Source organism: Levilactobacillus tangyuanensis (assembly GCF_003946545.1).
GTDB lineage: Bacteria > Bacillota > Bacilli > Lactobacillales > Lactobacillaceae > Levilactobacillus > Levilactobacillus tangyuanensis.
Genome location: NZ_RHOA01000004.1, coordinates 1 through 115,343, shown reverse-complemented (window position 1 = coordinate 115,343; position 115,343 = coordinate 1). Strand labels below are relative to the sequence as shown.

The 115,343-nt window shown below is 49.2% G+C and carries 106 protein-coding genes, 4 tRNA genes, 1 other RNA gene and 1 pseudogene (1 of these 112 running past the window's edge); 26 read left to right on the top strand and 86 right to left on the bottom strand.

The window, feature by feature from the left end; all coding sequences use genetic code 11:
* Both EKM96_RS05030 and EKM96_RS05025 read right to left on the bottom strand, forming a co-directional pair.
* Window positions 1–494: the 5' end (the start) of an ABC transporter ATP-binding protein gene (locus tag EKM96_RS05030; RefSeq protein WP_125640647.1), read on the bottom strand. The gene continues 1,339 nt to the left of window position 1, outside the view; the window shows 494 of its 1,833 coding nt (coding positions 1–494); the start codon lies at window positions 492–494; its stop codon lies off the left edge, out of view.
* Window positions 487–2,220: pseudogene (locus tag EKM96_RS05025) on the bottom strand (ABC transporter ATP-binding protein). Before EKM96_RS05025 ends, EKM96_RS05030 begins: the two are co-directional and overlap by 8 nt.
* A 171-nt stretch (window positions 2,221–2,391) precedes the next feature.
* Here EKM96_RS05025 and EKM96_RS05020 point away from each other — a divergent pair.
* A complete protein-coding gene (locus EKM96_RS05020; RefSeq protein ID WP_125640644.1) occupies window positions 2,392–2,721 on the top strand; it encodes a hypothetical protein in 330 nt (109 codons plus the stop codon).
* 41 nt (window positions 2,722–2,762) lie between these two features.
* On the opposite strand, the gene EKM96_RS05015 is transcribed toward EKM96_RS05020, so the two are convergent.
* Window positions 2,763–2,966 (bottom strand): hypothetical protein, encoded by a 204-nt coding sequence (locus EKM96_RS05015; RefSeq protein WP_125640641.1) that lies wholly within the window; start codon window positions 2,964–2,966, stop codon window positions 2,763–2,765.
* A 90-nt stretch (window positions 2,967–3,056) separates the two neighbouring features.
* On the bottom strand, window positions 3,057–4,181 hold the full coding sequence (locus tag EKM96_RS05010) for a diguanylate cyclase (protein ID WP_125640638.1): 1,125 nt from the start codon (window positions 4,179–4,181) through the stop codon (window positions 3,057–3,059).
* A 292-nt stretch (window positions 4,182–4,473) separates the two neighbouring features.
* Here EKM96_RS05010 and EKM96_RS05005 point away from each other — a divergent pair, with 292 nt between their 5' ends.
* The 3 genes from EKM96_RS05005 (at window position 4,474) to EKM96_RS04995 (ending at window position 7,215) form a co-directional block, all read left to right on the top strand.
* Complete coding sequence (locus tag EKM96_RS05005; RefSeq protein ID WP_125640636.1) at window positions 4,474–5,160, top strand: EAL domain-containing protein; 687 nt, start codon at window positions 4,474–4,476, stop codon at window positions 5,158–5,160.
* Window positions 5,161–5,370: 210 nt separating this feature from the next.
* A complete protein-coding gene (locus EKM96_RS05000; protein ID WP_125640634.1) occupies window positions 5,371–5,730 on the top strand; it encodes a helix-turn-helix domain-containing protein in 360 nt (119 codons plus the stop codon).
* A gap of 171 nt (window positions 5,731–5,901) precedes the next feature.
* Window positions 5,902–7,215 (top strand): DUF805 domain-containing protein, encoded by a 1,314-nt coding sequence (locus EKM96_RS04995; protein ID WP_125640631.1) that lies wholly within the window; start codon window positions 5,902–5,904, stop codon window positions 7,213–7,215.
* A 386-nt stretch (window positions 7,216–7,601) separates the two neighbouring features.
* On the opposite strand, the gene EKM96_RS04990 is transcribed toward EKM96_RS04995, so the two are convergent.
* Window positions 7,602–7,675: transfer RNA gene (locus tag EKM96_RS04990), tRNA-Glu, on the bottom strand.
* A 174-nt stretch (window positions 7,676–7,849) separates the two neighbouring features.
* Here EKM96_RS04990 and EKM96_RS04985 point away from each other — a divergent pair.
* Window positions 7,850–7,922, top strand: a tRNA-Gln gene (locus tag EKM96_RS04985).
* A 383-nt stretch (window positions 7,923–8,305) separates the two neighbouring features.
* Here the strand turns inward: EKM96_RS04985 and EKM96_RS04980 are convergent.
* The 6 genes from EKM96_RS04980 to EKM96_RS04955 form a co-directional block, all read right to left on the bottom strand.
* On the bottom strand, window positions 8,306–11,329 hold the full coding sequence (locus EKM96_RS04980; RefSeq protein ID WP_125640628.1) for a YfhO family protein: 3,024 nt from the start codon (window positions 11,327–11,329) through the stop codon (window positions 8,306–8,308).
* 223 nt (window positions 11,330–11,552) lie between these two features.
* On the bottom strand, window positions 11,553–12,899 hold the full coding sequence (locus EKM96_RS04975) for a glucose-6-phosphate isomerase (protein ID WP_125640625.1): 1,347 nt from the start codon (window positions 12,897–12,899) through the stop codon (window positions 11,553–11,555).
* 127 nt (window positions 12,900–13,026) lie between these two features.
* Window positions 13,027–13,893 carry a GRP family sugar transporter gene (locus EKM96_RS04970; RefSeq protein ID WP_125640622.1) on the bottom strand — a complete coding sequence of 289 codons (867 nt, stop codon included), beginning with the start codon at window positions 13,891–13,893 and terminating at the stop codon, window positions 13,027–13,029.
* Between the two features lie 183 nt (window positions 13,894–14,076).
* Window positions 14,077–15,225, bottom strand: coding sequence for a class I SAM-dependent methyltransferase (locus tag EKM96_RS04965; protein ID WP_125640619.1), 1,149 nt, complete (start codon window positions 15,223–15,225; stop codon window positions 14,077–14,079).
* 63 nt (window positions 15,226–15,288) lie between these two features.
* A complete protein-coding gene (locus EKM96_RS04960; RefSeq protein ID WP_125640615.1) occupies window positions 15,289–16,764 on the bottom strand; it encodes a sensor histidine kinase in 1,476 nt (491 codons plus the stop codon).
* On the bottom strand, window positions 16,761–17,495 hold the full coding sequence (locus EKM96_RS04955) for a response regulator transcription factor (protein WP_125640612.1): 735 nt from the start codon (window positions 17,493–17,495) through the stop codon (window positions 16,761–16,763). The genes EKM96_RS04960 and EKM96_RS04955 overlap by 4 nt, the downstream gene beginning before the upstream one ends.
* 275 nt (window positions 17,496–17,770) lie before the next feature.
* Between EKM96_RS04955 and ssrA the strand changes: the two genes are divergently transcribed.
* Window positions 17,771–18,141, top strand: a transfer-messenger RNA (tmRNA) gene (gene ssrA, locus EKM96_RS04950).
* A 204-nt stretch (window positions 18,142–18,345) separates the two neighbouring features.
* A complete protein-coding gene (locus EKM96_RS04945; protein ID WP_125640609.1) occupies window positions 18,346–19,347 on the top strand; it encodes a cation diffusion facilitator family transporter in 1,002 nt (333 codons plus the stop codon).
* A 20-nt stretch (window positions 19,348–19,367) separates the two neighbouring features.
* On the opposite strand, the gene EKM96_RS10555 is transcribed toward EKM96_RS04945, so the two are convergent.
* The 6 genes from EKM96_RS10555 to EKM96_RS04920 form a co-directional block, all read right to left on the bottom strand.
* Window positions 19,368–19,538 (bottom strand): hypothetical protein, encoded by a 171-nt coding sequence (locus tag EKM96_RS10555; protein ID WP_164510973.1) that lies wholly within the window; start codon window positions 19,536–19,538, stop codon window positions 19,368–19,370.
* Window positions 19,539–19,670: 132 nt separating this feature from the next.
* Complete coding sequence (lepB, locus tag EKM96_RS04940) at window positions 19,671–20,252, bottom strand: signal peptidase I (RefSeq protein ID WP_125640606.1); 582 nt, start codon at window positions 20,250–20,252, stop codon at window positions 19,671–19,673.
* Between the two features lie 254 nt (window positions 20,253–20,506).
* Window positions 20,507–21,883 (bottom strand): M20/M25/M40 family metallo-hydrolase, encoded by a 1,377-nt coding sequence (locus EKM96_RS04935; protein ID WP_125640603.1) that lies wholly within the window; start codon window positions 21,881–21,883, stop codon window positions 20,507–20,509.
* A 143-nt stretch (window positions 21,884–22,026) separates the two neighbouring features.
* Window positions 22,027–22,947, bottom strand: coding sequence for an anti sigma factor C-terminal domain-containing protein (locus EKM96_RS04930; RefSeq protein ID WP_125640600.1), 921 nt, complete (start codon window positions 22,945–22,947; stop codon window positions 22,027–22,029).
* Complete coding sequence (locus tag EKM96_RS04925; RefSeq protein WP_125640597.1) at window positions 22,940–23,422, bottom strand: RNA polymerase sigma factor; 483 nt, start codon at window positions 23,420–23,422, stop codon at window positions 22,940–22,942. The genes EKM96_RS04930 and EKM96_RS04925 overlap by 8 nt, the downstream gene beginning before the upstream one ends.
* 189 nt (window positions 23,423–23,611) lie before the next feature.
* Entirely contained in the window at window positions 23,612–24,103 is a 492-nt protein-coding gene (locus EKM96_RS04920; protein ID WP_125640594.1) for an alcohol dehydrogenase, read from the bottom strand.
* Between the two features lie 210 nt (window positions 24,104–24,313).
* Between EKM96_RS04920 and EKM96_RS04915 the strand changes: the two genes are divergently transcribed.
* A complete protein-coding gene (locus EKM96_RS04915; RefSeq protein ID WP_125640591.1) occupies window positions 24,314–24,685 on the top strand; it encodes a DUF1304 domain-containing protein in 372 nt (123 codons plus the stop codon).
* A 519-nt stretch (window positions 24,686–25,204) separates the two neighbouring features.
* Entirely contained in the window at window positions 25,205–26,116 is a 912-nt protein-coding gene (locus EKM96_RS04910; RefSeq protein WP_125640588.1) for an HPP family protein, read from the top strand.
* A 223-nt stretch (window positions 26,117–26,339) separates the two neighbouring features.
* Here the strand turns inward: EKM96_RS04910 and EKM96_RS04905 are convergent, their stop codons facing one another.
* Window positions 26,340–26,519 carry a hypothetical protein gene (locus EKM96_RS04905; RefSeq protein WP_125640585.1) on the bottom strand — a complete coding sequence of 60 codons (180 nt, stop codon included), beginning with the start codon at window positions 26,517–26,519 and terminating at the stop codon, window positions 26,340–26,342.
* A gap of 382 nt (window positions 26,520–26,901) precedes the next feature.
* Between EKM96_RS04905 and EKM96_RS04900 the strand changes: the two genes are divergently transcribed.
* Window positions 26,902–27,351 carry an OsmC family protein gene (locus EKM96_RS04900; RefSeq protein WP_125640582.1) on the top strand — a complete coding sequence of 150 codons (450 nt, stop codon included), beginning with the start codon at window positions 26,902–26,904 and terminating at the stop codon, window positions 27,349–27,351.
* A 56-nt stretch (window positions 27,352–27,407) separates the two neighbouring features.
* Here EKM96_RS04900 and EKM96_RS10550 read toward each other — a convergent pair whose 3' ends face one another.
* Together EKM96_RS10550 and EKM96_RS04895 are read right to left on the bottom strand one after the other, a co-directional pair.
* A complete protein-coding gene (locus tag EKM96_RS10550; RefSeq protein ID WP_164510972.1) occupies window positions 27,408–27,584 on the bottom strand; it encodes a hypothetical protein in 177 nt (58 codons plus the stop codon).
* 42 nt (window positions 27,585–27,626) lie between these two features.
* Window positions 27,627–28,070 (bottom strand): MarR family winged helix-turn-helix transcriptional regulator, encoded by a 444-nt coding sequence (locus EKM96_RS04895; protein WP_125640579.1) that lies wholly within the window; start codon window positions 28,068–28,070, stop codon window positions 27,627–27,629.
* A gap of 139 nt (window positions 28,071–28,209) precedes the next feature.
* Here EKM96_RS04895 and EKM96_RS04890 point away from each other — a divergent pair, with 139 nt between their 5' ends.
* Genes EKM96_RS04890 through ppx form a run of 5 tightly spaced genes read left to right on the top strand, consistent with a single transcriptional unit; the run spans window position 28,210 to window position 34,261 of the window.
* Window positions 28,210–28,761, top strand: coding sequence for a DUF5067 domain-containing protein (locus EKM96_RS04890; protein ID WP_125640576.1), 552 nt, complete (start codon window positions 28,210–28,212; stop codon window positions 28,759–28,761).
* Window positions 28,762–28,781: 20 nt separating this feature from the next.
* Window positions 28,782–29,600, top strand: coding sequence for a LicD family protein (locus EKM96_RS04885; RefSeq protein ID WP_125640573.1), 819 nt, complete (start codon window positions 28,782–28,784; stop codon window positions 29,598–29,600).
* 27 nt (window positions 29,601–29,627) lie between these two features.
* Window positions 29,628–31,157: a Ppx/GppA phosphatase family protein gene (locus tag EKM96_RS04880; protein ID WP_225417624.1), complete on the top strand. Its 1,530-nt coding sequence runs from the start codon at window positions 29,628–29,630 to the stop codon at window positions 31,155–31,157.
* A complete protein-coding gene (locus EKM96_RS04875) occupies window positions 31,154–33,319 on the top strand; it encodes an RNA degradosome polyphosphate kinase (RefSeq protein ID WP_125640568.1) in 2,166 nt (721 codons plus the stop codon). Before EKM96_RS04880 ends, EKM96_RS04875 begins: the two co-directional genes overlap by 4 nt.
* Entirely contained in the window at window positions 33,320–34,261 is a 942-nt protein-coding gene (ppx, locus tag EKM96_RS04870) for an exopolyphosphatase (RefSeq protein WP_125640565.1), read from the top strand. It abuts the gene before it with no gap.
* A 305-nt stretch (window positions 34,262–34,566) separates the two neighbouring features.
* On the opposite strand, the gene EKM96_RS04865 is transcribed toward ppx, so the two are convergent.
* The 9 genes from EKM96_RS04865 to cdaA all read right to left on the bottom strand — a co-directional run bounded on the left by EKM96_RS04865 (window position 34,567) and on the right by cdaA (window position 44,479).
* Window positions 34,567–34,875 carry a hypothetical protein gene (locus EKM96_RS04865; RefSeq protein WP_125640562.1) on the bottom strand — a complete coding sequence of 103 codons (309 nt, stop codon included), beginning with the start codon at window positions 34,873–34,875 and terminating at the stop codon, window positions 34,567–34,569.
* Between the two features lie 405 nt (window positions 34,876–35,280).
* Window positions 35,281–36,366 (bottom strand): ABC transporter ATP-binding protein, encoded by a 1,086-nt coding sequence (locus EKM96_RS04860; RefSeq protein ID WP_125640559.1) that lies wholly within the window; start codon window positions 36,364–36,366, stop codon window positions 35,281–35,283.
* Between the two features lie 177 nt (window positions 36,367–36,543).
* Window positions 36,544–37,947, bottom strand: coding sequence for a glycoside hydrolase family 73 protein (locus tag EKM96_RS04855; protein WP_125640556.1), 1,404 nt, complete (start codon window positions 37,945–37,947; stop codon window positions 36,544–36,546).
* Window positions 37,948–38,033: 86 nt separating this feature from the next.
* Window positions 38,034–38,741 carry a glucosamine-6-phosphate deaminase gene (locus EKM96_RS04850; protein ID WP_164510976.1) on the bottom strand — a complete coding sequence of 236 codons (708 nt, stop codon included), beginning with the start codon at window positions 38,739–38,741 and terminating at the stop codon, window positions 38,034–38,036.
* A gap of 153 nt (window positions 38,742–38,894) precedes the next feature.
* A complete protein-coding gene (locus EKM96_RS10760) occupies window positions 38,895–39,017 on the bottom strand; it encodes a hypothetical protein (RefSeq protein WP_125640553.1) in 123 nt (40 codons plus the stop codon).
* Window positions 39,018–39,193: 176 nt separating this feature from the next.
* On the bottom strand, window positions 39,194–41,011 hold the full coding sequence (glmS, locus tag EKM96_RS04840; protein ID WP_125640550.1) for a glutamine--fructose-6-phosphate transaminase (isomerizing): 1,818 nt from the start codon (window positions 41,009–41,011) through the stop codon (window positions 39,194–39,196).
* Window positions 41,012–41,268: 257 nt separating this feature from the next.
* Complete coding sequence (gene glmM / locus EKM96_RS04835) at window positions 41,269–42,624, bottom strand: phosphoglucosamine mutase (RefSeq protein WP_125640546.1); 1,356 nt, start codon at window positions 42,622–42,624, stop codon at window positions 41,269–41,271.
* A gap of 35 nt (window positions 42,625–42,659) precedes the next feature.
* Window positions 42,660–43,631, bottom strand: a complete 972-nt coding sequence (locus EKM96_RS04830) for a CdaR family protein (RefSeq protein WP_125640543.1) — start codon at window positions 43,629–43,631, stop codon at window positions 42,660–42,662.
* On the bottom strand, window positions 43,631–44,479 hold the full coding sequence (gene cdaA, locus EKM96_RS04825) for a diadenylate cyclase CdaA (RefSeq protein WP_125640540.1): 849 nt from the start codon (window positions 44,477–44,479) through the stop codon (window positions 43,631–43,633). Before cdaA ends, EKM96_RS04830 begins: the two co-directional genes overlap by 1 nt.
* A gap of 245 nt (window positions 44,480–44,724) precedes the next feature.
* Here cdaA and EKM96_RS04820 point away from each other — a divergent pair, with 245 nt between their 5' ends.
* Complete coding sequence (locus tag EKM96_RS04820) at window positions 44,725–45,384, top strand: DUF1361 domain-containing protein (RefSeq protein WP_125640538.1); 660 nt, start codon at window positions 44,725–44,727, stop codon at window positions 45,382–45,384.
* A gap of 81 nt (window positions 45,385–45,465) precedes the next feature.
* Here the strand turns inward: EKM96_RS04820 and EKM96_RS04815 are convergent, their stop codons facing one another.
* On the bottom strand, window positions 45,466–47,610 hold the full coding sequence (locus EKM96_RS04815; RefSeq protein ID WP_125640535.1) for a cation:proton antiporter: 2,145 nt from the start codon (window positions 47,608–47,610) through the stop codon (window positions 45,466–45,468).
* A 23-nt stretch (window positions 47,611–47,633) separates the two neighbouring features.
* The gene (murB, locus tag EKM96_RS04810) at window positions 47,634–48,539 is read right to left on the bottom strand and encodes a UDP-N-acetylmuramate dehydrogenase (RefSeq protein WP_125640532.1); all 906 of its coding nucleotides are present in this window, start codon (window positions 48,537–48,539) and stop codon (window positions 47,634–47,636) included.
* Window positions 48,540–48,718: 179 nt separating this feature from the next.
* On the opposite strand from murB, the gene EKM96_RS04805 reads away from it, so the two are divergent.
* The gene (locus EKM96_RS04805; RefSeq protein WP_125640529.1) at window positions 48,719–49,483 is read left to right on the top strand and encodes an exodeoxyribonuclease III; all 765 of its coding nucleotides are present in this window, start codon (window positions 48,719–48,721) and stop codon (window positions 49,481–49,483) included.
* A gap of 21 nt (window positions 49,484–49,504) precedes the next feature.
* Window positions 49,505–50,041, top strand: coding sequence for a 3'-5' exonuclease (locus EKM96_RS04800; RefSeq protein ID WP_125640527.1), 537 nt, complete (start codon window positions 49,505–49,507; stop codon window positions 50,039–50,041).
* Window positions 50,042–50,082: 41 nt separating this feature from the next.
* Here EKM96_RS04800 and EKM96_RS04795 read toward each other — a convergent pair whose 3' ends face one another.
* From EKM96_RS04795 to EKM96_RS04775, 5 genes are all read right to left on the bottom strand, one after another.
* On the bottom strand, window positions 50,083–51,099 hold the full coding sequence (locus EKM96_RS04795) for an aldo/keto reductase (RefSeq protein WP_125640524.1): 1,017 nt from the start codon (window positions 51,097–51,099) through the stop codon (window positions 50,083–50,085).
* Window positions 51,100–51,203: 104 nt separating this feature from the next.
* Window positions 51,204–51,728 (bottom strand): GNAT family N-acetyltransferase, encoded by a 525-nt coding sequence (locus EKM96_RS04790; RefSeq protein WP_125640521.1) that lies wholly within the window; start codon window positions 51,726–51,728, stop codon window positions 51,204–51,206.
* Between the two features lie 2 nt (window positions 51,729–51,730).
* Window positions 51,731–52,198, bottom strand: a complete 468-nt coding sequence (tsaE, locus tag EKM96_RS04785) for a tRNA (adenosine(37)-N6)-threonylcarbamoyltransferase complex ATPase subunit type 1 TsaE (protein WP_125640518.1) — start codon at window positions 52,196–52,198, stop codon at window positions 51,731–51,733.
* A 99-nt stretch (window positions 52,199–52,297) separates the two neighbouring features.
* Entirely contained in the window at window positions 52,298–53,275 is a 978-nt protein-coding gene (pta, locus tag EKM96_RS04780) for a phosphate acetyltransferase (RefSeq protein WP_125640515.1), read from the bottom strand.
* Between the two features lie 47 nt (window positions 53,276–53,322).
* A complete protein-coding gene (locus tag EKM96_RS04775) occupies window positions 53,323–54,042 on the bottom strand; it encodes a uracil-DNA glycosylase (protein ID WP_125640512.1) in 720 nt (239 codons plus the stop codon).
* 121 nt (window positions 54,043–54,163) lie between these two features.
* On the opposite strand from EKM96_RS04775, the gene EKM96_RS04770 reads away from it, so the two are divergent.
* Complete coding sequence (locus EKM96_RS04770) at window positions 54,164–54,730, top strand: LURP-one-related/scramblase family protein (protein ID WP_225417618.1); 567 nt, start codon at window positions 54,164–54,166, stop codon at window positions 54,728–54,730.
* A gap of 36 nt (window positions 54,731–54,766) precedes the next feature.
* Here EKM96_RS04770 and EKM96_RS04765 read toward each other — a convergent pair whose 3' ends face one another.
* The 9 genes from EKM96_RS04765 to EKM96_RS04725 all read right to left on the bottom strand — a co-directional run bounded on the left by EKM96_RS04765 (window position 54,767) and on the right by EKM96_RS04725 (window position 67,824).
* Window positions 54,767–56,590 carry a DUF5776 domain-containing protein gene (locus tag EKM96_RS04765; protein ID WP_125640509.1) on the bottom strand — a complete coding sequence of 608 codons (1,824 nt, stop codon included), beginning with the start codon at window positions 56,588–56,590 and terminating at the stop codon, window positions 54,767–54,769.
* A 174-nt stretch (window positions 56,591–56,764) separates the two neighbouring features.
* Window positions 56,765–58,567, bottom strand: coding sequence for a DUF5776 domain-containing protein (locus tag EKM96_RS04760; protein WP_125640506.1), 1,803 nt, complete (start codon window positions 58,565–58,567; stop codon window positions 56,765–56,767).
* A gap of 317 nt (window positions 58,568–58,884) precedes the next feature.
* A complete protein-coding gene (locus EKM96_RS04755; RefSeq protein WP_125640503.1) occupies window positions 58,885–60,681 on the bottom strand; it encodes a MucBP domain-containing protein in 1,797 nt (598 codons plus the stop codon).
* Between the two features lie 345 nt (window positions 60,682–61,026).
* Window positions 61,027–61,500 (bottom strand): SsrA-binding protein SmpB, encoded by a 474-nt coding sequence (gene smpB, locus EKM96_RS04750; protein WP_125640501.1) that lies wholly within the window; start codon window positions 61,498–61,500, stop codon window positions 61,027–61,029.
* Between the two features lie 15 nt (window positions 61,501–61,515).
* Entirely contained in the window at window positions 61,516–63,933 is a 2,418-nt protein-coding gene (gene rnr, locus EKM96_RS04745; RefSeq protein ID WP_125640498.1) for a ribonuclease R, read from the bottom strand.
* Between the two features lie 18 nt (window positions 63,934–63,951).
* Window positions 63,952–64,695: an alpha/beta hydrolase gene (locus EKM96_RS04740; RefSeq protein ID WP_125640495.1), complete on the bottom strand. Its 744-nt coding sequence runs from the start codon at window positions 64,693–64,695 to the stop codon at window positions 63,952–63,954.
* Between the two features lie 79 nt (window positions 64,696–64,774).
* The gene (gene secG / locus EKM96_RS04735; RefSeq protein ID WP_125640493.1) at window positions 64,775–65,011 is read right to left on the bottom strand and encodes a preprotein translocase subunit SecG; all 237 of its coding nucleotides are present in this window, start codon (window positions 65,009–65,011) and stop codon (window positions 64,775–64,777) included.
* Between the two features lie 102 nt (window positions 65,012–65,113).
* A complete protein-coding gene (locus EKM96_RS04730) occupies window positions 65,114–66,664 on the bottom strand; it encodes a ClC family H(+)/Cl(-) exchange transporter (protein WP_125640490.1) in 1,551 nt (516 codons plus the stop codon).
* Between the two features lie 59 nt (window positions 66,665–66,723).
* On the bottom strand, window positions 66,724–67,824 hold the full coding sequence (locus EKM96_RS04725; RefSeq protein ID WP_125640487.1) for a hypothetical protein: 1,101 nt from the start codon (window positions 67,822–67,824) through the stop codon (window positions 66,724–66,726).
* Window positions 67,825–67,969: 145 nt separating this feature from the next.
* On the opposite strand from EKM96_RS04725, the gene EKM96_RS04720 reads away from it, so the two are divergent.
* The gene (locus tag EKM96_RS04720; protein WP_125640484.1) at window positions 67,970–68,242 is read left to right on the top strand and encodes a hypothetical protein; all 273 of its coding nucleotides are present in this window, start codon (window positions 67,970–67,972) and stop codon (window positions 68,240–68,242) included.
* 50 nt (window positions 68,243–68,292) lie between these two features.
* Here the strand turns inward: EKM96_RS04720 and eno are convergent, their stop codons facing one another.
* The 6 genes from eno to EKM96_RS04690 form a co-directional block, all read right to left on the bottom strand.
* Window positions 68,293–69,612, bottom strand: a complete 1,320-nt coding sequence (eno, locus tag EKM96_RS04715; RefSeq protein ID WP_061776285.1) for a phosphopyruvate hydratase — start codon at window positions 69,610–69,612, stop codon at window positions 68,293–68,295.
* 107 nt (window positions 69,613–69,719) lie between these two features.
* Window positions 69,720–70,478 carry a triose-phosphate isomerase gene (gene tpiA / locus EKM96_RS04710; RefSeq protein ID WP_125640481.1) on the bottom strand — a complete coding sequence of 253 codons (759 nt, stop codon included), beginning with the start codon at window positions 70,476–70,478 and terminating at the stop codon, window positions 69,720–69,722.
* Between the two features lie 141 nt (window positions 70,479–70,619).
* Window positions 70,620–71,822, bottom strand: a complete 1,203-nt coding sequence (locus EKM96_RS04705; RefSeq protein WP_125640478.1) for a phosphoglycerate kinase — start codon at window positions 71,820–71,822, stop codon at window positions 70,620–70,622.
* A gap of 177 nt (window positions 71,823–71,999) precedes the next feature.
* A complete protein-coding gene (gene gap / locus EKM96_RS04700) occupies window positions 72,000–73,010 on the bottom strand; it encodes a type I glyceraldehyde-3-phosphate dehydrogenase (RefSeq protein ID WP_125640475.1) in 1,011 nt (336 codons plus the stop codon).
* A gap of 68 nt (window positions 73,011–73,078) precedes the next feature.
* The gene (locus tag EKM96_RS04695; RefSeq protein ID WP_125640472.1) at window positions 73,079–74,107 is read right to left on the bottom strand and encodes a sugar-binding transcriptional regulator; all 1,029 of its coding nucleotides are present in this window, start codon (window positions 74,105–74,107) and stop codon (window positions 73,079–73,081) included.
* 183 nt (window positions 74,108–74,290) lie between these two features.
* A tRNA-Arg gene (locus EKM96_RS04690) sits at window positions 74,291–74,362 on the bottom strand.
* Between the two features lie 128 nt (window positions 74,363–74,490).
* Between EKM96_RS04690 and EKM96_RS04685 the strand changes: the two genes are divergently transcribed.
* Window positions 74,491–75,102, top strand: a complete 612-nt coding sequence (locus tag EKM96_RS04685) for an ECF transporter S component (RefSeq protein WP_125640469.1) — start codon at window positions 74,491–74,493, stop codon at window positions 75,100–75,102.
* 56 nt (window positions 75,103–75,158) lie between these two features.
* Here the strand turns inward: EKM96_RS04685 and EKM96_RS04680 are convergent.
* The 3 genes from EKM96_RS04680 to EKM96_RS04670 all read right to left on the bottom strand — a co-directional run bounded on the left by EKM96_RS04680 (window position 75,159) and on the right by EKM96_RS04670 (window position 76,505).
* Window positions 75,159–75,230 (bottom strand) — tRNA-Arg (locus EKM96_RS04680).
* A 90-nt stretch (window positions 75,231–75,320) separates the two neighbouring features.
* Window positions 75,321–76,052 carry a LiaF transmembrane domain-containing protein gene (locus tag EKM96_RS04675; RefSeq protein WP_125640467.1) on the bottom strand — a complete coding sequence of 244 codons (732 nt, stop codon included), beginning with the start codon at window positions 76,050–76,052 and terminating at the stop codon, window positions 75,321–75,323.
* A 6-nt stretch (window positions 76,053–76,058) separates the two neighbouring features.
* Window positions 76,059–76,505, bottom strand: coding sequence for a LytTR family DNA-binding domain-containing protein (locus tag EKM96_RS04670; RefSeq protein ID WP_225417616.1), 447 nt, complete (start codon window positions 76,503–76,505; stop codon window positions 76,059–76,061).
* Window positions 76,506–76,774: 269 nt separating this feature from the next.
* On the opposite strand from EKM96_RS04670, the gene clpP reads away from it, so the two are divergent.
* Entirely contained in the window at window positions 76,775–77,371 is a 597-nt protein-coding gene (gene clpP, locus EKM96_RS04665) for an ATP-dependent Clp endopeptidase proteolytic subunit ClpP (RefSeq protein ID WP_125640461.1), read from the top strand.
* A 33-nt stretch (window positions 77,372–77,404) separates the two neighbouring features.
* Here the strand turns inward: clpP and EKM96_RS04660 are convergent, their stop codons facing one another.
* From EKM96_RS04660 to EKM96_RS04515, 30 genes are all read right to left on the bottom strand, one after another.
* The gene (locus EKM96_RS04660; RefSeq protein ID WP_125640458.1) at window positions 77,405–77,836 is read right to left on the bottom strand and encodes a hypothetical protein; all 432 of its coding nucleotides are present in this window, start codon (window positions 77,834–77,836) and stop codon (window positions 77,405–77,407) included.
* Between the two features lie 95 nt (window positions 77,837–77,931).
* The gene (whiA, locus tag EKM96_RS04655) at window positions 77,932–78,870 is read right to left on the bottom strand and encodes a DNA-binding protein WhiA (RefSeq protein WP_125640455.1); all 939 of its coding nucleotides are present in this window, start codon (window positions 78,868–78,870) and stop codon (window positions 77,932–77,934) included.
* A gap of 13 nt (window positions 78,871–78,883) precedes the next feature.
* On the bottom strand, window positions 78,884–79,888 hold the full coding sequence (locus EKM96_RS04650) for a gluconeogenesis factor YvcK family protein (RefSeq protein ID WP_125640452.1): 1,005 nt from the start codon (window positions 79,886–79,888) through the stop codon (window positions 78,884–78,886).
* Window positions 79,885–80,769 (bottom strand): RNase adapter RapZ, encoded by an 885-nt coding sequence (rapZ, locus tag EKM96_RS04645; RefSeq protein WP_125640449.1) that lies wholly within the window; start codon window positions 80,767–80,769, stop codon window positions 79,885–79,887. Before rapZ ends, EKM96_RS04650 begins: the two co-directional genes overlap by 4 nt.
* Window positions 80,770–80,960: 191 nt before the next feature.
* Window positions 80,961–81,506 carry an HdeD family acid-resistance protein gene (locus EKM96_RS04640; RefSeq protein ID WP_125640447.1) on the bottom strand — a complete coding sequence of 182 codons (546 nt, stop codon included), beginning with the start codon at window positions 81,504–81,506 and terminating at the stop codon, window positions 80,961–80,963.
* A 143-nt stretch (window positions 81,507–81,649) separates the two neighbouring features.
* A complete protein-coding gene (gene uvrA / locus EKM96_RS04635) occupies window positions 81,650–84,517 on the bottom strand; it encodes an excinuclease ABC subunit UvrA (RefSeq protein ID WP_125640444.1) in 2,868 nt (955 codons plus the stop codon).
* Window positions 84,518–84,537: 20 nt separating this feature from the next.
* Window positions 84,538–86,544, bottom strand: coding sequence for an excinuclease ABC subunit UvrB (gene uvrB, locus EKM96_RS04630; protein ID WP_125640442.1), 2,007 nt, complete (start codon window positions 86,542–86,544; stop codon window positions 84,538–84,540).
* A 114-nt stretch (window positions 86,545–86,658) separates the two neighbouring features.
* Window positions 86,659–87,186, bottom strand: coding sequence for an acetyltransferase (locus EKM96_RS04625; protein ID WP_125640439.1), 528 nt, complete (start codon window positions 87,184–87,186; stop codon window positions 86,659–86,661).
* Complete coding sequence (locus EKM96_RS04620) at window positions 87,183–87,824, bottom strand: YfbR-like 5'-deoxynucleotidase (protein WP_125640436.1); 642 nt, start codon at window positions 87,822–87,824, stop codon at window positions 87,183–87,185. The genes EKM96_RS04625 and EKM96_RS04620 overlap by 4 nt, the downstream gene beginning before the upstream one ends.
* Before the next feature lie 76 nt (window positions 87,825–87,900).
* Window positions 87,901–88,839, bottom strand: a complete 939-nt coding sequence (gene trxB / locus EKM96_RS04615) for a thioredoxin-disulfide reductase (protein WP_125640433.1) — start codon at window positions 88,837–88,839, stop codon at window positions 87,901–87,903.
* Window positions 88,840–88,903: 64 nt separating this feature from the next.
* Window positions 88,904–89,803: a UTP--glucose-1-phosphate uridylyltransferase GalU gene (gene galU / locus EKM96_RS04610; RefSeq protein WP_125640431.1), complete on the bottom strand. Its 900-nt coding sequence runs from the start codon at window positions 89,801–89,803 to the stop codon at window positions 88,904–88,906.
* 28 nt (window positions 89,804–89,831) lie between these two features.
* On the bottom strand, window positions 89,832–90,845 hold the full coding sequence (locus EKM96_RS04605) for an NAD(P)H-dependent glycerol-3-phosphate dehydrogenase (RefSeq protein WP_125640428.1): 1,014 nt from the start codon (window positions 90,843–90,845) through the stop codon (window positions 89,832–89,834).
* Window positions 90,846–90,860: 15 nt separating this feature from the next.
* Window positions 90,861–91,724 (bottom strand): prolipoprotein diacylglyceryl transferase, encoded by an 864-nt coding sequence (gene lgt, locus EKM96_RS04600; protein WP_125640425.1) that lies wholly within the window; start codon window positions 91,722–91,724, stop codon window positions 90,861–90,863.
* 5 nt (window positions 91,725–91,729) lie between these two features.
* A complete protein-coding gene (gene hprK, locus EKM96_RS04595; RefSeq protein WP_125640422.1) occupies window positions 91,730–92,665 on the bottom strand; it encodes an HPr(Ser) kinase/phosphatase in 936 nt (311 codons plus the stop codon).
* Between the two features lie 87 nt (window positions 92,666–92,752).
* Window positions 92,753–93,124, bottom strand: a complete 372-nt coding sequence (locus EKM96_RS04590; protein ID WP_125640419.1) for a phage holin family protein — start codon at window positions 93,122–93,124, stop codon at window positions 92,753–92,755.
* A gap of 2 nt (window positions 93,125–93,126) precedes the next feature.
* On the bottom strand, window positions 93,127–93,459 hold the full coding sequence (locus EKM96_RS04585) for a PspC domain-containing protein (RefSeq protein WP_125640416.1): 333 nt from the start codon (window positions 93,457–93,459) through the stop codon (window positions 93,127–93,129).
* A 115-nt stretch (window positions 93,460–93,574) separates the two neighbouring features.
* The gene (gene phoU, locus EKM96_RS04580) at window positions 93,575–94,252 is read right to left on the bottom strand and encodes a phosphate signaling complex protein PhoU (protein WP_125640414.1); all 678 of its coding nucleotides are present in this window, start codon (window positions 94,250–94,252) and stop codon (window positions 93,575–93,577) included.
* A gap of 12 nt (window positions 94,253–94,264) precedes the next feature.
* Window positions 94,265–95,023 (bottom strand): phosphate ABC transporter ATP-binding protein PstB, encoded by a 759-nt coding sequence (gene pstB / locus EKM96_RS04575; protein ID WP_125640411.1) that lies wholly within the window; start codon window positions 95,021–95,023, stop codon window positions 94,265–94,267.
* Between the two features lie 14 nt (window positions 95,024–95,037).
* Window positions 95,038–95,826 (bottom strand): phosphate ABC transporter ATP-binding protein PstB, encoded by a 789-nt coding sequence (gene pstB, locus EKM96_RS04570; RefSeq protein WP_225417627.1) that lies wholly within the window; start codon window positions 95,824–95,826, stop codon window positions 95,038–95,040.
* Window positions 95,827–95,872: 46 nt separating this feature from the next.
* Complete coding sequence (pstA, locus tag EKM96_RS04565) at window positions 95,873–96,757, bottom strand: phosphate ABC transporter permease PstA (protein ID WP_125640405.1); 885 nt, start codon at window positions 96,755–96,757, stop codon at window positions 95,873–95,875.
* A 2-nt stretch (window positions 96,758–96,759) separates the two neighbouring features.
* Window positions 96,760–97,686 (bottom strand): phosphate ABC transporter permease subunit PstC, encoded by a 927-nt coding sequence (gene pstC, locus EKM96_RS04560; protein ID WP_125640402.1) that lies wholly within the window; start codon window positions 97,684–97,686, stop codon window positions 96,760–96,762.
* 2 nt (window positions 97,687–97,688) lie between these two features.
* On the bottom strand, window positions 97,689–98,570 hold the full coding sequence (locus tag EKM96_RS04555) for a phosphate ABC transporter substrate-binding protein PstS family protein (protein ID WP_125640398.1): 882 nt from the start codon (window positions 98,568–98,570) through the stop codon (window positions 97,689–97,691).
* Window positions 98,571–98,832: 262 nt separating this feature from the next.
* Complete coding sequence (locus EKM96_RS04550; protein ID WP_125640395.1) at window positions 98,833–100,185, bottom strand: sensor histidine kinase; 1,353 nt, start codon at window positions 100,183–100,185, stop codon at window positions 98,833–98,835.
* Window positions 100,182–100,889 carry a response regulator transcription factor gene (locus EKM96_RS04545; protein ID WP_125640392.1) on the bottom strand — a complete coding sequence of 236 codons (708 nt, stop codon included), beginning with the start codon at window positions 100,887–100,889 and terminating at the stop codon, window positions 100,182–100,184. Before EKM96_RS04545 ends, EKM96_RS04550 begins: the two co-directional genes overlap by 4 nt.
* A 3-nt stretch (window positions 100,890–100,892) precedes the next feature.
* Window positions 100,893–102,047, bottom strand: coding sequence for a PDZ domain-containing protein (locus EKM96_RS04540; RefSeq protein WP_125640389.1), 1,155 nt, complete (start codon window positions 102,045–102,047; stop codon window positions 100,893–100,895).
* Window positions 102,048–102,191: 144 nt separating this feature from the next.
* Window positions 102,192–103,308 (bottom strand): peptide chain release factor 2 gene (gene prfB / locus EKM96_RS04535; protein WP_191987341.1). Its coding sequence is split into 2 segments (ribosomal slippage): window positions 102,192–103,235 and window positions 103,237–103,308, totalling 1,116 coding nucleotides; the frame shifts between segments, so codons are not numbered across the junction.
* Between the two features lie 75 nt (window positions 103,309–103,383).
* Window positions 103,384–105,747 carry a preprotein translocase subunit SecA gene (gene secA / locus EKM96_RS04530; protein ID WP_125640383.1) on the bottom strand — a complete coding sequence of 788 codons (2,364 nt, stop codon included), beginning with the start codon at window positions 105,745–105,747 and terminating at the stop codon, window positions 103,384–103,386.
* Window positions 105,748–105,944: 197 nt separating this feature from the next.
* Window positions 105,945–106,508 (bottom strand): ribosome hibernation-promoting factor, HPF/YfiA family, encoded by a 564-nt coding sequence (gene hpf, locus EKM96_RS04525; protein ID WP_125640380.1) that lies wholly within the window; start codon window positions 106,506–106,508, stop codon window positions 105,945–105,947.
* A 139-nt stretch (window positions 106,509–106,647) separates the two neighbouring features.
* A complete protein-coding gene (locus tag EKM96_RS10665; RefSeq protein WP_225417611.1) occupies window positions 106,648–107,067 on the bottom strand; it encodes a ComF family protein in 420 nt (139 codons plus the stop codon).
* A 254-nt stretch (window positions 107,068–107,321) separates the two neighbouring features.
* Complete coding sequence (locus tag EKM96_RS04515) at window positions 107,322–108,632, bottom strand: helicase-related protein (protein ID WP_125640374.1); 1,311 nt, start codon at window positions 108,630–108,632, stop codon at window positions 107,322–107,324.
* 79 nt (window positions 108,633–108,711) lie between these two features.
* Between EKM96_RS04515 and EKM96_RS04510 the strand changes: the two genes are divergently transcribed.
* Entirely contained in the window at window positions 108,712–109,374 is a 663-nt protein-coding gene (locus tag EKM96_RS04510) for a YigZ family protein (RefSeq protein ID WP_125640371.1), read from the top strand.
* A gap of 43 nt (window positions 109,375–109,417) precedes the next feature.
* Here EKM96_RS04510 and EKM96_RS04505 read toward each other — a convergent pair whose 3' ends face one another.
* Window positions 109,418–110,512: a glycosyltransferase family 4 protein gene (locus EKM96_RS04505; RefSeq protein WP_125640368.1), complete on the bottom strand. Its 1,095-nt coding sequence runs from the start codon at window positions 110,510–110,512 to the stop codon at window positions 109,418–109,420.
* Between the two features lie 478 nt (window positions 110,513–110,990).
* Between EKM96_RS04505 and EKM96_RS04500 the strand changes: the two genes are divergently transcribed.
* The gene (locus tag EKM96_RS04500; protein ID WP_382336245.1) at window positions 110,991–111,362 is read left to right on the top strand and encodes a CidA/LrgA family protein; all 372 of its coding nucleotides are present in this window, start codon (window positions 110,991–110,993) and stop codon (window positions 111,360–111,362) included.
* A 47-nt stretch (window positions 111,363–111,409) separates the two neighbouring features.
* Window positions 111,410–112,216, top strand: a complete 807-nt coding sequence (gene lrgB, locus EKM96_RS04495) for an antiholin-like protein LrgB (protein ID WP_125640365.1) — start codon at window positions 111,410–111,412, stop codon at window positions 112,214–112,216.
* Between the two features lie 67 nt (window positions 112,217–112,283).
* On the opposite strand, the gene EKM96_RS04490 is transcribed toward lrgB, so the two are convergent.
* Window positions 112,284–114,119 carry an APC family permease gene (locus EKM96_RS04490; RefSeq protein WP_125640362.1) on the bottom strand — a complete coding sequence of 612 codons (1,836 nt, stop codon included), beginning with the start codon at window positions 114,117–114,119 and terminating at the stop codon, window positions 112,284–112,286.
* 255 nt (window positions 114,120–114,374) lie between these two features.
* Here EKM96_RS04490 and EKM96_RS04485 point away from each other — a divergent pair, with 255 nt between their 5' ends.
* Window positions 114,375–115,241, top strand: a complete 867-nt coding sequence (locus EKM96_RS04485) for a CatB-related O-acetyltransferase (protein ID WP_225417609.1) — start codon at window positions 114,375–114,377, stop codon at window positions 115,239–115,241.
* Window positions 115,242–115,343: the final 102 nt, after the last annotated feature.

Here is a 115,343-nt window from a genome sequence, read left to right as displayed (position 1 = left end):
TGTAACGTCCCACCAATGTTATCCATATCGTTAGCCATCCGCGACATCAGGTCCCCGTTACTATGGCTATCGTAGTAACTGATTGGCAGAACCTTCATCTTCTCTTTCAAGTCCCGGCGCAGTTGGTAAACCACCTTTTGGGAAATCCAGTTCATGATGATGGACTGAATGACATTAAAGACGGCTGCCCCGGCATACATGACCCCAACGATCAATAGAATGTGGCCAATCTTGTCAAAGTTCACAGGCAGATTGTGAATTGGCAGCCCCGCCTTCAGCTCGGCTTGCCCCTTCATCACGCCCTTGAAAAGTTCCGTGGTTGCCTTCCCTAAGATCTTAGGCGTCCGGATTTGTAAAATAACCGCTACCGTGGCTAAGACCAAGACCAGTGAGATCCCGGGCAACCAGTGCTTCATGTACCGGAAGAGACGGAATGTGGTCCGCCAAAAGCTTTGAGGTCGCTGCTTCGTTGCAGCACCGCGTCCATTACGCATCGATCACATCCCCCTTTCGGAGTTGAGACTCCAGAATTTCCTGGTAGGTCTTGTTCGTTTCTTTCAGTTCATCGTGAGTCCCTTGGCCGACAATCCGTCCACCATCGATCACGAGGATCAGGTCGGCGTTGGCCACCGTGGAAACCCGTTGGGCAACGATGACCGTGACGCCTTGGTTCACTTGGTCATCAGTCTTAAGGGCTTCCCGTAAGGCGGCGTCCGTCTTAAAGTCCAAAGCCGAGAAGGAATCATCGAAAATGTAAACACTTGCCTACTTCAAGATGGTTCGCGCAATGACTAACCGTTGTCGTTGACCACCCGAGAAGTTATCCCCATTCTGTTCGACCACGGCATCCAAGCCACCAGCCTCCTTAACGAAGTCCGTTGCTTGGGCAATGTCGAGTGCGTGCCAGATTTGATCATCGCTCGCGTCCGCCATCCCATAGACCATATTGGTCCGGATCGTCCCAGAAAACAGGACCGCTTGCTGTTGCGTGATTGAAATGGCCGCGTGCAGATCGGCCTGGCTGACGGCCGGCAATGGCGACCCATCAACCATAATTTGGCCACTTTCGGGGTCAAACAGGCGGGGAATCAGGTTAACCAAGGTCGACTTACCCGAACCGGTTCCCCCAATGATGGCGACCGTTTGCCCCGCCTTGGCCGAAAAGTTAACATCGGCCAACGCCAGTTCTTCGGCGCCAGTGTACCGGAAGTTAACGTGTTCAAAGCTTAGACTAGCCTGGCTGTGGTCAAAATCGACCGGTTGGTCAGCATCGTTAATCTTTGATTTAAGATCCATGACTTCGTTAATCCGGGCGGCCGAGGCCTGGGCCCGTGGCACGAACACAAACACCATGGAAACCATCATGAAGCTAATCAGAATCTGAGTCGCATAAGTCATGAAGGCAACTAAATTACCCACTTCCATGGCTTGGCTGGAAATCAATTGACCCCCATACCAAACGATCCCAATGTTGGTGCCACTAATAATTAAAGTAATAATTGGGAACATCAGGGAAACAATCATAAAGACCTTGATCCCGGTCTGCGTGTAGTCTCGGTTGGATTTCTCGAAACGATCCTGTTCGAATTCATCTTGATTGAAGGCCCGAATAACCCGAACCCCCGTTAATCCTTCCCGGAAGATGAGGTTAATCCGATCAATCTTCTTTTGGAGGCTCTTAAAGAGTGGCACGGCAAAGTACATAATGACCCCGGTAAAGGCGGCCAGCACGGGCAATGCAACCAAGAAGACCACCGTTAGGCGTGGACTCTTAACGTAGGCCAACACGCCCGCACCCACTAACATGATGGGTGCCATCAACATCATTCGCAGCATCTGCACCATGACATTTTGAATCTGGACAACGTCGTTAGTGGTTCGCGTAATCAAGGAAGCATTCCCAACCGTTTCAAATTCCTCGGTTGATGAAAACGTGACCTTCTTAAAAATGCCGGACCGGATGCGTTGCCCCATCTTCTGGGATTGAGTGGCCGCAAAGTAAACATTGCCGGCCGCCCCCAGGACACCAATAAAACTCAGCAGGAGCATTTTGCCCCCAGTGCGCCAGATGTAGGCAATATCATTCGTGGCAATCCCCTTATCGATAATATCCGAGGTTAACGTCGGTAAGGAAAGATCACAGGATACCTGGACGATCATGAACACAACCGCCAGGATAACCGCCCACCAGTCAAGGTGTTTACGGGCTAGTCGTATCATTTGATTTTGGCCTTCTTTCTCTCTTATTTCATTGTCTTATTTAATAAAAAGCATATGCGATAATTATACCCAACTGACTTTCTTTTGCAATCAATGAAGACCCAATCATCAGTCACTGGTAATGCGACCAGTTTTTGTTACAATGTAAGCATCGAAGGGAGCTAGAGAATTGTGGCGAGTAACTCTGATTCAATCTATAACGTCTTAACCTATATCCATCGGCATCAACCGGAAATGACGTTTATCAAACGCCGGAATAGCAATGTCATCGCGGTCGGTGTCCCCGATACGGTCACCGTCGCCAACGCAGATCTCTATTTCCCGGTTAACCACTTACAAGTGAATCTGATGAACGAAGACTTCCTAGCGAAGAATGGCGACCTGCTCAACGACTTCTTCGACTTGACCAGCAGTTCCAAGCTAGACTACCAGCAGGTCTGGATTACAACCAGTCATATTCCATCCGAACACACCTATCTGGTGGAAATCTCTTTTGAATAGGTCACGAAAAAAGCGAATGGCTGTGCCATTCGCTTTTGATTTTAACTTAAGAGGGATCGTGAGATCCACAGGCCACCAAATACTAACGCGGCGGCGATAAAAACCCAGAAGAAAGCTGCAAAGGCGACGAGGACAATTGCCCCAACAATCAGGGTTCCTAGTAGGCCCAACAACCAGCCACCCAATCCGAAAACAATCCGGAGAACGGGAAACAATAAAAATAGTGCTAATAACCAAAAGATCACGTTGATCGCTCCATTCTGCTAAGCCGTTCAACTTAACTTGTCGTTAGTTTACACTATTTTTATTATAAAAACACGTAAAAACACCGAGCATTAAGCAACCGTAATCTGTTGCCGACCATTCTGTTTTGAATGATAGAGATTTGCATCCACCCGCTTGTAAAAGTCCAAGGGATTGTGATCCGTCTCAACCAGTCGAGAAACCCCGACTGAAATACTGACCTGAATATCAATTTCATTGTACGTAACCACCAGATGTTGAACCCCATGGAAGACCTGACCAGCGATTGGTCGCGTTTGCTCCAGGTCATACCCTGGCAAGATAATATTAAACTCTTCCCCACCGGTTCGATAAAGAATTAGACTAGGGTCCAGACTTTGTAAGACGTCGGTGACCTGCGAAGCCACCTGCTTCAGGACCTCATCCCCGGCCAAATGCCCATAGCCATCATTGACTCGCTTGAAGTGATCGATATCAAACATAATCATCGACAAGTCATGGTCGTGTTCCAAGCTTTGCTGGAATTGATAGCCAATGGCCCGGTCAAACGCCGCGTAATTTTGGACATGAGTTAAGGCATCCCAGTTGGCCGATTGGAACAGGCGGTCCTTGATGCGGCGGTCCTTGTTTTGAATGATAAAGTAGCCGTACATCAGTGCTGCCAATAAAGCATAGTCGGCAATTTCCGTCACATAGTTGCCCCAGCTCAGGCTATAACGTTGCTTAACCAAAAACCAAAGAACTAGCGCGAACACCAGGGCAATCGCCATATACCGTGCAAACGGCCAACGATTGAGCTTTAAGCTCTGTCGATACGACACGACATAGAACAACACGAAGACAATCGTATAGACCCACGACAACGGTGCCGACACATTGCCATTAAGGACCATGAAGCCTACCCCGGAAATAAGAATGACCCAATAGGGAATCCGTAATTGAAGGAAGTAAGCCACAAAGATTAGTAGCAGTAATTGAAAATTGGTGAAGGTCCATGCCAGATGGCTGCCACGAACAATGACTTGTAACGCAAAAATCGAAACGACGGCACACGCCGTCCCAATGGCGACTTGAATTTTTTTAACCGTGTTCGGTTCATGATGTGCCTGAACCCGCGCGGTAACCCAGTTGAAGATTGACCAATAAAGGGTAATGACCCCAAGGACAAAGAACACGCTGGTAATGATTGGCGGTACTAGCCAAACTGACCAAGCCATCTCATCATGCTCCTTACTGTAGATAGATTATTAAGTGACCTTTTAAAGTGGTCCCGTATTGAATTATCCTAATAGTGATTTACCACATTGACAATTGTGGCTATCTGGACGCTTACTTTAACTATAAAACAACCCTAATTATAATGCACGAGTTTTCCAGATAAACTAATCTGTTACTCATTTTGCCAACTGGGGTGCTCATTTTACCATCGATTTCTTCAAGATGTCACTATTTTATTTCTGCCTATTAAAGTATGATAGACATAAGTATTAAGTTGGGAGGATGTTCAGAATGACCTATCGCTATTTTATTCAACCGCAAGTCGATGCCATCAATGACAGCGTGATTGGGTACGAACTTCTTCTCCGGCAAAAACAGTCAGGACAATGGCTGACCCCCACCGCTACAACGGGAATCGCGGTGGATGATGAAGCCCGCTTAATTGAGCAAGCGGCCCAGCAATTACAGCTGAAGGTGGGGTCGCTGTCGTTCAATGTCAATGAACACCAATTCCTAGATCGAAGCATGGCTCAGGCCATCATTCAGGCCCAACGCGCCATCTACCCAATTAATCTAGTTCTAGAGGTCACAGAGGAACCTACCGCCCATCCCGTCACCGAACGGCAACTCAGTGAGCAGATTCATTACTTCGACGACCATGGCATTCAGCTCAGCCTAGACGATGTGGGAACCGGTCTCAATACTTACGAGCACTTAGAACCCCTTCTATCGGCTGTCAGCGAATTGAAGTTTCCCTTACAAAATTTCCGTGAAGCCCATCGGGAAACAGAAATTCAACCCGCTCTTCATTTCTGGTTAAAAATTGCCCAACAATACCGCCTACGCTTCATTCTTGAGGGGGTTGAAACCAAGACCGATCACGACCTGGCTAATCAGCTCGGTATTCCTAATCGCCAAGGCTGGTACTACGGTAAGCCGCATCCGCTACCGGAAGACCTGTTAAGAAACCAACGATAAAAAACATCTGTCCTTTTATCATTGCCAACCAAAATGACCGGTTGACAACGCTTAAAGGGAACAGATGCTTTTTATGTTAAAAGTTACTTACTACATTATGTTGTTATTTAATACCACGATAGCCTGTCATATAATTAGTTTTACGCATGTTCATAGTAAACCATTAAAACCGCCACTAATCATGGTATGGTTATTTCTTAGGGGGTTCTTATGTTAGCCAATCGCATCAAGGAATTAAGAAAGCAACTCAAGCTAAGTCAACGAGAACTCGCTGACTTATTGAAGGTTTCCCAGCAAACCGTTGCCAGTTGGGAGACCCACCAATCGGAACCGAGTTATGACATGATGCTTCATCTGGCCACCTTTTTCGGTGTGACATTGGACGATTTATTGGGTCGCCACGATAATCAAGCCCCCTCACAACCCAGTAGTTCTCATGATTTACAGAAATTCCTACAAGATCATCAAGGGCTGCTAACCTATGGTGGCGAAGAACTGACGGAAATTGAAAGAGAACAGCTACGGGTCGCCATATCGACGATCTTCTGGAAGCGCCCATTACACCAGTAACAATCAACGATAAAACTTAGTCATGCGTTGACCCTTTCGGAGTGCGGTCGACGCATGACTTGTCTCATCATTCATTCTCTTAAATAGTGATAACAGCAAAACCAGCAAACCGAGTTATGCGTCCAAAACTGATGACTTTAAAAGCTGAACACCTATTTTGGGAGGAAGAAAATGACTAAAGAACACCGATTTTGCGTAAAATGTGGGAAGGCGATTCCGATAGATGTCCGTTTCTGTCCGTACTGCGGGACCGAACAACCCACCTATCAGGACTCTTCAAGCGAACCAGACAGTGAGGTGGAACCCACTTCAGAAACAGATGCTGGATCCGCGTCAGAGAGTTCGGTCAGCTCTGATTCAGAGACGACCGTCAACTCAGAGTCAGGCCCCGTTATCTCACCGGTAACCAACACTGCTCATCCTGACAAGCCCGGCCTGGTCAAATCGTTTAAACGTGGTTTCAAGGATATGTTCACGATTTCCGGTCGAATGAGCCGCGCTGACTTCTGGTGGCAGTTCTTGGCCCTATTTATCATAGATTTTATCGTTTCGTTTCCACTGGCCTCAACACTTGAACACGTGAGCCTAGGAGCCGTGAACGGTTGGTTATTGCTCTTATTTTTAATTTCACTCATATTTACCCTGACCTCCGTCATGTACTTGACGTCTGAAATTCGCCGACTACATGATACTAATCGATCCGGTCACTTTTTATGGTTAATCCTTATTCCATTCTTTGGCACGATCATTGCTATCGTGATGTTTGTTCAGCCGGCCAATGCGCTGGGAAAACGTTTTGATACTAAGAAGGTTGTTAAACCCTGGCAAAAGAAATGGTGGACCTGGACAATCCTCATTGTTGGGTCGCTACTGATGACCGCGATGATGAGACCAATCGCCGAGTATACAGGCGACATGCCGCTTGCTCAAGATAGTTCCACTCAACCCGCTGCGAGGGACGATGCTTCAACCGATGACACCGACGACGAAAGCGATTCAAGCTCATCCGACCGGATTAAACTCGGAGACGGTTCTATCGACATTGCGGACAAACAAGACTTTACCACGGATTATTCCGAGGACTGGGCTCAATCGACCTTTGCGATCGACAAGGTCACGCTCTATAAAACCGACGGCGTTTACACGCAAGGGAGCGGCAAGGACAAGTCGGATTTCAATGGTGTTGTAAAGGTCCACATGTCCATCGATGCCGGCCGTGATATCTCAGCCTACCCAACCCAAGCAACCTTGAGTACTGACGATGGCCAACAGGTTGATGTTGATTCCCTGGATAGTGATGACTTCGATGGTGATTTGAATTCAGGTACGCAATCGGACGGCGATCTTTACTTTCTGCTGCCAACCTTGGATGACGTGTCCGACCTTTCTAGCATTCGTTTAAAGTGGGATGCGAGTTACGATACGGACGATTATGACGACGACAATGACTTCAAAAATTTTGATGCCACGATTAATTTAAGCTAACACCCTTTCAAGTAAGGTGAAGCATCCGCACGTTCACGTTTATTTTTGCTATTATTCAGCGACCCAGCCGATAATCAATCGGTCAGGTCGCTTTTTTGTTCATCAGTATTTTCGACTATCGCGTGTCTGAACGGCTGATACCGGTGGCTCTCAATCGACTGCAGGATAGCCCCGTTAAAGTGAATAAAAGATGACCAGAAATTTTGTCTGTGGGACACTAAAGAGCTTAAAACAACTAAAAGCCTTGAAAAAAAGGTCACCCGATTCACTTGACCTAATTTGACCTTAGTATTGTCATTTCAAAATTTTGGGAATGAAAAAAGAAGGTCTAAACACTGTTAACACAGCGTTTAGGCCTTCTTATGATACCGGTACACTTCAACTTATCACCCGCACGGGACTCGAACCCGTAACTCCGCCTTGAGAGGGCGACGTCTTAAACCAGTTTGACCAGCGGGCAATGTGATCAACTAAGCAACTATTACTTTACATTACCCATCAGTAATTGTCAATCGATTATGTAATAAAATTCGAGAAAAGTCGGATTTATGCAATTTATCGCTTTTTCTGCCAAAAGATAGTTGACACTAATAGTTGGACAAGTTACAATTAATTTGTTGTTTGATAACTTTATTGGGTATTCGCCAAATTGGTAAGGCAGCGGACTCTGAATCCGTAATTTACTGGTTCGAGTCCAGTATACCCAATCAGACATGAACCCCAGATATTCGATGCCTGGCATTGAATATCTGGGGTTTATTTATTCATAAAAAGGCATAGCCATTTGGCCGTGCCTTTATTCGATCCCTGCACCATTTGTGGGAATGATCACTTAGTTTGACCAACATGGGACAATTGATGCCGCCGTGAAAAGATCTTTTTCCTGATACAGCTATTGTTGACGACTGTTTCTATAATCTACCCATGCATTGTACTGACGACGTCTACGCAATAAAAGCGGTTACCTCGGCCGGCTAACGGTCACTGCCTCCCCTCCTGAAGCCATTGAACACAGTTTTTTAGAAAGCGAAAAAAGGCCACCCGATCAGCCGATCGGATGGCCTTTCTCATTACACTTCTAGCTTACGCGTTATTTCGTTCGCCGTGACCACCAAAACTGGAAGCCGCCGATGAGCACAACCACCAGTAGCCCTAAGAGCGTCATTAAGCCCCCTAGTTTCAATCCTGGTGTCCGGTAAGTTAAACGGATTTGATGCTTCCCAGCGGGGATTTTACCCCCTACAAAGCCGACGTTAACCTTAGTGGTTGGTTGTTGGTGACCATCCACCGTTAATTGCCAGCCCTTGGAATAAGGAATCGAGGTCGTCAGGACACTCGCAGATTGACTGTTCGTGCTCCCTTTGACCAGGTTGTTCTTAACCTTCAGGTTCTTTAAGCCTTGCTTTTGCAGCTTATGCATCCGCGTGCTGTAAGCCTTGTTGAATGGCACAGCCACCAACTTGGCCGACTTGAACTTCAAGTTTTGGACGCCGCTAAAGGTCAGCTTGATCTTCTGGCGTCGAGTTGGTGAATAGCCTAAGTTTAACAAGACCCGTTGCTTGTTCTGGTAATCGGACAGGTTCCCTTGTCCTAACTGGTTAAAGCTCGTGACGTTTTGGAAACTCGTGGCAGTAACGGTATAAGCACCGTCGCTCTGGTTCCACAGGGCACTCCGCAGCGTTTGCATCCGGGCAATCCCCGTGTAGGCCTGGTTACTGAAGGCCTTCGTGTTCTTCTCATGACGATACTTGTCACGAACACTGAAGCGGTCAGCCTTAATCCCATCCAGTTCCAAATACAACTCGGTATGCTTGGTTGATACGGGCCGATCAATCATCAGATGATAGGTCATCGGATTCCCCATGTTGTCACTCGTCATGGTGTTCAACCCGTTGGCATTGACCTTTTCATTACGAGCCAACGTCTTGGCATTTTCCTTAGCCAACTTCTTGAGCCGGGCCCGGTCATTGGTAATATTAACCGACCGGTCCTGGTTCTTTTGCCGTAAGGACGTCTGAGTGGTCGTGATGAGGTCAGGATTGACTTGGTTTCCTTGTTGTCGGAACTTAACCACTTGACCCAAGCTATCGACAACCATGGCCTTATCGGGTTCGACATGATAGGCAATGGCCTTGGTTGAGTCCGGTACCGTAGCGGTCTTAACCCCACTGATTGGCTTTTGAACCTCGGCACCATACGTCAAGGCTTGTTCGCGATTCAACCCACTCATCCCGGCAAATTGCTTACCGCTAATTTGACTCGTTTGGAGATAGGCTAATGGCAAGGCGTCCTTAGACTTCAAGATGGTCGTGCCGTAGTTGTTTCCTAAGTCATGGACTGGTTGATCACGGTACTTAACCACCTTACCATTGTTGTGCTTGGCAACTTGATAAGCATATGGAAAGGCCTGCGTGCCAATCTGATTGTTACGGGCAAAGATGTACTTAACGCCCAATAGATTGCTCATCGTCGTCCGACTATCAGCCTGATTAATCGGCTTGTTCATCTTGAACTGTGAGTTATCTAACTTTTGACTGAAGTCACCCACGGCCCCGTTTTCAACGGAGAAGTAGGACATAATATCATGGGTCCCTAAGTTCATCCCCATGTTGGTTTTGGCTTCATTCGTGAAGTAATAATACTTACTCGTGGCACTCCGCGTGAAGCCCTTTTGCTTCTTGACGTAGGCCTGTGCCCCGTCGTAAAAATTCTTTTGGTATTTCGTGGATACCCCACGAGTAACCAGTTGGGAACTTGCCCCACCGGCATTCGGACTGAAGTAACCATAGGCGTTACCAATCAGGTTAATGGCCAAGCAGACAATCAACAGGGCCCCGGTCCGTTCAACGGACCAGTGGTAGAAATGCCCCACTAGCACAATCCCCAAGGTCATCAGTAACAGGCCGTATTGGACAAAGTCATGGGGATGATTGTTAAAGATAAACCCATTAGACAGCCATACCAAGAGCAACAGCCCTAAGGTGCTGAGCATCAGGGTCGTTAAGTCACCGCGATCCAGACTCGTCAGGTTGTCGACAAACGACATAACCGCCAGACTAAAGGCCAGGCACCCCAGTAATAACCACCGTTGTGATGGCGTCGTCCCACCATTCATAATGGCGGCAACGGCTGGAATTAGGGTACCGACGGCCATCATGACGATGGCAATGTTTAACCATAGGTATCGACGGAAGTGCCGCAGGACGTAGACCAAGGCCAGGAAGGTAATCCCTGCCAGGCCTAAGTTTACCCAAAAGCGCATTGGGTTACCCGTGGTGACCATGCTGTTCGATAGGCGTAAGTAATAACTGAATGGATAAATGAAGTACCCATTAGCAAACTTGGCCGTGGCCCGCGTCGATGACATAACCCCCATTAATGAAGGGATAAACAGGACACCTGCCAGCATGAAGCCGGCAAACCCGGCGCCAACCAATTTACCAACAACCGGCCAAGTATTCAGACTCTGATGTTCACGAACACTGAAGTACCGTAACACGGCGTAAATCAGGCTCCCAATTGCCAAAATGTAGGCAAAGTAGAAGTTGCTGACTAAGGCGAGGCCAGTGAAGATGGCCAGTGGTACCCATGACTTCCCGCGTAACACGTGATCAACCCCAAAGGCCAGCAATGGGAACAGGATCATCGGTAACAAGAAGAACGGGTGCCGGATACTAACGTAAAGTGAAAACCCGGTAAAGGTGTAAGTTAGCGTCCCAAACAATTGACTGGCGGTCTTGAAGCCGCGTTGACGAGCAAAGAACAGGAATGCCAACCCACTGACATATAACCGCAATAGAATTAACAGGTTATACCCCAATTCAATCCGCGCATGAGGAAAAAACGCGATGAGGTAACTGAATGGGTCCCCTAGGACATAGTAGGAGAAGGTCGTTAACTTATCGGCTCCAAGGCCCAAGTCCCACGACCAACCGGTAATACTCCCCGAGTGCAACCAGCTGTAAAATTTCTCCAAGATTGGAAAATGTTGGGCTAGGCCATCACCTTCCCAGATGAACGACTTCCCAGTCAGTATGAAGATCCCGTAGGAACAAGCAACCAGCACTAGAAAAATCGCTGTATACCATAAATATGTACGTTTTGAAGCCTTCAAATTATTCTCTCCCTTGACTTTTCTGCCCCACTCCGGAGCATACCTTAATACTATACCGGTTCAAGATCCACCCTTCAAGGGTTACTCTCCTTTTATAAACTAAACTTTACGGTTTTTGACCGATTATGCCCGGCCCCTACCCGCACATAATCGCTATTAGACCATAAAAAATGCCTGCAGATCAATCGATCCGCAGACATTTACAATGAATTTCCTTCGTTAATTAAAGCCGATCGTTCAATTCTTTCCCTAACTTTTCAAAACCAGGCTTGCCAAGAAGTGCAAACATGTTGGTCTTGTAAGCTTCAACCCCCGGTTGGTTGAATGGGTTAATCCCATTCAAATAACCAGAAATTGCAACGGCCACTTCGAAGAAGTAGATCAGATAACCCAGTGTGTAAGGCGTTTGGTCAGGAATATGAACCCCCATGTTAGGAACGCCACCATCAGTATGCGCTAAGACAACCCCTTCGTAGGCCTTGCGGTTAACGAAGCTCATTGGCTTGCCTTCCAAATACTTCAGGCCATCGAGGTCATCGGCGGCACTTGGGACGTTCACGTCATTTTGTGGCTTATCAACGGTAATTACCGTTTCCATCAGGTTCCGCCGACCCTCTTGGATGTATTGACCCAATGAGTGCAAGTCGGTACTGAAGTTAGCGGATGATGGATAAATGCCCTTTTGGTCTTTCCCTTCGGATTCACCCATTAATTGCTTCCACCACTCTGCGAAGTATTGCAGACGTGGTTCGTAATTTTCCAGCAATTCAGTCGTGTAACCCTTCCGGTACAGGATATTCCGCAGTGCAGCGTATTGGTAAGCCGCATTCTTGGTGAGGTCAGGATCCGTGTAGTCGTCTTGGGCTGCAGCGGCACCGGCCATCAATTCGTCGATGTCGGCCCCTGAAGCGGCGATTGGTAATAATCCAACGGCAGTCAGGACGGAGTATCGGCCACCAACGCCATCAGGGATGACAAACGTCTCGTATCCAGCAGCATCCGCTTCGGTCTTCAAGGCCCCACGTTGCTTATCGGTCGTGGCGTAAATCCGTGACTTCGCGCCGTCTTCACCGTACTTCTTAACTAACATTTCCTTAAAGATCCGAAAGGCAATGGAAGGTTCCGTCGTGGTCCCAGACTTCGAAATCACGTTAACGGAAAAATCACGGTCGCCAATCAAATTGATTAGGTCGTGGACATAATCTGGACTGATCGAGTTCCCAGCAAAGATCACTTGAGGACCCTGACGCTTCTCAGCCGGCAAGTAGTTAAAGAACGTGTCGTGCAAGAAGTCAACAGCCATCTTGGCACCTAGGTAAGAACCCCCAATACCAATGACAACAAGGACTTCGGAGTCGGAACGAATCTTCTTGGCCGCGGTTTTAATCCGAGCGAATTCAGACTTGTCGTAATCCTTAGGTAAGTTTAACCAGTCACGGAAGTCACTACCCGCACCAGTTCCCTGACGTAATTCGGTGTCTGCAGCGGTAACGAGCGCCTGCATTTCTCCCAATTCATTGTCATGGATAAAGGGTGTCAGCTTGGAACGATCAAAGGCGATATGTGCCATATTAGATAACCTCACTTTTATTGTTATAGACAAGAACATTATAACGCAATCCCCAAGAATGTAAATGGTATAGTCCAAAGCAACCAATAAAAAAACCAGTCACCATCAGCGACTGGTCTCAATATACTTATTTTTTCATAATGCCGAGCGTGACCCCACCGGCCACAACCAGCAGTGAGCCAATCGTGATGTAAACCATCTCACGCTTGGTTTTCTTCTCGCCTAATAACCAGATGCTGCCGAAGGTGGAGATCACGATTCCACATTGTGCCAACGAGTAACTGATGGCCAACCCAACCTTAGGAATCGACATGAACATGAAGAAGTTCCCCACGCCCCAAACGATCCCGGTCAGGATATTCTTGGCCGTTGCCTTGTGCATAACTTGTTGCCGTGAAAACAGGACAAAGATAATGGCCCCAAGAATCATCCCCAAGGATTGTGGGAAAATGATCCGCGTTGCCTTCAAGCCAGACCACTCAACAATCACGGTGTAAAGAATGTAGCCAATCGTCGAAATGGCCAACGCCATGGAGCCCTTACCGGCCTCCATCGGTTGACTACTGCCAGCGACAGCGTTCTTATCACGCAGAGACGTCATTGCGGCCCCAACGATCAGAACGATCACGGCGATCGTCCCCAGGGTAATCATCTTAGTGGTCGTCCATTCATGGAATAATAGGACACCGGCGAGCGCCGTCCCAACCAATTGAAGCCCCGTAGAGATGGGGACCGTTCGGGAAATACCAATAAATTTCATCGATTGAAATTGCTCAAATTGCCCCACGGACCAGCAAAGTCCGGAAGCGATCCCAACCACCATCGCCATAACGGAAAGGTTTGGTTGGTAATAGAATAGGGAAAAGGTCCCAAAGAGAACTGCCCCGGCAGTCATCCCCAGCGTCTGCTGGTACGATGTGCCACCCAAGCGGCCACTGATTAATCCGATACTTCCCCAACAGATTGTGGGGATTAAAGCTAGAAGAATGTCCATTGTTGTAAGCCTCAATTCTCATTTCAATTATGCGGTAAACCACTGAAAGCGGTTTTAATTGTAATAGTAAGTTTAAAGTTTTCTATTCCAAAAGTAAACCGGTTCGCATTAAAAAAAGAGTCGATCGGTAAGTGGTCTATCCTTACCGTCGACTCTTCAAATTGTGTTTTCACAATCTTTTCATTAATTAATCGTTAACTCTAATCCCTTTAAGGCTTCCCCGTGACGATCGGCGGAATTACTGTGGAAATCGGCCGGTGCCAGGAACTCATTGGAAATACTTACAGAACCGGTATAATTTTCTAACACATCCCCCACCGTCTGCCGCAAACGCTTCATCGAATACGTTGGCGTCGTCGTGGTTAAAATAATTTGAGAACCACTGTGGGTAACCGCTAAAGCCTGACGCAATAATTCTGGCAGGTCTTGTTCCAGGGTGAAGGAATGCTTCTTCCCGCGAATAAAGGCTGGTGGATTAATCGAGACGATATCGAAGGATAACTCATGCTTGCTGGCATAGTCCAAGTAGTTGGAGACATCCATCGTCCGCATTTCAACGGCAGCCTGATCCAAGTTGTTAGCGGCCAATTGCGTTTGAATCGTCGTCGTTGCTCGATTGGTTGGGTCGACGGTCACGGCCTCAACCGCATCGCCGGCCATGGCAGCCGTCACCAAACCGGTTTCAGCACTGTACAAGTTTAAAAGGTGCTTTTGCTCACTATTGGCCTTAACCCAGGCCCGAATATCACGGAACTCTAAGGCTAATTGTGAACGGCCAACCGTCAAGTCGATGGGATAGCTGACACCATCTTCCATGACTTCTGTTTGCATATCTGGGAGCTTACCATTCACGATCGTCAGGTTATCATGGCCTGGTGTCGTAGCTAACATGACGGCATCCTTACCCACGACCCGTTGAAAGCCAGCGTAAATTAATTTTGATTGACGGTTCAGGGCCGTGTTCTGCCAACGGAAAATGTATAACCCGTTGTAAACATCTACAGCTAGGCCACCGAGATTGTCGCCGGCACCATTGAATAACCGGTAGGCTGCTTCGTCCTTGAAGGCAGAGCGCCGAGCAACGGCGGCTCTAAATTTGCTGGCAAAGAAGCGCTCATCAATTGCTTCATTTTCCTTAAGGCTCAGGACATACCCAACGCCCCGATGTTGCTTGGCAAAGTATGCCGTGGCCACAAAGTGACCGTGATTTTCTAATTGCACCCAGGCACCATTATCAAAATCATTGCGGTCTTCTAAATCTGTTATTGATACGATTGGGTACCCATCCTCAAACTTCCGGACGGACTTCCCTGTAATTTGTACTCGTTTCACAAGTTTCCTCCTTAATGACTATCTGCTATTGTAGCATGAAACCCACACTAACACAGCCATTGACTAATCTGTCGGTGTCTCTTTAACTCGTTCTGAATTGGTTTGATGTTGATCGGGGAAGATGACGGTAAAGGTGGTCCCCACACCGGCCTTACTGGTGACGCTAATCTTACCATGATGCAACTGGACCAGCTGATGCACGATCGATAGGCCTAACCCGGATTCACCATACTTGGTATTCTTCCGCGAAGGATCGGCCTTATAGTACCGTTCCCAAATGTTTGCCAGTTGGTGTTCGGTCATACCCATCCCGGTATCGGCCACCTTAACGATGGTTTCTTCATAGCCGCGTTGCGCCGACAGGGTTACTTGACCGTTATCGGTAAATTGAATGGCATTTTGCGTAATGTTAAACATGATCTGTACGAAGCGGTCATAGTCGGCAAAGACTGGGACCTCCTTCGCCGCTTCCAGATTCAGGCTGTCACCCTTGTCGTCGGCCTTTTGCTTCAATTGCTCAACGATATTGTGCAAGGCATCCACCGCATTAAATTCATGAAGATTCAACGCGATTTGATTGGAGCGAATCTTTTCGTAGTCTAAATTTTCATTGACTAGCCGAATCAACCGGCTCGTCTCGCTACGCATTAATTCGATACTCTCTTCCTTACTCTCCTCCGGAATGGCATCGTACGCCATCCCCTCCAAGAGACCGTTAATCGTGGTTAGTGGCGTCCGCATCTCATGAGATGCGTTGGCCATGAATTCTCGTCGACGTTCTTCTTGACGTTGAATCTCGTCTTGCGACGCCTTCAATGAATGGGTCATCCCATTAAAATCATTGATCAAGTCATCAATTTCATCCCGATTACGACTGGCCATCTGCACATCATAATTCCCTTTGGCAACCTGGTTGGTCGCCGTTCGCAGGCGATTAATTCGCGACGTGTAGTAGCGAGCCAAGATGTAACTGGCAACAATCGCGACGATACAGGATAACAGTAAGGCCCGAATCAAGTTCCGGTTAATCTGGTTCACACTGGTATTGATGTCAGAGACGAACGCGCCCATGACAACGACCGCCACTAGTTTGTGGTTATAGAAATACGGTTTCATCACTTCCGTCATTGCTGGGCTAACGCGGCCATTCTTATTGCGAACCTGACGGTCAACCACCTTGTGGATAATCTGATTGTTTTTCAGTTTTTTCCAATCAGCCGGTTTGATCGATTGTTGATAAACGTTGGCTGGAAAAACAATCTGATTCGTTGCGCTATAGATCGTGGTGCTCACCGCCTGGTTTTGCAACAGCTGCTCACTGTTAGCTAGCGCCGTGGTGTCAAAATTAACGGTCTTAGGATCCTGAGAACTAATCCGTAACGACTGCTCAATCAGACTGTTCGAATATTTTTCTAGAGAATTCCAGGTGTTGCTATACACCATTCGCCGGGTCATCTGCGAATATGAAACCCCCATGAGCACGAGAATAATCATAATTGCCGCGAAAAATCCGAGCATCTGTTGATACATTAACTTCATTGTTGATCGGCTCCACTGTCATCAAATTTATAACCCACACCCCAAACCGTTTGAATAATCTGAGGACCAACCTTTTCAATCTTTTGCCGTAGCTTTTTAATATGGGCATCCACGGTCCGTTCATCACCATAGTACTCATAGTCCCAAACCAACTGAAGCAACTGTTCCCTTGAGAAGACCTGACGGGGCTTCTGTGCTAAGGTCTTCAACAAATCGAATTCCTTGGGCGTCAAATCCTGAATCTGGCGACCATTCAGGTAAGCCTCCCGCGTCTTGGTGTTGAGCTTGAAGTTGTCAGTAATCACGTCGAAGGCCTCTGTGTCATCGGCTGGAACATCCGCAGCTGGCCGGGCAGTCGCGCCCAGTCCTGCTCGCCGATGTAGCGCCTTAATCCGGGCAATCAGGGTAATTGGACTGAAGGGCTTGGTCACGTAGTCATCCGCCCCCATCTCGAGTCCCAGAACCTGGTCACTCTCCGAGTCCCGCGCTGTCAGCATGATAATCGGCACCGTTGGCGAAATCTTGCGAATCTCAGCGCTGACCTGCATGCCGTCCATTTCAGGCAGGTTCAAGTCCAACGTAACCATGTCCCATTCATTTGGCGTCGCCGAAAACATGGTCATGGCTTCCTTGCCATCGTAGGCAAAATGGGCATCCCATTGTTCTTTTTTAAAAAACATCGACATCATTTGAGAAACAGAATGATTATCTTCGATCATTAATAATTTCATTGCGACCTCCAGAGAAAATTACTGTCCTTCTACGGAGCCAGTAAAAAGTTAGGGTTTATATGGCGTTAAGCCTACCAATTTCATTGGAAGGGGCCATGATGGAACCATGATCTTTCTGTAACTTTTTGTCGGTTCACCATTAATCAATAAATATTTGGCACCTACATGTTTTATTATACTATATCGTTAAGGAACTTCGGGGTTTTATTGCCCTTTATTGAGCGCCTAGTTTTGCAAGCCCAGCAAGTTGTGATAAACTGTATCAGTATCGTCATGGGGCCGTTCTGGATTCGACTGGTATAGGTTGAAGCTTGACTGCGCGTCGTAGCGGCATCTACGTTAAAAGGTCCAGTTTATTATAACTGCAAAAAATAATAACAATTCTTACGCTTTAGCTGCTTAATAGGCGCTTAACGTAGATCCTCCTAGGCTTGCCCGCGGTCTAGATCTGGGTCCTAAATTTAACGGGCTTACGCTAACGGCTCCCACCTGAAGTACGTTAGAAGAGATGAATCAGGTTAGCTGAGTATGTGGGCCCTGACAGGCGGCAAGTTATTCAGTGAAACTATAAGTAGTCTGCCTATGCGTGTAGACGTTAAGTTGGCAATATGCTAGGACGCGGGTTCGATCCCCGCCGGCTCCATAAATGCCAGTATGACCAAACCTATGACGAGAAAAACCACATTCGATTGAATGTGGTTTTTTTGTGGCCATTTTTAGGCGTTTGGTTCCGCACAAATCGTCAGTCAACATGCCTAACTCCCCGTTTAACGAGCACGTGAAGCAGCTCACCTCCTCGCCTGTGGCTTAATAGGAGCCAGAAATCCGGCAGCAGGCCCAGGAGGTGAAGATGATGAAGGACACTAATCAGGACTGGCAGCACGTGCAACAAACGGTGGTCGCCAATCTTAATCTGGCAAACCGTCATTTATGGGAAAATGCCGGTATTTATTTATCGCTCTTCCTCGTTGAAGACTTGGCAGCCTGGTTTGGCCACTCACAAGTCTTACGGGCAGATGCCCTCAATAATCTATCCGGCATCTTTTCTACCAGTCTCCTCATGACCGGCCTGTACATTGCCGGTAAAACTCGCGACAACGATCTGTGGGGCGCCCCGATTGCTGCCGTCGACCGTCCACACGTTGGGCCAAGAACGCAGCAATCTCGTTTTCGTTTTGAAACAATCTATACCCTGCTGGCCGGGATCATGATGGTCTTCATTGCCGCGGATATTTTATTCGAGACCGGTCACCATTTAATCTGGCCATCCCACGAACATTTACAACCATTGTTATCGGGTGCCGCAGCGGCAGCTTCGGGCCTATTGCTCACCTTACTCTGGTGGTCCAATCGCCGGTGGGCCCATCAGCTAAAAAATACTGCGTTGGCAGCCGCGGCCAAGGATACCTTCACCGACGTTCTAACCAGTCTCGTCACCCTGTTCACCATCGTGGGGGTTGGCTGGTTCCACATCAATTGGATCGATGGCGCCGCCAGCTTTGCCCTGGGTTTATATATCTTGTTTGTGGGCATTCAAATTTTCCGGCAGTGCGCACTGAAACTGGTCGACTACTTCGACCCACGGTTGGAGGCCGCCTATCAACAGGCCGTTGCCGACTTGCCGGCCGTTCAACGCGTCCTGTTCATTAAGGCTTACTACGACGGCAACTTGATTATGGTCAGTGTGACAATTGCCGTTAATCCCAACATGACGGCAGCCACCATCTATCAACTCACCCAGACCATTAATCAGCTCCTTCATACCCGATACGGCGTCACCGAAACCGCTTTGATGGTCATGCCGGCCGATCGTGCCTTCGTGAAAAAAGGTTCCGCCGATCAGCCAACTTGACGAAAACGCAGCCTGGCGACTTAAATGGCCAAAAAGGTGGCCACGCTGAGCAATCCAATGCCCATCAGCCAACCCCAAATTGCCCACCGCGGTTGTGCCTGCCAGCTACGGTAACGAATGGCAACGATTAATTGGGCCATCCCCGTCACGACTAAGCAAGCAATTCCGGCGTAATAGAATATATCATCCATGTGACTGATCGCTCCCTTACCTTTAGTTCCCTTAGTATACCGGATTTACCCGGCGAGTGAGCCTTAATAGTTAAGCAAAAAAACAGGAGCTCCTAGGTTATATGCCGAGAAGTTCCTGCTTTGTCATCTCAATTAGTTAGCTAACTGGTTAATTCGCTGCCGTTGTTCGCCCGATCCACTCCAGAAAACAAGCTTAGCCACGCCCACAACTTTTTTGGCACTGACATAGCCCCAATCACGACTGTCTTCGGCGTGGGTGGTTGCCCGGTCATCACTCAAGACAAAGTATTTCCCCTTGGGGACAACCGTGCTCGACGTGCCATTTTGCTGGCCCAAGCTCTTAAGGGTCCAGTTTCCGGTTTGCTCGCGCTGACTAGCACTCAGAAATGACTGGTCAAGCTTCTTGCCGTTCACATAGATCTGACCATTCCGGCTGACGATGCGATCGCCCGGCATCCCGATGACCCGTTTGACAAATGTACTATGAACCTTAGACCCCGGAACTTCGCTCTGGGCATCAAAGGCAATCACGCTCAACCGTTTAACCTTGGCCATCCGCCAAACGACCAGGGTATCCTTGCTCTTGAGGTTAGGGGCCATTCCCGTTCCGCGAAACGACTCAACTTGTAACACATACGTAAATATGAGAAATACCATTAGGAAAGCGAACACAACCGCACCGCCCCATCGCCACAGATAGCTAAACACTTTCATATCAACATTCCTCCTTGATTATCACTTATTTAATAAAAGTGTATCACAATTCGAAATCCCCGTTAACCATTATATGTTTAAATGTTAAGTAACCGATAAGGATTAGTATTGAATCGTTTCATCGGATTATATACAAGCTCGATGGTCGCGGGACCACGGCATCCTTCATTGCCCACAGCCTCCCCCCAATGACCTGACTGCCGCAACAAAAAAGAGCCGTGACTTAGTCACGACTCCCGCGATGGATCAGCGATTTACTTGTTGTCAGTTGCCCCAAAGTTTTGTAATAGACGGGCCGTATAGAACACATCCTGAGCGTAATCAGCAATCCGAACGCTCTCGTTAGGCGCATGGGCGCCCGAACCTGACCAGTTGGCCCCAAAGGCCACGATCGGTGCGTGAAGAGCCTCGTCGAATGGCGCCTGAGGACCGGTACCTGGCGTGTTCGGCACCAATTTAACCTGGTCACCATAGACCTCATGAGCCGTCGCCACCGTTGCCTGAACAAAGGGATCGGTCAGGTCAGATCTAAACGGATTTTCACCTAGTAAATAATTCACATGAACATCATCAAACCCATTTCGATCCAACTGCGCTTGAATAAGGTGGGCCAATCTCTCCGGCCGCTGATCTGGTACCAAGCGACAGTCAAGCTTGGCCTTGGCAAACTTCGGTAGGACGGTCTTAACCCCATCCCCCTCATACCCACTCGTTAGGCCATTGATCGTCATGGTCGTGGCATTGGTGAGGGCCGTCTTGGGATCATCGGTGACTAATGGCCCCGTAATCCCAAAGTTAGCTCTGGTCTTGGCCTCGTTAAAGTTGAGATCGGCAATTGCCGATCTCTCGGGGGCGGTCAGCTCCCGAATGTCATCGTAGAAGCCATCGACCAGGATTTGATTGTCGGGTCCCCGTAACGAGGCCAACGCCCGTGTCAACCGCCAAGCCGCGTTGTCGGCGTAAGCAGCGAACGAGGAGTGTAGGTCGACGGCCGCCGTTTGAACGGTCAGTTCAAAACTCATGATGCCTTTGACCCCACAGGTGATATTAAAGTTTTCATCGGCATCCTTGCCACCCGTTTCCCAAACCACAACATTGGCCGCGAGATCAGCCGCATGTTTTTGAGTCATTTGGGGAATATGGACACTCCCAATCTCTTCCTCACCCTCAAGAACGAACTTGAGATTGCAAGGGAGGCCGCCGGCGTTCTGTAAGGCTTTGACCGCCGACAATCGCGCCATGAGTTCCCCTTTGTCATCGGAAACACCACGGGCCACGTACTTTCCGTCAACCTCAGTTAATTTAAAGGGTTCGGTATGCCATTCTTCCAGTGGTTCTGGCGGCTGAACATCGTAATGGTTATAGAAGAGTAGGGTCTTATTAGCATTACCGGTTGCTCCTGCCGGTAGTGTTGCAAAAATGAAGGGGTTACTGCCGGGAATATCTCGCCAGACCTGAACTTTGGCCCCAAGTTCTTCAAAAGACTGTTGCACAAACGCGACGGTTTCTGGAATCCCCTTTTTCTGGGCCGAAACCGTTTCGATGCTTAAGTACTTGCCCAATCGCTGTCGGTCAGCGACCAAGGCCTCTTCTACGGCGTTTTGTAATTGATCGATTTCGCTTGCTGACATTCAACCACGCTCCCTTTTAAATTAAAAATCGTTCTGGCAAGCCATCAGAACGAGTTAACTCTCTGATGTCTTTATGGTCAGGTAAAATTTGAGTTACTTATGAGATTAAACTTTGATTAGAAAAATGTCAAATTTCTCATAAATCATTTTATGGTGGTCTTAGGCGCAACAATCCCTGCCGAACTAGCAACGACCCAATCGGCCTTGACTAACTTTTTAAAATCACGACTATTCCCGGTCACAATGACCCCAGAGAATGGCGCCGTTTCGAAGTTAGGATGCTTTTTGGCGTATTGCCACGCATACTTAAAGACGTCAAAGTTGTCGTAAACCAGGTGGTAGGGCTTGGCCGCCTCTAACGTCCCACGAAGACGGAAGTAATCGCCCTTGGTCAGTTTACCCTGGTCATTTGCGCTGAATCCCAGGTAATTATTATCCACGTAAGTGACATCGGTATCCCCTTTGGCCCCCAGCCAATACCAAGTCGCGTGAAGTTCCTTAGGCAGCTTCCCCTGGATCTCGTCATAGGTCATTGGCTGCTTAAAGGTCAGTGCCACCTCAGCGATAGCCCCCTTAGTCTTAGCCACCTCTTTAGCCTCATGAACCACCTTCATCGAGTGTTTTTGCATCTTTAGATTATAGAATGATGGAATTTTCTGTTGCGTGTCCTGGTCATAGGACGACGGCCCAAAATTTGCTGATGTTCGTGATATCAAGTCCGTTTGCCCAGAATTTAACAGCCAAGAATAATTGCTAGAACTGGTCGACCACGGAAAACGCTGTCCCTCAATTTCCTTATATCGGTGGCTGACCACCTTGCCGCCCATCAAATTAGTATCCGCCAAGCGCAGGTCATCATGCTGGATATTTGGCGACATGATCTCCCCAATCACGTACATATATCGCATCAATGAACTGGACTCCCGGCTGGCCTTGACCTGGGTCAGCTTATACGTAACCCCAGTCATTCCCAATACGATGCCCACGATCAGGACGATCGTTATTCCCCAACGCCGAATCTTAATCCCTTGAGCCAGTCGTTTGAACTCTTTTCCGTCATTCACACTCTTCACTCCTCATTAGTCGTTCTAACTTGCGATGAACCCGTCGTAACCGCATCTTCGTGGCCGACAGCTTCAATTGCAGCCGCTCAGCGGTCTGCTGGACGCTGAGTCCCTCGACGTACCGTAAGACCAACAACTGTCGCTCTGTTGCCTTCAGCCTCGCTAACCCACGGGTCAGGTTCTCATCAATACCGTCTAATCCAGGGTTTGCCTGAGTTGGCCGTAAATACAACCCCACTAGCCGCTGGTAGCGTTGTTGCCTGCGAAAAATATCGAGATACGTCGTCCAAGCAACACGAAACATATAAGGCCGCAATTGGTCGGCCGGTAAGATTAACTCCATTTCCAATAATTTGACAAAGACGTCTTGCGTCACATCCGCTGCAACCTCTGCATCGGCTCCCCGACTGATGAGATAATGGCGAACGGTGATAGCTAAGTCGGCCAGCTGTGATTCATATTGCTGTAAGCGCATCTGCTCCCCCTCCCACCTAGACAACGAACAACACCGAGAAAAGTCACACAATCGGTCACAAATATTTTGTCAGTCTACCTAAAGACAATGGTCTGGTGCAATCTAACTGCTCAAGGGCACCAAAAAAGCCGCCCCCTACTGGGAACGGCTACTTGGCTTCTATATTATTCTGCTGATTCATTAAAGCGTTTAGCCTTCAGCGGCCTCAACTTTAAGTTCTTCGTTTTGGTTCAATTGTTGTTCTGCCGCCTTGCGGGCCGCGACGGCGTCGGAAAATTCACTGAAAGTTTGATTCAAAATGTAACGGCCATGGTAAAATAGGCGTGCGGCCCACTTACCAGAGCGCTTATCAAAGCTGACACCGATAACGCCGGAGATATTCCGGGAGCTAATCTTGGTTAAGGCCGCAACATTCGAACCGTTAACTAAAGGCAAATTAGTCGCATTCCCAATCTGCTTACGGGTCCGGGGATCCTTGGTCAAACGCTCTTTACTGATGTCACGACGGTAACAGCCACAGCTGACCGTAATCCCGTGACGGAGGCGATAACTGTCAACCGTGACTAAATTGCCACAGCTACATTTGCATAACCACGTGGCGTTACCGTTTTTCGCGGTACCATCACGACGGATAACCGTCAGTCTGCCGAATTGTTGTCCACTTAAGTCTAGGAGTCTCATAGATAATTCCTCCATTCAGATTTCAAAAAGATTGTCATGACGCCATTCTCCCCGTGAATGGCTAAAGCTCCCCTGACATAAATAATCTTACTTATTATTCTACACGCCAAACTAAAAATTAGCTTAAAGTACGAATGATTTTGCCCCACAATCGCCAATCCACCGATCAATTTGGTCATTATCTACTATAGAGAGAAGAAGGTTTTGTTTATGTCACTTCTAATCACCGTTTTAATTATTCTCGTTGGTATCGAACACCTTGGTATCATGGTCCTGGAAATTTGGGGACGCCCCGAATTTCAGGCACAGGCCTTTGGCATGCCACTCGAGTTTGTCCGCCAAGCCGCCGCACAGACCGCTCTCGCGAACCAAGGCATTTACAATGGCATGCTTGGCGGTACCCTATTGGCCAGCCAGTGGCTGCTGAACGGCCAGGCTCGCCTAACCACCAGTGCCCTCCTCCTAATCTTTGTGATAATTGTCGCAATATTCGGTAGTCTAACGGTGAAGCGATCAATCTTTTGGCTACAAGGAATGCCGTCAATAGTGACATTAATCGTTTTACTAATGATAATAGCTTAAGTGAAACTTTAAATTTATGGTTTACAGACCACCGCTAGCAGGTTATAATGAACTTACATATTCAGGCGAGAGCCTGCTACGGGATTCGATCGTTGGAGGAGTTAATTGACATTTTGCCATTATTAACACCATCGAAACCGTACACATACTTCTATTCTGCTGGTTGCGCCTCGACGTAACTAGCTTTTTTTATGCCCTTAATTATTCCAAAATCGTCATTGACTTATTCTATAATAATATATCGAATTCCATCTATCACCCAACCCATTGTGCGTCTTGTTCGTCCAAATCCGCATACAAATGCCGGCTTAGAGGGATTATCTCAAGACCTGCCTCGGTTTGACACCCCTGGCAGGCTCTTATATAATTATGAAAATAATAAGCAGACGTATTGGCGACCACTTCCCTTTGTTGGTCGCCAATTGATTGTGGATGGCTTCCCGTATGACCATCCAAACCGGAAAATTATTTTAATCACCGATTTCTTGCAAAATTTATACGGGTGAAAACGAGTCGATTATGTCTTTCTCTAAAGAAAAAACGTTGGACTACCTGATCGGTTTTGCCTTCGTCTTAGCGATGATCGGCCTGGCCACCTGGTCCGGCGACATCGAAACCATTATGCCGGAGCTGGGACCCCTGACCACCGGTCTATGGATTTATCACAACCGCGAGTGGATGTCTCATCCGGAAAATGTTTTTCTGGGACCATCCGTGGCCGCGCTGATTGGTTTTCTTGTCAATATGCTCACTATCAGTTATGGTCTCAAGGTGTTCGTGACCATCGCCCTCATCTTACTGTTGCTCCGGCTCATGAATTCCCCTCTTGCACCATCCTTTGCCACCGGCCTTTTGCCGGTCCTGACCAACGCCAGTCATTGGTCATACATCTTCACCGTCCTAGGCTTTACCCTCATCCTGGCGATCGCCGTTGTGCTACGCCATCATCCGGGTAAGGGACCAGAACGCACACCGATGAGTCTGAAACACATGGCCATTTACCTGGTGGCCAGTCTGGTCTGGATCCTAGCCGTGTGGCTGGCCGGTAAAGGCCAAATGGCCGGGATTCCACCAGTCATGGTCGTGTTCTTCGAAGTCCTCCAGAAACCCGGTTACAATGCCAAGATAGCTGCTCGCCAGGTCATTGCCTTGACCGGGGCGGCCGCGATTGGGGTATTCATCCACCTGTTCGCCGCACCTTGGCTCTTAGCGGCGGCGATCAGTCTCCCATTGGTGTTCCTCTTGCTCACCGCCTTGCGAATCAAGTTACCCGCGGCGTATGCCTTTCCGGTATTGGCCCTGGTCTTACCGCAAGCCATGTTCAAGATGCTCCCACTGACAACGGTCCTAGCAGCGAGTTTTTTTCTGGGAATCACGGTTGCCTATCGCAAGTTGGCCAGAGCGCCAGAGCTCGTCTCAAAAAACGAATAAATTAAAAAGGGTTTTCTTCAAGCAAAACTTGCTTGAAGAAAACCCTTTTCTGTCATTGTCGTTACATATGACTTGCTTCTAACCACAAACGGAGCATGTGCCAAATCACGTCGACCATGAGACCGACGAAGGCCACCCCCGCGAGATAATAAACGTAATAGATCGTTGGATGCTTCATCTCATTCGCCCCCCAAGGCAAAACCGACAGCCGCGTCACCAGGTACTAGCTGACAGAACTCATCGTCCGCTGCCGTGCGGCTGCCAAGATGGCATCTTGTTCGGCGATGGTTGCGGTAAATTGTTGCATAATTTCCCGTTCAACCACCTGGCCACCATGCTTCTTTGCCCGCCAGGTCATTCGTTGAAATTGTTTTTCTTCTTCAGATAGTCGTTCAGTTAACATATGGCTCCCCCCAAATTCTCTGCGCCAGTGCTCTACTACCATCGACTACATTATAGCGAAGTGTTCCTTAGTGGTCTACCTTTTTTCGAAAATTGTTACAAGACTTTTACAAACGCTTAAATAGTTAACTCACCGGCATTACTAATACGTTTTACCTAGAATCCTTTCGCGGCTTAAACCAGCCATACCAAAAATTGGTATATGTCATCCGTGCAACCGGTTAACATCGCTAGGCGTCTTACGTTTGACCAACATTTTACTAAGTCAACCATCATTGGTGTAGCTTGTTTGAAAGCTCTTTCACTTTGCCGGCAAATCCGTTGTTTTTTCGTCCAAAACAGCGTAATCTTGAGTCAAACGAACGTGAAGGAAGGTTGTTAATATGCCAACTGAACCGCAAAAGTTCCCACCGCTGTACCGGACCGTCGCCAACAACGATGATGGCCTGGAAAGTCGTTCCTATATTCCCAACGGCCTAGACATCCCCGTCAGCGATCCCTTAAACGATCGCCCTGGTGCGAATCCTGAACAATTCATCGGGTTAGCACTCAGCACCTGCCTGAATGCCACCTTAGAGGCAATCGAGCGTCGCGATCACCTACCACATACCTCAAAAGTCCACACCATCGTGGAGATGGCGCGAGATACCCGTGGCTTCCAGTTCTATTTAACGGCGGAGGTCATGATTCCTGGCGTCGATGAGGCACGGGCCAAGGACATGATCGACCTAGCCGAACGCCGGTGTCCGGTTGCAAAACTCATGCAGGGACAACCCAATGTCCAGGTGAAGTTGGTCGCCAACTTTACCCCGGTTCGTCCAATTGAGAATTAGCTCGATAAAAAAAGGCCACACCCCCGATTCAAATCGGTCCGTGTGGTCTTTTCGCTTTAACGGCGACCTAGTCGTTGCCGTAATCGTTCCCACCAAGAGGAACTGTGGGTGGTCTCGCCATAAACATAGGAGTGGGATTGCCGGGATGAACGCTTGCCCTCGTGTTCATCATCCATGAAGACAATCTTACGCCAGCGCTTGGCCTCTTCATCACTCATGCGCTTTTTGGCCATTGACTTCAATCTCCTTTTCTCTTAGCACGTTTGCTAATAGCCTTATTTTTTCAGTCGGGTTAGCTGGCTGAAGTCTCGAATAAAGGTCAAAATTTCCTTAGCCCGATCCTCGCCATAGACGTCGACCCAGCTTTGGAAGCGGGTGCTGATGCGTTCCCGAATGACCCGCTCGGCCTTGGCCCCAGTGGGCGTCGCAATTAAGTATAACCGCCGACGGTCATTTTCGTCAGGCTGTTGTTCCAAATAGCCCTGTTTTAACAAAGTTTTAATCTGTCGCGACACCGCGCTACGGGTGACCTGTCGTTCACTCGCGATATCCATGAGCGTCACCTGATGATTACGCGTAATCTCTCGCAAAATCAAATACTGCTCGAAGGATAGATGAAACTCCTTAGCAGGCTCCGAAACGAACTCATCTAAATACTTCAAAGAGTTCATATACACATCAATAAAAGCATCCAGTAACGACGGTTCTTGATCAGCCATGCTTTCCCACCTACAATTCTCAAAATACGATTTTTATCTTAGCATTTACCCGCATCAAATACCAGTTTTTCTTATGGTAACGCTTAGCTACTGGACCAACCCCGCTCAATGTGCGATAGTCAAAGAGGGAGGCGCTTTCATGAAACAAAAATTTTACTTACTCAGCATTCTCAGTCTAGGCCTCTTGGCCGGCTGTGCCAACCAATCGCCCGCTAAGACGACCTCTAGTCAATCGTCATCCAGCAGTCGTTCGCGGGTGACCAGCTCATCCTCGTCGGCACAGGTCAAGCCCACAGCAACCTTCAGCAACCAGACCTTCACCATTTCAAGGGTTGCTTACCGGATAACTGGTGAGAAGGTCACGGCGAGTGCCACGGCTAACCGACAACTCTTCGTTCTTTATTATACCGTGACCAACCATCAAACGAGATCGATTGTGCCCAGTGATATTTGGCAGGCCGCCGTATCGGCCCGTCAGGCTGGGAAAAGTCTTGGCACGGGCAACCTGGCCTTCACGACCAGTCAAACCCAGGATAATAATAAGTTAAATAATACGGTCATGCCGCTTAAACCCGGTCAAAGTAGCCAAGGGCTGGCAACCTTTGAGCCTAAAGGGAGCGGCAGTGTCACCGTCACCTATCAGGATACCCATCATCAAACCATTCACCAAAGCCATTATTCACTAAACTAAGGTTCAGGAAGGAATTTTCTATGACCGCGTTAATCGAAAGAATCCACCACGTTGCTTTGGGAAACCTTGACCAATTTGTCCAGCTTTGTGATCAACTAGACGTCCAGTACTGCCTTCTTGGCGGATCACTCCTCGGGGCCGTGCGCCATCAAGGATTCATCCCTTGGGATGATGACGTCGATGTTGGCCTTTTACGAGCTGACTACGACCGTTTCGTTGAGGCGGCCCCCGCACTTCTCACCACGAGTGACTACTTCTTACAGACGCCCCAAACGGACGAGAACTACGGCCTGAGCTACGCGAAGCTCCTCGATCGGCGAACCTATATCGAAGAAAAGAACAATGTGAACAACGCTCGCAAGGGCATCTTCATTGATATCTTTCCACTAGATCGCATCCCCAGTGATCCTGGGCTTCAGCGCGAACAGCTCGCCAAATTCCAGGTACTCAACGCCCGCATCCTTTTACAGTTGCGCTACCACCTCGTCGATACGCCGCTGCGCAAATTACAGGGTGACCTCACAGCAGAGCAACTGGCTGATACCGCCGCCCTGAAGGCAGAACGCGACGCTGTGATGACCCAATACCAGACGACCGCCAGCGTTCAACTCAAAAATCTGGCCTCACAATACAGCTATGACAAAGAGATTTTTTCGATTTCTGAGTTAACTGACCTAACAACCGTTCCATTTGAGCACCTGATGCTAAAGATTCCAAAAAATTATGATAATATTTTGAAACGCATGTATGGGGACTACCGGGTCTTACCCCCGGAGAACCAACGCACAGAGAAACACTTGGACCGACTGATTATGGACAATCAAGTCTTCACCGAATAAAAATTCTTGAGGAAGTAGATGACAACTATGGCTGATGATTATTTTGGCGCCATTCTGGTGAACGTCTCCAGCATTGAGCTTTCCATCGTCAATCTGAAAACGGGCACGCAAACAGAACGAGTAAAATCCAGCGTCGCAATTGGGGAAAATATTTACAACCATGAGGAAATTGACTTTGAAACCGTCGCAGACGCCGCGGAAGCCCTACGCGGATTCCTCCAAATTATCAAAGACTACGGTGTTCACAACTACCGGGTCTGGGGATCTCAGGCACTATCGTCGGCACCTAACGCCGAGTTCATTAGGGATCAACTCTATGTCCGCACCGGACTACACATCGACTGGCTATCCCTCGGTGAGGAATCCTTTGTCCGCAATGAGGCCATTGCCCTCAAGCTCGACCAGTATCAGGAACTGGTCAAGCATCACGCGGCCATCATCGGGCTGAATTCGGGGAGTACGACCCTATCCTTCTTCGCCAACGAACACCTGGTGGCGTCCCACAACATGAAGCTGGGGCCCATCCGCATCAAGGAAGTCTTACAAAACTTGCGGGCCACGGCCCCGAATCCCGTCGACGTCCTCGATGACTATATCAACAGCAAGGTTGACGACTTTTACCGTTTCCTACCCGCTGAATTACAAAATACCCCAAATCAAATTATCTTAATTGGGGCGACCCCGCTAAATAATTACTTCATTCCTCAAAATAAAATTAGTTATACTCTGACCATTCAGGACTTCATCAAGTTCAGCCGGGAGGTATCGGGGGCGACTAACCAATTCTTAGTTGAACGACTACGAATCTCCGAGGAAAATGTCGACACCGTCTTGCCCGTCGTTCTACTGGTCAAAAAACTGCTCACGGTGGTTCACGCCGACAAGCTGCATCTGGTAAACCTCAACGTTTTGGACGGTCTCACCACTAACCAGGCCATTACGGCCGGCCATCACAAATATCATTTTGAGAATCAGATCCTGGCTGCAGCCGATGACCTGGCCCAACGCTATCGGGTGGAGCCCCATCACATGGAACTGGTTCGCCACTTTTCCCTGCATCTCTTCGACCAGTTGCGGCCCCTCCATCACCTAACCAATCGCGACCGGCTATTGTTGCAAATCGCCGCCATCGTTCACGATATTGGCGGATTCATCGATACTCATGAACACTATCTCCATTCCGACTACGTCCTGAAGCAATCGGAAATGTTGGGGCTGTCTAATGAAGAAACCCAAATCATTGCGGCCGTTTCACGCTACCATAGCACGCGAACACCGGCGGAAGACCTCGCTCATTTTCAACAATTAGATGCCGACAAACGCTTGGTCGTCGCCAAGCTTTCGGCAATCCTGCGACTCGCCGATGCGCTAGACGACGCGCACCAACAAACCATTCAAAAGATTTCCGTCTCCGTTCGGACCAATAAAATTGTGATTACGGCATTCAGCGACGACGAGCTCTCGCTGATTCGTTGGGCCTTCAACTACAAGGCGCAATTCTTCACCGACGTCTTCGGGCTCCAACCCGTCTTAAAACAAAGGAGGTTACACAAATGACCGTTGATTATACTAAACCCAAGTACTACACCAACCGGGAGCTCAGCTGGCTAGACTTCAACAATCGCGTGTTGGAGGAAGCCCGCGACAAGGCTAACCCCCTGCTGGAACGCGTCCGCTTCTTAGGGATTACCCAAAGTAATGCTGACGAATTCTTCATGGTCCGGGTAGCCTCGTTATCCAAGCTAGCCGCGGTCAACTATCCCAAACCTGACGCATCCGGCATGACGGCGGAGGCCCAGTTACTCGCGGTTAATGCGAAGGCCCATGATCAGGTGGTAAAACAGTATTCCACCCTCAATCGGATGCTCCTCCCCTTACTGGCCAACTTGGATGTTCATGTCCTCGAACCGGGAGAACTCACCAGCCAACAGACGCGTTTTATCGAGAAATATTTCAATGATGAGATCTCTCCAGCTCTGACGCCCATGGCCGTCGATAGCTCGCGGCCCTTCCCCTTCATCGGCAATAACACACTAAACATTGCCCTGCGTCTCTTCAAGGACGGGGACAAGAAGGATAAACGATTTGCCACCGTGCAAGTGCCGGACATCTTCCCCCGCACCGTTCGTCTCCCCGGGGCCGACAACGACTTCATTATGCTAGAAGACATCATCAAGACCTTCATTGGGAACCTGTTCATTGGTTACCAGGTCAAGGAGGCCGCCAATTACCGGGTCATCCGGGATATGGACCTCGACGTGGCCGAAGAAGATACCTCCGACCTGTTGAAGGAAGTTGAGCAACAACTGAAAAAACGGGAACATGGTGGCGCCGTTCGCCTAGAGGTTGAATTGGGCATTAGTCAATCGCTCCGGCAACGATTGATCAAGTCGATTAACATTGCGGAATACGCGGTGTACGAAATCAATGGTCCCATCGACCTGACCTGTTTGAGTGGCCTCACTAAGCAAATTGCGGGCCATGATGACGAAAAGTATCCCGACTTTCAATCGGCCCGGACGCCCGGACTCCAACCCACCGATGACGTCTTCAAGACCATTCGGCAACATGACGTCTTAGTGCACCATCCCTACGATAATTTTGCGGCGGTTACGGAATTTATTCGCCAAGCCGCCTATGATGACGATGTGCTGGCGATTAAGATGACCCTATACCGGGTTTCCGCCAACTCGCCCATCATCAAATACCTCGGTTCAGCCGCCCAAAATGGGAAACAAGTCACGGTGTTAGTCGAGGTCAAAGCCCGGTTTGATGAAGAGAATAACGTCCACTGGGCCCAACAACTGGAAAAGATGGGGTGTCATGTCATCTATGGCCTAATCGGGTTAAAGACCCACTGTAAGCTGACCCTGATTGTTCGGCGTGAGGCCGACGGCATCCGCCGGTACATGCATATGGGAACCGGGAACTACAACGACGTGACCGCTCACTTCTATACCGACCTAGGGCTCCTCACCACCAACACGGACATGGGGATTGATGCTTCAAACATTTTCAACATGTTATCCGGTTACTCGGAACCCCCATTCTTCCACCAGCTTCACATGTCACCCGATGGGATTCGAAACTTCATCAGCAAGAAAATTGACGAAGAAATCACCCATGCCAAGGCTGGTCAGCCCGCGTGGATTGAGATGAAGATGAACTCACTATCCGATTCCGAAATGATTGCCAAGCTCTATGAGGCCTCCCATGCTGGGGTGCATATCAAACTGATCGTCCGGGGGATTTGCTGCCTCAACGTCGGCATCCCCGGCCTCAGTGAAAATATTGAAGTCCATTCAATCGTTGGCCGCTACCTGGAACACAGCCGGATCTACGCATTTGCTAACGCCGGTGATTCCCAAGTTTATCTGTCCAGTGCGGACCTGATGACGCGGAACCTGAATCGCCGGGTCGAGCTACTCTTCCCAATCCTGAATACCACCTTACGCCAACGGGTCTTTGACATTTTCAACACGCTCTGGCATGATAACGTCAAGACGCGTGTCCTGATGGCCGACCGGTCCTTTACTCGCATCGACCGTCGCGGACTCGATCCGTTGGATGCCCAAGCCAGCTTCATGGATCAAGCCGCCAAGGAAATTGCGGCGGCAACCCAGAAACACACTGAAGGCGGCTCCGTCACGCACCAATTTAAACCCATGTTAAGCCCCAAGAACCAACCAAAATCCCCTATCGATCGGAGTCCTGAATAAATGGAAAACTTAGTTGTCATTGACCTGGGATCAAACTCGGTCCGGATGACGATTAGTGAACTCGACAATGCTGGTAATTATAAGACGGTCACCCAAGAGAAACGCTATGTGCGCCTCTCCGAAAACATGGGCGACTCCCAAATCTTACAACCGGCGGCCATCGAGCGGACGTTAACCGCTCTGGAAGAATTTAAAGCCATTTATAGTGAGCTTGACCATCCCAAAATCAAGGCTGTTGCAACCGCAGCGGTTCGTCAGGCCAGCAATCAAAAACAATTTTTAAAACAAGTCAAAGCCCAATTAGATCTTGATTTCACCGTAATCCCTGGGACAACCGAGGCCCGCTATGACTACCTGGGTGTCGTCAACACGTTGCCGGTTATCAATGGCCTGCTCGTTGACACCGGTGGGGCTTCTTCCGAACTGATCTTGGTCCAGAATCGCCAAATGAAGCACGTGGTCTCCATCCCATTAGGCTCAGTGACCTTGTCACAGGCCTATCTCGAAAGTGACCGCGTTCAGGCCGATTCCTTGTTTACGGCAATGACCTACGTCAATAATATTTTGAATGATGTCTGGTGGCTCCGCGAGGCGACCAACCTCCCTGTCTTTGGACTGGGCGGTGCTAACCGAACGCTCGCCAAGATTAACCGGCGCAACAAAAACTTCCTGAACTTCGAAGACGTTCACGGTTACAAGCTCTCAGCCGCCGACGTTTACGCAACGCTGACCCGCCTGTTAAGTCTTGACCTAGCCGGCCGCAAAAAGATTCCCGGACTTTCCAAGGATCGCGCCGACATTATCGTCGGTGGTCTAATCCCCGTCACCCTGCTGATGCGGTTGCTTGATTCCAAACAAATTACCTTTTCCAACGCTGGTTTGCGCGAAGGCATTTTGTTTGAACAAATTAACCAGATAAAGAACGGTAACGAGGAAGATTAACCCATACAAAAGAGGACAACCAATCACCATTTGGTTGTCCTCTTTTGGTTGATTCAACCGATTCTTAAATACTCGCCGGGCTTCCCCCGCCAAGGCCCAGAATAGTCGTTTAAGGCCCTGCAAACGCAATTACCATCAAGTAGACGTTGGACGGTCAGACAGCCTGACGTTGTCGCTTATGACCCGTCATCGCGTCGTCCAACGGGCCAGTTTTGCGGTGTAGCCAAAAAAGGCGTAAGCCCATTCTCGGGCCTACACCAACGGCCCAGAACCAAGCCGCAATCATTTCAGTTAATTTAGCCGGATTACCCCAAGTGATTTTCGTGGAGAATCGCCTGCACTTCCTTCTGCATGTCTTCTGGCTTCTCCCATTCCTCAAACTTGGTAAAGTCCTCCTCGGGCATGACATAGTGTTCATTCACATAGTCTTCGTAGGCCTGCACGTGAGGCGTATGGGCGATATTTAACTGGAGAATGCGAACCTGCTTAATCAGTCCGCGCTCCACGGCCAGTTCTGCTCGGCCGTTTTGCACCATGTCGCTAATCTCCATGTACTTCGTCCCGTCTAATCGGGTAATTTCTTCGATTAATGTAAATGTTTCATGGCTTTTCATTTCGAATTCCTCCCACAATCATCTTATTATACCGTGATTGAGCGCAAAACAAAACCACTACCAGGGAATGGCAGTGGTCGGCATAAGAGAGAAAGAGAATTGATTAGAAGGTAATTATTAATACCTTACAGACAATAATATACCGGTTTTTGTAAGCGCTGTCAATAGCTTTCTGAAAATTGTTGTGACTTTTAACGGTGTCCCCCCTCAGTCATGGCAGGAAGCCATCAGACCATAAAAAAAGGAACCGACAATAACTGTCGGTTCCACCATTTAGTTTTCACCAAATGAGAGATAGACCTTCATCCAATTCATTGGGAAATCAAATAAAGGGGTAAATAAATGGTAAATTAAACATACCACGTTAAATGATAAAAATCTATCTATTTTCTAATTATTTTTTAATTATTTGACACTCTTCGTGGCATTGGAGTCATGCAAAACCTTTTCAACGTGAACCAGGTTAGACGGGTTTTGAATGATACTGCGCATCGAATGCCCGGAGATGTTCGCCCAGCAGGTGAATATAAACACTAACGTCACCGCAAAGGTTAACCAACGCGCGCCAGGCGTCATCTTTTCGCTGATGACGGACCCATAGAAGTCTTTCTTGACCTCGGCCGCAACGTTGCCATTATTAGGCTCGGCCGCCTGCCGGTCCGCAACGACCTGCTTTTGATAGGCATCGATGTCAAACGTCTTTTGGTTGTTCTTCATCTGCCGTTGGAAGTGCTTCTTTTCTTGCTTGGTTTGGGCCTTGAACCACTTCGTGAAGTCGCGGTAGTGTTGCACGATTTCTTCAGTCGGGCCAAGTTCCTTCAAGGTCCCATAGTGAATCCAGGCAACCCGGTCACAAAGGATTTCGACTTGCTTCAAGGAGTGACTAACGAAGACAATGGTCTTGCCAAGGTCCTTGAATTCAGCGATCTTGTCCACACACTTTTGGTAGAAGGTATCGTCACCAACAGACAAGGCCTCATCAATGATTAAAATATCAGGGTTAACGTGGACGGCAATGGCGAATCCTAGCCGGGACTTCATCCCTGACGAATAGCTCTTAACGGGTTGGTATAAGAAGTCACCAATATCGGCAAACCCCACAATATCATCCATTAAGGCATCAATTTCGGGATTGGTTAACCCTTGCATTAAGGCCTTCAATCGAATATTTTCAAGACCAGTCAGGTTACCCCGTAAACCAGCACCAATCGCGATGATGGACGTGTCACCACGAACATCAACGACCCCGGTTGTTTGTGGGATGATTCCGGAAATAATGTTCGACAACGTCGACTTCCCAGAACCGTTAACCCCAATTAAGCCAATGGTTTCGCCGGAGTGAACCTCGAGTGAAATCCCCATCAGTGACCAGAAGTGCGGCACCTTATTGTTGCCGACTGAAAAGAACGACCGCAGCTTTTCTGACTGGGTCTTAAACAAGTCATATTCCTTGGTAACGTTTTGAACCTTAATTTTGTAAGAATTATCCATGAATTAAACTTCCTAACTCGGTTATTAACCATCCAAATACAGCTTGAAACAGATCCAAGCTTAGTCTGTTGTATTATACCAAATATTTATCAATGGGGGAACATTTCTCTGTGGCCTTAGTCTTTTCTTTAGGCCCTTCCCCATCAAAAAAGTCGGGACCAGGTCCCGACTCCATGTTTACGACAACGCCCGGGCATCGACCCAGTAGTTGGTTTTCTGACCATTGAATTTCAAACGATACCAAGTCGTCTTAGCAGAGGTCTTGTATCCCTTAAGGTTTACCGAGACCTTCACGCCCTTCTTACTTCCCTTAGGCCACTTGCTAGCCTTCTGGTCAAAATGGGTGTTCTTGACGTGATTGTACAGACTGTACTTGTTGTACTTGCTACTTAACTTCTTGGTGCCACTAGCGGCGGAATAAGTGACGTAATCGTACTGTGGACTGGCCGCCGTCTCGTCGGCGGCGATCCAATACTTCTTACTGCCAACCTTGATCCGATACCAGGTGGTCTTAATGCCATCCTGGGTCTTAACCGCCTGACTATCCGCCGTGTAGGTCTTGGCGGTCAGCTTACTCAGCTTCCCTTTGGCTACGGCCAGATAGGGTGAGTTAAGCACGTGGTCGTAGTAACTCCCACTCAGCTTGCTGTTCACCTTAACTTTAGCTGTGCCGTTGGTGTACTTGATGCTGGGAAATGTCAGGGCCTTACTATAGACCCAATATTTCTTCGACTTCGTGCTCTTGGCAAAGCGCACCCGGTACCAAGTTGACTTGGCCTTCGACTTGCCAGACGTTTTAACCGCCCGCATGTCGAGGTAAACCTTGACGCCTTTGGCGGCCTTAACCTTGCTCCAGGCCGTCTTGGTAATCCCAGCCCGCGTGTTCTTAACGTGATTGTACAGCCGATAACTGCTGTATTTGTTGCTTAGATTGGCCGTCTGAGTCCCACTCGCCCCATAATACTTGGCGGTGTCATAGACCACCTTGTCGGCGGTAGATCCCGATGAACTATTACTACTGTCTAAGCTGTTCATGCCGTATTCCTGAATCAGGTTGATCAGGCTACCACCATAGCCAGGAGCCGTGGCATAGGTTCCTGTCAGGGCGTTAGCGGCATCCGAATAGGTCTTGGCATTCTCACGCCAAGTGCCACTATAAATCTTCGGATTATAACTCGTGCCGTTGCGCAGCAAGGTGGCATTGTCGGTCATCGAGGCCTTAGCGTCCGGATACTTACGAAAGTTAGCCTTCGTGTAATAGAGCTGACCATTCGAATCATACTCGGCCGTCTGCATGCTAACAGACTGCCCATTATAACTCCCTTTAACACCAAAGTAGTTGTTGGCAGACGTCGTTAACTGGCTGGTCCCCCAACCACTCTCTAAGGCCGCCTGAGCCATCATGACAGATGGATACAGTTTATATTTATTCGCTACCGTTTGCACGGGACTCTTTAATTGTGAGATAAAATTCTGAGGATTGGAAGTCGCCGCATGACTTGTTTCCCTCGTAATAACCAGACTACTCAAGCTGACACCTACTAACAATGTGGCGAGTAGCCAGCGCTTTGATCGCTTCATCTAACCGTTCCCCCTTAAAAACGTTTCCAGAACAAGAATACCATAACTCGTCTTGCTCTAGGAATAATTTTCAAAGGAAATCTAAATTAGTGTTTTAATTGACTGGCCGCAGCGGCATCCAAGATAACCGTGACGCGAGGATGCGTTTGTAAATAACTTGCCGGAACGTCTGGTGTGACCGGGCCTTCAATCATCGCGGCAACGGCGCTAGCCTTGGCCTCGCCATACGCCACAATCAGGATCTGTTTGGCCTTTAGAATGGACCCAATCCCCATGGAATAGGCATAGCGTGGCACGTCATCTTCATTCTCGAAGAAACGCGCGTTAGCAGCAATGGTTGATTCCGTCAAAGTCACCTTGTGCGTTGTCGACTCTGGGTCCGTGCCGGGCTCGTTGAACCCAATATGGCCATTTTGGCCCAAGCCTAACAATTGTAAGTCAATGGGATTATCCGCAATAATTTGGTCATACTGACTGGTAGCGGCCGCCTCGTCGAGGTTGGACCCATCCGGCACGTAGGAATGAGCAAATGGCTTGGCATTAAACAAGTTTTGTTGCATGAAGTAGTGGTAGCTCTGCGGGTGATCAGCCTTTAGGCCAACGTACTCATCCAGGTTCACTGACGTTAATTGGCTAAAGTCCAATTGACTACCGGCGAGTTCGTTATAGATCGTAATGGGTGAGCTCCCGGTGGCCAATCCTAACACCTTGGCACCATCATCTAAAGCCGCTTTGAATACTTGAAAGCCCACACGACCCCCTTCAGCTTGATCCTTGACGATATGCAAGTCCATGTTCGTTCCTTGTGTCATCATTGTTAGTCTCCTTGTCTTTAATGGTATAGTCCAATTATAAATGCTCTAGGCCAATTTTGCAAGTCAGACACTTTCGTCTTCCACTACCATGATAATAAAAAAAGCCGCTCACTGACAGGATCAGTGGTCGACTTATTTACGGCGAACGCCACGCCGGTTGGCGCTGAGGGCATTCTGTTGTTTACGGAACTTCTCAAAGGTTGCATCCCGCTGCTTTTGATTTTTATGAGAATCGGTTCGTTTCGTGTATTTCATTATTTTCACCACGTTTTCATTGAATATTTGAAAATACTATACAACGAAAACGCCGTCGATGCAAGCAAAGTCACCGATCGTAGCCAATTGAAAACGGCCTGAAAGTCACCATTCAGGCCGTTTTTTTGTGACATTTCACTAGTTATGCGTGAAACGTCATCACACTTTAGTTAAGTTTATTCAACCGTCACACTCTTAGCCAAGTTACGTGGCTTGTCAACATCCAGTCCCTTGTTCAAGCTGGTGTAGTAGGCCAGCAATTGGGCTGGCACGACACTTAAGAGTGGCATCAAAAGCTCATCAACATCAGGCAGAACCAAATCATCATCATCGTTGGCTAAACTTTCACGAACGATGGTCATCGTCTTGGCCCCACGAGCAATCGTTTCTTGCAGGTTGCTGCGGGTCAGGCTAGCCGTCTTGGCTTGCGTGATAATGCCAATAACTGGCGTGCCCTTTTCGATTAAGGCAATCGTCCCATGCTTAAGTTCACCAGAAGCAAAACCTTCGGCCTGAACATAAGAGATTTCCTTCAGCTTCAGAGCAGCTTCCAATGAGACGGCCTGGTCGATTCCCCGGCCAATGTAGAAGGCCCGGTTAGTATCCATCAAGAAGTCGTTGGATAATTCTTCCAACTTGTCCTTTTCGTCGACGATGGCTTGCATCCCATTGGCAACCAAGCCCAATTGGGTCCGCACGTCAAAGTCCTTAGCAATGGCTAAGCCCATGTCTTCACCTAATGCCTTAGCCAAGATGGCTTCCAAGGCAATTTGTGCCGTGTAGGCCTTGGTTGAGGCAACGGCAATTTCTGGACCAGCATGTAAGAGCAACGTGTAGTTGGCTTCCCGTGACAACGTTGAGTTTTCAACATTGGTGATCGTTAAGCTAGGGTAGCCGGCTTCGTTAACATTCGACAAGACTTCGCGACTGTCGGCCGTTTCACCGGATTGGGTCAAGAAGATGAAGAATGGCTTAGCGGACAACAAGGGTTGTTCGTAAGCAAATTCTGAAGAAACATGCACTTCCGTTGGCATGTTGGTCAGCTTTTCAAAGAGCCGCTTCCCGATCAGGCCGGCATGGTAACTCGTCCCGGCACCCACAATGTACAACCGGTCAGCCGCCTGCATGGCCTTGATCAACTTGTCATCAATTTCAGGCTTGCCAGCAGCATCCAAGTAGGTTTGGGCCAACTTACGCATCACGTTAGGTTGTTCGTCAACTTCCTTCAGCATGTAGAAGGGATACGTCCCCTTGTCGGCTTCGTTAGGATCCATATCAACGTGGAATGGATCGCGAGAAACGGCGTTGCCATCGGCGTCTTGAATGTCAACGCTGTTTGGCGTAATGGTAACGACTTCACCATCCATTAATTCTAAGAATTCGTGGGTTTCGCGGAGCATAGCAAAAGCATCGGAACAAACGACGTTAAAGCCATCCCCCACACCGATTAACAGGGGACTCTTTTGCTTAGCAACAAACATCGTGTCGGGTTGTTCGCGGTCCATCATTAAGAAGGCATATGAAGACCCCTTCAATAGGCTTAAGGTCTTAACCAAGGCACTCTTGGCATCCAAGTGGTCCTCTACGGCAAACTTGTCGACCAATTGCACAACAACTTCGGTATCTGTTTGGCTCTTGAAGGGAACATCCTTCAAGTAAGTGTCTTTTAATTCTTGGAAGTTTTCAATGACCCCGTTGTGAACCAGGTAGAAACGGTCATCGTTAGAAAAATGAGGATGGGCGTTGTCAACAGTCACGCCACCGTGAGTTGCCCAGCGTGTGTGGCCAATCCCAGTTGAACCGTGAACGTCGGGCGTAATCTTCTTCCGGAGTTCGGCAATACGACCAGTCGTTTTAACCAGGAAGTCGTCTCCCTTTTGATCGTTAACGTAGATACCAGCGGAATCATAGCCCCGGTATTCAAGCTTTTGCAAACCGTCAACTAAGATCTGAACGGCGTTATCTTTTCCAGTAACTCCAACAATTCCACACATGTTATTTTCTTCCTTTACTCAACGCCATACAACCTGACTTCGGGATGGCGGATAATTTATTAGCTCAAATGTATCAGCTTTCTTCAGAATTGGTATAGACTGAAACAAAATGAAAAACAATTCTGAATGACTACACTTTACAGTCTTTCCTCGATGTTGTCAATCAAAAAATCCAAAACTGGTCTATTAACCTTTTAATATTGAGTTTACAGAAAAAAGGACCCGGCATTCGCCAGGCCCTTGTTCGTTTTCATTCGTTATTTTACACCGACCTCGGCACGAACCACATCAGCGATTCGGTCTACATAGCCACTAACAATTTCTTCGGTTGGGGCCTCGGCCATCACCCGCAGTAAGGGTTCCGTCCCTGAAGGGCGAACTAATACCCGGCCATCGCCAGCCATTTCGTCTTCAACCGTCTTGATCATGGCCTGAACCTGTGGGTTGTCCAAGGCAGCCTGCTTGTCAGCTACCTTCACGTTAACCAACTTTTGTGGGTAGGTCTTCACATCGGCAGCCAGTTCTGAGAGCTTCTTGCCGGTGACCTTCAGGATATGCAACAATTGTAGGCTAGTCAGCAAGCCATCACCAGTGGTGTTGAAGTCAAGGAAGACAATGTGACCGGACTGTTCGCCACCCAGGTTGTACCCAGACTTCCGCATTTCTTCAACCACATAGCGGTCCCCAACCTTCGTCTTAACCGACTTCAGGTTATGGGCCTCCATGGCCTTGTACATGCCCAGGTTACTCATCACCGTCGTGACGATGGTATCCTTCTTCAAACGACCATGTTCGGCCATGTACATCCCGCAGATATACATGATCTTGTCGCCATCGACAAGTTCCCCATTTTCATCAACTGCGATACACCGGTCGCCGTCGCCATCAAAGGCTAAACCAATCTCGGCACCCTTTTCAACCACAAACTTTTGCAGTTGTTCGGGATGAGTTGATCCCACCTGGTCATTGATATTCAGGCCATTAGGCGTGGTAGCAATCGTATCGAAGTCTAAATTAAGGTCGGCATACAGACGTGAGACCAGGCCACTGGTGGAGCCATTGGCAGAGTCCACCGCAATGTGGAGGCCTTCAAGGTCATCCGCAATGGTCTGTTCCAGGAACTGGATGTACTTTTGACTACCTTCGGAATAGTCCTCAACCGTTCCCAGACCATCCGTGGTTGGCCGTGGCAATTCATCCTTTTCGCCATCAAGCAGGGCTTCAATTTCTTCTTCCATTTCATCGGAAAGCTTGTAACCGTCGTTCCCAAAATACTTGATTCCGTTATATTCAACGGGATTATGCGAAGCCGTAATCATGACCCCAGCGGCCGCTTCCTGTGTTCGAACCAGGTAGGCAACAGCTGGCGTGCTAATCACGCCAAGACGCAGAACCTCAATCCCAACGGACAAAAGGCCAGCAACTAAGGCGTTTTCCAAGAGTTGGCCGGAAATCCGCGTATCACGAGCCACCAATACTTGAGGATGGTCGTTATCACTGTCGGCATGTTGGGTTAATACATACCCACCAAACCGGCCAACTTTAAATGCTAATTCAGGGGTTAGCTCTTGATTGGCAACGCCCCGTACACCATCAGTTCCAAAATACTTCATGATCAATACTCCTCATTTCTAAGTCTTAGTTTTAGTTAGTTTGTCGTTGCTTTAACGGTAACTTTAATGGTAGTTGGGTCAAAGGCCGTGACATTGTTGTCATCGGTATCCAACGTAATCGTCTTGGTGGCGCTATTCTTAACGTCACTGACATCCACGTCGACATCGACATCGTCCAAGTCCTTCAATTGTGACGAGCTGCCATAGGCGGTAACGCTCGAGACATTACTGGTAAGCTTGTACGAGGTCCCGGAGGATCCATTCTTCGCGTTCAGATTTAACCCGACCTTCTTCGACTCTCCGTCCGACTTAATCGGCAGGTTAACCGTCGTGGTCGATGGCGTTAAGATAACATTCACGGTCTTGCCCGAACTGTCTAACGCCTCAATCACGGCTTGGCTATTGAGCGTCTTCTTCGTATTCTGTGGCACCGTCAATTGCGCAACCACTTGCTTAATTCGTGAAATCTCATTGGCCGCGCCTGTGGCTTTTACCGTAGTCACATCAGAGGTTGCCTTGCCGGCAGAATAACCGGCCGCAATATTTTGACTATTGTATTGGACCTTCACTGGGAATGACACTGTCCGCCGCGGTTCAATATCCACGGTGATTTTGGCCGGATCGATCGTGGACTGAATCTCATGATTCAACCCCTCTTGATGAAGGGTGACCTGGTGCTTGCCCACACCCAGATCGCTCAAGGCAGCGTAAACTTTAAAATTTTGGGTATTGGCCGTTGTGGTAACCAGCGCCAAGGGACCGCGTAACGTGACCTTAACCTTTTGCGGATAGCCCGTCACAAAGTATTTATTGCTATTAACATTAAGTTGCAATGGGACCGATACCGTCATGGACTTAGTGGCCGTGAGCGAGGTGTTCGACCCCGTTGAAGTTGTCGACTGAGTATTATTGGACGACTTGGTACTATTCACATACAGGAACAATAGCACCGCCAGAATCAAAGCCAACACTCGGTAGAGCCACGTTGTGTAACGCCGATTCTTCATTAGCGCCGCCCCCCTTTGAACCGTTTGTCAAACCAATCCAAGGTCTTGACCAAGACATTGGTATTAGACGCCGTTTCGGAATTAACCAGTTCGTTACGAAGTAGTTTCATGTAATCTTCCTGAGTTAGCCCCCGGATAAGCTCGTTGTTCTTGGTAATCGAAACCTCACCGGTCTCTTCTGAAATGACAATCGTCAAAGCATCCGTGACCTCCGAGATCCCCACTGCGGCCCGATGTCGCGTCCCCAATTCCTTGGGAATCAGATTGCTTTCGGACAAGGGCAGATAGGCCGCCGCAACGGCAATCCGTCTGTTGCGAATAATCACGGCGCCATCATGCAACGGTGTATTGGGAATAAAGATATTGATTAAGAGTTCACCGGTTAATTCGGCATCCAAATCAATCCCCGTTTCGATATAGTCCTCCAAACCCGTTTCTTGTTGAATGGTCATCAAGGCACCAATCCGTCGTTTGGACATGTATTGAATGGCCTTGTCCAGGCCTTCAATCATATGATTAGTCTCTTCATTTTCATGCCGCATCCGAACAAAAATCGACCCGCGACCCAAGTGTTCCAGGCCCCGCCGGATTTCCGGTTGAAAGACGATAATGATGGCAATCACGCCCCAGTTAATGACCTGATCCACCAACCATAGCACGGTGTTAAGGCCCAGGTAGGCACTAACAAAACGGACGATTAAAATCAAAATAACCCCCCGGAACAGTTGAATGGCCTTCGTGCCCCGGAGCATCACGATCAGTTCATAAATAACAAACCAGACGACAATAATGTCGAGCAGGTTGACTAGGTTCCCTAATGTCAGGATGTTGCCCCAATCCAGGTTCATGACTTTCCCTCCAAATCGAATTCAGATTTTATTATAGCACGCCACCCCACACTTTTCGCCCTGAATCCTAAGTAATGCCGGATCTCACGGCTTTTCGCCAAGAAAACTTACAGATTCTTTAAAACCACTCGTAACCGGCTGCGGGATCAGAATAATCTGGTAACATAGAAGTCATATTGAGCGAATTTTGCCGTCATTGGCGTTAAGATAAGTTTAGATAAATCTTGGAAAGAAGGTGAAAGCTGATGAGTCGCCGTGCCCGGTGGGAAGTCCGAATCTTTTTCATAATTTGGTTAATATTTCTGTTCTTCCGTGCTAAGGACCCCTTCTCATTCTTGGTCCTAAACACCTTCTTGGGGGTCATCCCTATCGAAATCAGCTTTCACCTTCACAGTAAGCAAACACAAAAGGCCTGGCTGTTCTGGCCAATCTTTGTGTTGTGGCTGTTGTTTTACCCCAACACCCCTTACCTTCTGACGGACCTGTTTCACCTGTCGCTCCTGAGGCCATATGCTCTCAGCGGCCTGCTCAGGGTGACGCCACACATCTGGATCTACTTCACCTACATGGTGATTAGCGCCGTTGGCTGTTCATTCCTGGGCTTCTGGAGCCTAAATCACGTCAGTCACCTGGTTGCGGAACGTTTAGTTAAGGGGCAACGCCTCGGACGGATCGCGATCTTGTTTGCCCTAACCTTTTTGACCTCCGTGGGCATTTACATTGGCCGCTTTCTACGCATTCATACCGTCTATCTATTCCTAAATCCGGAACAATTTGTTCGGCCACTCATCGACATGTGGACGCCGGATATGTGGTTGTTCGTTGGTCTCATGACCTTCATCCAACTCTTCTGTTACTGGATTCTTCATCTGATTACGTCAAACAAAGATGAAATGACTTTATAACCTAGCAAAAAGGCCTCTGGAAAAAATCCAGCGGCCTTTTTTTAAAGTTATACGTTGTGTTTCGGTCAAAACGTGAACGACTTAGCCTTCTTCGCTATTCAATGACATGACGAGAACATTCTCGGAATAGTTCACGTATTGCCGAAGGTGCGTGGCCTTGGTCCAAGTAATGTTGCCGGCCTCGAGCAGTGATTGAATCCCTGCCCGCTCGGCGCCCAAGGCTCGAACCCGTAATTTGTTAATTTGGTGTTGGTATTCTTCCTCATGGTTCGGTGCCGATTCTGCCTTGGCCCGTTCGATTTGATTCCGGTAACGGACCAGCAGATGGTAGACGGCTTGGTTATCGAACTGCGTCTCGTCCACGTCGGAACTCGCCAGATATTGCGACAAAGATTGGATGGCGGCCTTCGCCGTCTCCCGCTCAATCAAGTGATTCTCGGCGTGTAGCCGTTCAGTATCCTCCGAATGCAGCCAGTAGGCCACGTTCCGAAACATATGCTTGAAGAAAACCCGCCAGTAACGCAGCATGCCAGGCATCGTATGCCCCTGGGCTTGCGTCAAGCGATTCTCCAGCGTTTCAATCCGCCGCAGCGCCCCAACATAACTGGTCTGCGTGATCTTCTCACCCTTACGCAACTCCTTAAGTGAGGCCCGTTCTCCAGCCAAGGTAATCTCTTGTAGCCTAAGTTCGTCATCCAAGACCTTCTGCATCGCCTGATCCGCCCGGTAATTCATTTCTAACCGCCGGATAATGAACTGATAGTCCAGGATTAAGTCGTAAGCCGCCCGTTGATTACTAGGCCGCCGTAACTCTTCAATTTTAGAGATGGCTAAACGCATGATGTAGGCGCGCGCCTCATCCTCACTGATTTGCCGGACCGGGTCCGCAGGAATCTCTTCACCATCGACATCAACGTCGACATCGAGATCAATGTCATTTGCCCCGACGTCGCTGGCACTCGCCCGCGTTTGTAAGGGTTGTTTGGACGTCGAGATTAATGGCAGGGTCACCGTGGCGGCAACTAGACTGATGATAATCACACCAGAAGCCACGAACAACATTAACGCTCGCGTTGGAAAGCCACCACCAGAAGCGATCGTCAAGGGAACGGAAAGCACCCCGGCCATCGTGACGGCTCCCCGAACCCCAGACAATCCAGACAGTAATGACATCCGAATGCTTGGCCGTTCATTAGGGGTCTTCTTGTTCAATCGACCAAAGAACATATAGCCATAGGTCCAAATGGCCCGAATGGCCACAATGATGACCCAGCTCACGAAGGCAAAGAACATGGCCTGCCAAGTGTTAAATTGACCACCCTTGATCACTTGCGACGTCGCGACTGGCAACTCAATCCCCAGGATGACAAACACAACGCCGTTCAAGGAATAGATAATAATGTCCCAAACCTTTTCCGTCACTAATTTCAGCTCCGGCGAATCCTCGACCACCCGATTCTCTCGAGCATGGTACAGGACCCCGGCGGTCACAACCGCAATCACCCCGGAAGCATGCGTCACCTCTTCGGTCACCAGATACACCACGAACGGCGTGGCAATCTGCAAGACTGTATTGAAGATGACATCGTCAATTCCCTGGCGACGTAAAAAGTCCATCAGGAGTTGAATGGCGGTCATGAAAAGCAATCCGGACAAGAACCCAACGATACTAATGTAGATAAAGTCACCCGTTGCCGTTCCCAATGAGAACGCACCGGTTACCGTGGCGGCGATCGCATACTTAAAGGCGATCAGCCCACTCGCGTCGTTGATAAGACTTTCACCACTCACGAGATGCATCAAGCTAGCCGGTAACTTAGCCTGCTTGGAAATTGATTGAACGGCAACCGGATCGGTAGGCGATAGAATGGCCGCCAACGCGAATGCCACCGTCAAAGGCATCTGTGGAATTAATTTATATATGAGAAAGCCACCCAAAATGGTGGTTAAAAAGACCAGCCAAATGGCATTGGCAAAGATCGGCCCTCTCAGCCGCCAGAGTTCTCGCTTGGGAAAGCGGCGGCCGTCATTGTACAGTAATGGCGCAATAAACAAGAGCAAGAACCAGTCAGTCTCTAATGAAATCTCAAAGTGCCAGATCAGGGCCACTAACAGGCCCAGGCCGATTTGAATCAGACTGACGGGAATAAACGTGAGGTAGTGACTGATAATATTAGACAATAAAACTAACACGATCAACAGGATCACTGCTTCAATTATAGGCAAATAAGGTCCCCCCTTTTCCTAGGTTATTTGGCTGGTGCTTCACCGATAATTCTAACTTCCGTTTCCAACTTAACGGCATCCTCTTTCCAGATGACCGCTTGGATGTGGGCAATCAGATCAAGATAATCTGTCGCCGTTGCGTGGTCAATATTCACAATAAAGCCCGCATGTTTCATCGAAACCTGAGCGCCACCCATTTGATAGCCTTGCAGGCCGGCCGCCTGAATGAGCCGTCCCGTATAATGCCCCTCTGGACGTTTGAACACGCTCCCACAGGATGGCAGATCTAGGGGTTGCTTGGCAGCCCGGCGAGCATTCAGGTCATCCATCTGGGCTTGGATGGCATCAGCATCCCCGGCCTTAAGCTCAAAGGTCGCCGTCAAAACAATGTCATGATAATCCTGAATCGAACTGTGACGGTAACCAAAGTCCAACTCATCGTGGTCCAACGTCCGGATCTCACCCTCGGGGGTCAAGACCTCAGCGGCAACGACGACGTCCTTAATCTCGCCGCCATATGCACCGGCATTCATGAAGATGGCGCCGCCGACGCTACCAGGAATCCCGGCAGCAAACTCGACGCCGGTAAGGGCGTGAGCCTGGGCCACTTCCGTTGTCTTAATTAGGGCGGCACCGGCGGCCGCTGTGACCGTATTGCCATCGGTCATAATCGTATTCATTTTGGTTAAAATCATCACTAAGCCACGAATACCACCATCACGAACAATGAGGTTACTGGCGTTACCCACCACCGTGACGGGTAAATCCGTCTGCTTGGCGTAGGCTAACAAGGATTTGGTCTCTTGAATGTTGGTTGGAAAGGCTAAGTAATCCGCTGGTCCCCCGGTCTTCGTATGGGTATAATGTGCCAGTGGCTCATGCCGCAAAATAGTGACGGCTGGAAATGCCGTTGCGATATCTTCCATCATTTTTAAAGTTCCCTTCGTTCCACAAAAATTAATTGCCGACAAGCAAACCATCGCCGAACAATTTTTAAAGTCATTTCTTATTTTACCATGAATCCGGCCTTCACCGTGGTTGAACGCACCATTTACAATAAATTCTAATATTTCTGGTATACTGAAATTAGTTTGCTGGAGGTGTCATGATGAAATTTATTTCTTGGAACGTCAATGGCTTACGAGCCATTGTGAAAAAGGACTTTGTTAAAACTTTTCAGGACCTCGATGCCGATTTCTTTGGCATTCAAGAAACCAAATTGCAGGAAGGCCAGATCGATCTCGATCTGCCCGGTTACTACCAATACTGGAACTACGCCGAACGTAAGGGTTACTCCGGAACGGCGCTGTTCACCAAGCACAAGCCACTCAACGTGATCTATGGCATCAATGCGCCGGACTTCGACCATGAGGGTCGAACCATTACGCTGGAATACCCGGACTTCTATGTGCTCACCTGCTATACGCCAAATTCTGGTAGCGGCCTTAAACGACTCGACTTTCGCATGGGATGGGAAGCGGCCTTTCTTGCCTTCATCCAATCACTCGATGCCAACAAGCCGATTATCTTCTGTGGGGACCTTAACGTTGCTCACACCGAAATCGATCTAAAGAATCCCAAATCCAATCACCATAACGCCGGATTCACCGACGATGAACGAGAAAAGTTTGGTCATTTGCTGGAAGCCGGGTTCACGGATACCTTCCGCTACTTTAACCCAGATGCTACCGCTCGGTACTCTTGGTGGAGTTATCGGTTCCACGCTCGCGATAATAACGCCGGCTGGCGGATCGACTACTTCATCACCAGCAACCGCTTAGCCGACCAATTACAAGATGCCGATATCTTGGACCAGGTCATGGGTTCCGACCACTGTCCGGTTGAACTCAACGTTTCCGGCCTGACCGTTTAATCTAGAAAGGAGGCGACAGCCATGAACTTTGTTGCCATGGACTTCGAAACTGCAAACGGCAAGCGCTATAGTGCCTGTTCGCTTGCCTTAACCATCGTACGCAATGGCCAAGTTGTGGATGAATTTTATTCACTCATCAAGCCCGATACGGACTTTTTCTGGCGTAACGTCCAGATTCACGGTATTCACGAGGCTGACGTGGCCAATGCGCCAACCTTCCCTGAGGTCTGGGACCACGTGGCTCCCTTCTTCCAGCGAGAACGGCTCGTCGTGGCCCACAACGCTCCATTTGATAATGGGGTCTTACGGAGTAGCCTTGAACACTATCAGCTGCCAACGGCGCGGTACTTAACCCTCGACACCGTCAAGACTAGTCGCAAATTCTTCCCCGAGTTCCCTAATCATAAGTTGAACACGGTCTGTGACGAGCTCAACATCGACCTCCATCATCATCACAATGCCCTCGATGATAGCCTGGCCTGTGCCAATATCCTATTGTATGAAGCCAATCACTTTGGCACGCAGCCCTTGAAAAACTTCGTCACCATCAACGCTTAACGATAAAAGAGTCCAGGACTGAAGTCCCGGACTCTTTTTGATCACTTTGCCTGCCAATCAATGGTGGGTTGTTTCGCTAGCAAGTCATCAATGCGTTGTAATTCTTGCGACGTGAAATCCAGATGTTGCAGTGCTTGAACATTATTCACCACTTGTTCTGGCCGACTGGCACCAATCAGGACGCTCGCAATGGCTGGTTGTCGAAGGTTCCAGGCCAAGGCCATTTGGGCTAAGCTTTGCCCACGGTCGCTGGCAACCTCATTGAGCCCCCGAACCGTGTCTAAGGTTTGTTCAACCTGGGCCGGGTGTAAGAACGGAATCGTCCCCTTCTTGGCCCGCGAATCCGCCGGAATGCCATGAAGGTACTTGTCCGTCAACAAGCCCTGGCACAGCGAGCTAAAGCTCACCGCCGCCTTATGTTCGGCCGTTAACGCCGGCAATACATCCGTTTCAATTTGCCGATTCAACATATTATACCGGGGCTGGTCAATGATAAATGGTGTATGGAGATCCTTGAAGATGGCGGCCATCACCTTAATCTGCGCGCCAGAATAATTGGACAGGCCAACGTATAGGGCCTTACCCGACCGGACGAGTTGGTCCAGGGCGACGGCGGTTTCCTCTGGATTCGTTTCCGGGTCCGCCCGATGGCTGTAGAAAATATCGAAATAGTCTAGCCCAGTGCGGCGTAAGCTTTGGTCGGCACTGGCAATCACACTCTTACGAGACCCCCAGTTACCATAAGGCCCCGGCCACATCACATAGCCGGCCTTACTAGCAATGACCAACTCATCCCGATATGGTCGCAGGTCGCTGGCCAGCATCCGGCCAAAATTTTCCTCGGCGCTTCCCGGAACCGGACCATAGTTGTTAGCCAAATCAAAGTAGGTGATGCCCAGATCAAATGCCTGATGAATGATCGCTCGTTGCCGGTCCAGCGGATCAACACTGCCAAAATTATTCCATAACCCCAGGCCAATGGCCGACAGCTTAAGGCCACTGTTGCCTACTCGGTTATAGACCATGTCATCATACCGGGTCTGTTTTGCTTGATACATTGGAACCCCTCCTCATTTAAACGTCGCCTTTAATGATACCGCTTTCAACTAGCGATGTGCAATTCACTATAAAAAAAGAGGGCCGCTACAGCCCTCGCATATGTCTATTGATCATCCGATTGTTGAATTGAAAACACCATTTGCACGGCCGTCACTTGTTCACCGTCGGCCGTCGTCACCGTTTCCATTGGCATATTGGTCCGTTCGAAGCCCAGCTTCTCGTAGAGCTTAACCGCCGCCACATTTCGCGTTTGGACGGTCAAACCAACCGCGTCCAACGTACTGGCCGTTTCCGCCCAATAAAGCGCCTCGTCGACCAGCGCCGTGCCAATGCCCTGATGCCAATAGGCCTGGGCCACGGCAACGCCCAACTCACCGACATGTCCCTGCGTGGTTGGCGAGATTGAGCAGACCCCGATTAATTCGGTTCCCAGGCTAGCGACTAGCAGCAGATGCCGGGAGCTATGTTGAATCTGTCGTAGCTGGTCGGCCTCCTGGGCAACCGTCATTCGGTCCGCCGCATCGGCCAAGACAAAGGTGTCACTTTCGCGCTGAAGCTGTTCGAGTAGGTCTAACAGGGCCGTGGCCTCAGTCGCTTCTGGTAAACGAATCGCAACTTCTTCACTCATGGCTAGTTTTCCTCCAGGTGCCGAACCAGCTCTGTAAAGTGGTCACCAACCGGTTCGAAACTTAATGTGCGTTGCGTCTCGCCCGCATCGTCATCACGCTTGAAGACGATGCGCAGATAGTCTTCCGGTAATTCATCCGCAATAAACTTGGACCATTCGATCACGTTGACGCCGTCGCCATTGAAATATTCATCTAATCCCAGTTCATCCCCACTGCCGTCTTCCAAGCGATAGACATCCATGTGATAGAGGGGCAGCCGACCGCCTTGATACTCGCGAATGATGGTAAAGGTTGGACTCTTGACGTTACGGGTAATGCCGAGTCCCGCCGCTAACCCTTTGGTAAACGTGGTCTTACCGGCACCAAGGTCGCCGTCGAGCAAAATGACATCCTGGGCTCGCAGGCCATCGGCTAACTGGTGACCCAGGGCCATGGTCTGTTCTGGACTTGTCACTGTGACTGTATACATTTAGTTAACCTTCTTTAATCGTTTTTATTTGCTTCATAAATAATACCCGCACCGCTAATAAATAGCAATCCGGGTATCCTGTGGATTCGTTCACTTAAATTAGGCCAATGATTGGGCCGCCGTAATGATGGCAACCTTGTAAACATCTTCCTCGTTGCAACCACGTGACAGGTCAGATACGGGTTTGTTCAGGCCTTGTAAAATTGGTCCAATGGCCTCAAAGCCCCCGAAACGTTGCGCAATCTTGTAACCAATGTTCCCGGATTGTAATTCTGGAAAGACGAAGACATTGGCATGACCGGCAACCTTGGAGTCTGGGGCCTTTTGGGCGGCAACACTGGCAACAAAGGCTGCATCAAATTGTAATTCCCCATCGACTGGTAAGTCTGGATCGGCTTCCTTAGCCAGGGCCGTGGCTTCGCGAACCTTGTCGACCATTTCACCCTTAGCAGAGCCCTTGGTGGAGAAGCTCAGCATGGCAACCTTAGGATCGATGTCAAAGATCTTGGCAGTCGCGGCACTTTCAGTGGCCACTTCGGCCATTCCGGCAGCATCCAGTTCGATATTGATGGCACAATCAGCGAAGACGTAACGTTCATCACCCTTTTGCATGATGAAGGCCCCACTAATCCGCTTAACACCGGACTTGGTCTTAATAATTTGTAGGGCTGGCCGAACGGTATCTCCGGTTGCGTGTACGGCACCGGAGACCATGCCATCGGCTTGGTCCATGTAGACCATCATCGTTCCTAAGTAATTCGGATCCTTCAGCATTTCGGCCGCTTGTTCAGGGGTGTTCTTTCCCTTGCGTCGTTCCACTAAGGCATCCAACATGTCTTGGTGAACATCTGAAGGAATCATCGTTGGGTCCAAAAGATTTAATTTGCTCAAGTCAATATCGTTGGCCGAGGCGGTCGCTTGAATCGCGGTCATGTCCCCCAGCACGATTGGCTTGATGAGCCCTTCGGCAGCGAGCCGGCTGGCTGCGCCTAAGACCCGGGCATCCTCCCCTTCAGGAAAGACAATTGACTTGCCCTTCCCGTCAATCTTTTGTTTAAGACTATCAAAAAGTTCCATATCTGATGACCTCCAATAGAATTATTCGACGACTCAATTCTCTCTAGCTATGCGTCGTGAGACTGTTTAGCCGAGCCCTCATCGATTGAAACATGCTCTGGCAATTGCCAGTCGATCGGGGTCTCTCCTAACGATTTTAAGGCGATGTTGGTTTTGGAAAATGGTTTAGACCCAAAGAAGCCTCGGTTGGCAGAAAGCGGACTCGGATGGGCCGATTGCAAGACAATGTTGGTCTTGGTATCAATCAGCTTAATCTTCGACCTAGCCGCATTCCCCCATAGGATGAAGACCACTGGTTCAGGTCGCTCCGAGAGCTTAGCAATCGCGGCATCCGTCAGTCGTTCCCAACCGTGGCCCTTGTGGGAAAAGGCTTCCCCGTAGCGAACCGTCAAGACGGAATTCAATAAGAGAACCCCCTGCTTGGCCCACTTTTCTAGATAACCATGGTCAACCGGCTTGATGCCTAAGTCGCTATTCAACTCTTTATAAATGTTGACTAACGATGGCGGGATCTTGGTTCCCGGTAAAACCGAGAAGCTACAGCCATGGGCTTGACCCGGATTGTGATACGGATCTTGCCCCAAGATGACCACCTTGACCTGACTAAACGGGGTCCAGTCAAACGCCGTGAAAATGTGATACATGTCTGGATAAATTTCATGGCTTTGATACTCTTCGACTAAAAATTCACGCAATTGTTGATAGTAAGTTTGCTCAAATTCCGGTTCAAGAACCGGCCACCAATCATTATGAATAAACGGTTTCATTCCCAACACCTCAGTCTTTATTCTAGCATAACCCCAAGTCAAAAGATATTATCGACCGGATGCAAGGGAAACATGGTAAAATGAGCTTATCTAAGACTGATACGATAAAGGAGGTGCCCCATTGCGGACGTTGTTTCTGAATCAGGCAGCCCTATCAGCTCGGGCGACCACGGTTATTCGTGACGACCAGAACCAATCATGCTACCTGCTGGTTGGTAAATGGGGAATGCGCGCTGATGTCCTGTCTGTCTATACAATTGCTGGTGCCTTAGAGGCTGAAGTCAAGCAAGACTCGTTAGGCCTTTTGCCCAAGTTTCGCTTGTTGTATCATCGTCAGGTCGTTGGTCAGGTCAGCAAGACCTTTGGCGTCATTCGTGAGGTCTTGTTCATTCGTGGGCTTAACTGGGTGATCATGGGTAACCTCAACAGCGGCCGCTTTAAAATTTATCACGGCCGCGAACTCATTGGCACCATTGAGAATGTCGAGCATACCGCCGGTGGCACCGTGCAACTATGTATCGACCATCCCGACCATGAAGGCTTGGTCATTTGTCTGGCGGCGATTCTAGACCGATGGGCCAAACATCAACAGAGGCTTCCTAACGTACTCACTAAACACGGTTGGACACCACAACGCCTCCCCTCTAGCGGTCTTACGCCAACCATTAATCATGAAGAAACGCGTTAACGTTAACCGTTAGCGCGTTTTTTACTGGCCGCTGTTTCACCAAATGACCAGTTTCTTATTCGCCGTAACATACCCGCCCCGCTGTATTTCGAACCGCCTAGCGCGATGATACGCCACAATTTTTCTAATTCTAAGATAGTGTCCCTGGCGAATATGGGTCGTCTTTCCCCGCAGTGAGCGGTTATGATAAACGTTAACCCCTTGCGGATTCAGGACCCGAACCTTGGCCAACTTGTGCTGATAATAAACACTCGTCACCCAGGCCGGGCGGGCCGTTAGATAGCCGGTCATCCCCGCGGTTTTCGAGTGATGATTCACATCGCGGACCCGGTAACGCAGAAGGCCTGACCTAGAGCGGGCCAATCCTGTCACCACAAACATGGGACGTCGGGTTCGTGCCTGGCGACCATACCAGTGTTTCACTTGGTGTCGATTGAAGTTCGGCGTCGCATACAAGCCCACTCGCCGCTTGGCATAGACGACACTCTTTAATGGGGCAATCGTATTCCCGGAGCCACCCGCATGCGTATCCTGAGCATAGCGGAAGGTCACCATCTGTGGCGCCACCCCGAACGTTCCAACCGTCCGGCCGGTCACTCGTCTTAAGCGATAGCCCGTAAATTCTAGTGGGATTGCTCGGTAAGTCTCGCCTATTTTCCCACGCATTTGACGCTCATTAGCCAAGGGCTGGTCCGCTTCATCCAAATACTGGAGCGTGACTGGTTGGCTCGTCGGCCCCGGCTGCGGCGGCACAATGGGTTCCGGCCCCGGTTTTGGTGGTTCTACCGTTGGCGGTACAACGGTTGGTGGCACAACGGTCGGCGGCACGATTGCCGGTGGGGTAACCGATATCTCCCGGTTAACGGGTTCCCAGACATAGGTTTCAACTTGTCTCCCGGCAGTCGGATCATTACCGATTAGTCGGTTATCCGAGTATTTCTTACCCAAAGGATTCTTCACCGTACCGGTGCCAACCGCCTGCCAATTCCCGGTGAATTGGTCGTTCCTGGGGGCCGGTGAAATGGCCAGTTCTTGACCTGTCTGAGCCTGGGGACCCAGGGTAACTTCTGCCAAAGTATCCGCCGCAACAAAGATCTGTTTGAGCCCATTCACCACCTTAGGTGCGGCGTGAGCTAGATTAACGCGCTGAATGCTAGTGTGAGAAATCATAAGACTTGCATTCTTGACGTTGCGAAAGGTCTGATGACTCAAGTCCAATTCATGTAGCGCTGTCATTCCCCAAAACATGTCATGAATGTCTGTGTCCTTGTCCAAATCTAAATTAGTGACATCAATGTTGGGCATACTTGATGCGAACATGAACAGATTATTAGTCGTTGTGACCTGACTCGTATCAAAATGGCTAAGATCCAGACTCGTTAAAAGGTAATTGTCCGCCAACATGTGAGCCATATTTACAGTCTGGTGGGTATCCAATCGGTCAAAATGTTCATACGTGGTCACTGACTTCAAATTTTCAAATAATTCTTTAGCGTTCACCGGTGCCACCACCGGTCCATCAAAAACAACTTTGGTAATCCGTGAAGATATTTTATCCATATCGTCACCCATGATATTGTTCTGATGCAAATAGGCCTTGGTAACCGCCGCCAGCAGTTGACCAGAAAAACCAGACAGAAGATGTAAGTCCTTATATTCTGGCAACGTACCGGCCCCTAAATGTAAAACACCCGCCGACGTTAAGTGAAACGGCACACTACCATATCGACCCTGGGTAGGTTTAATGACTTCAGAACGTAATTGACCATCTCCAGCGGCCACAACTGGCTTTTCCAGTACCCCCATAGCCACTAAGCTTAACGTGGCAACCAATAATACTCCTCGACTGCGCCACTTCACGTGTGGATCCCCTCTCCCTGATTATCTTGGCCATATTTATCTATCAATTTTCGTGAATAACCATATCACTACCCAACAATGTGCACCAAGAAAAACGGCTTATAAATCCCTTTATAACGGGGTTTAGCCAGCAAAAAAGGGGCCTCGGATTAACTCCGGGGCCCCTTGGCCGATCTATTTAGCAATCACTAATTTCTTGTTGGCCGTCACATACTTGCCGTTCGTTAATTGATAACGAGTGGTTAAATGGTAGGACACGATCTTCTTAACTCTCAAAATCTGGCCTTTTTTATAGGTGTGAGCTTTCTTCGATTTCAGTGATTTATTTTGATAACTGTTAATGCCCTTAGGATTGATTACCTGAATCTTCTTATGCTTGGCCTGATAGTACACATTGACCACATAAGCTTTCTTGGTCGTGATATAGCCGGTCTTACCCGCGGTCTTGGATCCATGATTGACATCCTTAACCTTATACCGCAAGGCACCATTCTTAGCGGTCGCAAACCCGGTCACCACAAACATCGGGCGTTTCGTCCGCTTCTGTTTGCCGTACCAATGCTTCAAGGTTTTCTTCGAGAAATCCTTGCTGCTGTAAAGGCCAATCTTCTTGGTACTATAAACAACACTGGAAATTGGCGCGACCGTCGCCGCATCCCCACCCGTACTGAGGTCGGGAACATAGCGGAAGGTCACCGTCTGTGCCGACGTACTGAAGGTGCCACTCGTGCTACCATCGGTCTTCCCTAGCTTGTATCCATCAAACTTAAGTTGGTCCGCCGTGTACTTGGCCCCAAGGCTACCGGTCAGCGTTTGATCATTCGCCAATTTATGACCCTGTTGGTCCAAATATTGAACGGTGACGGGTTGAGCCTGTGGCGTCGGAGTTACAACGGAAGGCGTCGTGGGTTCCACGACCCGCTTAACTGGTTCCCAAACGTAGGTTTCAACCTTGGTCGGCTTGTTAGGATTGTCTTTCGTATAAAGATCTGTCACATCTTTCCCCAAAGCATAACGGTCCCCCAATGGATTCTGAATAGTCCCTTTGCCGACAGCTTGCCATGACTTCAAAAAGTCCGGAGCGTTAACCGTGTTGGGATTATTCAGATAAGACGTGCCCGAGAAGTGGGTTTTAGGCCCAAAGGTCACTCGCCAAATCGTGCTCTTTCCCAAAAACATCGATGAGCCAGTAAACGTTGGTGCCGGATTGAAGGCATTCAACAGAACTTGCTGGATATTACTGCCAGAAAACATATAATTAGCCGTCACTAGGCTCGGCAGGGCTTGTCTCGATAAATCTACGGTCTCAATCTTCCTGGTCCCCAAGAACATCGAACCAGTGTCGGTCACTTGATCCATATTAAAATGACTGAGGTCTAGATCACTGACGTTGACCAACTGATAAAACATGTTTCGCATATTGGTGACGTGCGAAGTGTCGAAATGACTGACATCCAGACTGGTTAAGCTCGTGTTTCCTTTGCTGTTGATCGCCATGAACATCCCCTGCATCGTCGTGGCAGCGGAGGTGTCCAACAGGTCTAAATGGTCATATTCACTGACCTGGCTTAGTTGGCCAAACAGATTGGCAGCATTGGCACTGGTCTTAACGGGGCCATCTAAAACAACCCTCTTGACCAGATCGCCGGCAGCCGTTAATTGGGCGTCCGTGGGCGCGCTAATGTTCTGCGCCAAAGCAATCTGTTTGGCAAACTGGCCTTCATTTACCCCACTTTTGCTGGTCGATGATGGTATTGGACTATCCGCCAGTGTGCCACTTTCCAAGTGCAATTCACCCGAATTGGTCAAAAACCAATGAACACCATAGTCGCCTTGATACTGAATATCATCCTTTGCGGCCGTGGTTGCCGCTTGGGCCACCGGCATCGCTGTCTGCCCACTGGTGATCACGTTAGTCACTGGCTGCATCGCGCCGAGACTTAAGCCCACAACCAAAATCGTTGTCTGCCATTTCATGAGAGTTCCTCCTTCAAGTTCATCCTAGTCTGAACAAAATCATTTAGAAGCGTTTTAATTTCGTTGATTATATGATAACACGTTAAATTATATAGCGCCACAAAATCTTTGCCCACTTCGTCAAATTAGCTGATAATTCAAGTGACTCCGGTCCCTGTATTTGGTTGAGACACGATTAAATACGGTCAACAATCCCACAGCTGCTGGATTCCTAAGACAGGAAAATTGGTCCCCTCGTCAGCTTTGAAAACAAGCCCAACCATATACACTATCAGTAATGTAACCAAAAAAGGCAGCTCAATGAGCTGCCTTCAGGCCTACTTGGCAATAATTAGCTTCTTGTTGCCGGTAATATACTGGCCATTCGTTAATTGGTATCGCGTGGTCTTGTTGTGACGAACCAGCTTCTTTACTTTTAAAATTTTCCCTTTCTTGTAATGAACCTGTTTCGTCTTCAGGGTCTTCTGTTTGTAACTGTTGATTCCCTTAGCGTTGATCACTTGAATCTTATTGTGCTTAGCCTGGTAATACACATTGACCACATGGGTTTGTTTAGTCGTCATGTAGCCTGTCTTGCCAGCCGTCTTAGAACCATGGTTAACGTCCTTGACCTTGTACCGCAAGTTGCCATTCTTTGAGGTGGCAAATCCAGTCACGACAAACATGGGACGGTTCGTCCGCTTTTGTTTAGTATACCAATGCTTGACAGTCTTCTTGGAGAAGTTCTTGTTGCTGTACAGACCAATCTTCTTGGTGCTGTACACCACGCTTGCCATTGGAGCAACCGTGGCAGCGTCGCCACCATTGACCAACTTCGGTGCATAATGGAAGGTCACGGCTTGAGCATCAGTTGCGAAGACGCCGCTTGGGTTACCATCGGTCTTCACCAGACGGTAACCATCAAAGGCCAACTTAGGTGCCGTGTAACTTTCACCAAGTTCACCGGTCAGAACCTGATCGGTGGCCAAATTCTTCCCTTTATCGTCAAGGTAACGCACCGTTACCGGTTGGGCCTTTTGCGCCGGCGTTACGGGTGGCGTCACCGGCGCAATCGTCCGGTTGACCGGTTCCCAAACGTAAGATTCCACGGTAGACGGACTATTAACGCCATCGTAGATTGACGTGAGCGCCGACCCGGTATCGAATTTGGCGCCTAACGGATTCGTATCCGTCCCGTCACCAACCGCTTGCCACTTACCCGTGTAGGTGTCATCCTGGTCGGCATTGTTCAGGCCTGGAGAACTCTTGAAGTAAGTCTTCGGTCCAAAGGTCACCTTCCGAAAGTCACCATTCTGATAGCCAAACAAAGCAAATGGACTAAACGTCTTTGGTGGCGCGAATGAGGCAAAGTTAAGCGTCTGGATCGTCGTTGAGCCAAACATAAAGTTCGCACTTTGGAGACTCGCAAAAGTTGCCTTGGAAAAGTCCAAATTGGTTAAACGATAATTCTGTAAAAACATCGACGTGGTCTGCGTCACATTATCCGTGTTAAAACTCGACAAGTCGTAACTCGTCACTCGCTTCAACATGTAAAACATGAATGACATGTCCGTAACCTTCGAGGTATCAAAATGCGACACATCCAAGGAGGTCAAGTCAAAGTTACCCTGCTGGTCCGCTGGCACGCCGGAACTATTTGCAAGCGACGCACTGAACATCCCGGCCATGGTCGTTGCCGCGCTGGTATCCAACAGGTCGAGGTGTTCAAAGCTACTAACGTTCAGGAGTTGGGCAAAGAGATATGAGGCATTAGCCGATGTGGACACCTTGCCATCCAGAACCACCTTTTTTACCTGCCGCCCCGCGGTTTCGCTTTCCTTGGCCGTTGGGGTGGCATTCCCTTGTGCTTGCGCAATCAAGGTCGCCAATTGGCCTTGTTGGTTTTCAAGACTCGCCGTATTGTCGCCCAACGTCCCGGCCCCCAGATGGAGTTCGCCGTCCGCCGTTAGATACCAATCCACGGTTCCATAACGACCATCGGCAATAGCCGTCGACTTGGTTGCGGCGTGTGCCGCCACAGTTGTCCCGATAATTGACTGATGATTCGTCATGGTCATGACTTGAGTGGTCCCAAATCCAACCCCCATCATCATTAACGCTACTTGCCATTTCATAAAAGTCACCTCTTATTTTTGCCAATAGGCAGTCAGACCGCCGCATAAATCGCTTTGTTTTGTTAATCATATGATAACATCGTTAATTAAAAAAGGCCATCTAAAAGTTGCACGTCAGACCTTATATGGGCATATTTGTTCAAATTTCAAATTTTTTGAAATTAAATATTTTTCGAAAAAAAAACAATCTCGTACCGCGATTTTCGCGGCTGTATTGTCCGTTCTTGACTCTGCCATTCAAATTGTTAGTTTGCCTTCCATGTTTTTTTCTCTATGAACTTTTTCTAACGTTAAGCAACCAAAAAAAGGTCAACTGAGAAATTTTCTCAGTTGGCCTCTTCAAAATTAATAACGTTTCATAACCCGAGCAATTTGCCGATCCTGTTCACGTCGCTTGATGGTTTCACGCTTATCATACTCACGTTTACCAGTTGCCACGCCGATCAAGACCTTAGCAAATCCATGCTTCAGGTACATCTTCAATGGCACTAAGGTTACCCCTTTATCTTGGGTAGCCAGTCCCAAACGACGAATCTCCTTCTTGTGTAACAACAGTTTCCGATTCCGCAGGGGATCATGGTTAAACCGATTCCCTTGAACGTATTCACTGATATGAACATTCATGAGCCAGGCTTCATTGTTACGAATCTGGGCGAACCCGTCCTGAAGATTAACCCGTCGCTCACGCAACGACTTGATTTCTGTCCCGGTTAAGACTAGTCCCGCCTCAACGGTATCGGAGACTGCATAGTCGTGACGCGCTTTACGGTTCTGGGCTAAAACATTATCTGGTGTTTTCTTGGACTTTTTCTTCGCCAAGTCGTGTCACCTCGCTTAGTGCCGACCACCTTGTGGATGCCGGTTGTCGCCGCCGGAATTGTTCGTCCGATTTTGGCCACCGTTGCTCCGTTGACCAGTTGGTCGTTGATTCCCGTTACGGTGGTTGCCATTCCGGTTACCACCATGGTTGTTGTTAGAGTTGCTGTGATTATTATTATTGTTCCGGTTGCCATTGTTACTGTGGCCGTGATAATTGCTACCACCGCGAGAACGATGTTCACGATGAGGTAATAAATCACTGACCGGTGCCGCTTCCGGATTCAAAAGTTCAAAGTCGATTTCGCTTTGTTCCTTGTCGACATGGATCACCTTTACCCGAATGGCTTGCCCAATCTTGTACGTCCGACGGGTGTTCCGTCCAACCAGGGCCATGTATTTTTCAACGTATTCGTAATAGTCATCTTGCATCCGACTAATATGAATCAAGCCTTCAATGGTATTTGGTAATTCCACAAACATCCCGAACTTCATAACAGAGGCAACGACAGCGTCAAACTCTTCGCCAACGTGGTCTGCCATGTATTCGGCCATCTTCATGTCGTTCGTGTCCCGTTCAGCATCAATTGCCCGCCGTTCGGCCTCAGAGGTGTGAACCCCAATTTGTTCCAAGAGTGGTTCAAACTTAGCCTTGCTGGCGTCGTTAATTCCATGGTCCTCGTAATAATGAATCATCCGGTGAACCATGGTATCTGGATACCGTCGAATTGGTGACGTAAAGTGTGTATAGAACTCAGCACCCAAGCCAAAGTGACCAAGTGATTGGTCGCTGTACCGGGCTTGCTTCAAACTCCGTAACATCATCACGGAAACCATTGCTTCTTCTGGCTTACCGGCAACCTGCTTCAAGACGCCTTGCAACATCTTAGGACGCAAGTGGTTAGGGTCACCCTTAACGTTAATCCCGAAAGCCGTCAAGAATTCGAAGAAGCTCCGTACTCGATCGCCATCTGGCGTTTCGTGGACCCGGTATAAGAATGGGGTCTTAGCACGGTAATAATGTTCAGCAACGGTTTCGTTGGCAGCCAACATGAAGGATTCAATCATCCGTTCAGCCATCCCACGGGTCCGTAGCTTAACATCAATGGCGTGGCCCTGGTCGTCAACAATGATTTCAGCTTCGCGGTCATCGAAATCAATGGCCCCACGCGTCTTACGTTGCTTAACTAAGATCCGGTGTAAGTCGCCCATGGCCTCAAACATTGGGACCAGTTCCTTGTACCGGTTCATCGTTAACTCATCATGGGCTTCCAAGATTTGGTTAACGGCCGTATAAGTCATCCGTGCCTTTGAACGCATGACGGAAGGATGAATCCGGTGTTTAACCACATTCCCAGATTGGTCAATTTCCATGTCACAACTCATACATAACCGCAATTCGCCTTCATTTAAGGAACAAATCCCGTTGGAAAGACGACGTGGCAACATAGGAATAACCCGGTCAGTTAGGTAAACACTGGTCCCACGCTTGTAAGCTTCCTTGTCCAAGATTGAATCTTCTTGAACATAGTGGGAAACATCGGCAATGTGGACCCCTAAATGGAAGTTACCATTAGGCAATTTCCAAACCGTGACCGCGTCATCCAAGTCTTTTGAGGACTCGCCATCGATGGTTACCAGGTCTTGGTTCGTGATGTCTTCACGACCCTTGGTTTCCTCTGGTAAGACATGGTCTGGAATCTCGTCGGCAGCCTGCATGACTTCTTCAGGAAATTCGGAAGGAATATTGTGTTGGTACACAATCTGAAGAATATCAATACCCGGGTCATCAACACTCCCGATAACCTGCTTCGCAATCCCAACCATGGCATCTGGATGAGCATCACTAGGATATTCCGTGATTTCGGCAGTCACTACCTCACCCGGCGTTGGGTTCAAGCCAACATTGGTGACATAGAACTTATACTTCATAACCTTCTTGTCGGTTAATCGAACTTGACCCACGTAACCGGCATCATCGTCGGTTTGGAAGAACTCCCCAACGACCTGTTCGTAGTGGTGTTCGACAATTTCGGTAACCTTGCCTTCAGGACCCTTGCCGGTACGGGGATCACCCGCCCGAACAATTTCAATTTTAACGGTATCGCCATTCAGAGCGCGTAACGTATTGTTAGGCGCGATATAAGCGTCTGGTTCCACTTTATTTTCGTCGTAAGCAACAAAGCCGAAGCCCTTGTCGTTACCATGGAAAATTCCCGTCAAGACTCGTTGACTGGGGTCCAGCTGAAAATGGCCGTGCTCCGTTACCTGTACTAAGCCGTCTCGTTCCAATTGTGCTAATTCTTGCACAATCAGCTTAAAGGCAGCCGAGCCATGGTAATGCAACGCGTCTGAAATTCCTTCAACCGTGTATGCCTGGTCCGAATGGGACCGGAAAAATGCTGTTAAATCTGTTTTTAATGTATTATCTTGCACTATCGATTCCTCGTTATTTTAAAAGATTGTGTGTAAAAAATTCAGTAAGTCTTGTTCTAAGGCGTGATGGGCCGAATTAACGGTTAAGACGTGCCCCGCGCCAGGGTATTCATGAAAATCCGTCTGACCAGCCGAATAACCAGCTGCCAACCATTGCCCCGAACGCGGGTCAATCATTTTATCTGCCGTTCCTTGGGCGATAAAGACGGGTTGTTTAATCCGATTTAAGTGAGTTGCGGTGGTATCGGTGAAGGCCTGAATCGCCGTTAATTGCTGATTCAGATGCGCCTGGATCCAGGTCATTTTACCTTCAAGCTCTGCGCCAGCGATGCCTTGCGCCTGATACATCTGCTGAGCCATGCTGACAAATGCCTCTGGAACGTGCGTCGTTCCTCGGTAGATGACCGGTGAGGCAAAAGTCCCCCCACCTAACAGCGTAGAATCCTCAAGCAATGCTCGCGTCGCAAAGAGACCGCCAAGTGATAACCCAAAAATGGCTAGTCGCTGATACCCACGGTCCCGTAAGAACTGAATCGCTTGCAGCGTATCTTGCCACCACTTCTGGGGCGACCCCGCTCGTAAAATATCTGCCGGATCACCGGTGGCATGACCCGTGAAGATTGGTGCAAGCACTGTATAGTGCTCACTTTCCAACTTCCGGGCCAAGATGCGCATGTCATTTGAACTACCCGAGTAGGCATGTAATAGAATCACCGCCTCCGGGCCTTGCTCAAAGAACAATGGCGTCGGTTGTCGTTGCATCTTGAACCACCACCTTCCACACAACTCGTAACTCTTTAAAAAAGCCTCCTGTAGCAAAATCAAACAGGAGACTCAATCATTAATGTGAGGAGAAGTAAACTAGGGCTAGGGCCAAGCCAAAGAAAAGAATCCCTAGGATAACTGTCACTCTTTGCATAAATGCTTCGAAACCACGTGGCTTCTGTTTTGCAAACAAGTCATCAGCACCACCGGTTAACGCGGATAAGGCATCATTGGTTTTAGAAGGTTGCATCATCACAGCGATAATCAGTAAGACACTGACAATTAAAATACAAGTTAATAAGAAATTATACACAAATTTGCCTCCTACCTATCTAAATAGGTCTAATAGGTCTAACTATACTCCTACTAATTTATCATATTGAGCGGATTTTTACCAGCCCTACGGTTGCCTAATCTAGCTTGGCTCGCTTGGGATTGCCAATGCCATCAGGGTTTGTCGAACGTAGGCGCGATTCGCACGATTCGTGAAAACAACTAAGGTGTCTCCCGACCGTAGGACCGTGTTCCCTTGCGGAATGACCGTCTGCTCGCCGCGACGCACGCTGACCAGTAAGGCATGTTCCGGCCAATCCAGATCCCGGACGCGTTTACCAGCTAATCCAGACCCTTCCGTCACGGAAAACTCGAGGCGATCCGTGGGCCCGGTTGGCATCTCATTGGCGGGATCAACTAGTTGATGCAGCATGGCTTCATAGATTGGTGCACCACCTAACAGGTCGACGGTAATGTAGGCAACAATTGCGACCACGGCCAGCGGCATCAGGTGTTGCAGAGTCCCAACCATCTCGGTAATCAGTAAGATCGCGGTAAATGGCGCCTTGGAAATTCCGGCAAAGTACCCGGCCATCGCATAAATCATGAAGTTAGCCACGAAGATACTTGGTAAGACCCCCATCGCCACGAAGATTTGGGCGCCGATGCCGCCAAGTAAGGCGCCTAATGTCAGAATAGGTAAGAAAATCCCACCAGGCAACCCGGAACCATAACTAACCGTTGAGAAGACAAACCGCAACACAAAATAGCCGATGAGTGGCCACAATAACGGCGTCATCTTCGCAAAGCTGAGAATGAGTTGATTCCCACCACCCAAACTCTTCGGCCACATTAAACCAATCGGGATCACCAGCAAGAAGGGAATAATCCCGTTCAAATAACTGGGTAACCATCGTAACTTGGCGTACCACTCGCCACTGTTCAACGTTGCCCATTGATACCCAAATCCTAGGAGACCTAATCCCACACCTAAGACCAACAACAATCCATAATATTTAAGTGGTAACGCCTGTGCGTAGTTAATATGTAAAACGGGTGTCAGGCCAAAAACCTCACTAGACACAAAATTAGCCACAACCGCACTCGTTAACGAGATCAGCCAGACCAGCGTTGAAAAGTTATGATAAACCTCTTCCAAAATAAACAAGGTCGCCGCTATCGGCGCGTTGAAAGCGGCCGATAGTCCGGCAGCGGCGCCGCCGGCAATCAAGAGTCGGCGTCGACTGCCGGTGAAATTAAACCGTTCGGCTAGCCCTTGAGCAACGGTCCCACCAAGTTGAATCGAAGGCCCTTCACGACCAAGGAACAACCCGGCACCAATGCCAAAGACACCACTAACAAATTTCTTCCACAGAACCGGCCACCAAGCATAATCTAGATCCCCGGCTAACTGTCCCTCAACCTGAGGAATACCGGACCCCTTGATCATTGGCGATTGATGAACCCAGTGCCCAACGATTAAGGATAAGACAACCATCAATAGCACCCACGGAATCAGTCCCAACGGATGTTGTCCCAACCAATGATAGGTCATTTGAACGACTACCAATAGTTTCTCAATCACTAGGCGAAACGTACTTACGACCAGTCCAGCCAAAAGGCCGACCAGACTGCCAAATAAAATGGCTCCTGGTCGACTCAAATTGGTCTGTTGATTGGTTTGCTCTGTCACGTTACGCGCCTCCACTTAAAATAATCATTACCTTAAGTCTAGCACACCTGGTCAACGCGTTAAGCGATAATTCTTCGGTACTCCCGGCCGACTAGCAAACTCACCAGAATTAGGCCACCCCAGGCCCACCAAAGTGAAAGTTCTTCATTTGTCTGGGGTAGACGACTTTGAGACGCCCCTGGATGGTGCTGAGACCGCCGTACACGCCGTTTAGTTTTACTTCCAGCTACCGAACTGGCCAATAGGGAAGCCCCTGGAAATGGCCTGTCATGGTCATTCTTGTCAGGGATAGGGTTGTCCCCATTCGTTGGTTTGTCCGCAATATCAACTGGCTTGCCGACATCAGACGGCATTGTTGATTGGCCTGACAGTGCCCCTGTTTCACCAGAGTTGTTATCGACAGGATGGCCCGGCCGATGAGCATCCTGAGCCGGTGTCTGTGAGTGGCTGCCTGGTCCCACGGGAACTGGCTGCATCACAGCTGGTGGCTTAACGGGAAGGCCTGGATGCTCGGGCTTAACGTTTGGCCAAGGGACGACTGGCACCGGTGGCACAGGCATAACGGGAACAATCGGCTTAGGTATTGGTTGTGGTTCTGGTAAGTGACCGGTCGAACCTGAAGGCCCTGGTGTTGGTGTTGGTGTTGGTGTGACTCCCGCCCCACCTATCCGTTGAACCAACAAGCGCCAGTCCTCATGAGCATGTAAGACGGTTCGCTCCCCCTCAGCCGGTTTAACCAGCTGATAGCCCGCGGTGGCCACAGCGTGTGCTTGGCCACCAATCGTCAAATTCGCCCGCGACTTACCGCCAGAAATGAGTTCTCCAACCTCTGTGACATAGGTTAGTTGCACGGTACTCAAGGCGCCACCAGTGTAAACCAGCCTTAGCGGCGCCGTTAAATCATCATGCGCTAGGCGGCGCGATGTCACGAGCTTGGCCGCGACCAACCCCGGATGAGTAATCACCTCGTTGTCGACGAACTGACGGGTAACGACTTCAAACGGGTGTTGCCGTTTTATGCCATCATCATCCTGTCCCTCGGTGTAAAAGCTCACGGTCAATGGAAATGTAGCGGCATCGGCGCGAGCAGGAACGTTCACCAGGCCGAGCAGTAGCCCTGCCACAACACCACTAGTAATCACTAATTGTTGCCATTTCATTCATGATTCCCCCTTCGATAGGGTTAACTCCGAAAAATGGCACGGCTATTTTTCCATGAATCAAAAAGTCTTGCAGTTCACATTATTTAATTATTTATATTCATAGTTAATACGTTGACGCAATGCTGAATACTGTCTATTCTTAATGACACAACTAACGAATGAGGTGACTACCATTAATCGACTGGATATTATCTTTGCTTGGGTCGGCGGCCTATGGATCGTCTTCAAAGTCTTCGGCCTCCTGTCAAACCGCCTGTACGACAGCCATTCCGGCGCGGGGACGCTATTGGCCTTACTGCTGCTTGGCGTGGCCATCCTATTAGGATTGTTTCTCAGCGGCCGCTATCTCCTGGTCCTGCGTCACAGTTTCAAACGGACGACGACCAATCCTAGCCATACCACGAAAAAAAATTAAAAGATCAAAAAACCTCACCATTTCTGGTGAGGTTTTCATTTACAACGAAATTACTTGTTGATGATGGCCAAACGAGCATCTTCGTCTAAGTTGTAGAAGGAATGAATCCCCTTGTAGTTAGACGTCTTGCCTAATTGGTCTTCGATCCGCATTAATTGGTTGTACTTAGCGATACGTTCGCCACGGCTCATTGAACCAGTCTTAATTTGACCAGCGTTCAATGCAACCACTAAGTCAGCGATGGTCGTGTCTTCAGTTTCACCAGAACGGTGAGAGATGACAGCCGTGTAACCAGCTTCCTTAGCCATTTCAACGGCTTCAACAGTTTCAGTCAAAGTCCCGATTTGGTTCAGCTTGATTAAGATTGAGTTAGCAACGCCCATCTTGATCCCCTTAGCCAGGTAGTCCGTGTTCGTAACGAACAAGTCGTCACCAACGATTTGGACTTTCTTGCCAAGACGTTCAGTAGCCATTTGCCAGTCAGCCCATTCGTTTTCGTCCAAAGGATCTTCGATGGAAACAACTGGGTACTTGTCAACGATGCTTTCAAGTAAGCTAACGAATTCGTCGGCGGTGTAATCCTTACCGTCACCCTTTAATTCGTACTTCTTAGTATCAGCATTGTAGAATTCTGATGAGGCACAGTCAAAGGCGATAGCAACGTCCTTACCAGGTACGTAGCCGGCACGCTTGATAGCTTCAACCAAGATTTCAAATGGTTCTTCGTTGTTCTTCAAGTCAGGTGCAAAACCACCTTCGTCACCAACGGCCGTTGAGTAACCTTTTTCGTTCAAAAGGTTCTTCAAGTTATGGAAAGTTTCGGAACCCATCCGAATAGCTTCCTTAACACTCTTGGCACCAACAGGCATGATCATGAATTCTTGGAAGTCAACCTTGTTGTTGGCGTGCTTCCCACCGTTGATAACGTTCATCATTGGTGTAGGTAAAACGTGACCATTGAACCCGCCTAAGTAGTTGTACAAAGGTTGGCCTAATTCGTCGGCAGCAGCACGGGCAGCAGCTAAGGAAACACCTAAGATAGCGTTAGCACCTAACTTACCCTTGTTTGGCGTGCCATCCAAGTCGATCATGGCTTGGTCGATGGCCCGTTGGTCGGTAACATCGTAACCGACAATTTCCTTGGCAATCAGGTTGTTGACGTTGTCAACGGCCTTCGTAACACCCTTGCCCAAGAATCGACTCTTGTCGCCATCACGAAGTTCAACGGCTTCGTGTTCACCCGTTGAGGCACCAGAAGGAACGATCCCCCGGCCCATTGCACCGGCTTCGGTGTAGAGTTCAACTTCAACAGTTGGGTTACCACGTGAATCTAAGACTTCGCGTGCGTAAATATCAGAAATAATAGACATTTTTGTATTCTCTCCTTATGAAAGTTTGGCTTCACGGGAACTAGACGACAATCCCATGTTATATTCTATAAGTTTATGCTGGGACTTTCAATTAGATTCTCAGCGTTTTACAAACTTTGGTAATGTGCTAACTGAACAAATGATTTTTCGTCCAAGCTGGACCCGCCAGCTAGAACGCCATCGACGTTATCGTTCTTCATCAGGCCCGCAATGTTATCCGGCTTAACACTCCCACCGTATAACACGCGAACACCGTTAGCCAAGTCATCCGAGTAGATGTCGGCCAACGTTTGCCGAATGAGGTAACACCCTTCTTCGGCCTGATCGGAAGACGCGGTCGTGCCACTGCCAATCGCCCAACTAGGTTCGTAGGCCACCACAATCTTCGCGGCATCTTCAGCGCTAACGCCCTTCAGTGCGGCGGAGACTTGGTTAACCACCCAGTGAATTTTTTCACCAGACTCACGACGACCCATGGTTTCATCACAACAGACGATTGGCGTCATGCCGTTTCGAAAGACCGCTTGGACCTTCCGATTAATCACGTCGTCGGTTTCGTTAAAGTACCGCCGACGTTCGGAATGACCCACGATCGTGTAGGGAATTCCCATTTGATGAAGGGCCCGTGGGCTAGTTTCCCCCGTAAAGGCCCCCTCGTCTTCGTAATAACAGGTTTCCGCCCCGATCTTTAAGACATCGTCATGATTGGCATCCAACATGGTCTGTAAGAACAATGCTGGCGCGGCAATGGCCGTTTCAACCTGGTCCGCAGCGGGTAATTGACCCTGAATATCTTCGATAAACTGCCGAGCTTCTTGAACGGTCTTATTCATTTTCCAGTTTCCAGCGATGAGTGGTATTCGCAACCTGATCCACCCTTTCTCAAAATAAACTAACTACGCCCATCATCTTACCGAATTCACTATAGAGAAGCCAGTGAAAGCCCCTCCAGCATTCTCGAATGACGAGAAAAAGCCGTGGTGATCTCACCACAGCTTTTTAAAGTTTTACTTGTCAGAAATAGCAGCAATCCCTGGTAAGGTCTTACCTTCAAGGTATTCCAAGGAAGCACCACCACCGGTAGAAATGTGAGAAAGCCGGTCAGCAACGCCTAATTGTTGAACAGCGGCGGTTGAGTCACCACCACCGACAATTGTCTTAGCATCGCTTAACGTGCCCAAGAACTTCCCGATTTCCAAAGTCCCTTCGGCGTAGTTGCTCATTTCAAAGACACCCATTGGGCCGTTCCAAACAACCGTCTTGGCCGTCTTTAACACGTCTTCAAACTTGGCAATCGACTTAGGTCCAATATCCAAGGCCATGTAGCCATCAGGAACATCGCCATCAACCGTCTTGTGGTCGGCATCGTTATCGAATTTTTCGGCAACAACGGAGTCAACTGGTAAGACCAACTTGTCGCCGGCCTTTTCCAAGATTTCCTTGGCTAAGTCGATCTTGTCGGCTTCAACCAAAGAATTTCCAATCTTAATCCCCTTGGCAGCGTAGAACGTGTAAGTCATCCCACCACCGATTAAGATCTTGTCAGCCTTGGCTAACAAGTTATCGATCACACCGATCTTGTCGGAAACCTTGGCACCACCCAGGATAGCGACGAATGGGTGTTCAGGGTTGTCAACGGCACCACCGATAAAGGTGATTTCCTTTTCCATTAAGAAACCGGCAGCCGTTTGTGGCATGTTGGAAGCAATCCCAACGTTAGATGCGTGAGAACGGTGAGCCGTCCCAAAGGCATCGTTAACGAAGACGTCACCCAGTGAGGCCCAGTACTTGCCCAATTCAGGGTCATTGCCGGATTCACGCTTAACGTATTCGCCATCCTTAACGTCTTCGTAACGGGTGTTTTCCATAACTAAAACATCGCCGTCGTTTAAGCCGTCAATAGCATTTTCAAGTTGTTCACCTTCGGTCGTTGGAACGAAGGTTACGGGCTTGTTTAATAAGTTAGACAAGCGTTCGGCCACTGGACGCATGGAAAGGCCAGGCTTGTCATCTTCGGTCTTAACACGACCTAAGTGAGACAAGAGAATGGCCTTACCACCATGTTCAATGACGTACTTGATGGTTGGTAATGCTGCAACAATCCGGTTATCGTTACCGATCACACCGTCTTTGATGGGGACGTTGAAGTCGACCCGCATCAAAACTTTTTTGCTCTTTAAATCTAAATCAGAAACGGTTAATTTAGCCAATTTAGAAAAACCTCCTTGAATGAATAGATCTTTACGCTCACTTACGTTCACAAATATACAGCACTTAATCTGGAAATTCAAAGGTCGACTCCCAGTCTTAAGTCCTAATTAAAAACGCGTCGGAGTAATTTCTCCTCCGCCGCGTTTTTAGATTGACTTCTCGTGCAAAGCTATCGCTTAGAGCGTAGCGAAGTGGAGTAAAGTCCGTACCATGTTGCAAGTGAAGCCCCATTCGTTGTCGTACCATGCAACAGTCTTAACTAATTGCGTGTCACCGGCAGTGGTAACTTCAGTTTGGGTAGGATCGAATACTGAACCGTGGTCATCATCGATGATATCGCTTGAAACAATTTCGTCAGCATTGTAACCGTAAGCATCGTTGTTTGCGGTGTGCTTCTTCATTGCATCGTTGATTTCATCAGCAGTAACCTTCTTGTCCAGAACAGATACCAATTCAGTCAAAGAACCGTCAACAACGGATACCCGTTGTGCATGGCCTTGTAACTTACCCTTTAATTCAGGGATAACTAAACCGATAGCCTTAGCGGCACCAGTTGAGTGAGGAATCGTGTTAACACTGGCAGTCCGGTTGTTACGCATCTTCTTGCCACGAGGGCCATCCAAGATCATTTGAGTTGAAGTGAAGGCGTGGATAGTCGTCATAGTCCCTGCTTGGATACCAAAGTCTTCGTTTAAGAAGTAAGCCATTGGTGCTAAGCAGTTAGTCGTGCAAGAACCAGCAGAAACGATTACGTCGTCCTTAGTCAATTCGTCCAAGTTAACACCAGGAACAACCGTCTTAACGGCACCGGCTGGGGCAGATACTAAGACCCGCTTAACGCCAGCGTCAAGGTGAGCTTGTGACTTTTCTTCTGAGGTGTAGAAACCGGTACATTCGAGAACGAAGTCAACTCCGTCGTTCTTAACCCAAGGAATGTTTTGTGCCTTTGGTTCGGCGTAAACTGGGTATTCCTTGCCGTCAACTACGATACCTTTGTCCGTAGCTGAAACTTCGCCAGGGAAGCGGCCATGAGTTGAGTCATACTTCAACAGGTAAGCTAACATTGAAGGTGTCGTCAAATCGTTGATGGCAACAACTTCGATGTCACTTGAGTGGAGTTCGTGAATCCGCTTGAAAGCCAAACGGCCGATACGTCCGAAACCATTAATACCAATCTTTACAGTCATACTGTGAGTTCCTCCTTCAGGAAGTTCTAAAGAATAATTTTTTTAAAAAGCAGTACACATGAAGTATATCACCTTTTTAAAACAAAGTCAGCGGCACCGTCGTCCGTAATCAACCAGGTTTGCGACGGTGCGAGTTGCATATAGGCGGCGATGGCCGTCCCCTTTTCACTACCTCCGGCGACCGCGATGACTACCGGCTTTTTCGCCAGATCATCGATCTCCAGGCCGATTCGTGGAATCTTGCTGACCACGTGACCTTCATCGTCAAAGAAGTGGCCAAATGCCTCGCCAACAGCGTGTGCGGCTGTCAGATCGGCGACCTCATGGGGCGTCATCTTACGACGTTCCGCCATGTCCAGCGCCAGACCAATCCCATGAACCACCACGTTACTACGATCAATCAGCTGTAGGACCTCATGAATACTAGGCTCCGCAAACAAGGGCTGATAGGTCGCCGTGGTTAATTGTTCGGGAATATACAACTGGCGATAGGTGCTGTTGGTCTGTTGGGCCATTTGGGCACAGACCGTGTTCGCCTGAATAGCCGGGGATTCACCCACGCCCCCACGGGCGGGAACGAATAACAACTGACGATTCATGGCTAACGCCGGCGTCAATGCTTGAGCCAAGGTGGCCAACGTATGCCCACCCATGACGGCTACCGTACTCTTACCCGCAGGCAGACGATCCGCTAAAACCTTAGCGGCCGCCGCAGCCATTCCGGATAGCCCCCCATTCACAGCCGAGCTGTCACCGGGGACAATCGTACAGTGCTCGATTCCTAACCGTTGGGCCAAACGCAGTTCGCGTTGTTGCCGCCCGGCCAGATCGTCCATGACCGGCGTCAATCCTCGCAGGGCTTGGCGACCGGCCGGCGTCAACTGCATGCCTTGAACGGACATTTGAATGAGTCCCAGGCTCTCTAAGTCCGTGGTCACCGTCCGAACGGTTCGTTCGGACAAGACCAGTTGGTCAGCCAAGAGCCGACGCCCAACGGGCTGTTGGGCATCAATCCCACGTAGGATACGAAAGCGAGTGGTGAGCTTGGCCGTCATCTGCGGCATTACAGCCTCGATCCATTGCCAATCCGTTTGCATCGTGTCAACCTCCTACTGGGACGTTTGCCGTCCAGCGTGGGTCCAGATACGCCCACACCGGCCAAAAAATTAAGGCAATCACATGCCTACAATTGATAGTATAAGCCTCTAGGCAACCGTTTGGCAAGAGATTCATCGCACGAAAAAAGGTCTCACCCTAAAAAGGATGAGGCCTTACTGCGATGCGCCCGGAGGGAATCGAACCCCCATTTCAAGAACCGGAATCTTACGTGCGATCCATTACACTACGGGCGCAAACTTTTTCTATAAAAACACTATGAATACTATAACTGATTGTGGATAAAAATACAAGCTACCGCCTGTTATTAGTCGTTCAAACGGTGCTATAATAACTGCATCAAACTTTCCGTGGAGGTTCCAACATGACCCGTCACAAAACATTTCGTTTGGTTATCGACGCCCTATTGATGGCCATTGTTCTCTTGCAAAATATTTTACCATTTTTGGGATACATCCCCCTGGGGCCTTTCAGTATGACCCTCATTGGTCTCACCGTAATCATCGCGGCCATTGCCTTAGGACCGGTCGATGGCGTCATCATCGGGACCTTCTGGGGCCTAATTACCTTTATCCGGGCATTCACCTGGCCATCGAGCCCCGTGGCCCCGTTGGTCTTCACCAATCCCCTAATCTCAATTCTGCCGCGGCTATTGATGGGGCTACTCGCCGGATTCGTCTACCTTTGGGTCCGTCGTCACTGGCATCAAGAAAAGCTTGCCATGCGCCTCGCCGCAGCAACGGGGGCTTTAGTTAATACCGTGCTCGTCATGGGACTGATCTACATCTTCTACCAAACGCCTGCCGTAGCCACCGCCTTTGGTGCCAAGGGTAGCCAGACGCTGGGTTACGTCCTCATGATCTCTATCCTGACCAACGGTGTTCCCGAGCTCATTTTAGACGTGCTCGTCGCCCCGTTAATTGCCGGTCCACTGCGGAAACGCTGGGATCGCTTAAACCATTCGGCCAAGTCCTAAACGACCTGGCTTTTTTAGATCAAAAAAGCCGCAACGACAATCGTTGCGGCAACTGATGCGCCCGGAGGGAATCGAACCCCCATTTCAAGAACCGGAATCTTACGTGCGATCCATTACACTACGGGCGCAAAACAGCATCGGCTTTTTCAAGCACTTACTACTATAACCGATGCTGAATATAAATTCAAGTCTTCCTTCAATTATTTTTAAATCGGCCGCTAAATATAGAAGACGACCACGGAACCAAATGACGTGCGTCCCTTAACCACCAACTTTTGGTCCGCGGACCCAGCGTTTTCACCGCGCTCACCAAACGTACCGAAGTCCGTTGAAAGATCGATGCGCACCTGCCATTCCTTAGGAACATACAGCTCAACCCCACCGAAGGAATTATCGACCCAGGCTACGGCCCCTTCCGGACTGAGAACAACGTCGTCGAAATAGACCTTGGCATTGCCCATTGACGAATTAATTCGAACGCTCTTCAAATTATCCGACTGTAAATACCGAATGCTAGAACTCATGTTGACGTCGACCACGGTTTCCGAATCATTCACGTCCGTAATGGTGTCGACACTACGACCCCAACCATGGCGACCACCATGCCAGTTCTCACCATGATGGTCACTGAAGCGCCCTTGCCAGCGCCACCGAGGCCGAAAGATCATGGACAGACCAATGGTCAGCAACACGGCCGCCCCTAGGATGGTCCAAGGCGCCAGTTGGGCGATTCCCAATGGCTTGGCGAATAGAATAGCCAGGAAGGCCAATGAGAAGACGATGCCCCCCACCGAAATGTGCATCAGACTTTCAACCAAAGCAGCTACCAGAAACATCGCCAGTAGCAGTGTCCAAAAGCCAATGTGGACTGTCAAGACGCCTAATTGACTAGTGATTAAAATCCCTGCCGCTAGGACAAAGAAGACACCCCAAAACCAATTTCTTTTCATTAATTGTTACCCCTTTCGCTCCAACAACGTTTTCAGTTCTTTATAGTAACGACGCGAGACATAGACCTGTTTAGAAGATTCCTGAAACCGCACGAGATTCCCCGTCACTGACTTGGTCAACGAGCGAACCTGGTCACGATTGAGAATGGCGGACTTGGAAATACGCTGGAAGTTACCGGGTAACTGGTCGGCCAGCTCATAGAGTGGTTGCCGAGTCGTAAACATTTCCCTCGCCGTATGCACGGTCACTTGATGATCGGCCGCCTCTAAAAACAGAATATCGGCGATCACCACCTGATACTGATGACCGCGTTGACTCAGGGTTATCCGATCATTGTCTACGGTTAATCCGCCAATGACTTCGGCCAGCTTCGCCCCCCGTGCCGCATCCGCGACATGAATCACAATTTCTGGCTCCGTTGTCTGCGGGTCGACCGCCACTCGTATTTTCAAGTTCTCACCTCCTTCGATGTTCTTAGTAAACCACAAACTCGGCAGCTTGAGAATACGTCTTTCGTAAGTGGTCGTCTTCATGACGTAACCGGTCAATTTAAAAACAGAATACGTGACGTTTTAATAAACTCTGTTATGATAGTTTTAGTTAAAAGGTTAGCAGGATCAAGGAAGTCTTTTTGTTTGACCTACTTTGACCATAGCAGTACACTAGCAACATGTTAGCAAACTGCTAGCCATTCAATTGTAAAAAGGGAGGCTATCTTGTCATGAATTTAGTACCAACAGTTATCGAACAATCATCCCGTGGCGAACGGGCTTATGATATTTATTCACGACTATTAAAGGACCGGATCATTATGTTATCAGGTCCTATCGAAGATGACATGGCAAATGCCATCATTGCGCAATTGCTCTTCTTGGATGCACAAGACTCCACCAAGGACATTTCACTTTACATCAACTCACCTGGTGGTGTGGTTTCATCCGGATTGGCTATTTACGACACCATGAACTTCATCCAATCTGACGTTCAAACGATTACGTTAGGGATGGCAGCTTCAATGGCTAGTGTCTTGGCCTCATCAGGGACCAAGGGCAAGCGGTTTGCCTTACCACATGCTCAAGTGATGATTCACCAACCATCTGGTGGTGCTCAAGGGCAACAAACCGAAATTGAAATTGCCGCACGGGAAATCTTGAAGACTCGGAAGACCATCAACCAATTGCTGGCTGATAACTCTGGTCAACCAATCGAACGGATTAACCAGGATACTGAACGGGATAACTACTTAAGTGCCCAAGATGCCGTTGATTATGGTTTAATTGACCACATCATGACTAACAGTGGCGACCAAAAGAAGTAATCCAAAATGAAATAGGACTGGCTACGGCCGGCCCTATTTTTTTGTGTTTAAAACCGCCTGAATCACCAAAATCACTGGGGCAAAAACAATCCAACTAAACTGTAAGAGTTCACGTAAAAATCCGTTACTCATGCGCATCAGGGTATCCTGATCATGGGCATTGGCCCAGGAAACCCGGCTGTGCGGGGTCCGCCAGTCACCACCACGATCATTCGCCACCACATCGCGATTATGCCATCTGACACTGGGCTTAATCGTTTGCCGCAATCGCCAGCGATCGCGCACCTGACCTTCCAAGTCGGCCACCCAGGGATAGAAAAGAATTCCTGCCGCCAGAAAATACCAAAAGAAACGATCGAAATTAGGCCGGATATCTGGGCCCCAACTACGGCCCGTAAACAAGGCATAGACCGTTGCAAACTTGGCAACGTTAAAGTAGTTCACCAGTAACCGCCAAATTCTCATGGGCGCCACGTCCTTTCTGTGACCCCCATTATATGAAGCAGAATACAAAAAAGTCAGCTAACCCCATATTTGGTTAGCTGACTTTCCTTTATTCTTTAGGCCGTGGCCTCGCCACGTAACTGTTTTGCATAGTCATTAATTTTCCGGAGACGATGGTTAATCCCAGATTTTGAGATCGGACCCCCGGGGACCAGATCCCCAAGCTCCTTCAAGCTGACCTCGCTATGGGCCAACCGGGCCTCGGCCACCTCACGAAGCTTCGTTGGCAATTGCCCCAGCCCCACGGTTGCCTCGATAAACTGAATGTTATCGATTTGCCGCGTGGAAGCCGTCGCCACTTTATCCAAATTGGCATTTTCACAGTTCACCAACCGGTTGACGGAATTACGCATATCCCGCATGATTCGCACGTCTTCAAACCGCAACATCGCCGTCGTAGCGCCGATGAGCGACAGGAAATCCGCAATGCGCTCCGCCCCCTTGAGGTAGGTGATGTACCCACTCCGCCGGACAATCGTCCGGGCATTCAGGTCATACCGATTCATCATTTCCGCAATCATCTGGTTATGCTCTTCATACAAAGAGTATATCTCCAGGTGATACCGGCTCGTTTCCGGGTTGTTAACCGACCCCCCTGCTAGGAAGGCCCCTCGCAGATACGAACGAACCTGCATATCATCATCCAGAATTTCCTTGGGAACCGACTCCAAGAGCTGCATCCCATCAAAGATTCCTAGATCCGACAAAACCTCTGTCACGCCGGTCTTCACCCGCACGATGTACAAGTTGTTCTTCTTCAGCTTCATCTTCCGCCGAACCAGCAATTCACTCTCCAGGTCATAGAACTGCTTAAGCAGCTGGTACATCCGGCGAGCGATCGCCGGATTTTCCGTCTGCACGTTCAAGACGAAGTGGTGGTTAGCCAGTCCAAGTGCCCCGTTCATTCGAATCAGGGCAACCAATTCCGCCTTAGCGTTGTCCCGATGGACATCCAAGGTGGTTAATTCCTTTTTCACTTCACTTGCATATGACATTTAATTAACCTCGTCAGTCCTTCTGGAAACGCGGCTGTCCAATCAGATTCAGCAGTTCATGGACCACCTCTTGACCGTTATGGAACGCCCCGTTGTCTCTAAGTTGCAGGAAGTCGGTCGAAATCACCCGACATCCTAGGCTACGTAAGCCCTTGAAATCATGTTTAACTGGTTGAGACATCTCGTCCCAACGCTGGTAATCGATGTACTTTTCGGGCACCTTGCGGGTGTTAACCAGGACCGTATCAATAAAGTTCGCGCCTAGATGTTCATTCAACACCCGCACGTGATCCGCATCCGTAAAGTTTTCCGTTTCACCCTTTTGCGTCATGATATTACAAATATACACGACCTCGGCGGGGCTCTCGCGAACCGCCTTACCAACACTACTAATCATCAGGTTAGGCAGGATACTGGTAAATAGGCTCCCCGGCCCTAAGACGATCTGGTCGGCGTCCATGATGGCATCGATAACGGGCTGAGCCGCTTGCGGTTGCGCATGATGGTTACTGGTCTCCACCCAGACCCGCTTGATCAGCTTGTGAGCCGCAGTGATTTCCGACTCCCCACGCAATGAGGTGCCGTCGGCAAACTGGGCGTGTAGCTCCAGTGGCTCGTTGGCCGCCGGGTAAATATGGCCATTAACCCGCATCAATTGCGAAAGCTCTTGAACCGCATCAAAGATCCCGCCCTTCATTTCTGAAAGGGCGGCGATGATTAAATTACCAATCGCATGACCAGCAAAAAAGTCATCGGTTGTCTCGAAACGATATTGGAACAGGTCTTTGTAAATACTTGGTACTTCTGCCAGCGCCACCATGACGTTGCGAATATCACCAGGCGGAACAACGTTCACATAATGCCGAATAATACCGGAAGACCCACCATCGTCGGCAACGGTCACGACCGCCGTGATATCGACATCCTGATCTCGTAAGTTACTCAGGATGACGGGCAGTCCGGTTCCCCCACCGATCACCACAATCTTAGGGCGTCGGCTCTTCATTAAGTCTCTCATGATCGATTCGCGGACTCCTTTCGCTTCTCGATGTCCCGGTGAGTCACGTTCACTGGGTACATGTCACCGAGGGCCCTAGCAATTCGCCGCACAATTGCCACCGAACGGTGTTGACCACCCGTACAGCCAATGGCAATGGTGAGGTTGGATTTGCCCTCTTTCTTATAGCCCGGAACGATCGTCTTCAGGAGACCAATGAAGCGTTCATAGAACTCCTCGGTCTGTGGCTGACTCATCACGTAGTCGTAAACTGACTGGTCCTTGCCAGTCAATTCACGCAGTTCGGGTAAGTAATAAGGATTGGGTAGGAAGCGGACGTCCATCACAATATCGGCATCGATGGGCAAGCCATACTTAAACCCAAACGACATTAAGTCAATGTGAAAGACGTGAACCTCTTCCGTTTCATAATTATGAAAAATTTCTTCACGAAGTTTCCGGGGGCTCAGCTTAGTCGTATCAATGACCAGTTGGGCAGCCTGCCGGATTGGTGCCAACAGGGTCCGTTCCCGCTGAATTCCTTCCATCACCCGACCGTTGCGGGCCAAGGGGTGCGCACGTCTCGTTTCCTTGTAACGGGAAACCAGTTCTTCATCCGAGGCATCCAGGAACAACACCTGGGCGTTCATCATTCCGTGAACGGCCACATCATTTAACATCCGGACAATTTCGTCATAAAAGGCCCGTGAACGCAGGTCCATAACCAAGGCAATCTTGGACAGTTTCCCTGATTCACGTACTAGATCCCAGAATTTAGGGAGTAACGATGGGGGCATATTATCAATACAGAAATAGCCGAGATCTTCGAAACTTTGCATGGCAACAGTTTTCCCGGCACCACTCATCCCGGTGATAATCACCAGGTGGATTTCATTCGTCATGACACTCCTCCAGCTTTCCTTTTTAAAAACGTCTTTAAGCAGTATAGCATACCGGGCGTGTCTTTTCCTAATATTTCGTTTATCTGGCAAACAAAGTTACCCCATATTGGTTTTCTCTGGGCCAATTCAGCCAATTACCGCAATTAAAAAGGCCAAGACCGGCGTCTTGACCTTTGAATCATTAGTTAAGTTTACGAACGACTGCGAGCGAAGGCAATCCAAATGGCATTGATGCCGAAGATGATGAAGAAGATCGCAATCAAGACGTTCAACGATAACGCTGCGGCAATGGGATGAACAAACAACATGATGCCGACTACCAGTGTCAAAACATCAAGGATGATCGATAACCAGTAGAAACTCCCACCGAAGCGACGCAGGTGACTGGCGACTACGAGTCGTTCCAACGAGTCGAAGATAAACCAGAGGGCAAACAGGTACCCCAGCGTGACGATGGCACTGTTCATATCGAAGAAGAATACGATGGCAATCAAGATATCCAGAATGCCGAATGCCAAGGCAAAGTTTGCTCGAACACCGGTCACCTCACGTAGCTTCTTATAACCGGCGATCGTGGTTAACCCACTGAGCAAGGCCATCACGGCAAAAATAATGGCCAGGCCCGTTAGTCCGACCTTAGGTGAACGAAGTAATCCTCCAGCCGCAACTAGGAATAAGATTCCGAGGATAAATTCACTCCAGTCAAATCCCCAACGGGTACGATTCATTTCAAACATATCTGCATCTCCTCACAACTACCGGCAAGTAATCACCGGTTTTCAACCATTGTACTGGTTTTTACGACACCTCACAAGCACCCCACAAAAAAAGACAGGATTGTCCGGCTAGCTCGCCAGGTGATCCCGTCTTCATCATTCACTTACGAGGCCGCCGGATCCGTATGATCCGCTTCGGTCCGCGCGCGATCTCGTTCCAGAACCGGCTTCAAGTATTGGCCAGTGTAACTGGACTTAACTTCGGCTAATTCCTCTGGTGTTCCAGTGGCAACAACGTTACCGCCAGCTTCCCCACCCTCAGGACCGAGGTCGATCAAATGGTCGGCCGTCTTAATCACGTCTAGGTTATGTTCAATAACCAACACCGTGTTGCCCTTGTTGACGAGTCGATGGAGCACCTCCAACAGACGCTTGATATCGTCCGTGTGGAGCCCAGTCGTTGGTTCGTCCAAGATGTAGAAGTTCTTACCGTTCTGTTGCTTGTGCAGTTCCGAAGCCAACTTCATCCGTTGGGCTTCCCCACCAGACAAGGTCGTGGCCGGTTGGCCTAACTTAACATAGCCCAAGCCAACGTCCTGAATCGTCTGCAGCTTACGCGTGATCTTTGGAATGGCTTCGAAGAATTTCAAGGCTTCACTAACCGTCATATCCAAGACATCCGCGATGTTCTTGCCTTTGTATTCAACTTCCAAGGTTTCAGAATTGTACCGCGTCCCGTGACAAACCTCGCAGGGAACGTAGACGTCTGGCAAGAAATTCATTTCGATCTTTAAGATCCCATCACCATGACAGGCCTCACAACGTCCACCCTTGGTGTTAAAGCTAAAGCGGCCCTTTTGATAACCCCGGAGCTTCGCATCGTTGGTCTGAGCGAACAGGCTCCGCACGTCATCGAAGACCCCGGTATAGGTTGCCGGATTACTTCGCGGTGTCCGACCAATCGGGCTTTGGTCGATATTGACCAGCCGCTCGATGTTCTGAACCCCGGCGATCTCGGCAAATTTCCCCGGCTTCTCAGAGTTGTGATTCAACTTCTGAGCAATGGCCCGCTTCAGAATCGTATTAACCAGCGTGGATTTACCGGAACCGGAAACCCCGGTAACGACAACAAATTCCCCAAGTGGAAAGTCAACGTCAATCGACTTCAAGTTGTTCTCCGCGGCACCGGTAATGCGGATCTGTTTGCCATTGCCCTCGCGACGGCTCAACGGCACCGGAATGTATTGTTTGCCGGCCAGATACTGACCCGTCAAGGACTTCCGCGAACGCATGACCTGCTTGGGTGTTCCTGAAGCCATCACATGGCCCCCATTTTCACCCGCGCCAGGACCAATATCAACGATATAATCAGCCGCCCGCATGGTGTCCTCATCGTGTTCAACCACGATCAAGGTGTTCCCAAGATCCCGCATTTGTTTAAGTGAGTTAATCAATCGGTCATTGTCGCGTTGGTGCAACCCAATGGAGGGTTCGTCCAAAATGTACAGCACCCCAGACAGGTTTGATCCAATCTGTGTGGCCAACCGAATCCGTTGGGCCTCCCCACCGGAAAGCGTCCGGGCGGAACGACTGAGCGTCAGGTAATCTAGCCCCACGTTCTGTAGGAATGTTAACCGATCACGGATCTCCTTTAGGATGGGCTGAGCAATCACCTCATCCTGTTCCCCAAAGCTGAGGTCTTGGAAGAAGTGAAGCTCTTTGCCAACGGGCAGGTTAGACACTTCACCAATATGTTGGTGATTAATCTTAACACTCAATGCCTGCCGGTTTAAACGATAGCCATGACAACTCTGGCAGGTTAATTCGGCCATGTACTTCCGCATCACATCGCGAGTAAAGTCGCTGTTCGTTTCATGATAACGCCGGTCAATGTTGGGTACGACCCCTTCGAAGGCCACATCGATGTCCCGAACGCCACCGAAGTCATTCTCGTAGTGAAAATGGAATTCACGGCCATTTGACCCGTTTAAAACGGTCGCTTGGTCTTCCTTTGAAAGATCCTTAAATGGTGTATCCATATCAATGCCAAAGGCATCGCAGGCCTGTTCCAACAATGCTGGATAGTATTGCGAACTAATTGGGTTCCAAGGCTCGAGTGCGCCTTCACGAAGCGTCTTCGTCTTGTCGGGAACGACCAGGTCCAGGTCGACCTCGAGCTTAACCCCCAGGCCATCACATTCAGGACAAGCCCCAAAGGGCGCATTGAACGAGAATAGGCGAGGTTCTAATTCGCCAACGGTAAAGCCACAGACGGGACAAGCATAGTGCTCAGAAAAAATCATCGGATCGCCATCAATCAAGTCGGCAATGGCATAGCCGCCACTAAGTCGTAGGGCCGCCTCAAAAGAATCGAATAGCCGAGACCGAATGCCCGACTTAATCACAATTCGGTCGATAACGATCGCAATATCGTGGCTTTGGTTTTTATTTAATTCGGGAACATCATCCAAGTCCATCGTATCGCCATCGACCCGAACTCGAACGAAGCCTTCCCGACGAATCTTTTCAAAGATCTTCTTGTGTTGCCCCTTCTTTGCCCGAACAATTGGGGAAAGAATTTGAAGCTTAGTTCGTTCTGGCAACGCTAAGACCTGATCCACCATCTGCTCAACGCTCTGACTGGTGATGGTGGTGCCGTCATTAGGACAGATGGGGGTCCCAACCCGGGCCCACAAAAGCCGGAGGTAGTCGTTAATCTCAGTGACCGTCCCCACCGTTGACCGTGGGTTCTTCGACGTCGTCTTTTGGTCAATGGAAATGGCCGGACTCAATCCATCGATCGAGTCCACGTCTGGCTTATCCATTTGTCCCAAGAACTGGCGAGCATAGGAAGACAAACTCTCCACGTACCGTCGTTGCCCTTCGGCATACAACGTATCGAACGCCAGGGAACTCTTGCCGGAACCGGACAACCCACTAATGACGACCAGTTTATTCTTCGGAATCGTCACGTCAATATCTTTTAAATTATGGGCGCGCGCCCCATGAATAACAATTTTATCGTTTGCCAATGGACATTTCTCCTTACTGCCTAATCACCAATCTCCGTCTTCATCTCCATCACGGTATCTCGGAGTGAAGCCGCTTGTTCAAAGTCTAACTTCTTCGCCGCTGCCCGCATCTCGTCTTCCAAACGAGCAATCAACTTCTCTTGGTCTTCGCGGTCCATGTCTTCAAAGTCGCTGGCCACGAAGTCATCCTTCTCACCAGCATTTTCATCCGTCTTCGTTACCGAGATCAGATCACGAATTGGTTTGATAATCGTGGTTGGCGTAATGCCATGTTCCTTGTTATAAGCAATTTGGGTCGTTCGCCGCCGAGCGGTCTCATCCATGGCTGCTTGCATCGAATCCGTAACCGAATCGGCATACATGATGACCGACCCGTGAGAATTTCGTGCCGCCCGACCAATCGTTTGAATTAACGACCGTTCGTTACGCAAGAAGCCTTCCTTATCGGCATCTAAGATGGCGACCAAGGACACTTCAGGAATGTCGATCCCTTCACGTAACAGGTTGATCCCAATCAAAACGTCATACTTACCAAGCCGCAGATCCCGCATGATCTCAGTTCGCTCAAGGGTCTTGATGTCCGAGTGAAGATAGGCCACCTTAATCCCCAGATCCTTCATATAATCAGTTAAGTCTTCTGCCATCTTTTTCGTTAAGGTCGTGACAAAAGTCCGCTCATTCTTTTCGACTCTGGCATTAATTTCGCCAACCAGATCGTCCATTTGCCCCATAATTGGTCGCACTTCGATCGTTGGATCAAGTAGACCGGTAGGCCGGATGATCTGTTGAACCACGTGCTTTGTCTGCTCTTCTTCGTAAGGACCAGGTGTTGCAGACATGTAAATGACCTGATTCATATGTTGTTCCACTTCATTTAATTTCAGCGGCCGGTTGTCCAACGCACTAGGCAGCCGGAAACCATAGTCCACCAATTGCTGCTTACGGGCCCGGTCACCATTATACATGCCGCGAACCTGTGGCATAGTCACGTGAGATTCATCGACGACCATTAAGAAGTCTTTCGGGAAGAAATCCATCAGGGTATAGGGTGGTTCTCCTGGCTTACGACCGTCCATCCAACGCGAATAGTTTTCGATGCCACTGGTATAGCCCATTTCACGCATCATTTCCAAGTCATACGTGGTCCGTTGCTTCAGTCGCTGGGCTTCCAACAACTTGCCGGCGCCTTCCAACTCGGTGACCCGTTCCTTTAATTCGCCTTCGATCCCATTCGTGGCCTCGGCCATGATGTCATCGTTCGTCATAAAGTGGGTCGCGGGGAAGATGGCCACGTGTTCACGATCGGCCACAATTTCCCCTGTCAACGCATCGACTTCACGAATCCGGTCGATCTCGTCGCCAAAGAATTCTACCCGCAAGGCGCGTTCGTCACGAGATGCGGGGAAGATTTCAACCACATCACCATGTACCCGGAACCGGCCTCGTTGGAAATCATAATCGTTCCGTTCAAATTGAATATTGACTAGTTTACGGAGTAAGGCATCTCGCTCAATCTCCTGGCCAACCCGCAGTGAAACCACGTGATTCTTATACTCAGTTGGGTCACCTAAACCAAAGATTGAGGAAACGGAGGCCACCACAATCACATCGTTGCGTTCCAATAAAGAACTCGTCGCCGAGTGGCGCAACTTATCAATTTCATCATTAATCGAGGAGTCTTTTTCAATATACGTATCGCTCGAAGGGACATACGCCTCCGGTTGATAATAATCATAATAACTAACAAAATATTCAACCGCATTGTTCGGGAAAAATTGCTTAAATTCGCCATATAGTTGGCCTGCCAACGTCTTGTTATGTGAGAGAACCAGCGTCGGTTTATTCACATTTTTAATGACGTTAGAAATGGTGAAGGTCTTCCCCGTCCCAGTCGCACCCAATAGAATCTGGGCCTTCTCGCCGTCCTCCAGGCCCTTGGTTAAAGCCTTGATCGCCTGGGGTTGATCCCCAGTTGGCTGGTACTTTGAGACTAGGTCGAACTTGCGATCCGTCTGTCGATCGATCATGAATGATTGCCTCCCTTACCCGTTATTTATTCATCAGAAAAATGGGAAACGAGCTGTTTCCCATCACGCTCAAATATTTTACCACACCGAACATACTTTCGCCAATTTGCCGTTTCAAGCGGTGAACTTGTCCTGATAGATGGTCACATTGGCCGTTCTGGCACCGCGAACGATGCTAGTCGTCTTGATTGGCGTTAGCCCACAATCCTGCCAGAATTGCGTCATCTCACGGTCGCCCATGAACACATTCACCTGTAGCTGAACTGCCTCGACCTGCTGCAACGTCTTCGTCAATGATCGATACAGGGCCTGCTGATCCGTACTGCTAAGACCTTTATCAGGCATCCAGAGCCCAAGCCAAACTAAACTGGGAAGTGGGTAATCAATAATGAGGTCAACAATTAAAACCAATTGCTTTTGCCGAAAGACACCCAGGTAGGCCTTCTGTTCTGGCAATGCCTTGAACGGTAGGTCAGTGACATCCTGAATCGCCTCTTGTCGGGTCACAGGATGATCCTGGAAGTGGTTGAAGTAGCTGGGGTGAGCCGCCTGAAATTGATAGATTAGGTCATCATCCGCATGTGTCAGCTCGCGAACCGTCTCATTGGGCAAGGACTGTTGCCATAATTCTGCTAATTTCATGCCCGCTTCTCCTTTAATAAATCGTTGGTCAATTGGGCCAGTTTTTGCCGGTCACTGAAGTCGGCCGCCAGCATTTCTGGTAAGACCGATGACAGGAAGTATTGCACGCAGGCCATCTGTTTGAATTTCAAAATGGTTGCCAGACTTTCTCGGTAGATGGACATGTACACCGGTTCCGGATTGCCTTTTTGGATCTCACCAAAGGATTCATACAGGAGGTCCACCTTATCGGCTACCGATAGGATTTGCCCCTCCAGGCTGTCGTCTTTGCCCTCACCCAACCGACGAGCGTACGCCGTTTGGAATTGTGTGGGAATTTCGTTTTTTATAAAGTTAGCCGTCAATGATTTTTCAACGTCCGCCAGCATGGACCGCAGTTGTGGTGTCGCATACTTTACTGGCGTCTTAATATCACCGATAAATCGTTCCGTATAATCATGATTTAATGATTTTTCATAGAGTAGTCGCCAATTAATCTCATGCCCGGCCTGCTCTTCGACATCGCCCAGGAATTGGGCAACTTCAGCCACCTTAAAGGAATGGGCCGCCACCGAGTGTTGTTCAAACTTGAAATACCCAGGTGCCCGATTGATCGTTTCTAAGTCGCTCAAACTTTGTAAAAACTGATTCATCCCCATACAAGATTCACTCCTTCTGATGTCATAAAAAAACGGAAACTCCCCACATCGGGGTCGTCTCCGTTAAGTTTAACATTTATTTAGCTGCAGCTGCAGACTTTAAGGATTCGATGTAACCGAAGGCCTCTTGGCCAGCAATTCCACCGTCACCAACCGCCGTCGTGATTTGCCGCAACGTCTTTTGCCGCACGTCACCAATGGCGAAGATGCCAGGTACAGCCGTCTTCATGTCGATGTCAGTCTTAATCCAACCAGCATCGTCAGTGATACCCATACCGGTGAAGGCTTCAGTCATTGGCAAAGTCCCCACGTAAATGAAGACCCCATTGGCCGCAATTTCGCCTTTTTCACCAGTCTTGTTGTTCAGGGTTGCCACTCCCGTAACCTTCATCTCGTCACCCAAGATTTCCGTCACGTTGGTATCCCAAACAAATTCAATCTTTTCGTTAGCAAAGGCCCGATCTTGTAAGATCTTTTGTGCCCGTAATTGGTCCCGACGGACAACGATCGTGACTTTAGAAGCCAATCCAGCCAGGTAGATACCTTCTTCGATCGCTGAGTCACCACCACCGACAACGACAACGTCGCGATTCTTAAAGAATGCCCCATCGCAGACCGCGCAGTAGGAAACCCCTCGGCCACCGAATTCATTTTCGCCAGGCACGCCCAGCTTCTTGTATTCGGATCCGGTTGCCACAATAACGGCCTTGGCAGTGTAATCACCATCGTCGGTCTTAACAACCTTGTGGTCGCCATGATCTTCGATCGCTTCAACACTACCGTATGCGAATTCGGCCCCAAATTGGGTCGAGCCATCGTACATATCCTTAGCCAGGTCAGGTCCTAAGACCGACTTGAATCCAGGATAGTTTTCGACTGCTGCTGTGTTATTCATCTGACCGCCATAGATACCGCGGTCCAACATTAATACTGATAAATTGGCCCGTGAAGCGTACAGAGCTCCTGTCATACCGCCAGGACCCGCACCAATCACAATGACATCATAATTCTTCAACGTTAGCGCTCCCTTCTGCTGTTTACCATGAGGACACTTTACTATTAAAAAGTAAGCTTGTCACCTATTTCGACTTGGACTCTGATTGGCCGCTTAACTTAGCGCCCATTTCCTTGATGTAGGCTGTCAGTTGGTCCTTCGTTTCGGGGTGTTGCAGACCATATTCGATGTTGGTCTTAATCCAGCCAAACTTGTTACCCACATCATACCGCTTTCCGGTATATTCATGGGCAAATACGCGCTGCGTCTTGTTCAGGTTATCAATGGCATCGGTTAATTGAAGTTCGTTACCCAGGCCAACTGGCGTCGTTTCCAGGGCTTCAAAAATTTCTGGCGTAAACAAGTAACGACCGATAATGGCCAAGTCACTTGGCGCCTCGTCTGGTTGGGGCTTTTCAACAAAGCTCGTCACATTGTACAGGCCCGGTGCCGTTTCCTCGGAAGGATTGATCACCCCATACTTAGCGGTGTCCTTGTGTGGAACCCGCATAACAGCCAGCGTCGACGCACCGGTTTCATCGTAGCGGTCAATCAGTTGCTTAGTCAATGGCACCTTGCTATCCGTCATGTCGTCCCCTAACAGGACAACAAAGGGTTCGTCACCGATGAAGGCCTTAGCGGTCAACACGGCATCCCCCAAACCTCGTGGATATGGCTGACGAATAAAGTACAGGTTCAGCCCGGTCGTTTCTTGGACCTGGCGTAACATTTCATCCTTGTGCTTAGCAGCCAAGTTGGCTTCCAGTTCAGGGTTGGAGTCAAAATGGTCTTCAATCGACCGCTTGGACTTCCCATCAACGATCACAATGTCTTCGATCCCAGACTTCCGGGCCTCTTCAACAATGAATTGAATCGTTGGCTTATCAACGATGGGTAACATTTCCTTGGCTAAAGCCTTAGTTGCGGGCAAGAACCGGGTACCCAAACCTGCTGCTGGAATGACTGCTTTTCTAACTTTTCTCATATCTAATACCTTCCTCGTATCCCCTATTTTAAAACTCCGAACGGCCTTCGCGTTGCATCAAGTCAGAAATGGCTTGACGAATGTCTTTGCCTTCGTAAATTACCTGGTAAATGGCCTTCGTGATTGGCATAGAAACTCCCCGCTCCTGTGACAATTCATAGGCCGCCTTAGTTGTTGCTAATCCTTCAATGACCATCCCCATGTGGTCAATGACGTCGTCTAGCTTCTCGCCACGACCTAACTCGTCACCGGCTCGCCAGTTCCGAGAATTAGAACTCGTCCCGGTAACAATAATGTCGCCGACACCAGACAAACCGATGAAGGTCATTGGGTCGGCCCCAAAAGACGTTCCTAATCGAGAAATTTCGGCCAAGCCCCGAGTCATCAGAGCCGCCTTAGCGTTATCGCCGTAACCCAGACCATTTAAGGCCCCAGTGCCCAGCGCAATGATATTCTTCAAAGCGGCACCGATCTCAACCCCAATCACATCAGAGTTGGTGTAAACCCGGAAGTAAGGTGTCATAAAGAGTTTTTGAACATACTTCGCTGCATCTGGACTTTCACTAGCAGCCGTGACCAATGTGATATCCTTGCGGGCAACATCTTCGGCATGACTAGGACCAGAAATCACACTGACTGCCTTACGATTGGCAACCGGAATTTCTTCAGCCAACACTTGGGAGAGCCGCTTGTAGGTCTTTTGTTCAATCCCTTTGCTAGCATGAATGATTTGTGGTTGTAAATGCTTTGCAGCTAAGATAGTCGCCACTTTGCCGGCGACCGACCGAATAGCCTTGGTTGGCACAACGAACAGGATAGCATCGACATCTGCCAACGCCTGTTCAAGATCTGAATAAGCCACTAACGATGGAGAATAAGTAAAGTCCTTGATGTAACGCGAATTCGTATGTTTCGTGTTCAGCTCTTCAACTTGGTCCGGGTTATACGACCAGAGACGGACATCATGCCCGTTTTCGTCTAAGACGCTCGCTAGGATTGACCCCCAAGAACCGGCACCGAGGACTGCAATTTTCTCTGACATAATAATGGATTCTCCTTATTTAGAAAGATTAGTTTGTTTTTGAAATGGATTACCGTCAAGATACGCTGGTAACGACGCCTGTTTACGCCGTCGATAAATCATAATCGCTAGTGCCCCGATAAACAGCACAACCGAAAGGGCCTGAGAAATCCGTAGTAAATGGAACAACCACAGACTATCCGTCCGCATCCCTTCAATAAAGAATCGGCCGAGTGAATACCACAGGACATAGCTTAGGAAGACCTCACCCTGTTTAAACAGGCCAGGATAATGCCGTAGACTCATCAGCACCACAAAGCCCAACAAATCCCACATTGATTCATATAGGAAGGTTGGCTGGCGATAGGCACCATTAATCAACATTTGTTGAATCACCCAGTCGGGCAGGTGCAACCCCTGAAGAAAGCTGAGGCTAGTCAGTTGCCCATAGGCTTCCTGATTCATGAAGTTCCCCCAGCGACCAATCGCCTGACCCAAAATCACCGTTGGCGCTGCCACATCGAGCATCAACCAGACGGGAATGAACCGTGACCGACAGAAGAAATACACCACGATTCCGGCACCGATCAGCGACCCATAGATGGCAATCCCACCATCCCAGATGGCAATAATCTCTCCGGGATTCTTCGCATAATATTTCCATTCAAAGACCACATAGTAGAGTCGAGCAGCAATCAGAGCCGCCGGTAATGCCCACAGAATCATGTCATAGATATCGTCGGCCTTAATTCCCCGACGATTTCCCTCGCGAACGGCAAGGAGAACGGCAATGATGACGCCGGTTGCAATAATGACCCCGTACCAATGAACCTGAATCGGTCCTAAATGAACGGCAATGGGGTTAAGCGCCGCAATTATTGGTGAAAAGATAACGCCCATCCCCCTTACGATTTATTCGCATTTTGTTTAATTAAACGTTTCAAATTATCATCGAAGACCTGCGTGGCATCGTAGCCCATGGAGCGCGCCCGGAAGTTCATGGCCGCCGCTTCAATAATGATGGCTAGGTTCCGCCCGGTCTTAACGGGAATGTTAATCTTTGGAACCACCACGTCGAAGAACCGTTGACTCTCATTATTGTTGCCCAACCGGTCGAAATGACTGTCGTCGTGCCATAATTCAAGGTGCACGATCAGGTCAATGTCCACTTCGCTCCGAACAGCGCCGGCACCAAAGAGGTTCATGACATCAATGATACCGATCCCACGGATTTCCAACAGGTGGCTTAGAATGGCCGGTGCGGCACCAACTAGGGTTTGTTCATCCTGTTGATAAACTTCAACTCGGTCATCGGCTATCAGTCGGTGACCCCGTTTAACCAGTTCCAGAGCGGTTTCACTCTTACCAACACCAGAATCACCGGTAATCATGACCCCAACCCCGTAGATATCGACAAGGACCCCGTGAACTGATTGACGTTCGGCTAGTTTGCCTTCCAAAAAGTTGGTCATGTTACTCAAGACCCGGGAGGTTGTCAGCTTGGTTCTCAAGATTGGAATATGGGCCGCTTTAGCCGAAGCCGTGAGTTCTTCGGGAGGATCGAGTTGCGTCGAGATCACGAAGGCCGGCGTTTCTGGTTGGCACATCTTGGTCATCACATCAACCAACTTATCATGACCCATCCCTTTAGCAAAGGACGTTTCCGTAATTCCCAACAGTTGAATTCGCTTCGCTGGGTAGTAGTTAAAGTAACCGGTCAGTTCCAACCCCGGCCGCGAAATATCACTCGTCGTAATCTGCCGATCAAGGTCATCTTCACCAGCATAAATTTCTAAGCGGTTAGCCTTGACCAGATCGGCCACCGTGACACTCTCTGTCATGGACGTTCCTCCTTACTGCATAGCAAACTAACTTAATTTTAGCACTTTACCCAGACGACTCCTACCAAATTAACGCTAGTTACACAGTTAATTTCGAGCGAAGTGATCACTAATGATGGCGTTAACAATTGCCATCACAACAGTAATTAGCAACGTGACGCCAAATGAGGAAAAGGTAAAGTTACTCCCCACGACCACCGAGGTTAATTCAAGCATGGCCGCATTCACAACCACACTAAATAATCCCAGCGTTAGAATCGTAATGGGTAGCGATAACAGAAATAAAATGGGTCGAACAATCGCGTTCAGAATTGCCAAGACAAAGCTGGCAACCAAGGCGATGCCCACCCCAGAAACATAAAAGGCATGTTGGTACGACCCTGCTAGCGAGCTTTGGAAGAAACCCGCCAAGGCGAGAAAGATGGCCGCATTGATAAAGATTCGAGGCCAAAAACGCATGATTAGTCACCATCCTTGTGGTGGTCGTTAACATCATGCTCCGTAACATCATGAATCACTTTACGGTCAGGCGTCTCGGGTTGTTTCCGACCACCGGTAAATAGATCGCGAAAGTTAACACCGGTTGGGCGAGAATCGTCCAACAGCATAAAGGTCATAAAGGCCGCGTAGATTAGCAGGCCTAGTGGCCCATGGGTTGGCAATGCCAATGAGATCAGAACGTAAATAACCCGTAAGAGGTTCGCATTCCAACCAAAGTATCCTGCGATGCCGCCGAGTACCCCTCCGATTAGTCGGTTAGTCCGTGAGCGCGCAAATTTTTTCTTTTCAGCCATCGACGGTTCCTCCTTTTTAAAAAAACTTCACCTAATAACGCAAGAATAACGAAAGCGACCCCTGAAAGCAAGTTTCCAGGGGTCGCTGAGTGAAATCTTCAACTTTGGTTAAGCTTTAATCGTCATCATCGTTATTGGCCGAATTCAATTCGATAATCTGACCTGACTTGAGGTAAATAATCCATTCACAAACGTTGGTAACGTAATCGCCAATCCGACTGAGATCCTGCGCAACGTTTAGGTAGATTGATGCCCCAGTCTCAAAGGCCGGATCCAGCCGCATCTGTTGATAGCTGTCTGCTCGGACTTGATGATTCAGTTGGTCCAGCTGATGGTCAACCGCTGCCAATTGGCGGGCAACGTGTTCATCCTTGTTAACATAAGCCGTCAGGACGTCTCGAACCATCTGGGTGGTGAGTTGCCCCATCTTATCGATGAGTTGTTCCAACACCGGAATCTTTTGCTTCGTCCCGAACTTAATGGTTGCGTGAGCAATGTTGCGAGCATGGTCGCCTGCCCGTTCGAGCTCTGAAACGGCCTTCAGGATCGTGACAATCTCCCGTAGATCAGTGGTCACGGGTTGATACAAGGCGATCATTTCAAATGTTTTCTTTTCAAGGGCGATCTCACGCTCATTGATTTCGTGGTCATGGTCAATGATCTGCTGTGCGGCCATAGCATCCCGATTCTTAAATGAATCAACGGCTTGCTGGATAACCTCACTGACGAGCATCCCCATTTCAGTAAAGTCCGCGTCTAACTCTGCCAACTCATCATCAAATAGTCTCCGCATGATTTAGTCTCCTTACCCGAATCGACCGCTAATATAGTCTTCCGTCTGTTTCTTAGCGGGATTCATAAAAATATTCTTGGTCTGGTCAACTTCAACAAGCTCACCATTCATAAAGAATGCCGTTCGATCGGCAATTCGTGAGGCTTGCTGTAAGTTATGGGTCACAATAATAATCGTATAATCATGCCGTAAATTCAAGAGAGTCGCCTCAATTTGGCTACTGGACACTGGATCTAAGGCACTCGTGGGTTCATCAAGTAGAATGATCTCGGGAGAAACCGCGAGAACCCGAGCAATGCAGACCCGCTGCTGTTGGCCACCGGATAAGGCTAGGGCGCTCTCGTGAAGGTGGTCCTTGACCTCATCCCAGACGGCTGCCTGCCGCAGGGACTTCTCAACCACTGCATCCAGCTTCTCCTTATCCTTCTCACCGGCAATCCGCAGGCCATAGATCACATTATCATAAATTGAAAATGGAAAGGGATTGGGTTGTTGGAACACCATGCCGATTTCCTTACGGATTTGCACGGTATCGGCATTTGGTGAATAGAGATCCTGATCCTTGAATTTAATGGTTCCCGTGATGGTTACATTAGGAATCAAGTCGTTCATTCGGTTGAGGGTCCGCAGGTACGTGGACTTCCCACAGCCCGAGGGCCCGATTAAGGCCGTGATCCCCTTCTCCGTAAAGTCTAAGTTAATGCCCTTCAATGCTTCTTTATCCCCATAATACAGATGTAAATCTTGTGTCGTCAAGATTTCCTCACTCATTGTTTTTCCTCCTCTTAGCCGAAGTTCCCCGAAACATAATCACTCGTTATTTTCACCTGTGGATTGGTAAAAATTTGTGACGTGGTGTCGTACTCCAAGACACGTCCAGCGTTAAAGAACGCCGTATAATCACTAATTCGTGCAGCCTGTTGCATATTATGCGTCACAATAATAATCGTGTATTTTTGTTTAAGGTCTAATAGCGTGTCCTCCAACTGACTGGTTGAAACCGGATCTAAGGCGCTCGCAGGTTCGTCCAACAACAAAATATCTGGCTTAACAGCAATGGCGCGCGCAATACATAACCGCTGAGCCTGTCCCCCAGAAAGGGCTAAAGCACTTTTATTAAGGTCATCCTTGACCTGTTCCCACAGAGCCGCCTGCTTCAATGATGTCTCGACAATCTCGTCGAGTTGATGGCGGTCCGTCACTCCCCGCAGCTGCAAGGCAAAGGCAATATTGTCGTAGATGGATTTAGCAAAGGGGTTTGGGCGTTGAAACACCATGCCCACCCGCCGGCGCATCTCATAGACATCGATTGCCGGCTGATTAACATCGACCCCCCGATACATAATCTCCCCGGTCACCGTTGCAATCCGGTCATTCATCCGGTTCAACGACCGCAGGAAGGTTGACTTGCCGGAGCCCGATGGCCCGATGAGTGCCGTGATCTTGTGATTAGCAAACTCTAAATCACCTTCGAACAATGCCTCATGCTGGCCATAAAAAACATGTAAATTCCGCGTTGATAAAATAATTTCCTCACCAACGGCGGACAGTTGCGTCACATGACGTTCCTGCATCGCTGATTCGTTGCGAACATCGTTACTGGTTAACATGGCAACCTCCCTACGCTGACGTCAGACGCTTGTACAGGCGCTTACCCAAATACCGGGCAGCGAAGTTAAATATCAAGATGGCTAAGACCAAGACGGCTGAAGATCCGGATGAAATTGCCTTGGCGTCGGGCATAATCCCCTCGGAGTTGATCTTCCAAATATGCACGGCTAGCGTTTCCGCGGGCCGCATCGGATTCAGCGGGCTTGAAATGTTAAACGGATTCCAATCCATGAAGTTTAAGGCTGGGGCACTTTGGCCAGCCGTATAAATCAGCGCGGCCGCTTCCCCAAACACCCGTCCGGCACTCAAGATGACCCCGGTTAAAATACTGGGCACGGCCGCCGGTAGGATAACCTTAGTCACCGTTTCCCACCGAGATAACCCTAGAGCCAGGCCTCCCTCTCGTTGTGTTTCACTAATCGTCCGCAACGAATCCTCGATGCTTCGCGTCAGCAGTGGCAGGTTAAAGAAGGTCAATGCAAAGGCCCCTGACAGGATGGAAAAACCTAGTCGCAGCTTGACCACGAAGAATAAAAAACCGAACAGGCCCACCACAACGGACGGTAGCGAACTTAGAATCTCAATCGCCGTCCGGATGGTCGTGGTTAACCAATTGTCCTTGGCATACTCATAAAGATAAATGGCCGCCCCTAACGCGATTGGAAAGGAAATCAGCATGGCCAAGAAGAGCAAGTAAAACGAATTGAAGAGTTGGACGCCCACCCCGCCCCCTTTAAGAAAGGCTTTGGCGGGGGCCGTCAGGAAATGCCAGCTTAATTGCGGCATCCCACTCACCAGGATGTAGCCGAGCAGGGCCAACAGGATCAGCACGACGAAGCCGGCAATCCCATACAAGGCACCAATGGCAATTTTATTTTGCGTTTTCGAATTCATGCCTACATCCGCCCCTTTCGACCGATTAACCGAATAATTAAGTTAAAGACTAGGGACATCAACAGTAATACCAGCGCCAAGGACCACAGCGCATTGTTTTGAAGTGATCCCATCACCGTATTCCCAATTCCCGTCGTCAGAACCGACGTCAATGTTGAGGACGGTGCCACCAGGCTACTTGGCATCAAGGCCGCGTTCCCGATGACCATTTGAACGGCCAGGGCTTCACCGAAGGCCCGGGCCATACCGAAGACCACCGCGGTCATTAGGCCCGGCGTCGCTGCCCGCAGAACCACCTTATAGATGGTCTGCCATTGCGTGGCCCCCAAGGCAAGCGATGCCTCCCGATAGTAACGAGGAACGGACTTCAAGGCATCGGCACTCATGGAGGTCACCGTTGGCAGGATCATGACAAACAACACACAGGTCCCCGAGAGGATCCCAAACCCACTCCCACCAAAGATGGCCCGGGTGGCTGGAACCACCACGGAGAGCCCGATAAACCCATATACAACCGACGGAATTCCCACCAACAATTCGGTCACGGGTTGCAGAATTTTGGCTCCCCGATTAGGTGAAATTTCATTCATAAAGACGGCCGTGCCAATCGCAAAGGGTGTCGCCACGATGGCCGACAGAATCGTAATCAGGAAGGACCCCACAATCATGGGTAAGGCCCCAACCTCTGGATTACCGTGGGCATCCTTGATGTTGGGATTCCAGGTTTTCTCGGTCAGAAAGTCCCATAGGCTGACGTGATTCGTGGTAAAGGTCGCAATCCCCTTGGAGGCCACAAACCCGATGATCCCCACCACGACCGCTACAATCAGGAGTAGGGCAGAAAAGCTAATGAAGCGACCCCAATTTTCGAGGCGAGCGGCTTTGGAATGGCGTTTCAGTTGGCGTTCCAGTTGTTGCGTCGATTTCATGCCTACTCACCTCCAATTTTAGTGACCTGACCATGAACATCGCGGTCGACGGTCATCTGGTCCGGAGAAAGATAACCTAGCTGTCGAACCAGCGTTCGTTGCACGGCAGCCGACTGAACGTAGTGAATGAATTTTGCCGTCAGCCCCTTCGGCTGGCCCTTGGTATAGAGATGTTCATACGACCAAATCTTCCAATCATTCGTGGTCACATTATCTTCCGTTGGTTCGACATGATTTATCGCCAGGTCCTGAACCGTCTTATCAACATATGAGAAGGCCACGTAACTGATGGCCCCAGGCGTCGTCGCAACAATCGACCGCACCATTCCGGATGAATCTTGTTCTTGAGCCGTCTTAGAGCGACGACCCTGCAGGCCAAATTGTTCGAAGGTTGCCCGTGTCCCTGACCCTTGAGCCCGGTTAATCAAAACAATCGGCAGGTTGGCCCCACCAACCTCTCGCCAATTCTTAACCTCACCCGTGAAGACCTTGATTAGCTGAGCGGTTGAAAGATTCGTGACGCCCACCTTCTTATTCACAATCGGCGTAATCCCCACCACGGCCACGCGGTGGTCAACCAATTGGTTCGCTTTAATTCCCTTTTGTTCGCCGGCAAATAGATCGGAGTTTCCGATCTGGACGGCCCCTTCTTGAATCTGACTGAGGCCAGTCCCAGTTCCACCACCCTGCACGTTGACAAAGGTACCGAGATGTTCACCGGTATACTGTTCACCCGCTGCTTCCACCAGCGGTTGCAGGGCCGTTGAGCCCACGGCGGTAATCGATTCGCGAGCATGGCTGACTTGACGCGTCTGGTAAGCATATCCTCCCAGGGCAACGAGAGCGATCACAATAAATCCTTGCACCCAGCGTTTCCTTGACATACCAAAACCTCCTATCGGCCGGGCCATTGGCTCAACCATTTCACTTGTCAGTATAGCGAACAAATGTAAATGTCCCGTAGACGTATTGTAAAGGTTATGTAAATGCACCCCAATTCGGACTATTTTGAAGCCAATTAACTAACAAACTCACCCAGCTAGGTCCCTCATAAATCCGGTCCAGGACCATCAACACCAACAACAGTGACTAAAAAAGGCTCGGACTAAGGCCCGAGCCTTTAAATATTGTTTTGTAAAGAAAGCATTACGACATGGGGACAATCGGAAATGTCAGCGTCACGGTAGTCCCAACGTCCAGGGTACTCTCGAGATTAATCTTCCCGTTCAACGACTCCACTAATTCTCGCACGATGGCCAGCCCTAACCCACTCCCACTGATCAGTTGATTGGAATGGGACAATTCAGCCCGGTAGAATCGCTCAAAGACCCGTAGTTGGTCTTGTGGGGCAATGCCGACTCCCGTGTCGGCAATCGTCAGGGACCAGTCACCCGCTGTCACCTTGGATGATAACGTGACCGTTCCTTGCGGTCGATTGTACTTGATGGCATTTCCCAACACGTTCTTCAGAATTTGGTCAAACTTATGGGGATCGGTAACCTCCACAATGTCGGGATCAACTTGATTAATGAGGGTGACCTGATTAACATCCGCCAAGGGCGACAACAGTGTCACCTGGCTGACCACCTGTTGCCCAATGGGCGTCGAGGCGGCCTCGACCTGATTCCCAGATTCGATATGTGAAATGGTCAACACATCATTAATGAGCTCAACTAATCGTTCAGACTGCTGGTCAATAATCTTGAGGAATTCTACCGACTTCTCCGGATCGTCCTTAGCCCCAGCGAGTAGGGTCTTAGCGAAGCCAGATATGGCCGTCACCGGTGTCTTCAGCTCGTGAGAGGCATTCGAGACAAAGTCCATCTGCATCTGTTCCACCGCGTAGACTTCCGTCACATCATACAACAACACCAGGACTTGAAAATAATCCTGAGAAGTTGCCGTATAAATGGCCCGGGCATCGACGGTTCGATCCCTGGTCACGCCGGCTAACTTCAACGTGCGTTGCTGTGTCTTCCCCTCCGATAAGGCGGAGTTGATCAGGCTAGCCAATTCAAATTGACTGATGTCCTGGGTGAAAGGATGACGTCGGGGTGATATTTGATGCTGTAAAAACTGCTCCATCGCTGGGTTAGCCAGTTCCACCTTCCGATAGCGGTCAATCACCATGACCCCAATTGGTAGGTAATCGAGAAGTGTGGCAAACTCTTGGTTCTGTCCCGCCATCTGTCGTTGAACCTTCCGCTGATGGGTTTGCAGGTAATTAATTTGCAATGCTAGCTCTTGAAACGGGTCATGTGGCGAGAGTAAGACATGGGCCGGCGTTTCTTCATGGCGAATGCCTTCAACCTTCTTGGTCAGAATATGGATTCGAAGGGCCGCCCAGTGCCAGACCACCCCTAGGCCAACCGTTTCTAATAGGGCCAAGGACCAGGCCACAATCAGGGCCCAGGGCCGCTGTGGCGCTTGAACCAACCAGACGAGTAGCGAGTTTACCAGCCCGACAATGACCCAAGCCCCCGCCAATCGTTTCATCATGACGGCACCTCAAAGGTATAGCCGAAGCCCCGAACCGTTTTTAATAAGACGGGATGTTTTGGATCCAATTCAATTTTTTCTCGTAAATGTGACACGTGGATATCAACCATGCGGGTCTGACCACTGTAATCAAAGCCCCAAACGCCTTCGAGCAACTGTTCACGACTCCATACTTTACCGGGACGCTTGGCAAAAAACAGCAGCAATTCAAACTCCTTCGGCGTCAGGTCAATCTGTTGCTGGCCCCGCATCACCCGGAACTTATCTTGGTCAATCGTCAGGTCCCCAACCCTTAGACGATGATCGTTGTGCCGTGTCACACTTTCCTGCGGTTGATCGTCACGATACCGCCGCATGACCGCCTTCATTCTGGCAATCACTTCCCGCGGACTAAAGGGCTTGGTGATATAGTCATCAGCCCCCAACTCAAGACCGAAAACCGTGTCAAACTCACTGGTCTTAGCGGTAATCATAATAATCGGGGTACTAATCTTTTCTTGTCGTAAACGCTTGGTCACTTCGACACCGTCCATTTTGGGCAGCATTAAATCCAACAGAATCACATCAAATTTTTCATGCAAAGCTAAATTCAAAGCCTGTTCACCATCAATGGCGGTGACGACTTGGTAATCCGCTTGTTCCAAGTTATATTGCAGCAAGGTCACGATCGCTGGTTCATCGTCGACGACTAGCACTCTACTCATTGATTACCCCTCCTGATCTCTGAATAACACGATCCCAATTTCGTGTGGTGCACCCGAGTATATGGCGGTCTCAGTCACTTTGAGCTCCCCAGCCACGTCTCGTACCCGTAAATGACAATACGTTGGGTTGAGCAGTAAGGCTTCATAGAAACTGGTCTCGCTAGTCACGGGTTGTTGATTACATTCTAGAATAATATCACCTGGCGCCAAGTCCAACTTGACGGCCGGTGTCCGTGGTCGAATCGCCAAGACGCGAACCCCGTTGTCCACCTGAGAATACCAGAATGGCTGACGGGCATCATAACGTTTTGCTCGCCATAGGATCAGTCCGTAACCAACTAACAGGACGATTAAGCCAATCAACAAATCTTGTGGCCGGAAATACATCCAGGCCACCCCCACGATGGCCAGCCCGGCCAATGGCAACATTTGCTTGCCCAGCCGGTGATAGACCGCCTGCGGTACCTGACGAAAGACCGTAAACCGCAAGCCCAAGATTAGGGGAATAATTAAAACGGCGAATGAATGACCCTGAATGGTAAAGACTGGCCAGAAGGCCCAATGACTACTGAACCAGTCGCCTGGAACCAAAGTGGCCATGGGAATGACTAAGAATTCTCGCCATGGATAACCGGCAATCCGCTTCCCCCGTTGTTTGGCGTAGATCCGAGGACTATTAAACCGACCACCATAATTGGCCAGCCAATGTCCCAATAATAGAAAGACCATCAATGCCAGCCAGAAGAAATTCTGGTTCCCCACCAGATGCCAATTTAGGCCCGCTGGCGTTAGATCTGGCCACTGCGTGATGGTTGACTTAGCCACGAGTGTCAGCCCCGTGCTGACCACAATCAGAGTCAACGGCAACACCGTTGTCGGCAAAACAATCAGCGTGATTAAGGTTAATAGTTCGTAAATCACAATCCACACTAACGGCAGACTGAAACCCACTAACCCGTTCAGAATGGCCAGTCCGATCCCTAAGCCAATCCCCTGCGTCAATAAGTGACGCAGTTCATAATGATCACTATAAACGGCACTACCAAAGTCATGCCGTTCATGTTTAATTCGAGCCCGACTCGTTAACCATATCCGAAAAATCACCAACCAAACCACCGGCTGAAGGACAAAGCTTCCCACCGTTATAAATGTCCGCATCCAATCGACACCTTCCTTGAAAATACTGTTCCCAGTATATCATGAAACAAAAAAGGGTAACACGACATTCGTGTTACCCTCACAACCATTATTGTAATAGTCAACCGTATTCGGTCGTTAACCAAACAAACGGCCCATTAAAGACTAGTCGGGATTCTTCTGACTCAGTTGCCACTGAAGATAGGCATCGATGAAAGGATCCAGGTCACCGTCCATGACGGCCTGGCCGTTCCCCGTTTCATAGTTGGTTCGATGGTCCTTGACCATCGTATAGGGATGGAAGACGTAGGAGCGAATCTGTGAGCCCCACCCGATATCCATCTGGTCGCCTTCCAACTTGGCCTTTTCGGCCGCCTTCTTCTCTTCCTCGCGTTCATAAAGCTTAGCCCGCAGCATGGCCAACGCCGTCTGCCGGTTTTGCAATTGGGAACGTTGCGCCTGACTCTGCGTCACGATCCCAGTTGGCAGGTGGGTGATCCGCACGGCTGAAGAGGTCTTGTTAACGTGTTGTCCACCGGCACCGGAGGCTCGATAAACATCCACCTTCAGGTCGGCTGGATTGATGTCAACGTCCACCGTATCGTCCAATTCCGGCAAAACATCCACCGAAGCAAACGAGGTATGCCGCCGACCGGCCGAATCAAATGGTGAGATCCGGACTAACCGGTGAACCCCTTTCTCAGACCGCAGATAGCCATAAGCATTGTGACCAGCAATCAATAGGGTGGCACTGCTTAATCCGGCCACATCCCCAGGTTGATAGTCCAACACCGTCACCTTAAAGTCGTGTTGCTCTGCCCAGCGCGTATACATTCGCATGAGCATGTCGCCCCAGTCCTGAGATTCCGTTCCCCCAGCACCCGGATGGATTTCTAGGATGGCGTTATTCCGGTCATACCGCTGATTCAACAGTAAGTTCAGTCGGTACTGTCGCAGATTGGCCGTGGCCGCAGCAAAGTTTTCCTCAAATTCCGCCTGCATATCCGGATCGGCCTCTTCTTGAAGCAAAGAGACGGCGACCTCTAAGTCATCTACCTGGTCCGTCAGATGCTGGAATTCATCGACTTTTTTCTTCATTTCGTTGGTCTCATCAATGAGTCGCTGCGCTTTGACGGCATCATCCCAGAAACCGGGTTCGGCCATTTGTGCTTCATTGACACTGATGCTTTCGTTTAGGGCATCAAAGTCAAAGTGACCTCCTAAAGCCAGTCAGTTGATCACGCATGGTGGTAATCTCACGTTTAGCATCGCTTAATTCCATGATGTTGGCTCCTTTTTGTTTTTTTAGAAGAAAACGAGGCTGGAATGACTTCCCGCCTCGTTGACTCGTGCCCGCTTATCGGGTAATGTTTTGTCGAATTTCAGACTTCATGAACAACCGCGTGGTGTCGTAATCAATATCAGAAATCATTTCCCCAAACATCCGGAAACCTTCTTGTTGATATTCAACCAGTGGGTTCAATTGGCCGTAACCACGCAACCCAATTGATTGACGCAATTGATCCATGGCATCAATATGGTCGGTCCAATGCGAATCAACCACACGTAACAGGACAACCTTTTCGAATTCCAGCATTTGTGCTGGATCGTAGAGTTGCTTTTCCTTTTCATCATAGACTTCGTTAGCCAAGCCCATGAAGAACGCCTTGATCTCGTCAGCTGACTTATCCTTCAAGTCATCCAAACTGATCTTTTCAGGCGAAACCATGGCGGAAATCCCGAAGTCGAGTAACGTATCGAGATCCCAGTCTTTTTGATCGCCTTGCGTATGCAGGTCAACCACCCGGTCAACGGTCCGCTTGATCATTGGCATCAGTACCCACTTCAGGGACTTATCCTGGTTGATCACTTCGTTCCGTTCACCATAGATGACATTCCGTTGTTGCCGCATAACATCATCGTATTGCAACACATTCTTACGGGAGTCATAGTTGTTCCCTTCAACCCGTTTCTGAGCTGATTCAACTTGCTTGGTAATCATGGTGCTACGAATAACGGCGTCTTCACCGTCAACGTTCATCCGTTCCAAGAAACTCTTGACCCGGTCGGAACCGAACCGACGCATCAGGTCATCTTCAAGGGAGAGGTAGAACTGCGTCATACCAGGGTCACCTTGACGACCGGACCGGCCACGAAGTTGGTTATCGATCCGTCGTGATTCGTGTCGTTCAGTCCCAATAACCGCCAGGCCACCAATTTCAACCACGCCGGGTCCCAACTTGATGTCGGTCCCCCGCCCAGCCATGTTGGTGGCAATGGTAACGGCGCCACGTTGACCGGCATTTTGGATAATGTCGGCTTCCTTGGCATGGTTCTTGGCGTTCAAGACAACGTGAGGAATTTGTTCCTGGTCCAGTCGTTGTGACAGGTATTCAGAGGTTTCCACGGCAACGGTCCCAATCAACATGGGTTGGCCCTTTTCATGGAGTTCCTTAATCTCACGAACAACCGCGTTAAATTTAGATTCCAACGTTGGGTACAGCAGGTCGGGTTGGTCAACCCGAACAACTGGCTTGTTCGTTGGCACGGAAATAACTTCCATGTTGTAAATTTCCCGGAATTCTTCAGATTCTGTCTTGGCCGTCCCAGTCATCCCGGCAAGCTTCTTGTACATCCGGAATAAGTTTTGGTAGGTAATGTTGGCCATGGTCTTGGTTTCTTCTTGAATCTCAACGCCTTCCTTGGCTTCAATCGCTTGATGCAAGCCATCGGAATAACGCCGACCATCCATAACCCGACCAGTAAAGGAATCAACGATTAAGACTTCACCATCTTGAACCACGTAGTCCTTGTCTCGCAGCATGATGAAATTAGCCCGCAAGGCTTGGTCCATATGGTGGGTCAAGGCCGTGTTATCAGTGTCGTACAAGTTATCCAGGTTAAAGTACTTTTCAGCCTTTTCAATCCCGGTATCGGTTAAAGCAACGGTCTTAGATTCCAAGTCAATCTTGAAATCATCATCGTCGTGTAAGGTTTTAGCAAACCGATCAACACGACGGTAAAGGGCACTAGTCCCTTCGGACTGACCAGAGATGATCAATGGCGTCCGGGCCTCATCAATTAAGATAGAGTCCACTTCGTCGACAATGGCAAAGTTTAATGGCCGTTGAACCATATCTTCTTTGTAGACGACCATGTTATCCCGCAGGTAATCGAACCCGATTTCCCCGTTGGTCGAGTAAGTGATGTCGGCGTTGTAAGCTTCACGCTTCTCTTCAGGAGACTTTTCGGCGGAGTTCAACCCAACGGACAGGCCCATCCAGTTGTACAGTTCACCCATTTCGGTAGCATCCCGCGCAGAGAGATATTCGTTAACCGTGACCACGTGAACCCCTTTGCCGGCAATGGCATTCAGGTACACGGGCATGGTAGCGGTCAAGGTCTTACCTTCACCGGTCTTCATTTCAGAAATGTTCCCTTCGTGGAGGACAATCCCACCCATGATTTGGACGTGGAATGGATAGAGACCCAGAACCCGCCGAGCACCCTCACGAATGGCCGCAAAGGCTTCAGGCAAAAGGTCGTCTAGAGTTTCGCCAGCTTGGTAACGCTGCTGAAACTCAGGCGTTTTGGCCTTCAGGTCGTCGTCTGAGAGCTGTTCATATTGATCAGCGTAAGAACCAACCTGATCCGCTAATTTACTGAGGCGTCGTAAAGTTCGGCGATCACTTTCGACCCATCGTTTCAAAATATTTGGCATGTGAGAATTCCCTTCAGTACATTTAGTAAGTCTATTTTAAAGTTACCCATTTATTTGCGATAATTCAACCTACAGTTTACCACTATCCCAGCCGAGATGAAACTATTCCACATAGTCTGATGACCGTAAAGCGCTTCCTTTAGCGTCAACTCAATAAAAAAAGGCGTCGCATCACTGCGACACCCTTAGTTGTTGAGTTAACGATCATTACCGTCGGCTTCGATTAAACCATAACGACCATCATTCCGCCGATAAACAATGCTAATGCCATTAGTTTCGGCATCTTCGTAGATGAAGAAGTCGTGGCCTAACATGTCCATTTGGAGAACAGCTTCTTCATTGTCCATTGGCTTCAATGAAACTCGCTTAGTCCGAACAACTTCTAACTTGCCATCTTCCGCTGAGTCTTTGTCAGCGGCATCGTCAGTTGAGAAGTCAAGGTTCTTGTAACCCTTTTCCCGTGACTTACGGTTAACCTTAGTCTTGTACTTGCGGATTTGCCGTTCCAGCTTGTCCGTTACCAAGTCAACACTGGCATATAAGTCGGGGGAAGTTTCCTCTGCCCGTAATGTCAAGTATGGGAGTGGGATTGTTACTTCAACCTTAGCGGTCTTGTTTTGGTAGACCTTCAGGTTAATATGCGCAATTGCCTCAACGTTGTTATCGAAATATTTCTCTAACTTGCTGATGCGCTTTTCGACGTAATCCCGTATTGCGTCAGTAACTTCGATGTTTTCACCACGAATATTAAATGTGAGCATAAAACTTCTCTCCCTTCAGCCAAGAAATCACTTGGCTTGCTCAGCATTAGAAGGACCACTCTTCTAATATGCTTTGCTTACTAATATTATAATGGAAAGCCTTCTCATAAACAATTAATCTAATGATTTTTATTGAACTTTATCGCGCTAATGTCAGGCTAGTAACCGCTTTCGCGCCCCCCAAAATAATTTCAGCTGCGGCATGTCGTAGCGTCCGACCAGTCGTGTACACATCATCGAGCAATAAAACCCGCTGATTAGCCAGTAACGCCGGTGCATTTTCAACTAGTCGAAAGGGTTGTTGAGTCATCAGTCGTTCGGCCCTGGTTTTAGCCGATTGGGGTTGGTCCTTGTGACTGGCCCGCACCGTGAGTGCCTGAAAATAGGGTTGGTCCGTCAACCAGCCCGTGACCTGATTGAATCCTCTCGTTTGCCAGGTCGCCGCGTCAATCGGAATGGGGACTAAGAGGTCGTAGTCTTCCTGGTGGAGCGCCCGGACCAACTCCTGTTGTAAGACCTCACGCAGGGCATAATCTCCTTGAAATTTATACTGCTGCATATAGGCCTTAAAGGCGGCATCATATTGATAGACCGCATGGTTGGTTAAGCTGTTGGCCCCCCACCGTTGGCAGTCATAACAACAACGCCTGTCCGTCTGCTGCCGACCACATCGCGGACAATGGTCAGCTGTCACCCGCTGGAAGCGAGTCAAGCAGCGCTCGCAAACCGTTTCAGTCCGCTGTTGGCCGAAGCGCCATAATCCCGATAACGTCACCGTCTGTCTAATCGGTTGGCCACACCAAACACATCGGGTCAACGAATCCGACCGCCAAGCCGCTTACCCTGTTGATTCAATTGGGCAATCATCCGTTGTGCCGCCAGCACGGCCCGTGTCTGTGAATGACAGTAACAGGTCACCTCACCGGTGGGAAACTGAGCCGAACGGCCAACTCGACCGGCAATTTGAACGAGTGCCGCCGTTGAAAAGACGCCGTCATCCCCACCAAAGATGATCACGGCGACGTTAGCAAAGGTCACCCCACGCTCCAGAATGGTGGTCGTAATCAAGAAAGGAATTCGTTGGCCCCGCATGGCCAGGACCTTTTCCTGTCGTTTAGGATCCCCCGCATGAACCGTCACCGCTTCTAAGATACCGACTCGTGCCAACGCCAACTGAATCGGCCGTAGATCGGCCACATGCGGGACAAACAACAAAAAGGGTTGGCCATCGGCTAAATACCTCTGAACGTGGCGAACTAGCTTGGCCGGTAACCGCCCGTTTTCAAGTCGTTGCCGCCAGTGCCAGACGATCTGCACGTGGATCTGCGGTAACAAGACGCAGTGATAGCGTAAGGGCACATAGGTCACCGCCAGTGCTCGTCGGCGAACCAGCCGTTGTAGCTCAGGTCCGGGTGTCGCCGTCAACAGCAGATGACTACCGGTGGCTTTCTGGGCATGCTGAATGGCCATCTGTAGCATTGGACTGCTTCGCAACGGAAAGGCATCGACTTCATCCACAATTATCCAATCAAAGGCCTCCTGGAATCGGAGTAATTGATGGGTCGTGCAGACCGTCAATTGACAATAGATATAGGGCAATGGCTGACCCCCGTATAGTAAGACCTGTGAGGTCGTTGCAAAGGCCTGCCGTAACCGTGGGGCCAACTCTAAACAGACATCTACCCGCGGCGAACACCACGCAATCCGCCACCCCTTGGCCAATGCCCAAGCCAGGGCTGGAAAGGTAATTTCAGTCTTACCGGCTCCCGTGACCGCCCAGAGCAAATGGTTTTGCCGCCGTTGCAGATGTTGAAGAACGGCCTGAGCCGCCTGCTGCTGTTGCGGGCTTAAGGTCCCCAACCAAGATAATGTTGCGGCCGCCCTGTGTGAGAACCGATTTGGTTCCGGAATAGTGTATAATTTATCTCGAGTGGTTAACCGCCCCATCTGCAAGCAGTGGCGACAGTAACTCGTTCCATTGGCCAGTCGATCGGTCGATCGAACCCGTTGATGACACCGTTGACAACACCATTCGGTCCCAACTGGCACTAAGGCCGGTCGCCCTGCCCCGTGCGACGGCGGTTCCGATATCTGGCGCCCAAACCACTTTTTCTCGCTAAGCATGATCCGCCTCCTCATTTTCTTGCTAACGAGAGTAACTCCGTGCGCTAATCGTTATTCTTCGAAAGAAAGAGGTTTTTTTATGGAAACCGACTACTTAACTATTCAATCCAGTGGGACTCACGAACTAGAAATTAAAAAGTCCCGCTTCATCGCGGACCTCGGTCGGGTGACCGATGAGGACGCTGCAAAGGACTTCCTGGCCAATGTCATCGCTAGGGAGCCCAAGGCAACCCACCATTGCTGGGCCTACCTGATCGGCGAACACGATGAGATTCAACGCGAAAGTGACAACGGCGAGCCCTCCGGAACCGCTGGCGTGCCCATCCTAACCGTTCTGCAACGGAATCACCTCCACAACGTGATTGCCGTCGTCACGCGTTACTTTGGTGGCATCAAGCTTGGCGCCGGGGGCCTCATTCGCGCCTACAGTAACGCAACATCAACCGGGGTCGAGGCAACCGGTGTCGTTAAGCTGGTTCGCCAACAGTCCCTCACGGTCACCGTGGACTACGGTAACTTTGACCGCCTCAGTCATTATTTAAATGATGAACAAATCAGCATTCTGGATACAGCCTATGGTGCCGACGTGGCTGTGACCATTGCCGTCGACCTTGCCGCCGTTGAAGCCGTGCAAACGGCCATGACCAATCTGCTCAGTAACCGCCTAGCGATTGCCATCGGCGACATCGATTACCATGAAGTCCCCGTTGAAATTAATGCCAGTCGCCATGCCGACGACTAAAAAAGACTGCCGCAACTTACTCGTTGCGACAGTCTTTTAATTTTTAATCAGAATTTTTTGACGTCAGCTTTTTAACAATATGCTTAATCCAGTGGAGCAAGGGTTGTCGATCCGATCCAACCAGTCCGATCGCCTCCACAAACAACTCCAAACCAATCAAGATGGCAATGGTCAGCAGAACTGATCCCCAGATGGTGGACAGCGGGTACAACAGTGAAATAAACGAAAAGATTAAGGCAATCCCATAAATCACGAGAACCGTTTGCCGGTGGGTCAATCCCAGTTGCATGAGCCGATGATGCAGGTGATGCTTATCCGCGTGCGAGATCGGTTGCCGATTTAAAATCCGCCGAATCATCGCATAAACGGTATCGGTAATCGGTACCCCAAGAATAATTACTGGAATGACCACCGAGATAAACGTGACGTTCTTTAACCCGTACAAGGAGAAACAAGCGATCATGAAGCCAATGAACTGAGCCCCAGTGTCCCCCAAGTAAATTCGCGCGGGAAAGAAATTATATGGAAGGAAACCAACCATCGCCGCGACCAATGCGAAGATCATAATGGCTACCCAGGTATTGGCCACGTTCAGGAAGAACAGGCCCGTAATCCCTGTGGTTGTCAGTGCAATGATTGAAACCCCCGTGGCCAGCCCATCAAGCCCATCAATGAGGTTAATGGCATTGATAATAGCCACGATCCAGAGGAGCGTGATTGGTAAGGATAACCACCCAAAATGCCAGGCCCCAATGAAGGGTAACGTTAGGTAGCGCATGCGAACACCCGCCACGAAGTAAACTTCTAGAGCCGCCAGCAGTTGCCCAAAGATTTTCTGCCGGGGGGTCAGTTCGAAGATATCATCGAGCATCCCTTCAGCCACAATGATACATTCACCACCGAAGAGTCCCCACAACTGTTGTGTGGGCATCTGATCTCGCAGAAGAAACATCGTTGAGAAGGTAAATGCAATAAAAATTGCCAGACCACCAATGGTCGGCATTGGTACCTTATTGACCCGCCGCTGATTAGGCTTATCCACTGCACCAATTTGGAACGCAAACCGGCGCACAAACGGTGTTAGGACTGCGGAGATAATCATGGTAGCAAACAAGCTAACAATAATCTCAAATTTCATAGAGCGTCCTCTTTCTTTCCTAACGTATCTTTTGCTAATTATACAAATCTCCGAAATTAAACACAACCGCAATTTAAGTTTGCAACTGGTCTAACCGGTTTGTCTAAGCCACTTAATTAATTCACAAGCGAATTTTATCACATCCTGTGTACTGATTCACAATTAGAAACGTTATAGAAAGCGCTTACTATTGATTAAACCCATTATACTTGTGCACAAGTAAGCAGCTGAAGACCGAAAAAGCAAAGATTAAGCTTGTGCAAAGACTATATAAGCCATATAATGAATTTAAGGTATTGAGAAAGGTTTCACATTAGCCTTTTCGGGTGATACCGTCCTTTAAAAGTTTGTGAAGTTTTTCCTTGCATGTCACCCTGGGTTTGATTTTAGAAAGGAGATTTTTCTATTGGCTGCTAATAAAGATGTTGAAAAGGTGGATTTGGCTGAAGAAAAACCCGCTTCTCCCATCCTAATTCAAATGGGGATTTTTGCTGCTATCTTGTTTGTTTCCAGTTTAATTTCCCCTCTGTTTCCGGCTTCATTTCCAGTTCCAACGCCGGTTATTGGATTAGTCATCCTGTACGCCCTGTTGGCCTCACATATCGTGAAGCTACGGAACGTGGAAAAGTTCGGGGATTTCATGATCAGTTTGATTGCTTTTCTGTTTGTGCCGTCTGGGATTCAACTGGCCGCAAGTCTTGATATTCTCAAGACTCAAGGTGTCCAGATCGTTGTCGTTGTGCTCATCGCTACCATCGTCCTCTTGGTTGTGGTTGCTTATACCGCGGCCTTCCTCATCCGGATTCGGAAGAATGTCTTCCATCGTAACGTTGACGTCGACGACGATTAAGGATCGTCCCGCAATCGTACACAATAAATAGAAAAGGATGACGACATATGATGATTTTAACTGCGACCCCACACATGGCTGTCTGGGGAAAGTGGCTAGGCGATGCGTTGGGTACCAACGCCGCCGGAGCTTCAGCTGGTAATGCACTCTTTGGTATTTTTCTTTCATTAATTGTCTATCTAATCGGGCAATGGTTATTCAAAATTGGAAAGGGCTTCTTCCTCTTCCAACCATTGTTCGTTGGGATGGTTCTAGGGATCTTCATTCTCTACTTGATGGCTAGAGCCTTTGGGACCGATACGGCCACCTTCTACAAGTCAGCCTACCTGCCCGGTGGGAATATCATCTTCTGGTTCTTGAACCCGGCCACAATTGCCTTTGCCATTCCACTGTATCGACGGAATGACGTGGTCAAGCGGTTCTGGTTAGAAATTGTTCTGGCACTTATTATCGGGCTAGTTATTTCTCTATTCATTATCTACTACGCTGCCAAGTTGTTTGGCCTGGACAAGGTTGGAATTGCTTCCATGCTGCCACAAGCCGCAACGACTGCGATTGCCATGCCAATCGCCACGGCCATCGGTGGGAATGCCGCCGTAACAGCTATGGCCTGCATCCTGAACGCCGTTATCATTTACGCGTTAGGTGACTGGCTGGTTAAGTTCTTCCGCATCAACAACGATCCTATCGGTGCTGGTTTAGGTCTTGGAACCGCCGGCCATACAGTTGGTTCTGCCAAGGCTCTGCAATTAGGGTCCATTCAAGGGTCAATGGCTTCAATCGCCGTGGTTATAATCTCCATCGTGGTTGACATCGTGGTCCCACCATTTGCAACTATGATGGGCTTACGTTAATTTAAAATTAAATCATAACAACGTAAAAGTCCTTCGCAATCGAGTTGATTGCGAAGGACTTTTTTTACTAGTCTTTTAAGTGATAATTGTAAGTGGAAACGATGATGTTTTCCCGTGAATTCAGGATGGCTCGTAGCCGTAACGCCGTTTGGTTATGCAACACATTCTGCCAAGGATGCCGCGGAACGAATTGGGGAACCAGAACCGTCGTTGTAAAGTTACGTTCAGCCGCCCGCTTAGCAATCACGTCACAGAAGCGTAACGTTGGCGTTGCGATGGACCGATAGGAGGAGTGGATATCCACGAAGCGAATGTCCGGGAACTCTGCCTTGAACTCCTGAGCCGTCTTGTGCTCCTTCTCAGGATTTTCATCGAAGGACACATGCATGGCAATCACATAATCACCAATGGATTGAGCATAGTTGATGGCGCCGGTCGTCACCCGGGTAATGTTGCTAACCAAAACGATAACCGTTGCCCCGTCATAGTTATGAATGTCGGCCTTGGCCTTTTCTGCCACCCGCAGTTGCCGAGCAACGTTGCGGTAATGATGCTTAATGCGGTAGAACAAGCGCAGAACCAGTGGCATGATGATCAGGTATGGCCAAACGTTGCCGAAATGTTGCCACAGCAAGAGGATGACCAGCGCTAACGAAATCAACGCCCCAATCAGGTTAATAAATGCCTTACCCATCCAGAAGCCTTCCCGCTCACGGAACCAGTGGATGATCATCCCTGATTGAGAAAGAACGAATGGCACGAATACCCCAATCGCATACAGTGGGATTAACAGCGTCGTCTGACCATGGAAGATGAAGATCAGCACGATCGCCCCAACTGCCAGTGAGATAATCCCATTGGAATAGCCCAGTCGGTCCCCTCGGTCTAGGTACGCGTGTGGCAGGAACTTATCCTTTGCCAAGTTGTACGCCAGAATTGGAAAGGCCGAGAACCCGGTGTTGGCGGCGACGGCTAAAATCATGGCCGTCGACAGTTGCAACAGGTAATAGAGCACGCCGTGGCCAAAGACCCCGGACGCAATCTGTGACAAGACCGTTTGGCTACTCTCGGGACGAATCCCCATGTAGTAACTCAGGTAGGTAATCCCAGCGAAGAAGACCGCCAGAATTCCGGCCATAATGGCCAGCGTGGATGCAGCATTGTGCCGCTTAGGCTCCCTGAAATTAGGCACGGCATTACTGATGGCTTCAACCCCAGTCAACGAGGAGGACCCAGATGAGAATGCCCGGAAGAACAGTAGCAAGGTCATCCCTTGCACACTACCGTTCATTGGTGCCGCAGCATGGTAGGTAATATTCCCGGTCGTGATGTTGTAAAGCCCCATCCCAACCATGACAATAATCATCCCGATAAAGAGATAAACCGGCACCGTCAGAAACGACGCCGATTCCCGCATTCCCCGTAAATTCAACAACATGATGCCAATCACAATTAGGATTGAAATCAACACCGAGTACGGATACAGGGCCGGAATGGCCGAAGTAATGGCCTCGGTCCCTGACGTCGTTGAAACGGCCACCGTTAACATATAATCGACCAACAAGGACCCGCCGGCAACTAATCCGGCAGATTGTCCCCAGTTCTTGCTGGCAACAACGTAGGCGCCCCCTCCGGAGGGGTACGCGTGAATAATTTGTTGGTAGGAAAGCGTGATCGCAAACAACAGAATTAAAACCAGCGCGGCAACCCACAATTGATACATGAGGGCGGCAGCAGATAAGGTAATAAGAACTGTGGTGATTTGCTCAGTACCATATGCCACGGATGAAAGGGCATCAGACGACAACAATGCTAATGCTTTAAACTTGGTCAGCGCCTGGCCACCTTCGTCCATAGTCTTGAGGGGTTTTCCAATCAAAACCCGCTTTAAATAATGCCACATGACTACTTTCTCCTTATCTCCACAAATAATGAAACGGGCTTCAGCCCGCTTAACTCCTTCATTCATCAAAATCTGAATGCAGACGTAATTCTACTACAATTAAACCCACATTACCACACCTCAAATAGTTAGCAAACCGTAAAAACGTTTACTTGGCAATTTAATATCCCACCAAATTTTTTACAAAAAAACGATCGTTTTTGGCCATCATCTGAACACATTATAGTATGATGGAAATAAACAAGGAGGGACACTATGTCAACTATTATTAACGGCGTGACTTTCTTTCAGGACGGCGTGATTACAGAACCAGTGGTGCAAAACCACGTATTTGACTACACCGATATCGCGGAGAAGGTCTTCAAAGAACACGATATTTTTCTAACTGCTCGCCATCACCAAACCAATCGGTACCCCGGCCGGTTTCAGCAGGTCCGAGTATCAAACACCTTTTGTACGGAACCTTACACCATGTACCTGACGGGGCATCACTTCTTTAGCATGGGGGCCTTCAGTCTGGCTGCCAGCAACCTGCCACTGGACACCCTTGTTGGCCGTTATTCTTCCATCGCCAGCAGTGTTCACCGGTTCCCGCTCAGTCACCCAACGACGCGGTATACGACCTCTATGCTCACGTATGACCGTAATACCATGGCCTTTCAAAAATACCTAGCCGACTCTGGCAATACCGTTGACTACGAACCCAACAATGGGGCGAATAACGGCGGCCCTCTCGTGATTGGTAACGACGTGTGGATCGGTGCGGAAGTCCGGTTTGTGCCTAAGCCATTGACGATTGGCGACGGCGCCATTATCGCCGGCGGTGCCCTGGTGACCAAGGACGTTCCACCCTATGCGGTCGTTGGCGGATCACCGGCAAAAATTCTGAAATACCGGTTCCCAGAACCCATTATTGAACGCCTAATGGCGCTTAAATGGTGGCAATACGGCTACGGCGACCTGAACGTTGAGCCGGGTGATGATATTGAAACCTTCCTCGACAAGGTCGAACAACAGGTGGCCGACGGCGACTTACAGCCCTTCACCCCGCCCGTTGCCACCCTCGATGACTTCGTCGAAATGGCTAAACGCCACGAAGCCGTCGAAGACGGTCAGAATTAGCCTCAAGGCTTAAATGAGTTGTTTGCGTAAATTGCAAGAACAAGTTAGCCAGTCGTTGAGGACAATCCCAGAACAGGCCGTTATCAAATAGAAGTTGTGGCG

Bases quoted from the DNA above. Each gene is read 5' to 3' on its own strand.
- EKM96_RS04625 (WP_125640439.1), bottom strand. From the start codon at position 87,186: ATGAAATTAGCAGAATTATGGCAACAGTCCTTGCCCAATGAGACGGTT.
- EKM96_RS04920 (WP_125640594.1), bottom strand. From the start codon at position 24,103: ATGAGACTCCTAGACTTAAGTGGACAACAATTCGGCAGACTGACGGTT.
- EKM96_RS04860 (WP_125640559.1), bottom strand. From the start codon at position 36,366: ATGGATAATTCTTACAAAATTAAGGTTCAAAACGTTACCAAGGAATAT.
- EKM96_RS04790 (WP_125640521.1), bottom strand. From the start codon at position 51,728: ATGAGTGAAGAAGTTGCGATTCGTTTACCAGAAGCGACTGAGGCCACG.
- EKM96_RS04505 (WP_125640368.1), bottom strand. From the start codon at position 110,512: ATGAAATTTGAGATTATTGTTAGCTTGTTTGCTACCATGATTATCTCC.
- phoU (WP_125640414.1), bottom strand. From the start codon at position 94,252: ATGCGGAGACTATTTGATGATGAGTTGGCAGAGTTAGACGCGGACTTT.
- EKM96_RS04555 (WP_125640398.1), bottom strand. From the start codon at position 98,570: ATGTCAAGGAAACGCTGGGTGCAAGGATTTATTGTGATCGCTCTCGTT.
- hprK (WP_125640422.1), bottom strand. From the start codon at position 92,665: ATGACAGAGAGTGTCACGGTGGCCGATCTGGTCAAGGCTAACCGCTTA.
- EKM96_RS04695 (WP_125640472.1), bottom strand. From the start codon at position 74,107: ATGCAAACGGATTGGCAATGGATCGAGGCTGTAATGCCGCAGATGACG.
- EKM96_RS04905 (WP_125640585.1), bottom strand. From the start codon at position 26,519: ATGTTAACTGAACGACTATCTGAAGAAGAAAAACAATTTCAACGAATG.
- pstC (WP_125640402.1), bottom strand. From the start codon at position 97,686: ATGAAATCGACGCAACAACTGGAACGCCAACTGAAACGCCATTCCAAA.
- EKM96_RS04955 (WP_125640612.1), bottom strand. From the start codon at position 17,495: ATGAAATTATTAATGATCGAAGATAATCATTCTGTTTCTCAAATGATG.
- EKM96_RS04805 (WP_125640529.1), top strand. From the start codon at position 48,719: ATGAAATTTATTTCTTGGAACGTCAATGGCTTACGAGCCATTGTGAAA.
- EKM96_RS04945 (WP_125640609.1), top strand. From the start codon at position 18,346: ATGATGAAGGACACTAATCAGGACTGGCAGCACGTGCAACAAACGGTG.
- tsaE (WP_125640518.1), bottom strand. From the start codon at position 52,198: ATGTATACAGTCACAGTGACAAGTCCAGAACAGACCATGGCCCTGGGT.
- EKM96_RS05000 (WP_125640634.1), top strand. From the start codon at position 5,371: ATGTTAGCCAATCGCATCAAGGAATTAAGAAAGCAACTCAAGCTAAGT.
- EKM96_RS04515 (WP_125640374.1), bottom strand. From the start codon at position 108,632: ATGCTTAGCGAGAAAAAGTGGTTTGGGCGCCAGATATCGGAACCGCCG.
- EKM96_RS04900 (WP_125640582.1), top strand. From the start codon at position 26,902: ATGCCAACTGAACCGCAAAAGTTCCCACCGCTGTACCGGACCGTCGCC.
- EKM96_RS04895 (WP_125640579.1), bottom strand. From the start codon at position 28,070: ATGGCTGATCAAGAACCGTCGTTACTGGATGCTTTTATTGATGTGTAT.
- EKM96_RS04775 (WP_125640512.1), bottom strand. From the start codon at position 54,042: ATGAAACCGTTTATTCATAATGATTGGTGGCCGGTTCTTGAACCGGAA.
- EKM96_RS04490 (WP_125640362.1), bottom strand. From the start codon at position 114,119: ATGTGGCATTATTTAAAGCGGGTTTTGATTGGAAAACCCCTCAAGACT.
- pta (WP_125640515.1), bottom strand. From the start codon at position 53,275: ATGGAACTTTTTGATAGTCTTAAACAAAAGATTGACGGGAAGGGCAAG.
- EKM96_RS04995 (WP_125640631.1), top strand. From the start codon at position 5,902: ATGACTAAAGAACACCGATTTTGCGTAAAATGTGGGAAGGCGATTCCG.
- EKM96_RS05005 (WP_125640636.1), top strand. From the start codon at position 4,474: ATGACCTATCGCTATTTTATTCAACCGCAAGTCGATGCCATCAATGAC.
- EKM96_RS04975 (WP_125640625.1), bottom strand. From the start codon at position 12,899: ATGGCACATATCGCCTTTGATCGTTCCAAGCTGACACCCTTTATCCAT.
- EKM96_RS04620 (WP_125640436.1), bottom strand. From the start codon at position 87,824: ATGGGGATGAATCAGTTTTTACAAAGTTTGAGCGACTTAGAAACGATC.
- EKM96_RS04590 (WP_125640419.1), bottom strand. From the start codon at position 93,124: ATGCGTTTTTGGCCTCGAATCTTTATCAATGCGGCCATCTTTCTCGCC.
- EKM96_RS04795 (WP_125640524.1), bottom strand. From the start codon at position 51,099: ATGTATCAAGCAAAACAGACCCGGTATGATGACATGGTCTATAACCGA.
- EKM96_RS04660 (WP_125640458.1), bottom strand. From the start codon at position 77,836: ATGAGAATTTGGCGGTTACTGGTGAACTACTTTAACGTTGCCAAGTTT.
- EKM96_RS04830 (WP_125640543.1), bottom strand. From the start codon at position 43,631: ATGAAGAATCGGCGTTACACAACGTGGCTCTACCGAGTGTTGGCTTTG.
- EKM96_RS04925 (WP_125640597.1), bottom strand. From the start codon at position 23,422: ATGCGCTTACAGCAATATGAATCACAGCTGGCCGACTTAGCTATCACC.
- whiA (WP_125640455.1), bottom strand. From the start codon at position 78,870: ATGTCATATGCAAGTGAAGTGAAAAAGGAATTAACCACCTTGGATGTC.
- secA (WP_125640383.1), bottom strand. From the start codon at position 105,747: ATGCCAAATATTTTGAAACGATGGGTCGAAAGTGATCGCCGAACTTTA.
- uvrB (WP_125640442.1), bottom strand. From the start codon at position 86,544: ATGATCGATCGACAGACGGATCGCAAGTTCGACCTAGTCTCAAAGTAC.
- EKM96_RS04755 (WP_125640503.1), bottom strand. From the start codon at position 60,681: ATGAAATGGCAAGTAGCGTTAATGATGATGGGGGTTGGATTTGGGACC.
- EKM96_RS04545 (WP_125640392.1), bottom strand. From the start codon at position 100,889: ATGAGTAGAGTGCTAGTCGTCGACGATGAACCAGCGATCGTGACCTTG.
- pstB (WP_125640411.1), bottom strand. From the start codon at position 95,023: ATGAGTGAGGAAATCTTGACGACACAAGATTTACATCTGTATTATGGG.
- EKM96_RS04650 (WP_125640452.1), bottom strand. From the start codon at position 79,888: ATGAGAGACTTAATGAAGAGCCGACGCCCTAAGATTGTGGTGATCGGT.
- EKM96_RS04640 (WP_125640447.1), bottom strand. From the start codon at position 81,506: ATGTTTGAAATGAATCGTACCCGTTGGGGATTTGACTGGAGTGAATTT.
- EKM96_RS04725 (WP_125640487.1), bottom strand. From the start codon at position 67,824: ATGAAATGGCAACAATTAGTGATTACTAGTGGTGTTGTGGCAGGGCTA.
- EKM96_RS05010 (WP_125640638.1), bottom strand. From the start codon at position 4,181: ATGGCTTGGTCAGTTTGGCTAGTACCGCCAATCATTACCAGCGTGTTC.
- EKM96_RS04500 (WP_382336245.1), top strand. From the start codon at position 110,991: ATGGGGATTTTTGCTGCTATCTTGTTTGTTTCCAGTTTAATTTCCCCT.
- EKM96_RS04605 (WP_125640428.1), bottom strand. From the start codon at position 90,845: ATGTCAGAGAAAATTGCAGTCCTCGGTGCCGGTTCTTGGGGGTCAATC.
- EKM96_RS04875 (WP_125640568.1), top strand. From the start codon at position 31,154: ATGACCGTTGATTATACTAAACCCAAGTACTACACCAACCGGGAGCTC.
- EKM96_RS10760 (WP_125640553.1), bottom strand. From the start codon at position 39,017: ATGAAATACACGAAACGAACCGATTCTCATAAAAATCAAAAGCAGCGG.
- EKM96_RS04720 (WP_125640484.1), top strand. From the start codon at position 67,970: ATGACACAACTAACGAATGAGGTGACTACCATTAATCGACTGGATATT.
- EKM96_RS04885 (WP_125640573.1), top strand. From the start codon at position 28,782: ATGACCGCGTTAATCGAAAGAATCCACCACGTTGCTTTGGGAAACCTT.
- clpP (WP_125640461.1), top strand. From the start codon at position 76,775: ATGAATTTAGTACCAACAGTTATCGAACAATCATCCCGTGGCGAACGG.
- ppx (WP_125640565.1), top strand. From the start codon at position 33,320: ATGGAAAACTTAGTTGTCATTGACCTGGGATCAAACTCGGTCCGGATG.
- EKM96_RS04675 (WP_125640467.1), bottom strand. From the start codon at position 76,052: ATGAAAAGAAATTGGTTTTGGGGTGTCTTCTTTGTCCTAGCGGCAGGG.
- EKM96_RS04960 (WP_125640615.1), bottom strand. From the start codon at position 16,764: ATGAAGTTAATGTATCAACAGATGCTCGGATTTTTCGCGGCAATTATG.
- EKM96_RS04935 (WP_125640603.1), bottom strand. From the start codon at position 21,883: ATGTCAGCAAGCGAAATCGATCAATTACAAAACGCCGTAGAAGAGGCC.
- EKM96_RS04485 (WP_225417609.1), top strand. From the start codon at position 114,375: ATGTCAACTATTATTAACGGCGTGACTTTCTTTCAGGACGGCGTGATT.
- pstB (WP_225417627.1), bottom strand. From the start codon at position 95,826: ATGCAGGAACGTCATGTGACGCAACTGTCCGCCGTTGGTGAGGAAATT.
- EKM96_RS04970 (WP_125640622.1), bottom strand. From the start codon at position 13,893: ATGGACATTCTTCTAGCTTTAATCCCCACAATCTGTTGGGGAAGTATC.
- eno (WP_061776285.1), bottom strand. From the start codon at position 69,612: ATGTCTATTATTTCTGATATTTACGCACGCGAAGTCTTAGATTCACGT.
- EKM96_RS04800 (WP_125640527.1), top strand. From the start codon at position 49,505: ATGAACTTTGTTGCCATGGACTTCGAAACTGCAAACGGCAAGCGCTAT.
- EKM96_RS04820 (WP_125640538.1), top strand. From the start codon at position 44,725: ATGAGTCGCCGTGCCCGGTGGGAAGTCCGAATCTTTTTCATAATTTGG.
- EKM96_RS04685 (WP_125640469.1), top strand. From the start codon at position 74,491: ATGACCCGTCACAAAACATTTCGTTTGGTTATCGACGCCCTATTGATG.
- pstA (WP_125640405.1), bottom strand. From the start codon at position 96,757: ATGAATTCGAAAACGCAAAATAAAATTGCCATTGGTGCCTTGTATGGG.
- EKM96_RS04890 (WP_125640576.1), top strand. From the start codon at position 28,210: ATGAAACAAAAATTTTACTTACTCAGCATTCTCAGTCTAGGCCTCTTG.
- EKM96_RS04910 (WP_125640588.1), top strand. From the start codon at position 25,205: ATGTCTTTCTCTAAAGAAAAAACGTTGGACTACCTGATCGGTTTTGCC.
- EKM96_RS04760 (WP_125640506.1), bottom strand. From the start codon at position 58,567: ATGAAATGGCAGACAACGATTTTGGTTGTGGGCTTAAGTCTCGGCGCG.
- EKM96_RS10555 (WP_164510973.1), bottom strand. From the start codon at position 19,538: ATGGATGATATATTCTATTACGCCGGAATTGCTTGCTTAGTCGTGACG.
- EKM96_RS04510 (WP_125640371.1), top strand. From the start codon at position 108,712: ATGGAAACCGACTACTTAACTATTCAATCCAGTGGGACTCACGAACTA.
- EKM96_RS04740 (WP_125640495.1), bottom strand. From the start codon at position 64,695: ATGCAACGACAACCGACGCCATTGTTCTTTGAGCAAGGCCCGGAGGCG.
- EKM96_RS04915 (WP_125640591.1), top strand. From the start codon at position 24,314: ATGTCACTTCTAATCACCGTTTTAATTATTCTCGTTGGTATCGAACAC.
- glmM (WP_125640546.1), bottom strand. From the start codon at position 42,624: ATGAAGTATTTTGGAACTGATGGTGTACGGGGCGTTGCCAATCAAGAG.
- lgt (WP_125640425.1), bottom strand. From the start codon at position 91,724: ATGGGCGTTATCTTTTCACCAATAATTGCGGCGCTTAACCCCATTGCC.
- EKM96_RS04880 (WP_225417624.1), top strand. From the start codon at position 29,628: ATGGCTGATGATTATTTTGGCGCCATTCTGGTGAACGTCTCCAGCATT.
- hpf (WP_125640380.1), bottom strand. From the start codon at position 106,508: ATGCTCACATTTAATATTCGTGGTGAAAACATCGAAGTTACTGACGCA.
- EKM96_RS04855 (WP_125640556.1), bottom strand. From the start codon at position 37,947: ATGAAGCGATCAAAGCGCTGGCTACTCGCCACATTGTTAGTAGGTGTC.
- glmS (WP_125640550.1), bottom strand. From the start codon at position 41,011: ATGTGTGGAATTGTTGGAGTTACTGGAAAAGATAACGCCGTTCAGATC.
- murB (WP_125640532.1), bottom strand. From the start codon at position 48,539: ATGATGGAAGATATCGCAACGGCATTTCCAGCCGTCACTATTTTGCGG.
- EKM96_RS04585 (WP_125640416.1), bottom strand. From the start codon at position 93,459: ATGGCTGAAAAGAAAAAATTTGCGCGCTCACGGACTAACCGACTAATC.
- rapZ (WP_125640449.1), bottom strand. From the start codon at position 80,769: ATGACGAATGAAATCCACCTGGTGATTATCACCGGGATGAGTGGTGCC.
- EKM96_RS04865 (WP_125640562.1), bottom strand. From the start codon at position 34,875: ATGAAAAGCCATGAAACATTTACATTAATCGAAGAAATTACCCGATTA.
- galU (WP_125640431.1), bottom strand. From the start codon at position 89,803: ATGAGAAAAGTTAGAAAAGCAGTCATTCCAGCAGCAGGTTTGGGTACC.
- gap (WP_125640475.1), bottom strand. From the start codon at position 73,010: ATGACTGTAAAGATTGGTATTAATGGTTTCGGACGTATCGGCCGTTTG.
- EKM96_RS10550 (WP_164510972.1), bottom strand. From the start codon at position 27,584: ATGGCCAAAAAGCGCATGAGTGATGAAGAGGCCAAGCGCTGGCGTAAG.
- lepB (WP_125640606.1), bottom strand. From the start codon at position 20,252: ATGAAAGTGTTTAGCTATCTGTGGCGATGGGGCGGTGCGGTTGTGTTC.
- EKM96_RS04550 (WP_125640395.1), bottom strand. From the start codon at position 100,185: ATGATGAAACGATTGGCGGGGGCTTGGGTCATTGTCGGGCTGGTAAAC.
- EKM96_RS04540 (WP_125640389.1), bottom strand. From the start codon at position 102,047: ATGCGGACATTTATAACGGTGGGAAGCTTTGTCCTTCAGCCGGTGGTT.
- EKM96_RS10665 (WP_225417611.1), bottom strand. From the start codon at position 107,067: ATGCAGCAGTATAAATTTCAAGGAGATTATGCCCTGCGTGAGGTCTTA.
- EKM96_RS04850 (WP_164510976.1), bottom strand. From the start codon at position 38,741: ATGGACTTGCATATCGTCAAGGATCAAGCTGAAGGGGGTCGTGTGGGC.
- cdaA (WP_125640540.1), bottom strand. From the start codon at position 44,479: ATGAACCTGGATTGGGGCAACATCCTGACATTAGGGAACCTAGTCAAC.
- lrgB (WP_125640365.1), top strand. From the start codon at position 111,410: ATGATGATTTTAACTGCGACCCCACACATGGCTGTCTGGGGAAAGTGG.